Genomic DNA, 115,343 nt, shown 5'->3' on the forward strand with positions numbered 1-115,343 from the left:
CAATCACTATTGGCTCAGAGATGAATTCCCTTTTGAACTGATCCCAAAATTCCAAAAACTGAATATCTGTGGGGTTACTTATGAAGGCTATGGCTGTCCGGGAATGCCTTTCCTGATGGAAGGTGTTATTGCGATGGAAATGGCAAGGGTAGATGCTTCCATTGCTACATTTTTCGGAGTGCAATCCGGACTGGCAATGGGTTCTATTTATATCTGCGGATCGGAAGAACAGAAGCAAAAATGGCTTCCGCAGATGCAGAAATTTGAAAAAATTGGTGCCTTTGGACTTACGGAGCCGGAAGTTGGATCCGGAGCAGCAGGCGGACTTACGGTAACCTGTAAAAAAACACCTGAAGGCTGGATTCTTAATGGCCAGAAAAAATGGATCGGCAATGCTACTTTTGCTGATCTGATCATTATCTGGGCAAGAGATCTTGACAGTGGAGAGGTGAAGGGATTTATTGTAGAAAAAGATAATCCGGGATATTCCGTAGAAAAAATCAAAGGAAAAATGGCGTTAAGAATTGTCCAGAACGGATTAATTACTTTAAAAGACTGTCTTGTAACCGAAGAAAATCGTCTGCAGAATGCCAATTCGTTTAAAGATACAGGAAAAGTACTGAGAATGACCAGAGCAGGAGTCGCATGGATGGCTACAGGTTGTGCACGCGGAGCTTACGAAAGTGCTTTGGATTATACCCGAAAAAGAGAACAGTTTGGAAGACCTATAGCCTCATTCCAAATGATTCAGGGACATCTGGTTGAAATGTTGTCTAACCTTACTGCCATGCAGACGATGGTTTTCAGACTGTCTGAAATGCAGGATGAAGGAATTTTAAAAGATGAACATGCTTCTTTAGCCAAAGTTTTCTGTACCCTCAGAACAAGAGACATTGTTTCCAGAGCAAGAGAAGTAATGGGAGGAAACGGAATTCTGCTCGAGTATGATGTAGCCCGGTTTGTTGCCGATGCAGAAGCCATTTATTCTTACGAAGGAACAAAAGAAATCAACTCGCTCATCGTAGGACGATCGATTACGGGTTTCAGTGCTTTTGTATAGGTAGGAGGTAGCAGATAATAGGTTATAGGTAGTAAAAAGCAGAACTAGACTACTGCAACCTGCAACCTATTATCTGCAATCTTATGAAACTAAATGTTTATATTTTTCTTTGTTGTCAATAATCATCCAAAGGTTGATCAAAAACATAACTCCGGCGATACCCATTCCCATAGGAGATTTATCCATTGTGAAAACATGGGTAACAATTCCTACCATGACAGGTAAAATAACAATCGCTCCCAATGCTCTTGTTTTTGGAAAAATAAATAATAATCCACCAATGACTTCTACAATGCCTACTAAAGGCATCAGCCAGCTGATTTCTCCAAAAGCAGCGAAAAGTTTCATCTGTTCAGGAGTAGGTTTTTCCATGGGCATATAATTAAAAAACTTGTTTAACCCGGCATTAATAAACATAAGCCCGAAAAGTAAACATAAAATGAATTTTACTATTTTCATGATTGATGATTTTATATCAAATGTAAAATAAAAATAGGATTCGTTGATTGTGTTTTTATAAAAAATATATAATTAATGTTAATGGTAGGTTAATGTTGTGTTTTGAATAATTTCATTGTTTATATTTGAAATTCAAACTAAACTAATAATATTATGTTGAAAAATCTTAAAAAATTAAACCGTACAAATTTGAGAGAAATCCAGGGAGGAATTGAGAAATGTGATATAGGACCCATAGATTGTCCATGTAAAATTCCTGCAGGTCATCCTTGTATTGGAGGTGGAGGAGGAACTCCGGAACCGGATAAAGGATACTGTCCGGATAGCCAAACTTATATCCTGTGCACAGATACATGTCCAAATGGAATGAGTCCTTGGTGCGCCGCGTCATAACAATAAAAAAAGACTGTCTCTAAAAAGGCAGTCTTTTTATTTAAAGTTTAATATGTAAGCATTCAAAGTTAAGAGTGGGTCAATTATTACTAATTACCCATCACTCAACACTCATATTCTAATCCATTTCCTTCAAAGTAATATTCTTGGAAATTTTGTAGCTTTTTTTCTTCTTGTGAGGTTTGGGCTCTTCTCCGAGTAGTCTTCCCCAAGGTTTTAGATCGTCTACTCTTTCACAGATAATTTTTATAATCGCAATCGCCGGAATGCACAGGAACATTCCTGCAATTCCCCAAAGATGTTCTCCTAAAAGGATACCAATAAAAGAAAATAAAGCGTTGATCTTAACTTTAGAGCCCACTACAAATGGCAGTACAATATTTCCGTCTACAGCATGGATGGCAATATACCCCAAAGCAACATAAATACACGTTGAAGGCGTAGAAGTGGCAAACGCTATAAAACAGGAAATGAGAAGAGACATAAAAATTCCCAGATACGGAATAACGTTTAATAATCCTGTGAGAACTCCTAAAAGGATAGCATATTTCACTCCCAGAATGGTAAGGAGCGTGGAAGTAAGAACAGATACGATAATCACCTGAAGGAAAAGCCCAAAGATGTATTTCTTAGTCATGATCCGAATCTCGTTCACAGCTTCCTGTACACTCGCTTTATGTCTTTCGTTAAAAACAGTAACGATAAAATTATTTAAAAGTCTTCTGTAATTTAAAATAAAGATAAAAAACAGGGTGAAAAATATAATGAAGCCAAATCCCGTTGAAAAAATTCCAAATGTAAATCCTAAAATGACTCCCGAAGAAGACAGAAGTTTAGTTAATCCTTGGTTAATGTAATCCACCTGTTCATCCACTTTCACATTAAATGTTTTGGAAACCCAATGCTGAAGGCTGTTAAAAACAGTGGTAAACTGCTCCTTGAGGTGTGGAAGATCCTTACTGAAATCAGACAGCTGATTGGTAAAGAAATAAATAATACCACCTAAAATCATCAGCATAATAAATACTGAAGTCATGGTAGACATAGACCTTGGAAATCTTAGCTTTCTTTCCATAAAAGTGGCTGCGGGCAAAAAAAGCATCGCCATCAGGAATGCCAGGAAAAACGGAGCTAAAATACTCTGTCCTAATGCCAGAAGGTAGCCAAGTCCAATGATGGAAACTACCACGAGGGTAAGCTTGACAAGGAAAGGAAGTCTAAGGAAATTCATAATTTAAAAATATGCAGTGTGGAATAAAAATAAGAAAACCCTTCTGAATTGAAAAATTTTTTATTCAATCCTTCAGGATTTTCTTGGATTGTATCAAATTTTATTCCACCTAGCCAGGTTGATTGTGATTTTTTACCTAAAACAGAAACACGCCCTGAATATCAGAACGTGTTTCTTTATTGAGAAGTTAATATGTTATAAGTTATTTTATTCTTCAATGGCGATGTCAATGACTTCTTCCATTCTGTTGACGTAGTGTACTCTCAGATTTTTCAGATAATCTTTTTTGATTTCCTCCACATCTTTTCTGTTAGCCTCACAAAGAATAACATCTTTGATTCCTGCTCTTATTGCTGCAAGAAGCTTTTCTTTGATTCCCCCTACAGGTAGTACTTTCCCTCTTAGTGTAATCTCTCCGGTCATTGCCAGGTGAGGTTTTATTTTCTTGTTTTTAAATGAAGAAACCATTGATGTCAGCATAGCAATACCTGCAGACGGTCCGTCTTTAGGCGTCGCTCCTTCAGGAACGTGTACGTGAATGTTTTTCTTATCCAGGTCTTCTTGCGGTATTCCCAGCTCATCATGTTTCGCTTTTATATATTCCAGCGCAATAGTAGCGGATTCTTTCATTACCGTTCCCAAGTTTCCAGTCATCGTTAGTGCACCTTTACCATTGCTTAAAATACTTTCAATATAAAGGATATCTCCACCTACGCTTGTCCATGCAAGACCGGTTACCACACCTGGAACTCCAGTGATTTCAGATAAGCTTTTAGGTCTTGGAACTCCAAGAATTTCATCTACTTTTTCCACTGAAATTTTTGGATCATATTCTTTTACCAAAGCAGTCTGTAGTGCTACCCATCTTCCAATGGCTGCAATCCTTTTCTCCAGAGTTCTTACACCGCTTTCAGAAGTATGTGCTTCTACGATATGCTTAAGTTCTGCATTTCCAAGTTTGAATGATTTTGCATCCAGACCATTTTCTTCCTGCTGCTTCTTGATTAAATGTCTTTTGGCAATCTCAATCTTTTCCTCCAAAGTATAACCGGCAATCTGAATGATTTCCGTTCTGTCTAAAAGAGGCGTCTGTATCGTTGAAAGTGAATTGGCTGTAGCAATGAACATTACTTTTGAAAGGTCATAGCCCATCTCCAGGAAATTGTCATAAAAAGACTTATTTTGTTCAGGATCAAGAACTTCTAAGAGTGCTGAGCTTGGATCCCCATGAAGACCTTGTCCGATTTTATCAATCTCATCAAGAACAATTACCGGATTTGAAGTACCTGATTTTTTGATGGACTGTAAAATTCTTCCCGCCATAGCACCGATATACGTTTTTCTATGTCCGCGGATTTCACTCTCGTCATGAAGTCCTCCCAATGATAATCTTACATATTTTCTCCCTAAGGCATCAGCAATAGATTTTCCTAAAGAGGTCTTACCCACACCCGGAGGCCCTACCAATAATAGGATAGGAGACTTCATGTTGTTTTTTAATTTTAAAACAGCCATGTGCTCAAGAATTCTTTTCTTGATATCTTCCAGTCCGAAGTGTGCTTTGTCAAGTACTTTTTCAGCCTTTGCAATATCAAAAATATCTTTTGTATAAGTTTCCCAAGGTAGATCCGTAAAGAAATCCAAATAGTTTCTCTGTACGTTATAGTCCGGAGAATTAGGATTCTGACGCTGAAGTCTGCTGATTTCCTTTTGGAAATGCTCTTCTACCTCCTTGCTCCATTTTTTCGTTTTAGCCTTAGCAATAAGATCTTCCACATCACTTTCAGGTCCGCCGCCCAGTTCTTCCTGGATTGTTCTGATTTGTTGATTCAGAAAATATTCTCTCTGCTGCTTATCAAGATCCTTTGAGGTTTTCTGATGAATCTGATTTCTCAGTTCCAGTTTTCTGAAATCTTCATGCATCATCTCATAGCACTGATTGGCTCTGATCATCAGGCTTTTTTCTTCAAGAAGTTTTTGTTTTGCAATGGAAGAGAAATTAGCATTCGTGCAGATGAAATTCAGAAGATCATCATTGTTGTTAATATTTTTGATTGCGAAATTTGCAGCATTAGGAATATTGGGATCAAGTTCAATGATCTTTAAAGCGAGATCTTTGATGTTCTCCAATAATGCTTCATACTCTTCCTGATCTTTAGGTCGGCTGTCTTTTAATTTTGATATTTCTGCTTTGAAGTAAGGCTGATTATCTATGATTTTTTTAATCTTAAATCTGTGGAAACCTTTAGTGATAGCAGTAATATTACCTTCCGGCAGCTTAATAATCTTAATGATCTTTGCCAAAGTTCCGGTAGAATAAATATCTTTTTCGGAAGGTTGTTCCAGATCCGAATTTTTCTGGCTTACAATTCCAATAAAATCTCCGTTCTTCTGTGCTTCTTCAAGAAGCTGTATAGAGGTCTTTCTCCCTGCAGTAATAGGAATTACCACATTGGGGAACATAACCATATTTCTTACGGGAAGTATAGGGAATATTTTCTGTTCGGAATTTTTATCAGTCTCTGCGAAGTCGGAAAGATTGATTTCTTCAGTTACGATATCAAATCCGTCACTGATCATTTCTTCTAAACTAATATCTTCAAATTCTGTCATAGTCAATCGAATGACAAATTGTCATTTTCGTTTTTTATCGTTAAAGGGATTTTTATATAATATACCCTGAAAACGTGCGGCATATTATAATGTTTTAAAAATGCACAATACTTATGCCATTTGTTTTTTACTTAAAAATACGGTCAAAATTTCCTTTTTTAGATAATCTTTGCATTAAAAATCAAAATTAAGCAGTTCTGTTTCTGTAATTTCTTAAAAATGTGTATTTTCGCAAACTGATAAAAAACTATAATTTATAAAATGGCAATTTTAGGACAGATTAGGAGTAAGCCTTGGCTTTTAATGGGAGTAATAGCCTTAGCGCTTTTGGCGTTCCTGGTGAACCCCGATAGTATCGACAAGGTTTTTGGTAAAAATCCTGATGTTTTAGGAAAAGTAAACGGTGAGAAAATCACCCGCGAAGAGTTCAATGATCAGCTTTTCGTGTTGCAGCAGCAGGCTGAACAGCAAGGTCGTCCGAAAAACGGTCTTGAAGAGCAGGCTTGGCAGTTACTTGTACAATCTAAACTTATCAAACAACAGTTTGAGAAATTGGGCTTTGAAATGACAGATGATTATTTCTGGAATCAAATCCAGTACGATCAGATGTTTGCTCAGAATCAACAGTTCTTTGATGAGAAAGGTAACTTTAAAACTCAAGAGCTTAAAAAAGAAATTGAAACATTACAAAACACCAATCCTCAAGGATATACTCAATGGTTGAAAACAAGAAAGACAATCGAGTACAGACTAATGGCAAGACAGGTGTTTACTAATCTTTCAGCAGGGATTACTACAGGTAAGAAAGAAGCTGAAGAATTCATGAAGCAGAGAGATCAGCTTGCAGATATCGACTTTGTAAAAGTAGATTACGCGGCTTATCTTCAAAAAACAAAGATCAATGTGACAACACAGGATCTTGCTGATTACATCAAGAAGCACCCTGTAATGTTCAAAGCTGAGCCAAGCAGAAATATCGGTATTGTATTTTTCCCATCTAAACCAAGTGCAGCAGATGATGCAGCAGCCTTGAAAGAAATTACAAAATTATATTCAGGAGGTACAGATGCAAGTGGAGGAGCTGAAAACTTCCAGAATACTAAAAATGATTCTATGTTTGTAGCGGCAAATTCTGATGCACCATTCAATCCTCAGTATTTGAATCCTGCTCAATTGCCTCCAACAATCAAAGATCAGATCACTGCAGCAGCGGTAGGTCAGACTTTTGGTCCTTATAAAGAACAAGATGTATATGTAGTCTCTAAATTGGTAGGTAAAAGACCTTCAGATTCTACTTTATCCAGACATATCCTAATTGCATTCAAAGGAAGCCCTGCAGGTGAAGGAGTAACAAGAACTAAAGAGCAGGCTAAGAAATTGGCAGACTCAATTGGTGCAATTGTAAAAGCAACTCCTGCTAAATTTACAGAATTCCTTAAGCTTTCAAGCGATCCAAATTCTGCAGCTCAGGGAGGTAGCCTTGGTTGGACAACACCAGAAACACCTTTCGTTCCGGAATTCCTTGCTTATCTTGCAAGCAATCCTAAAGGAGCTACAGGGGTAGTAGAAACACAGTTCGGTTACCATATCATCAATATTGAAGATAAAAAATCAGGATCAATGGGGTATAAAGTTGCTAACCTTGTGAAAGCAATCAAACCTTCAGATGCTACTGAGGCTGAAACAGACAAAAACTCAAGAAAATTCATTCAGCAGGTTCAAGGAAAATCTTTCAACGATTTCGTGAACATTGCTAAAAAAGGAAACTATCAGTTCTCTAATCCAAAAGCAGCGAAAAGATTTGAAGGTCAGCTTCAAGGCTTAGGTACTGAAAAAGATGCTGATATCTTTACATGGGCTTTTGATAAGAAAAGAGAAAAAGGAGATACTGAATTATTTACAGTAGACGGAACTGGTGATAAAATTGTAGTGTATCTGAACGGAAAACAGGAAGCAGGTCTTGCTGATCCGGAATCTGTAAGAGATCAGATCGAAGTTATCGTTAAAAATAAATTGGCAGCAAAACAAATCTCTGATAAAATTGCAGCAGCAAAAGCTTCAAGCTTAGATCAGATTGCTAAATTGTTTGCCGCTCCAAAACAATCTGCTCAGGTGAACCTATTGAATCCTTCAGTAGCAGGTGCTATGGAACCTAAAGTTGCCGGTGCAGCATTCGGTGTTGCAAAAGGTAAACTTTCTAACCCGGTTGAAGGTGGAACAGGAGTTTATGTTTTGATCAAAAAATCAGAAACCGTAAACAAACAGCCTGGAGATCTTAAGCAGTTTACAGAATCTCTTACACAGAGAAGTGCTGGAATGTTCGGACAGGCTTGGATGAAGAGTCTTCAGGACAACGCAGATATCGAAGATTACAGAATCGAGATCTGGAACAAGCTGGGAAATCAGCAACAATAAGAAAATCATTTCAATGATATAAAAAGCGACAAATTTTTTTGTCGCTTTTTTTGTATTTAACGCAGAACAATAAAGGAAAAGATTTATTTAAAATGTATTATATTTGCTTATTAGAAAAAAATTAGCAAGTGAAGTTCAGTAAAGAATTAAAAGCTGGTGTGATTGCACTTCTAGCTATCGTAGGCTTTGTGGTGTTGTTTCAGTTTATGAAAGGGAAAAGCCTTTTTACTACCGACAATATATTTTACGCAAAATATGACAATGTAGAAGGTCTGGCGCAGTCTTCGGCAGTTTCTATTAATGGGTTGAAAGTAGGACAGGTAGATAAGATTATTCCTATCACCTCAAAAGATGGAAAAATTAATTTCGTCGTAAAAATTACCGTTGACAACAAATTCGAATTTTCAAAAAACTCATCACTGGAGATCTTTGAACCGGGATTAATGTCCGGTAAAGAAATGAGAGTAAACCTTATGTATGGAGGACCGACTGCAAAAGACGGTGATACCTTAAAAGGAGCTTTCAAACTGGGAACATTGGGAAGTCTTTCTTCTCAGGTTGGTCCGGTAAAAGATCAGCTACAGGTGGTTTTACATAGAGTAGACTCTTTAATGACCAATGCGAATCAGGTTTTTGATGCTCAAAACAGAGCTGAAATTAAAGCTTTACTGGCTAACCTTAATAAAACAGTGGGAGCATTACAGACTACAGCAGGAAGTGTAAATACACTGGTAGGGCACAATGATCCAAAACTGCAAAAGGTGCTGGACGATGCAAGTCTTACCATGCAGAGTGGAAAAGTAACTTTAGATAAGTATGGAAATCTGGCTCAGAGCATTGACACGAAACAGTTGAATGCTACGATTGCCAATTTGGATGCTACCGTAGGAAAATTAAATCAGGTGATTGGTGGTATAGACAAAGGAGAGGGAAGTTTAGGTAAACTGATGAAGGATGAGCAGTTGTACAACAACCTGAATTCAGCATCTTCCAATTTGAATTCATTGATCGAAGATATGAAAGCGAATCCGAAGAGATATATCAACTTCTCGGTTTTCGGTAAAAATAACAAAGACTAATACGCCTTATGCAGTACATCGATAACATTATTTTCCTGATTTTATTAGTGGCGGGATTTGGGCTGTTTGCCAAAAGCCTCCAGAAGATCTATAGAAATATCAGGTTAGGTCACGAAATCAATAGAAACGACAGAAAAGGAGAACGCTGGGAAACAATGGCTCGTGTGGCCATGGGACAGAGTAAAATGACAGCACGTCCTGTTGCAGGAGTTTTACACCTTTTTGTATATGTAGGTTTTGTGATTATTAATATTGAATTAATAGAAATTGTTGTTGATGGAATATTTGGTACACACCGTTTTTTATCAATCATTTTCGGGCATACATTTTATAATTTCTTTACAGCAACATTAGAAGTGCTGGCATTGCTAGTAGTGGTTGGGGTTGTCCTTTTCTTTATTCGTAGAAATTTTTACGGAGTGAAGAGATTGACAATGAAAGAACTTTTCGGTTGGCCAAAAAATGATGCCAACTGGATTTTGATTATTGAGTTCGCCTTAATGATGGCTTTCTTTATGATGAATGCTTCAGATTTTATTTTACAATCGAGAGGAGTTTTACCGGAACACGGAAGCTTCCCGATCAGTGAGATGACATTTGTTCCGTTCTTGGAAATCTTCAGCTTTGATAGCGGATTTTTGATGTTCACGGAGAAAGCTGCGTGGTGGTTCCATTTTGTAGGGATTCTTTTCTTCATGAACTATCTTTATTACTCAAAACATTTACATATTATCCTTGCGTTTCCAAGTACATGGTATGCAAACCTTGATAAAAAAGGAAAGTTCAATAACCTGGAGTCTGTAACAAAGGAGATCAAATTAATGATGGACCCTAATGCAGATCCATATGCTGTTCCGGCTGAAGGAGCAGAAGCTGATGTCCCTTCTAAATTCGGTGCTGAAGATATCTTCGATCTGAATCAGGTACAATTGCTGAATGCTTATTCATGTACAGAATGCGGACGTTGTACTTCCGTTTGTCCGGCTAATATTACAGGTAAAAAACTTTCTCCGAGATTGATTCTGATGAAAACCAGAGACCGATTGGAAGAAGTAGGAAGAAATATTGATCAAAACGGAAAATTCGTTGATGACGGTAAAAAACTGTTGAACGATTATATCACGAAAGAAGAACTTTGGGCTTGTACCACATGTAATGCATGTACAGACGCTTGTCCGGTATTGCTTGATCCGCTTTCCATTATTTTTGAAATGAGAAGATTCCTGGTGATGGAACAGTCTGCTGCGCCACAGGAACTGAATCTGATGATGACCAATGTGGAAAACAACGCAGCCCCTTGGCAGTATAATCAGGCTGACCGTCTGAACTGGGCATCGGAAAACTAGATAATTAATCAATTTGAAAATTTGAAATTGATTACAGTCTACATCACTTTCAAATTTCCAAATTCTCACATTTTCAAATTGAAAAAGAAATGGATTTCACTATAAAAACAATGGCAGAGTATGCTGCCGAAGGAAAAGCACCAGAAGTTTTATTCTGGGTTGGATGTGCGGGAAGTTTTGATGACCGTGCTAAAAAAATTACAAAAGCATTTTGCAAGATATTAAATAAAATAGGAGTTGAATTTGCCGTTCTGGGACAGGAAGAAAGCTGTACCGGAGATCCTGCAAAAAGAGCAGGAAACGAATTCGTATTCCAGATGATGGCGCTTACCAATATTGAAGTATTGAATGCTTACGAAGTAAAGAAAATCGTAACGGCTTGTCCACACTGTTTTAATACCCTTAAAAATGAATATCCAAGCCTTGGCGGGCACTTTGATGTAGTACACCATACACAGTTCCTTAAAACCTTAATGGAAGAAGGAAGACTGAAGATTGAAGGAGGAGCATTCAGAGGGAAAAAAATTACTTTCCATGACCCATGTTATCTGGGACGTGCCAATGACGAATATGAAGCGCCAAGAATGCTTCTTGAAAAGCTGGATGCAGAGCTTGTAGAAATGAAGCGTTGCAAAACCAACGGTCTTTGCTGTGGAGCAGGAGGTGCACAGATGTTTAAAGAACCTGAAAAAGGAAAGAAAGACATCAATATTGAAAGAACTGAAGAAGCTTTATCTTTTGAACCTAAGGTAATTGCCACAGGATGCCCTTTCTGTAATACCATGATGACAGATGGTGTAAAACACTTTAACAAAAATACAGAAGTTGCCGTAAAAGATATCGTTGAACTTCTTGCTGAAGCAGAAGACTTATAATTGAAATCTTATACAGGCTTATGAAGCTGAAATGGAGACTCTCCTTTTTGTTTATCATTTCGATACTTGCTCTTCTTACATTCTGGAATTATCAAAACAGAGTATATGATTGGGACATGCCCGGGTATCTGGGATGTATGTATACCTCGGAATTTCCGGATTCTCCGGATAAAGTTCGAATCCTTACCTATGAGGAAATAAAAAAAGAAGCTCCTGCAGAACATTATACAGACATTATCGGAATAAAGCAATGGGACATTCCCAGGCAGTATTTCGTAAAAAATACACAATCTTTTACAGAACAATTACCCTATTTTCAGATCAAAGTAGGGTATATTCTTGTGATCACCCTTTTTTATAAGCTTGGATTATCATCGCCAATGGCCGTACTGTTTACCAGTCTTATTTCTTACTTTTTTTCAGGAGTATTATTATTTTTTATCCTAAAACTCCTGTTTCCAAAGAAATATTGGCTTGCCGTACTATTAACGATTGCCGCCATGCTTTTACCGCCAATGACTTACATGTCAAGGGTCTCTACGCCGGATATGTTCATCTTTCAGTTTATGCTGATCTTTATGATTGGCTTAATTAAAAAATGGAGCAAATGGGCCATGTTTGTGCTTCTGTTTGGGATTACCTTTATACGGCCGGATTATATTACATTCACCCTGACTTATATTATTGCAGTTTTCTTTTTCCATTATTTTCAGGAAAAGAAAATTGATGGTTCTTTTATTCTACAGGGAACAGTTCTTCTGGTCATGTATCTGGCCATCATTAAGTTTTATCACTATCCGGGATGGAAAGACCTCTTCTATGATACCTTTATCGATAGAAGACCGATTATTTCCACACACCCGATAGACGTTAGTTTAATGGACTATCTGAGTATCATTTACATCAAGATTATTTATTTCAAAAAGGTCACTTTATCGGTAGCTATTATGATGGGAGTAATTTTCTGGCGTTCCAAAGATGTATGGGTAAGAATGATTTCCGTTCTTTTCGTGGTGAATCTTTATATCAAATTTTTCTTCTTTCCGCAGTCGGCTGCATTAAGGTTTTTCTTCCCTTTTATCTTCCCACTTTTCATTATGATGCTCTATGTGCTGAGCAAAAAATACAATGATCTTAAACTCGAGAAAATTGCGTAATTTTGTATTTAAGATGATAAGGATATTCAATCAGCGTTAAATTGATATTCTGGTCACTGGCCAGAATTTATTTTACCTGATAAATCCTTGAAAAATAAATATTTACATTATGAAAATCGAAGAATCTAATATTGTAGAAACCAACGACTACAGAGTCATTATATACCCGGCTTCAAGACCTTTCGAAACAAAAGAAGCAAAAGCCATTACCGAGAAACTATTTGATTTCCTTGCAACGTGGGCAGCTCATGGAAAACCTCTTTCTTCTTCCTTTAAAATTGAGAAGAATCAGTTTATCATCGTTTGTGTAGACGAAGAAAAAGAAATGGCTTCAGGATGCAGCATTGATGCGTTAGGAAAGGTAATGAGAGAAATTGATGAAGAATACCAATTAGGCCTTTTTGATAGAATGAAAGCTAGTTTTGTGGAGAATGGTGAAGTAAAAACTTTAAAATTAATTGATTTTAAAACGAAGCTGAGAAACGGAGAACTTGCAGAAGATATTCAGGTTTTTGACTTCTCTAAAAATACTTATCTTGACTTTTTAAGCCACTTCCTTCTTCCTTTGGAGAAGAGCTGGGCGGCTTCTATAAAATAATCGCTGTTAAGCTGATACAAAAGAATAATCATAAAGTGGAAAATATATTTCCACTTTTTTGTTTTAATGTATATTTGTATAGATTCGAGCAGTGACTAATGCCTAAAGTACTTTTTTTAACGACTTCCCACAGCTATAATGATGACCGCATTTTTTATCATCAGGCGAAAGCTCTTAGAGATAATGGGTATGAAGTGAAAATATGCAGTTTATATGCAGAGTATAAGGGTTTTATTGATGGGATTGAAATAGAATCTTATGCCGTTCTTGAAGAAAGTATAGAAAAGAAAATGGAAACTTTCCAGAAAGTTTGCAGAACTTTTCATCCCGAATGTATCATTTGTTCTGAACCATTGGCTGTTGTAGCAGTAAAGAAATTTGTAAAAGAGCATAAGATAAGTTGTATCTATGACGTTACAGAATGGTATCCTTCCATGTCAATGCTTCAAAAGTACAGGTTTCCGGCTACCATTTTTCAGGCCCTAAAGTTTTCTCTTATTCAGCTGTATGCCGGATTTTTAAGTACTCATTTCATTTTTGGTGAAACCACTAAAAAGTTTCCTTTAGCGTATTTTTTTGGATTTAAAAAACAGATCGTTGTTCCTTATTATCCAGATTCTCTTTACATCAAGGAAAGTATAAAGCAACTCAATCCGAAAGGTATTACACTTTGTTACACAGGTCAGATTTCTAAAGATAAAGGAATTGAAAACTTTTTCAATGCAATAGATAGGCTTCGTCAAAAACTGCCTGCACTCCATATCAGGATTCTGATTATCGGTTCAACGGTACAGGAAAGCGATGAGCTCTATTTTTCATCATTATTGAAGACCTATTCTTTTGATGATATTGAGATCAGAAAACCCACAAGTTTTGAAACATTTACAGAAGCATTTGCAGATGCGGATCTATGTTTTGATCTTCGGGAAATTAACTTTGAAAATAACCATTCTCTGCCTATAAAGCTGTTCTATTTTATGGGAGCAGGAAAACCTGTTATTTATTCAAATTTGAAAGGAATAAGGAAGCACATGGGAGAGCTTTCATTTGGAAGTCTGGTAGAGCCTCATCATGCTGAAGCGATCTCAGAAGTGATCATTAACTATATCAGGAATCCTGAATTGTATCATTCTCATGCGCTCAATGCCCGAAAAGAATGTAAAGAAAAATATAATTGGGAACTCATAAAAGATTCCTTCGTTGATTTTGTAAAAAAATCTATTGATAAATAATCACCATGCAGCTTACTATTATTAAAACATTTGTCTCACGCTTTCTTATCCTGATCCTGAGTTTCGGACTGGTGATCTATTCTACGAATATGTGGGGAAGTGAGGGTAAGGGAACTATTTCCATTGTGGTTGCCAATGCTGCAGCAGTAAGCTTTTTCAGCAGTATCTTTTCCGGAAGCAGTGCTTCTTATTTTGCCTCAAGGTTTAAAATAGAAAAGGTTTTATTGTATGCCTATCTGTGGTCTCTCCTTACAGGACTTTTAATCCCTTTTTTATTCAGTATAGCTTCTATTCAGGGTGAATATCTATTGTATCTGATCGGAATATCTGTTTTTTCTTCACTCTTATCTACCAATATCAGCTTGTTTATTGGAACACAGAATATTAGAAAGTTTAATGTGTATACTGTTTTACAGCAGTTGGTCCATATTATCTTTATAGGAATATTGGTATATGTGTTTGGAAAGAAAGATGTTACTGTGTATTTTCTTGCTCAGATTGGATGTCTGGCGCTTCTTTTCCTCACTAGCTTTTTTCAGATTATCAAAAAATGCAATATTTCTGAAATATCATTCTGTAAAGAGGTGGGTAGAAATATGTTTGAATATGGCTGGAAAACTCAATTGAGTGCTTTTGTCCAGTTTTTGAATTACAGGCTTTCGTTTTATTTCTTAGAATATTTTGAAGGCATCGCCAGTGTAGGAATATTTTCTATCGGAGTTACTTTCTCGGAAGCTATATGGACCATTACCCGCAGTATTGCAGTGATTTTATACTCGGATGTTGTCAATAGTAAAAGTAGGGAAGAATCTATAGAGAAAACCAAAGAATCTTTAAAGCTGACTTTTTTTCTGATGATAGGTTTTGTGCTGGGAATCATTATTATTCCAGCTCAGGTTTACGAGATGATCTTCGGGAAAGAGTTCAGAGATACCAAAGAAATAATGCTCCTTTTATCACCGGGAATTTTTGCCATTGCAGTAAGTGACATGGTGGGACATTACTTTTCAGGAATGAGAGATTTAAAAATTCTCAATATAAAATCCATTGTAGGACTGATCGTTACAGTCGGATTTTCTTTCTTTGCAATACCAAAATGGGGAATTATAGGCGCTTGTGTTGCCACTACATCGTCCTATTTTGTTTCAGCTTTTCTGTTGTTCAGGAAATTTTACGCTTCTACTCCCTTTAGTTTCAAAGACTATATGGTTACAAAAGAAGAAATACAGCTTTTAAAGCAAAAATTTGTAAAGAAATAATTACTTCAGAGCTCCCCCTTAAAATAAAGTCAATTTTCCTATTTTTACATATCTATTAATCCTTTACTATGTGCGGAATCACCGGTTATTATTCATTTCATAAAAGTATTTCCTCTACAAATATTCTGGAAATGAATCAGGCGATCAGACATCGCGGACCGGATGATGAAGGGTTTTGGCTATACAATGCTGACCAGGGAATTTCTTTTTCAGGAAATGATTCCACCCAAAAAATTAAAGAACAGTTTCCGGTTTTACAGGATAAGAATTCAGAGATTGCCTTAGGTTTCCGCAGATTGTCCATTATTGATCTTTCTGAAAAAGGACATCAGCCCATGCTCTCAGAAAATGAGCAGATCATCATTACTTTTAACGGAGAGATTTATAATTTTAAAAAATTAAGGAAAGAACTTGAATCTTTAGGGTACTCTTTCCACAGTACTTCAGATACTGAAGTTATTCTCAAAGCTTACCAGGAGTGGGGAAATTCCACCTTTGCAAAACTGGATGGGATGTTTGCCATCTGTATCGTAGATCTTATCTCACAAAAGCTTGTGCTGGCAAGAGACAGGGTAGGGATGAAACCTTTATTTTATCATCAAAACGGAGATGGGTTGGTCTGGGCATCAGAAATAAAAGCATTACTGAAAAATGAACTGGTAAAGCCTGAAATCAACTGGAATGGAGTCTATACGAATTTTCTTTTTCAGACAACACTGGCTCCACAAACCTGTTTTCAGCATATTTTTTCTCTGGAACCCGCTTCTTTTATGACTATTGATTTGAAAGATCAGAAAATCACAACAGAAAAATTCTGGAAGCTGCCTTCTCCGTCTGAAAAAAATATTTCCGAAGAAGAAGCGGTAAAAAAAATTGATGAACTCCTTTCTGAAAGTATTTCTGAACAATTATATGCGGATGTTCCTGTAGCAGTGATGATGAGTGGTGGAATTGATTCAACGTTAATTGCTTCAAAATCAAAACCTTTCAATGCACGTATTAATACATACACCATAAGCTATCCGTTTTCGGAAGAAGAAGTGAGCAATGCATCTCTGGCAGCCAGACATTTTGGAGTTCTGCATGAGATAAAGAAAGTAAATGATGAAGAGGCACTGGAGCACCTTAAGGAAAATATCCAGCATTTTGAAGAGCCTTACAGCAGTTTTGAAGTCTTGATTAATGCAGCAAAATACGCTCATGATAAAAACTTTAAAGTTGTATTAAGCGGAAACGGTGCCGATGAACTTTTTGCCGGCTATTCCCATACGCTGAAACTGAATAAATGGCTTCTGATGAGGAATTTTAATTTTATAATCCCCTTGATCTTTACAAAAGATAAATTTTCACAGCGAGTTAAAAACTACTTTTCCCAGGATCATATGTTTGATTTTTTCAGACAAAGCCAGATCAGTATGAGACCTTGGGAGGTAAAGAGTCTTCTACAAAAAGATATTTACAGTAAAATTGATTCGGACCTTTCAAAATATCATCTTTCAGAAGCAAAAAACTATGCCGGGTATTTTGAATATGATATGAAATATTCACTCTCTTCCCATCATGTTTTCCGGGATGATCTGAGTGCGATGAAGTATAGCGTGGAATTCCGTTATCCTTATCTGAGTAACAGCCTGATAGATTATGTATCAGCACTTCCGCAGAATATGAGGTTTAATGGAGTTCAAAACAAACCCTTATTGCGTAAAACAGCTGAAAAATATCTTCCTCAGGAAGTTTTGAATATGCCCAAAAAAGGATTTTCATTTCCGGTTAATTATTTCATTAAAAATGAACAAAAAGTAAGAGACTTTATTACTGAAAATCTTGAAAACTTAAAAAGACGGAATTTCTTCAATGCTGCAGTGATTGATGAATGGTGGAATCATCAGGAACATGAGTATGATTGGGTGAAAATATGGCAGCTGGTTACCTTTGAACTGTGGTATCAGAAATATTTTGAAAAATAAAGAAGCAGTCTAAAGATTAATATTTTACCTTTGTATTTATGATGAAATATTTTTGGGGCATTTTTGTTGCGGTTTTTGCACTCATCAGTTGTAAAAATGATGATGATTCTTTGCAGAGAATAGATCAGGTACTTAATATCTATATGAAAAACAGTGCGGGTCAGGATCTTCTGAACAGTAAACTTACAGGATCTTATACGGGATATTCAGTGAATGATATTTTTGGAACGAAAGATATTGCTCCGGTAAGTATTTCGTTAAAAACATCACCCGAGTCATTATACTATATGGAATACCTTGCAGGAGCAAAAAGAAGAAGACTGGATTCTATCAGCCCGGATCAACCAGGTACAGGAACTTCTTATCATTCCAAAATGTTGATTACCTTTACAAAAAGTACCAATGTCAATGACAATGTTACCGGGACATTGGAAGTTCAATATCGTAATACCCCTACTGCATTTCAGGTTTCAAAGGTATTGTATGACGGAAATGAAGTGTTTTCAAAAGAGGCTGATGCACCTACTTCAATAAATACCGTTACGATCACAAAATAATTTTTAAATTTGTACAATTGTTAGCTTATTATGAGCTAAACATCTAATATTTAACATCTAAATAAAATGTTACAAGTCAATTTTTTGCGCGACAATAAAGAACGCGTTTTAGAAGGTCTTAAGAAAAGACAATTCAAAAATCTTGAGTTGGTAGACGAGGCTATCGCTGCCGACGAAGAAAGAAAAAGAATCCAGTTTGAACTAGATTCCCAGCTTTCCGAAATCAATAAAATTTCGAAAGAGATCGGACTTTTGATGAAAGAAGGGAAAAAAGAAGAAGCGGAATCTGCAAAGTCTAAAACAGCACAATACAAAGAGTCGAGCTCAGAATTGAAATCCCAGCTAGAAGTTAAAGAAAATGACTTACTGAATATTCTGTATCAGCTTCCTAATATCCCAAATGAATTGGTAAAGAGTGGAGCTTCTGCGGATGATAACGAAATCATTTTCCAGTCTCATCCTGTAGAAGGTCTTGGTGAAGGAGCAATCCCTCACTGGGAACTGGCAAAAAAATACAACCTGATTGATTTTGAATTAGGGGTAAAAATTGCCGGAGCAGGTTTCCCGGTTTATTTAGGAAAAGGAGCGAGATTGCAGAGAGCTTTGGTTCAGTATTTCTTAGATAAAAACGTAGAAAAAGGATATACAGAAGTGAATCCTCCTCACGTTGTGAATGAGGCTTCAGGTTTTGGTACCGGGCAGCTGCCGGATAAAGAAGGACAGATGTATTATATCAACGAAGATAGATTATATCTTATTCCTACGGCAGAAGTTCCTGTAACGAATCTTTACCGTGATGTATTGCTTGAGGAAAAAGATCTTCCGATTAAAAATACAGCATTCTCTCAGTGCTACAGAAGAGAAGCAGGAAGCTACGGAGCTCACGTAAGAGGATTGAACCGTCTTCACCAGTTCGAAAAAGTAGAAATCGTAAGAATTGAAAAACCGGAAAATTCTTATGCTGTTCTGGAAGAAATGGTAGAGCACATCAAAGAAATCCTTACCGATCTTGAGCTTCCTTTCAGAGTATTAAGACTTTGTGGAGGTGATACTGGTTTTGCATCTGCAATGACGTATGATTTCGAGGTATGGAGTGCTGCTCAGGAAATGTGGTTAGAAGTAAGCTCTGTGTCTAACTTTGAAACATTCCAGGCTAACAGATTGAAATGCCGTTACAAAGGAGATGGTAAATCTCAGCTGGTTCATACCTTAAACGGATCAGCAATGGCATTACCAAGAATTATGGCTGCGTTGCTGGAGAATAACCAGACAGCTGAAGGAATTAAGCTTCCTAAGAAGGTTGCAGAATATGCGAGATTTGATGTTATCAACTAATTGATCAAAATTTAAAATAGTAAAAACCACCGTTAAGGTGGTTTTTTTGTTTTAATATCCTTGATAGTAGCTTTTTGTTATATCGAGTTGCTAATTCTTACATGGGGTATTCTTTTTAGTTTTTTATTCTAAACTTTTAGGTATACTCTTTATTTTATTAGTTCATTTATGGTTTATATAATGGATTTGAGTAACTATTCTATTTAATGGGATTTAAACTATGTTTTTTTTATTTGGTTATTTATTTTTGCTAAAGCATTTTACAGTATTTGCATAATAAACACATTCAAATGAAGAAAAATTTAATTTTCGGGGCATTTTTGCTTTCAGTAATGATATTTGGGCAGGTTGGTATTAAAACGGAAACACCGCAAAAATCACTCCATGTTAATGGGTCATTACAGGTTACCAATGAATTCAACGTAGGAGGAAATGCCACAACGGCAGGTTCTGCAGGATCAGCGGGACAGGTTTTGGTCTCTCAAGGGGCAGGAACGCCACCCATCTGGAATTCTTTGCAGGGGCTTAGTGGCCAAAGCTCGATAGCTTTCAATGTTTTTAGTACGGGAAAGAGCGTAAATGGTTCTACCTCGTTTAATGCGATTCCAGGATTGAATTATACCTATACAGCGCCTGCTGATGGAGTTTTACTGATCCAGGCTAATGTTTATACGGCATTGGGTGAATTGTCTGGGTCGGGAAGCCTTGTTTTTACCAATACTCAGATTGCTATAAAGGTTAATGGTATTGAAACTTTTTATGGGATGTCAACACCAATTGGAAGTCCCCAAGCAGCTTTTAATCCGGAAACGACACTTATTATTGGTAAAATAAATGTAACAAAGGGAACTGCTTATGCTTTAGATGTGGTAGTAAAAGATGTTTATAAGTATAATGGTACTACCGGTGCCTATGCAGGTACTTTTCAGTGGAATGGATTTTCTTCACAGTCTTCTATTATTGCAACACTAATTACCAATTAAACAGATTATGTAATGAAAAAAATAAAGTCCTAGATCTGTGGTCTGGGACTTATTATTTTATAATTATTATTCGGTAATGATGATGATCTTTTTATCTGCGTTTTTGAGTTTTGTATCCTGGTCATAAATGGCTTTCAGATCATAATCTATTCTTATGGAATGGTCGTCAATCTGTTTTACCCAATCATGTTTCCCTGAAATTGATTCTATTTTATTTTCAAATTTTAAGGTTGTACCAATCTTTTTGAAAAACATTACCATCATACCGGCTACTTTCTCCGCTTCTTCCTTTGAACTTTTGGTTTTGACAGCCTCTTCAATACTTTTAAGATTAAAATTTTCTGTATCGATAGTGAGGGTTTTTCCATCCCAGTTATTGTATATATTTTGATCTAAAGGGATTTTTTCAGTCTTTGTAAAACTTTTCAAAACCAAATAATCTTCTGGAGTAAAATGTTCCATTTTAAAAGAAAATCCTGCCAGCTTGTTGTCTTCTTTTGTGGATTTCATGAAAACTTTTTTCATGATTCTGATGGAGTCCGGATTTTCAGTTTTTAATTTTCCTTCTTTTTTAGAAAGATCATACATACTTGTCCAGGTAGTCGGAAGTCTGTCCATTTCTCCAAATTCTTTCTGCTTTAACGAATCTGGTGTCATAGCCATCATCTCAGCCATAAACTCTCTTGTATCAATATCTGTGATAGAAGAGGAGGCAGCATCTTTATGATAGACAATTTCAGAATTGATACTGCAGGATTGCAGTATAAAAAGACTTATCAGAAATAAGATGATGGTTTTCTTCATGGTAGATTTAAATACGAATTAATGGCAGTTAACGGCTCCGTTCGGATCTTTAATAATTGTCATGGCTTCCGCCTTAGGAGAAACATACGGTATTCCCAGCTCAAGACCTCTCAGTATGAATAATCCTCCTAAAATGATCATAATCACAGGAACAGCTTTTAAAACTTTCACCCTGAAGGCCTGATTCATGAGATTTCCGGCCAGAACGATAGCAAACATGAACGGAAGGGTTCCCAAACCAAATAAAGCCATATATAAAGCTCCCTGCCATATTCCTCCTCCTGCGAGGCTGGCGGTAAGTGCCATATACACCATTCCACACGGTAGAAAGCCATTTAATAAACCTGTTGTAAATCTTGAACGGTAATCTGCTTTCTGAAGTAATTTTCCCAGATTCATTTTTACGCTGTACAGAAACTTGGATAGGAAAGGAATTTTTGAAGCAAAATCTTTTCCGCCAAATGAAAATACAGCCATAATGATCAGAAGAACTCCTGCCGTAATAGTGAGGTATTTCTGAAATCCGGCCATTTCAAATCCTTGCCCGATAATTCCGAGAAGTGCACCCAATAAGGAATAGGTGAAAATTCTTCCGAATTGATAAGTAAGGTTCTGAAGATAGAAATTGGCTGCCTGTTTTTTGGTTAATCCCATCGATAAAGCAATAGGTCCGCACATTCCGATACAGTGAAAACCGGAAGCAAAGCCTAAAGCAATAGCCGATACAATAAGTCCTATTTCCATATCACATCATAATCCATTCGGTAGTCTGTTTTATCTTTTGTCCAACTTAATCTTAAGGTGTAGTTTCCTACTTTCAATACCTGTGCAGGAATTGTAAAAGACTGGCTGGCATCAAGCTGTACAGATTTTTTGATATCTAAATTCTGGTCGTCGGTTCTGTTTAAAACAAATTTTACCGTAGTATTTGAGTTATTATATTCTTTTGGAAAAGTAATTTTTATTCCTTGAGTATCCTGGCTGTATACAGGTTTTTCCTGAAGATCATCTGCTTTTTTCTTAGCATCAATCACATCCTGGTACTTCAACTCTTCTTCGTAATAATTATCGGTTACCATTTCAGAATTCTTCTGCCCGTTCGGGAAAAGAAACATCATGGATAATATAAAAACTATGAATGCTAATAGTGCAATTACAACACCATGTCCCCAACTAAAGTTCTTCATCTTTTTCTAATTAAAATTGCAGTTTAAATGGTCCTTCAAAATAGGTCTGATATGAGTCTACCAATTTACCTTTCATATCGTAAACACCAATGGTAATATTCTGTTTAGAGAGTTTCATATCATTTTCCGGGAAGCTGATGTTGATCGTTCCTTTGGAAATTTTATCTCTGTCTACCTGAATCTTACTTGATGCACTGTATGTAATTTCACCGTGTGCAGGATCTATCACTTTGATGGTAACGATTTTTTTCTCGTTCGTTTTATTAAGGAAAGTATAATTATAGGTATTGGTAATTTTACCGTCTCTTACAAAGAATGTACTCCCTGCCGGTTTGATGAATTTTGCCTCCATCTCACCACGGCTGTAAAGAAGATATCCTAAAAATCCTACAAGAAGGAATAAGAATACTGAGAAACCTTTCATTCTTCCTGTAAACTTGAATTGAGTTTCTTTTTCGATTTCGTTTTCAGAAGCATATCGGATCAATCCTTTTGGAAGGCCTACTTTTTCCATTACTTCATCGCAGGCATCAATACAAGCGGTACAGTTGATACACTCCAGCTGCTGTCCGTCTCTGATATCAATTCCTGTAGGGCATACTACCACACATTGATGGCAGTCGATACAGTCACCTTTCCCTGCAGCTTTTCTGTCTTCTCCTTTTCTCCATTTTGATCTTCCTTCTCCTCTTTTGAAATCATAAAATACGTTGATGGTATCTTTATCAATCAATACCCCCTGAAGTCTTCCATATGGGCAAACCAATGTACAAACCTGCTCTCTGAACCATGCAAATACAAAGTAAAATGCAGCGGTAAGAAGAATCATCACAATAAAATTGGTAGGGTGGGCAAATGGTCCTTCACCAACAATTTTAAATACTTCTTCATATCCTACAATATACATGAACATGAAGTGAGTGATGATCAATGAAATGATAATATAAACAGACCATTTTAAACTTCTCTTCCAGATCTTTTCACTGTTCCACTCCTGTCTGTCCAGCTTCATCTGCTTATTTCGGTCTCCTTCAATCAGATATTCGATTTTACGGAAGATCGATTCCATAAAAATTGTCTGAGGGCAAATCCACCCGCAGAAAATTCTTCCGAATGCAATCGTAAAAACAATAATAAAGATTAAAGAGGCGATAGCACCTAAAGTAAGGATAAAGAAGTCCTGTGGATAGAAAGGCTGTCCAAAGATGAAAAACTCCCTGTCTATTACATTAAACATCAACAATGGGTTGCCATTGATTTTGATGAATGGTAATGTAAAATAAATAATTAATAAAAGGTAACTTACAATGTTTCTGTAGTTGGTATATTTCCCTTTTGGTTTTCTTGGAAATACCCATCTTCTTTTTCCGGATTGCTCCATTGTCCCTATAGAATCTCTGTAAGTCTCAGGGTCCAGAACCTGTCCCTGTCCGCCGCGTACTTCTATTTCTTCTATGTCTGACATATGTAATAGGTTTTAAAAAAGAAAAAACATAATTCGTTACTATTTTAATCTAATAACAAATTATGTTTTTTTCATATGTTTTCTAATTTTTTAAATTATTCTTTTTCCCAATGTGCTTCAGTTCCTTGAGGAGCTGCTCCTCCCTGAGCCTGAGTCACTGGTGGTTGTTCCTGGTTGATGTGATATACATATGCTGCAATCTTCTCAATCTCTGCACCTGAAACTTCTCCGTTTTTACCGAATGCTCTCATGGCAGGGTTAGTAGGAGAACCATTCCAGTCCATATGGAATACGTTTTTGAATAACGTTTTCTCAGGCTGGTTGATCCAGTAGTTATCAGTAAGGTTTGGTCCGATACCTCCACTACCGTCTTCTTTGTGACAAGATGCACAGTTTGTTTTGAATAATTCTTTACCTTCTGCAATGTTATCAGCTGAATATTTAGCTGTTTCAATGGTTACAGGAGGCTGAGTTTTTTGGTATTCTTCAATACTTGCTAACTGCTCTTTATATTCTTTTTCATATTCGCTTAACGGGTGAGCGAAGTCTGTGAAAGAGTATGCTGCAATATATACAATACAAAAAGCGGTCCCAAAATAGAATAAACCTACCCACCATTTCGGTAATTGGTTATCCAACTCCATGATTCCGTCGAAACCGTGGTCGATAAGGATATCCTTTTCTTCAGAAGCAGATTGCTTTTTGAATGCACTTTGGTACAATCTTTTGAAATAAGGAACTTTCTTTTCAGCTAAATAAGCTGCCTTTTCTTCAGGAGATAATTTCTTGAATTTGTTGTTCTCAATAAGGTCTCCGATTGCTCCATGAATGTAAGCAAGGATCCCAGCGATAACAACAGTTCCCCAGAAGTAAGGTGAAGAAAGGAACGCGTAGCTCTGTACAAATAAATAATAAAAAACTATTAAAAGTCCGATTATTATTAAGATGTTTATAACAACAGGTGTTCTTTGTTTCATAAAAAATAGTTTAATTTTTTAAATTAAAATCGTCATCTTCATCATCCCCAAGAGGTGCCTCTTCTTCTTCTTTGTAATATTTTTTAGGTCTGCTAAAAACATAGATTACCAAAGCGATGAAGAACAGCATAAAGAAAATCAGAGCCAGCGTCTGGTAGAAACCAGCATTTTCTGTATTGGATAATATATCTTTAAAATTCTGAGGAATCATAGTATGAACCTTTTAATGTTTTTTAGTTATTACTTGCTGTTTTGATTTCAGTTGTTTTGATATCAGTTCCTAATCTCTGAAGATAAGAAATAAGAGCTACAATTTCTTTTTTCTCTAATTCTCCCTGAGGTCTCTTCGCATAAGCCTGCTTAAGGTCATTTGCTTCAGAGAAGATATCTTTCACAATTTTTGCCGATTGGTTGTTTGCCCATGTGTCTGCAGAATCGATTTCAGCCTTAGTATAAGGTACATCAAATACATTCTTCATCAGCTTCATTTTGTCTACCATCTTAGTTCTGTCTAAGTCAGTAGCAATTAACCAAGGGTAACGAGGCATGATAGAACCTGCAGAAGTTGATCTTGGGTTATACATGTGCTTGTAGTGCCAAGAACTTGGGTTTTTACCACCTTCTCTATGTAAATCCGGTCCTGTTCTCTTAGAACCCCATAGGAATGGTCTGTCGTATACGAATTCTCCAGCTTTGGAGTATTGTCCGTTTTTACCGTTGAATCTTGTAATCTCATCTCTGAACGGTCTGATCATCTGAGAGTGACAAGCGTTACATCCTTCACGGATATAGATATCTCTACCTTCAAGTTCCAATGGTGAATAAGGCTTCACTGCAGAAATTGTAGGTACACTTTTCTTAAGAGATAGTGTAGGGATAATTTCAATTGAACTACCGATAGATATTGTAAAGAAAGATAGAATACCTAATAATACCGGAGTTCTTTCCAGCCAAAGGTGAGTACCTTCTCCTTCTTTTCTGTTTTTACTGATGTTTGCCAACGCAGGAGCTTCAGCAGGAACTTCTTTCTGGAATGATCCTTTTCTTACTGTAGCGATTACGTTTACAATCATTAGGATAGATCCTGAGATATAGAATAAACCTCCTACGAATCTCATTTTGAAGTAAGGAATAATTGCTGTTACCGTATCCAACCAGTTTTTCCATAATAATGTTCCATCCGGGTTGAATTGCTTCCACATTAATCCTTGTGTAAATCCTGAAATATACATTGGAACTGCATAGAAAATGATTCCTAAAGTACCTAACCAGAAATGCCAGTTAGCTAATTTTACAGACCAAAGTTTTGTTCTCCACATGATTGGTACCAAATAATAGATAACCCCGAATGCCATGAAACCATTCCATCCAAGAGCTCCTAAGTGTACGTGACCGATAACCCAGTCTGTAAAGTGACCAATTTTGTTGATGTTTTTAGTTGCCAAAAGCGGTCCTTCAAACGTTGCCATACCATAACAGGTAACAGCTACTACGAAGAACTTAAGGATAGGATTTTCTCTTACTTTATCCCAAGCTCCTCTCAGCGTAAGAAGACCATTTAACATACCTCCCCAAGATGGTGCAATAAGCATGATAGAGAACCCTGTTCCTACCGCCTGAGCCCAAGCTGGAAGAGCTGTATACTGAAGGTGGTGAGGACCAGCCCAGATATATACGAAAATTAATGACCAGAAGTGAATAATAGACAGCTTATAAGAGAATACCGGTCTGTCTGCAGCCTTCGGAAGGAAGTAATACATTAAACCTAGAACCGGAGTTGTCAATACGAATGCAACCGCATTGTGTCCATACCACCACTGTACAATAGCATCTTTTACCCCTGCATATGCTGAATAAGATTTCCAGCCTGTGAAAGATAAAGGTACTTCAAGGTTGTTGAAGATGTGAAGCATTGCTACTGCAATCCAGGTACCAATGTAGAACCAGATGGCTACATAAAGGTGTCTCACTCTTCTCTTAGAAATAGTCAGGAACATATTGATACCAAAAATGATCCATGAGAATGCGATCAATATGTCGATCGGCCACTCGTGTTCAGCATATTCTTTAGAGGTGTTGATCCCCATAAAGAAGGTAACGAACGTAGCAACGATCATAAACTGCCAAGTCCAGAAATGTAACCAAGACAATGTGTCACTGTACATTCTTGTTTTTAATAATCTCTGTAATGAGTAATAAATACCCGTGTAAACGATGTTACAAACGAATGCAAAGATTACGGTATTGGTGTGCAACATTCTGATTCTACCAAAACCAAATGCACCATGAGTGTTTATTAACCCCTCAATATTACCAGATGCCAAACTTTTAATGGTTGTGTCATCCGTCCCGAAAAAGAATTCAGGTAATTCCGGGTAGAAAAGCATTAATGCCGCCGTAAGCCCGAACGTAAATCCAATGAGACCGAAAACTAAGGTCGCATAAAGGAACGCACGGACAATACTATTGTCATAACTAAACTTCTGTGTTTCCATATCAACTATTCACTATTTTTCTCAATTTTTATTATTTTCTCCTATTTCTTTCTCGTCTTTATTTTTGTCGCCAGTTTCATCATTTTCTTTGACTTTTTCGTCATCGAAAAGAATTCTGACAGCAGGAGACTCATCATCTTCAAACTGTCCTTTTCGGGCATACACTATAAATACGACCAAGAAAATCGCAGCTAAAGAAACACTGCAGAGGATCATTAAATATAGAATATCCATTGGACAACAAAATTAACCTATTTTCGGGGTTCAAATTTAGTGAAAAATAATGACATTCATCACGAAATGCCGATTTCAGCTAATTTAAAATCAGTCTAAATAAGGGCTTTTACGCCTGTTTTTTGAAATGTTTACGACCTAATATCCAGGTTGAAAGTGTAGTAAAGGTAACCACCGTAATGGAACTGATTGGCATGATGATTGCAGCGAAGAGCGGATGCATATGCCCTGTAACAGCGTAACTTAAACCAACAATATTGTACAGAAAACTGATTATAAATGTCATTTTCACAATGGTGATAGAACCCTTACAAACGTTCAGGTAATTGTCCAGAGTAACTACTTTATCTCCATTCATAATCACATCAGAAGATGGGGTAAAACTGTTCGTATCATCAGCAATAGCAATTCCCACATTACTTTGTTTTAAAGCACCTGCATCATTAAGGCCGTCTCCAAGCATTGCGACTTTTAAGTGCTGATCCTGAAGGGATTTGATGTAGTTTAACTTGTCTTCCGGGCTTTGATTAAAGGCCATTCCTTTGTAATTAGGAATAAGCTCTTTAAGCTGATTTTCTTCTGAGGAATTGTCTCCGCTCAGGATAAATATTTTGTAGTGGGTAAGTTTTGTGAAAAGTTCTTTCAGCTTCGGACGGTATTCATTCTTAAAGATGAATTTTCCTAAATATTCTCCATTTTTGCTGATATAAACTGCTGTTTCAAGGTTTTTAGGTTCCTGATTATTATAACGTGCAGATCCTATTTTATAAATGTTTCCTCTTACACTGGCTTCATATCCTTTTCCAGAGATTTCAACGAAATTTTCTACAGGGAAATAATCATCATTGACTTCAATGAATTCATACAATGATTTTGAAAGCGGGTGGTTGGAATTTTTTAATAAAGTCTTAATATTCAGAGAATCAAACTCGTTGATCTCAGAACCTTCGTATTTGATATTTGATTTTTTTCTGTGGGTAATGGTTCCTGTTTTATCAAAAACAATGGTATCAAGCTTCGCGATTTTTTCAATCGTTAAAGTATCTTTTACATAGAACTTATTTCGGCCTAAAATCCTCATAATGTGACCGAAAGTGAACGGTGCAGACAAGGCAAGCGCACAAGGACAAGCAATAATCAGAATGGCTGAAATAACCTGGAACATAATTTTTAAATCAATAAAATACCAATACGTTCCTGCAACTAAAGCAATACCTAAAATAATGAATGTGAAATATTTACTGACGTTATTTGTCAGGGTGTCAAGACCAGTTTCGTGTTTTTTAAATGCTTCTTTATTCCAAAGCTGAGTTAAATAACTTTGATCCACATTTTTAATCACTTCAAGTTCTAAAGAAGATCCTATCTGTTTTCCGCCGGCGAAAATTTTATCTCCAGGTTGTTTGCTGATACTTTCACTTTCTCCTGTGATAAAACTGTTGTCTATATTTCCTTCTCCGTTGATCAGGATAGCGTCTACCGGAATGATTTCTTGGTTTCTAACCAAAATTCGGTCTCCTACTTTTACCTCTGAAAGAAGAATGTTCTCCTGTTTACCTTCGAAATCTACTTTCGTTACGGCAATCGGGTAGAAAGATTTGTAATCTCTGTCGTAGGAAAGAGCACTGTATGTTCTTTTTTGGAAAATTTTTCCGAGAAGCATGAAGAATAAAAGACCACAAAGAGTGTCGAAATATCCTGGGCCATAATCTGTTACCACTTCGTAAATACTTCTTCCGTAGAGAACAAAAATTCCTAAGACAATCGGAACATCAATATTGACAATCTTATTTTTTAAACCATACCATGCGGATTTATAATAGTCTGAAGCTGAGTAAAATACAACAGGCGTTGCCAAAAGGAATATCAAGGTTCTGAAGAGGCCTCTATAGTGTTCCATCCAATAATCTTCCCCTCCAATATATTCAGGAAAGGCAAGGAACATTCCGTTACCAAATGCAAAAGCAGCGATGGCAAATTTCACCAATAAAGATTTGTCAAGATGATCTTCGTTTTTGTCAGCAGTTTCAAGGCTGATGACCGGTTTGTATCCAAGATTAGTTAAAAACTTAGCGAGTTCGCTTAATTTCAGATCGTTATGGTTGAAGGAGATCTGTAAGGTCTTTCTTGTAAAATTAACCTGCGAATATTTAATGTGCTTATTTAATGTATGAAGGCTTTCCAATAGCCAGATACAGGATGAACAGTGAATTACAGGGATTTTGAAAGTAACAAGACTGGTGCTTCCTTCAGAGAAATCAGTAACTTTTTCAAAGATTTCCGGCGTGTCTAAGTAATCAAATTGAGAAGAATTTTCATCATTCGGACGAATTCCTGCTCCTTTATTAAGCTCATAGAAATTGCCTAAATGATTTAAATTTAGAATTTCGTAAACAGACTTACATCCGTTACAACAGAAAGTCTTTTCATCAAATAAAATTCTCTCTTTTTCTATCCCTTGACCACAATGAAAACAGTTCTCGCTCACCCCATAAAATATTGAACTACAAAATTATAACAAATTTTTTTGTTTATCGCGTTAAAAAGTTCTATTTTTGTGATAAATATCATATAAAATGCCGCAGGAACAACAGATAGCAATTGAAGAGAGGTTCGCCAGAGTTTTTAATGATAAATCATTTAAAGAAAGACTTTCTAGCGCAGATTTTGAAAAATACATTAATGGCAAAAAGAAACTGAGTTTTCAGAAACATGATACCATTTTCGAGGATGGCGAAACTCCAAAAGGAGTGTTTGTCCTGGAAAAAGGTGCTGCCAAACTTTCGAAATCAGGAGCGTTCGGTAAAGATCAGATTTTAAGATTTATCAAAGAAGGAGATATCATCGGCTATCGTTCTTTGCTTTGCGGGGAAAATTTCCAGGCCAAAGCAGAAGCAATGACAGATATTGAATGTGTGTTCTTACCCGCAGATATTTTCATGTATCTTTTGGAGGTAGATCCACAGCTGTCTTTCGTAATGCTTCAGAAAATCTCATACGAATTAGGAGAATCTTCCAACACCATTACTTTCCTTGCACAGAAAACGGTAAGAGAAAGACTGGCAGAAATTCTTTTGCTACTGGAACAGAAGCTGGGAGTTGATCCTGAAGGCTTTATCAAGATCTCATTAACGAGAGAAGAAATTGCCAATATTATCGGTACTGCTACAGAAAGTGCCATTCGTCTGATCTCGGAATTCAAACAGGATAGCCTGATTGAAGTAGACGGAAGAAATATCAAGATTTTAAATCACGACAAACTCATGAAACTCGGTCACGTAGTTTTATAAATCATACAAAAACTTAAGTCGGCTCAAGGCCGACTTTTTAACTTTTAAAAATAGATAAATTATGTCTGTTCACTCTGAAATTAAAAAAGTTACAACTGAAACCTTGCGTAAAATGAAATTCGACAAGGAGAAAATAACAATGCTTACAGCCTATGATTTTACCACAGCAAAAATGGTAGACGCAGGGGGAGTAGATGCTATTTTGATTGGAGACTCTGCAGCGAATGTAATGGCTGGTTTTGAAACTACATTACCTATTACGCTGGATCAAATGATCTATCATGCTCAAAGTGTGGTAAGAGGAACCGACAGAGCTTTGGTGGTAGCAGATTTACCTTTCGGAACTTATCAGAGTAATCCTGAAAAAGCATTGGAGTCTGCGGTAAGAATGATGAAGGAAGGTGGGGCACATGCTGTGAAAATTGAAGGCGGAAAAGAAATTTCCAAGTCTATCAAAAAGATCATCAATGCCGGAATTCCGGTAATGGGACATTTGGGTTTAACACCACAGTCTATCTATAAATTCGGAACATATAAAGTAAGAGCTAAAGAAGAAGCAGAAGCTGAAAAACTAATTGCTGATGCACAACTTCTGGAAGAACTAGGATGTTTCTCCATCGTATTGGAAAAAATTCCTGCGGATTTAGCGAAGAAAGTTACCGAGAGTATTTCTATTCCTACCATCGGAATCGGTGCCGGAGCACATTGTGACGGACAGGTTTTGGTGTATCATGATATGGTAGGAATGAACAAAGGTTTCAGCCCGAAATTCCTAAGAAGGTACCTTGACCTTTACACAGAAATTACAGGAGCTGTTGCTCAATATGTAAAAGATGTAAAAGATGTTGAGTTTCCCAACGAAAACGAAAGCTATTAATCTATGCAGAATCAACAATCTATTCAGGGAATATTATCTATCGCAGCATTGATTTGTCTTGCTGTGGGATGGTTTAATCTGTTCTCTCCGGAAATTAATCATTTACTTTCTAGAAAAGTATTTTATGTGCTGATAGGAGCGAGCTTCTTTATTCAGGCACCATTGCTTACGAATAAAAACTTTGTGTATGCAATGTATGCTGCTGCAGCGATCTGTGTATTCGGAGCATTTATTCCGGAAGGGTCAAAACTTTCAGCTGTTAAAACGGTGGGCCTTCTGGCAGGGATTATCCTGTCTTTATCCAATAGAAGAAGATAGACGGAAGAAGTATGAAGGAGCAGATTATATATGAAGACAACCATCTTCTGGTGATTAATAAAAAGGTGGGTCAGCTTGTACAAGGTGACAAAACCGGAGATGAATCACTATTAGAATCCATCAAGAATTTTATAAAAATAAGAGATGCTAAGCCGGGCAATGTTTTTCTCGGCTTGGTTCATCGTATAGACCGTCCTACATCAGGGCTGGTGATCTATGCAAAGACTTCCAAAGCGCTTTCCCGTTTGACGCAAATGGTGAAAAACCGTGAAGTAAAAAAAACATATTGGGCAGTTGTTGAAAAAGAAATGATCCCGCAAAGTCAGAGATTGGTCCATTATTTAAAGAAAAACGAGAAAAATAATAAAGCCATTGTTTTTCCAAAAGCTACAGAAGGAGCAAAAGAAGCGATTTTGACTTATAACGTGATCAAGACTCTGGATAATTATCTTCTTCTTGAGATTGATCTTGAAACCGGAAGACATCACCAGATCAGAGCACAACTATCTAAAACGGGAGTTCCCATTAAAGGAGATCTGAAATATGGAGCACCACGTTCCAATCCTGATGGCGGAATCAATCTTCATGCAAGGAAACTGGAATTTATTCATCCGGTTACCAAAGAAAAAATTGAAATCATAGCTCCTGTTCCGCAGAATGATGCGATCTGGAGGGCTTGTGAAGAATAAAACTAAAAACTAAATACTATGAAACTTAAATTAATTTTTGTGATGACCATGTTATTGGTTATTGCGTCTTGCTCTAGAGATCATGAAATTGAAACTCCCCAGGAGATTATAAATGATAAACCTAATGAAATTTCATTTATTTTTCCTACATTGACACCCTCTGGAAGTGACTATAATTATAATTTTGAATATGATCCATTGGGAAGAATAAGTAAAAGAATTGGGATTTACATTGAGTGGGATATGCAGTGGCCTGAACATCTTTCAAAGTATGGATATACCAAAATAACGTACACAGGTAATACTGCTGTCATGAAAAATTACAATGCCAGTAAACCAGATGAAAGAAAATTTGAGTTTGATAATCAAGGAAGAGCGATTAAATTAATAATTCCTTCTCCTACTAATGAAGCAGCAAAAGAAAAGCGCATTACATATAGTTATAATAATTCCGGAAAACTTGCGGAAGCTTTGACGGAATTTCCTAATGCACTTTATGACCCAACCAATCCTAATGATTATGTTTTAGCATATGTAGAAAAGTTTATCTATAATAATAAAGGTAATTTAGAGAAAGCGATTACTACAGAAAAGCATAATAATATAGAGGTATACATTACAAAAGAAATTGAATTTGAATTTTTTGATCTTGTCTCTAATCCTTTTCGTAAACTAGGTATTTTTGAAGACTATTTTTACTTTTCACTTTCCACAAATAATTATAATAAAATGACGACCAAGTTTTATAAGTTGGGAAAGCTTGATAAAACAGAGCCCAGAGTATGGGCCCATTCTTATAATTCAGATGGAACTCTAAAGCTTTTTAAATAAGAATTTAGGATTAGATATCAATAATACCCGTTTCTGAAATTGAAGCGGGTTTTTTGTTTAAAATCATTTCAGATTTTGCCCATTCTGAAAAAATGTCTAACTTCGTCCCAAACTTTAGGGGTGTCTGTTACCAACAGACTGAGACTTTACCCTTTGAACCTGATCTGGATCATACCAGCGTAGGGAAAAGTAGATGACTTTTGCTGTACATTCTATTGTACAATAATGGCCATTCCTAAAGTATATATAAAATATTAGGAATGGAACTTATAATCAACCACACCCGAAAAACATTTGATGTACTTCCTGAAAATCTGGAAGAATTACTGGCTATTGAGCTGCCTGGAAAAAAGAAAGGTATTGCTGTAGCCCTCAACAATCGCATTATTCCCCTGTCAATCTGGGCGGAAACCATCCTTAACAACAACGATTCTATTTTAATCATTACTGCCACTCAAGGCGGTTAATTCTCATATTTAATACCAATACTTATGGCTCACTCCATTACATGTTCGCCATTTCCGAACTCAAAGAAAATCTATGTTGAAGGAACATTACACCCTATCAATGTAGCAATGCGTGAAATACAGCTTAGCCCGACCAAATTAACCAATGGCGGCTTTGAACATAATGCTCCGGTAACGATTTATGACACTTCTGGTCCTTATACCGATGAAAATGCGGTTATTGACATTCAGAAAGGGCTTCCAAGAATCAGAGAACAATGGATTCTGGATAGAAATGATGTGAATATCCTGGACGGAATTACTTCTGAATACGGAAAAGCCCGTTTAGCAGATCCACGTCTTGATGAACTGAGATTCTCTTATGATCATAAACCTAAAGTAGCACAGGAAGGAAAAGAAGTTACCCAGCTTTACTATGCGAAGCAGGGAATCATTACTCCGGAAATGGAATATGTGGCGATCCGGGAAAACCAAAGAATAGAACAGCTTGATTCTGTATCTAAAGAAATGGCTTTTCAACATCCCGGACACAGTTTTGGTGCCAATACTCCAAAAAGTAAGATCACTCCGGAATTTGTAAGAGACGAAATTGCTGCCGGAAGAGCCATCATTCCCAATAACATCAACCACCCGGAAAGTGAACCGATGATCATCGGAAGAAATTTCTTAGTGAAAATCAATGCTAATATCGGAAATAGTGCCGTTTCATCCAGTATTGAAGAAGAAGTAGAAAAAGCGGTATGGGCTTGCCGATGGGGAGGCGATACCATTATGGATCTTTCCACCGGGAAAAATATTCACGAAACAAGAGAATGGATCATCAGAAACAGTCCGGTTCCGATTGGTACCGTTCCTATTTATCAGGCATTGGAAAAAGTAAAAGGAGTTCCTGAAGATCTGACATGGGAAATTTTCAGAGATACACTGATTGAACAGGCAGAACAGGGAGTTTCCTATTTCACCATTCATGCAGGAGTTTTGCTGAGATACATTCATTTAACAGCGAAAAGAGTTACCGGAATTGTTTCCAGAGGAGGATCTATCATGGCAAAATGGTGTTTATTCCATCATAAAGAAAGCTTTCTGTACACTCATTTTGAGGAGATCTGTGAGATCATGAAGAAATATGACGTAGCTTTCTCTCTGGGAGACGGTCTTCGTCCGGGATCTATTGCAGATGCCAATGATGCCGCTCAGTTTGCAGAACTGGAAACTTTAGGTGAACTGACAAAAATTGCATGGAAACATAATGTACAGGTAATGATTGAAGGACCTGGACACGTTCCGATGCATATGATCAAAGAAAACATGGAAAAGCAACTGGAAGAATGCCATGAAGCTCCGTTCTATACTTTAGGTCCTTTAACAACGGATATTGCACCAGGTTATGATCACATTACTTCCGGAATCGGGGCTGCCATGATCGGATGGTTTGGATGTGCAATGCTTTGCTATGTAACGCCGAAGGAACATTTAGGTCTTCCGAATAAAGATGATGTAAAAGTTGGGGTAATTACTTATAAGCTGGCAGCTCACGCAGCAGATTTGGCAAAAGGTCATCCGGGAGCGCAATACAGAGACAATGCATTAAGTAAAGCAAGATTTGAATTCCGATGGGAAGATCAGTTCAATCTTTCATTAGATCCTGAAACGGCGAGAGCTTATCACGATGAAACACTTCCTGCAGAAGGAGCAAAAATTGCCCATTTCTGTTCCATGTGCGGACCGAAATTCTGTTCCATGAAAATTACACAGGAAATTCGTGAATCTGCAGAACAGGGAATGCTGGATAAATCACAGGAATTCATAGAAAAAGGAAAAGAAATCTATATATGATCCTCGTTATCACTCCTGAATTGATTGTCCCGAACGAAACAGATCTTATTAATCAAATGTTTCAGGAAGGTCTTGATCTGCTTCACATCCGTAAACCGTGGCTCAGCCATAATGAAATGAGGGAATTCATCACGCAGATTGATGAAGTTTTCTATCCACAACTGGTGCTGCATACGCATTACGATCTTGGGAAGGAATTTACTATTTCAAGGTTTCATTTCAGGGAGATTGATCGGCAGGAAGAAATGTATAAGTCTTTTGTGAAAGACAATACCATTTCAACTTCGGTACATGATATTAAAACATACAATACTTTGGAAAAAGAATGGGAATATGCTTTCATAAGCCCGTTCTTTCCAAGTATCTCCAAAAAAGGATATGGACTGGATTCTACCATAAAGGAAGAAATAAAACATCGGAATAATCCGGATGTCAAATTGATTGGCCTTGGAGGAATTAATCAGGATAATATTCGTGAAGTTTTCGAATCAGAATCAGATGGAGCAGCCTTATTAGGAGCTATCTGGGAAAGTGAAGAACCCTTAAATGTATTCAAAAAATGCAGGAACGTCCTTATGTCATAAGCATCGCAGGCTTCGACCCCAGTGGCGGAGCAGGCTTATTATCAGATAGTAAAACTTTTGAGCAATCGAAAGTGATGGGACTTGGAGTATGTACAGCATTAACATTGCAAATCGCTTCGAAATGCCTGAGTTTAGAATGGCGACCTATAGATGAAGTAACTGAAGCGATTCAGGTGCTGATGGAAAGTTATCCCGTTTCAGCAGTGAAAATCGGGATCGTGAAGGATGCCCAATTTCTGGGTAAGATTGTAGAAACAGTTCAAAAAGGAAACCCTGAAGCGAAAATCGTTTGGGACCCTGTTCTGAAAAGTACTTCTGAATTCACATTTTTTGACCTTGAAACACTTCCTCAATTAAAAGATGTGGTTAATAAACTCAGTTTAATAACTCCTAATTATAACGAATACAGTGTTTTAAGAGGAGGTGATCTTTTGCCGGATACAAATGAATGCTCATTACTGATCAAAGGAGGACACCGGAAAGATCATTTAGGAACGGATATTTTAGTTGAAAATGAAAAAGAAACGCTTTTAATTCCGGCCGAAGGTAGTACAACTTATTTTCCTAAACATGGTTCCGGCTGTGTTTTATCTTCAGCAATTACTGCAGAACTGGCGAAAGGAGAAAACATGGAAGTTGCCTGTAAAAATGGGAAATTATACATCGAAAAATTTTTAAAAAGCAATCCCTCTTTACTGGGAACGCATTCATAGAAAACATGGAAAAATTACAATACATATCACAAGGAAACACCCAGAAGGAACAGGAACTTTGTATCCGAAAAGCCTTAGACAACGGAATTCAATGGGTGCAGGTTCGATGGAAAAATGCTCCTGAAAACGAATTAATCAATCTTTGTGAAATTTCAAAACAACTTTCTTCAGAATATCAGGCGGTTTGTATCATCAATGACCATGTACAAATAGCCAAAGAAATAGATGCAGATGGGGTTCATTTAGGATTGAACGACAGTACCATTGAAGAAGCAAGACTGATCTTAGGTGAAAATAAAATTATTGGCGGAACAGCGAATACCCTTTCAGATGTCATCCAGAGAATCAAAGAATCTTGTGATTATATCGGTTTAGGACCATTGAGATTTACCACAACCAAAGAAAAGCTGAGTCCTGTTCTTGGATTTGAAGGCTACCAGAATATCATTGATGGGTTAAGAGAAAAATCAATAGACATTCCCAAAATATTTGCAATAGGAAGCGTTACCCTTGAAGATGTTTTGCCGTTACAGGAAATCGGAATTTATGGTGTTGCTGTATCTGGGCTCATTACAAAGCAACCGACCTTAATTAATGAACTAAAAAAAGTAATGATATGAACAATCAGAAATTAGAAATAGCAGGAAGAATTTTTGAATCAAGACTGTTTTTAGGAACAGGAAAATTCGGAAGTATGAGAGATATGGTACAATCTGTCATCGCATCAGAAAGCAATATGGTGACAATGGCGCTCAAAAGAATTGATGCCCAATCCAGTGAAGATGATCTGCTTGATTCATTAAAAGAAACCAACGTTCATCTTCTACCCAATACTTCCGGAGCAAGAACGGCCAAAGAAGCTGTATTGGCAGCCCAATTAGCCAGAGAAGCACTGGAAACGAACTGGGTAAAACTGGAAATTCATCCGGATCCGAAATATTTACTTCCCGATCCTATTGAAACCTTATATGCTACGGAAGAATTGGCCAAATTAGGATTTATTGTCATGCCTTACATTCATGCAGATCCTGTTTTATGTAAACGTCTTGAAGATGCCGGAACAGCTGTAGTAATGCCTTTGGGAGCACCCATTGGAACAAATAAAGGATTAAGAACACAGGATTTCCTGGAAATAATCATCAGCCAGAGTAATGTTCCCGTAGTGGTGGATGCAGGAATCGGGGCACCTTCAGATGCTGCAAAAGCAATGGAAATGGGAGCAGATGCTGTTTTGGTGAATACTGCCATTGCTGTAGCCAGAAATCCACTGAATATGGCTGTTGCTTTTAAAGAAGGTGTGATTGCCGGAAGAAGAGCATTCGAATCTGGATTGGGAGCGATTGCCAACCATGCTGAAGCTTCAAGTCCGCTTACTTCGTTTTTATTTGAATAAATCAGACTCATGAAAAGCTTTAAAGATGTTTTTGAAAACTACCAGTGGGATGAGGTAAAGAATAAGCTTGGAAAAGTGAGTCTGGCCGATGTAAGATGCAGTCTTCAGAAAAAGAATAAAACCCTTGATGATTTTCTGAATCTCCTGTCACCAGCCGCTTCTCAGGAACTGGAACTGATGGCAAGAATGACACAGATGCTCACCCAAAAACGATTTGGAAAAACCATTCAGTTGTATGCACCGCTGTATCTCAGCAATGAATGTCAGAATATCTGTACCTATTGCGGATTCAGTCTCGATAATAACCTGAAAAGGAAAACGCTTTCCGATATGGAACTGATGATCGAAGCCTCAGTCCTGAAATCAATGGGAGTGAATCATGTATTGCTGGTAAGCGGTGAAGCTAATAAAATAGTAGGAGTTCCTTATTTTCAGAATGCTGTCCGTAAGTTAAAGTCTCATTTTTCCAATATTTCTATCGAAGTTCAGCCCTTATTGGAAGATGAATATAAACTGCTTCATGATGAAGGAGTACATTCCGTTTTGGTATATCAGGAAACTTATCATCAGGATGTGTACAGAGAATATCACCCGAAGGGTAAAAAATCTAACTTCCATTTCCGTCTCGAAACTCCAGACAGGATAGGGAAAGCAGGAATTCATAAAATAGGGCTCGGAGTTCTCCTTGGACTTGAAGACTGGAGAGTGGATAGTTTTTTCAATGCGTTACACATTGATTATCTTCAGAAACAATACTGGAAAAGTAAGTTTTCAGTTTCGTTTCCAAGGCTCAGACCGGCAGAAGGAATCATTGAACCTAATTTCATTATGGAAGATAAAGATCTTCTTCAACTGATCTGTGCCTACAGAATCTGGAATGAAGACCTTGAAATCTCCATTTCTACCAGGGAAAATGAAGTCTTCAGAAATAATATTGTCTCTCTGGGAGCAACCGCTATGAGTGCTGGTTCAAAAACCAATCCGGGAGGATATGCGGTGGATAAAGAATCTCTGGAACAGTTTGAAACCAGTGACGAGAGAAGTATGGATGAAATCAGAGTCATGATCAAAAAAGCAGGCTATGATCCTGTAATGAAAGACTGGGATTCCGTATACAGTGGATTTTAATTTTTTAAAACCATTAAGAACTTGGAAGAGGTGAAGTTTAATTAAAAAAAATCGAAGATTTTTAACACAGTATCTTTTTCAAGCGAAGCTCACCTTAACTATTCTTAAAAGCTTTAAAAATCTTAATGGTTCAATTATCATAAAGCATGAAAAAAGAAGATCATTTTTCACGGTACAGCCGACAGATATTTATTGAAGAAATAGGATTGGAAGGACAAAAGAAAATAAAGTCTTCCAAAGTTCTTGTCATCGGGGCCGGAGGTTTGGGGAGTCCAATTATACAGTATTTAGCTGCTGCAGGAGTAGGAACTTTGGGCGTTGCAGATTTTGATCATGTAGAACTTCACAACCTGAACCGGCAGATTATTCATACTGAAAACAGAGTAGGAGTATCCAAAGTGAAGAGCGCTGAAACATTCGTGAAAGAACTCAATCATCAGATTACATTCATAGGAATTGAAGAAAAAATCAATGATGAAAATGTTGAAGAAATTATTTCCCAATACGATATTATTATTGACGGTTCAGATAACTTTTCAACAAGATATCTGGTGAATGATTCCTGTGTGAAATTAAAAAAGGCCTTGGTTTATGGAAGTATCTTAGGATTTTCAGGACAGGTTTCCGTGTTTAATCATAATGGAAGCAAAAGCTTAAGGGATATTTTCCCTGAACCACCTTTCGATGAAGACGTACCGGATTGTGACAGTCTTGGCGTCCTGGGAGCTCTTCCAGGAATGATAGGTAGCATGATGGCTCTTCAGGCATTAAAAATTATTACGGATCTTCCGGTGAGTGTTAATCAGCTAACTTTGGTGGATACACTGGACTGGAGGTTTCAGACGATAGATTTCTGATGTAAATGTAAACACAAATGTCACTAATATTTTCACCAATAACACCATTTTACTATCAATAGGAACGGGCTTTAGCCCGTTTTACTTTTATAAAACCATCCATTGGCTTTAGCCAAAACCTATTCTGTACAAAAAAAATAGGTGGTAAAATAATTACCACCTATTTTATTCTATTACAAAGAAGAATTACTGTGCCTGCTGCATTACGCCTCCGTTATCCTCTTTTTTAGTCTGGTTCAGGATATTTGGATCCTCTTTTGCCAGTTTATTTCTTGTCGGAATTTTATAGTTGATGGAAAATCCGAAATTTCTCGTATCATATTTACTGCTGATCATCACAGGAGTTCCTGATGGTGGATTAGAACGTACCTGCATCATCTGTCCGTTGAAAATATCATTCGCAAAAACAGAAAGCGTCAGACGATTGTTCATAAACTTTTTCGTCAACGTAATATCAAGCGAGTTGTTGAATGGTTTTTCTGCGGTGAAGTAGAAATACCCTGCCTTGGGAGTCAGATAGCTGTAATTGGCTGTCATCTTGATGTCTTTAGGCAAAAGAATCTGAGTCATAATATTGAAAATCCAGAACCCTTTATTATTCAGATTGTCGATATCATGTTTCTGATAACCAGCATATAAGTACATGAAATTAATTTTATCGGGATTGAAATCAAACTTCATAATTTCGCTCAAAGGCTTGCTGAAAATCATAAAAGGAACTGGTAATCCCACATTAAAGTTGTGAATTTTCATATTCGAAATGTTCACCTGCTCGTTGTAAAGTTTTCTTCCGTCTTTTCGGATGATCTGTGCTACCTGATTACTTGCCGAACTTACACTATATCCGATAAATGCATAATCAAAAGCTGAAATTTTCAACTCATAATTATCAAAAATAGTAGGCTGTAGATTCGGGTTACCATTTACTTCTGTACTTGGTCCTGAGAATGTTACGTTATTCGGGTTCAAAGCAGAAATACTTGGTAAGCTGATTTTTCTGTTGTAATTCGCAGCAACATACACCTGATTCATCATGTTGTACTGTATACTCGCGTTCGGGAAAAGTTTAAACTTATTGAAAGGAATCAAATTAGCCTCCACCAATTTTGCATCTTTATCGAAATACCTCGTTACTCCTGAAATATCATAATTTTCAGCGCGGGAACCCAATGTGAAGTCAAACTTTTTCAATTTAGCCTGAAATTCTAAATAAGTTGAAGCTGTTTGTCTTTGATATTCAAGATTGGTTAAGCCAAAACTTTCCGTATCATAATCCTGTTTCTCATACAAACCTCCGAAGCTTACTTTTCCGCCATCAAGAAGTTTGATCGGCTGGGCATAATCTACTTTGAAGTTGGCAATATTCATCACCGATTTATTGTTCAGAATATCTTTTAAACCATTTGTAGGGCTGTTAATAGGTAAATAAGGTGCGGCTGCAAAATTACCGTTCTGGAAGAAATTATCCTGTGCAAATTTACTGTCCGATCTTGTATAACCCAATTGAAAGTCCAGTTTCTGAGATTTGTCTGCAAAACGTTTCTGGTACGTTACTACAGCTTCCTGTCTCAAACTATTGGTGTGAGCAACATCTGAAGACGTATAAAAAGCTTCTCTCAAATCCTTTGGATTATTCTGAAAAGGTAAATCTCCATGACCATCACTTAGAGTATAGTTGTCATTATTGTTGTGATAAATATCGTAGTTCAATAATAATCTGTCCTGCCCTAAATCAAAAGTCAATCCGGATTTGGCAAAATATCCACGTGCATATCTGTCAGTGTGACTCGTTAAAAGTTCATCCTGCTGGCCATTCAGCATACTTTCGCGGTAATTTTGACCAACGTTCAGCTGCCATCCGAAATATTTATTTCTTGCATTTAAGTTAACAGAGTTTGTGGTTCTGTTTCTGAATTTATCATAATTCGTGAAAGAATAATTTCCAGAATACGTAGCGGTTAAATATTTATTAGCATTTTTGTTGGTGATGATATTCATAATGGCACCTCCGGAAGTAGCCGGAAACTCTGCTCCTGGTTGGGTGATTACCTCAATTCTTTCTACAGAATTGGCAGGCATCCCTTCCAGAAAGGAGTTCAATTCATTGGAGGTAATATTCAGAGGTCTTCCGTTAAGATATACTTCCAGCATTTTTCCCTGATACATCATCCCTGCGATATCAGTGGATACCAGTCCCGGAAGTTTTTTTATTCCTTCCAGAACATTTCCGTTATTTAGCTGAGGTTGCTCGGAAAAGTCAAAAATAGTACGGTCTGCCTTTTGTTCAACGGCTTTTTTAGTTTTGGTGATGACTACCCCTTCAATTTGTTTTTCCTGTGGTTTATTATTTTTTTCTTGTGAAAAAACAAAAACAGAGCTTAATAAAGATAAAGCGAAAATCGTTTTTTTCATAATGTTTTTTACTGATATCCGGTTAGACGCTGAAAAACAGAATTTGTTACGGTAAAATTGTGAAAATCGAAAAATTAAGCTGAAATTTTTTTTATTTCCGAAATAATTATATCTTTGCCGGGTAATTATCAAGAATCTCTAGATGGGATAGCAACCTGCAAAAACAAGCAAGGTGCTGCAATCGATAAGCCGGATCTTCCGGAAAAAATGTTTATCATTCTATCATTATCCCATCTTGAATTTTTGTTTTAAAGTTAAAATCAATGTTTAAAGACAAGGGAAATCACATTCCATCAGTAATTTTTTATTCTTCAGATCATGAAGTGAGTCTTCATTATTCTGATATGTTTTCATGCCATTTCTATATGCGCATGTGTTGTTGCTGCTAGCACTTTCTATTTCTAAAAAATAATACAAACATTCCGGACGTCACTGGTAACCTTACATTTTAGGGTTACAGGATTTATATTGCTTAAAAACAATTTTTAACAACAAAAAGTAAACAACAATCAACATGCATAATTTCAAAAAAAGAATATTTGTCCCTTCTATCGCGCTTATTTCAACATTTTATTACGCCCAGACGGACACTTTACAATCTAAAAAAATAGATGATGTGGTCATCCTTGGATCAAGAGGTTCCGGAAGATCATTAACGGATACGCCCGTTCCGGTAGATATCATCAACATATCAAAAATTTTAAAACAAAGTCCGACTAACAATATCAGCCAGGCTTTAAATTATATTGTCCCTTCATTTTCATCCACCTCACACACCGTTAACGATGGAACTGACTTTGTAGATCCTGCTCTTTTAAGAGGATTAGGCCCGGATCAGGTCTTGGTTTTACTCAATGGGAAAAGAAGATATCAGTCTTCATTGATTAATGTTACGCTTACACCGGGAAGAGGCTCTGTAGGAACTGATCTTAACGCGATTCCGGCCTTTGCTTTAGAAAAAATTGAGGTTTTAAGAGACGGTGCTTCTGCTCAATATGGTTCTGATGCCATCGCAGGAGTTGTTAACCTCGGACTGAAAAAGAGATTAGGACTTTCCGGACAAGTGTTTCTGGGAGGATACGCATCGCCTGTTGCCAATAATTTCTCAGGAGGAGTGGATGGACAGACGATTTCTGTAGACCTTAATTATGGAGCGAAAATAGGAAAATCCGGATTTATTAATGTTACGGGTTCTGCTCAGTACCGCGATCCCTATTCCAGAGCCGGAGTGAGGGAAGGAGATATTTACAATGCTTATAATGCTATTAATTACAGAGCATTGCAGGATGGAGTTAATATTGATGGCTTGTATAAAAATATTACGAATACTTCCAATACTCAGCAGATTATCAATACAGTAAAACAATATGCAACTAAGGTGGGTTATTTTGGATCTGATTTCCAGTCTCAGATCTCAGGGGCAAACAGTATTTCTGACCTTCAAAATATATTAGGTAAAGATTTTACGTCTCAGGAGCTTAATTACCGAGGATTGGAGAGAAAAGATTTCAGTTTGAGAGCGGGACAGTCTAAATTACAATCCGGGCAGCTTTTCTTCAACTCTGAAATTCCTGTAAATGATGATTGGAAAGTGTACTCATTTGGTGGGTATAGCTACCGCCTTGGAAATGCCGGAGGATTTTACAGACTTCCGAATACGGAAAGAAATATCAATGCAGTGACTCCCAACGGATATCTTCCCCAGATTGAAGCAGCGGTAAATGATTATTCTCTTGCTGCAGGAATCAAAGGGAAATGGAATGGCTGGAATGTAGATTTCAGTAATACATTCGGGAAAAATACCTTTGGCTTTGGAGTTGTCAATACATTTAATGCTTCTTTGACGGACAGCTCTCCAAGAACCTTTGATGCCGGAGGATCTGAGTTTTCACAAAATACCGTCAATCTGGACTTCTCCAAAAAATATGATGTGCTGAAAGGATTGAACCTTGCGTTCGGTGCTGAGTACCGACATGAAAACTATAAAGTAAATGCCGGAAAAGAAAATTCTTATGCTTCTTATGATATTTATGGACGTGTGGTAACGGCTAAAACTCCTGAAAATGAGAAAGTAACCGATTTCTTCGGAAATATAAGACCGGCTGGAGCGCAGGTTTTCCCAGGATTCAGTCCGGAAAATGCCGTTTCCGGAAACAGAAACAGTGTTGCTGCTTATGCTGATGCAGAGTTGGAAGTCACTGACGGATGGCTGTTGGAAGGTGCTTTACGATATGAGAATTATTCAGACTTCGGATCTACATTCAATTATAAACTTGCAACCAATGTAAAACTGGCTCCCAATCTTAACTGGAGAGGTGCTGTTTCTACAGGATTCAGAGCACCTTCATTAGCTCAAATCTATTATAGCTCTACTTCTACACTGATTCAGCAGGGAAAAACTACACAGGTTGGTACTTTCAGGAATAATTCTGAAGCAGCACAGGCACTGGGTATTCCTAAATTAAAACAGGAAACTTCACAATCCTATAGCACAGGAATTACTTGGAAGATACCATCGTTAAGCCTGACGTTCACAGCAGATGCTTATTTAATAAAGATTAAGGATAGAGTAGTGCTTACGGATCTGTTTTCCCGTCCGGATAAGGTCATAACTTCTGATGATCAAGTGCTGCAAAATGCTTTTGATCTTGCACGAGCCAGTTCTGCAAATTTCTTTGCCAATGCTGTAGACTCTCAGACAAAAGGGTTGGATATTACCATCTCTCAGAATTCAAAAATATCATCAGGGGTTTCCTTGGAGAATAATCTGGGAATCAACTTTAATCAGACCAAAAGAATCGGAGATATTCATGCTTCCCCTAAATTGGTAAGCCAGATTGATAATTATTTCTCAGAACCCAATAGAGTGTATTTTGAAGAGGCTGTCCCCCGCGTAAAAGCTACCCTGTCCAATACTTTGAGGGTTTCCGGATTTACTTTCCTATTACGTAATTCTTTCTTTGGTAAAGTGACCGATGCAGATGTTTTGGATGCTAATTTTGACGGAGTAACAGGAAGTACAGAGCATTTTGTTCTTAATAACCGCTTTGTGACAGATTTATCTGTAGGATATGATTTCAATAAAAATATTTCGGCCACGATCGGGAGCAATAACATCTTGAATATTCTGCCTTCTAAAAGCCCCAATATAAGCTCGTTAACTGCTGATAATCAGTTTGTGTATTCCAGACAGGTTTCCCAGTACGGTATAGGAGGAAGGTTTTTATTTGCCAGAATTGAATTCAGGTTCTAAATATTAGCGTGATTTATAAATTATTTAAACAAAAAAACAGAGCAGTACACTCTGTTTTTTTTATATATATGATCATGGTTATCTCAGGGAAAATTCCCTGTGCTTAGCTTTTTGCAGTTATTGGGCACGGTTTTTTTCTTCAAAATTGACTGCTCTGTTATTTGATTTTACTTTCTGATTCCCAAAATTATAAGTGATGCTGAGTGTCATTCTTCTGGCATCCCAATAGTTGTTGAATGACTGTGTGTTATCAGTAAAATACATATCAGCCCTCAATCCGGACTGTCTGAAAATATCGCTTACGGAAAGATTGACCTGAAGAGCCTTTTCTGCAAAGCTCATTTTGATTCCTGCATCCAGACTTGCTGTGTTTTTCACAGAAAAATATCCATCTCTGGAAGGAAGATTATTCCAGTAGTTGACAAATAGCATGAATGTCTTAGCTTTATTCAGCTGGAAGGTATTGTTCAAAGAAAAATAAAATGACTGTCCATTTTTAGCAACCAGATTGAATCTTGTAATCTGAGTTTCATTATAGCTGAAGGAGGTAGAGATATTACTTTCCCAGATTTTGAAATAGGTGTCCGTATAATTGAGGTTGATTCCGTAAACATTCTGATTATAATAGTTTTCATAGGTGCTCACAAGGTTAATCCCATTCAGAAGGGAAATTTGGTCAAAATTATTCGTTGTTCTCTGATAGTAAAGATTAGTAGAAAATTTACTTTTGAAAATATAATTGAATTCAATATTATGATTGAAAGATGGCTGCAGAATTGGATTTCCTGTATAATACGTATTGGGATTAGAATACCATCGGAACGGATCTAAAGCCCGGAAGTAAGGACGGTTGATTCTTCTTGAATAATTAATACTGAACTGATTGTTTTCATTGGCTTTATAAGATACATAAGCTGTAGGGAAAAACTTTCCGTAATTATTTTCTGATTTTGATTGGGTAGTAGGAGAGAAGCCGCTGGTTTGGGTATATTCATAGCGGAGTCCTGCCTTCACAGACCATTTTTCACCAAGGTCCTTACTGGCACTGATATAACCTGCATAATTCTTTTCATGATAATCAAAAAGATTACTCTTTGCTGGATCTATGATATAATCTCCATTAGTGAAATTAAAATATCCAATATCCGAATTATTAGAAAACTGGCTGTATTTCGCACCTGTTTCCAACTGGATTTTTTTGAAATTTAGAGTTAAGTCTGCCTGTCCGGAGTATATTTTGTAATCTACAGAAGAGAGATTTCTAACGATCTGAGTGGCATTACTGGCAACATTTTTTGTTGTAAAATTAACTTCAGTATCGGGTAAATTGCCATAATAATTAGCTCCGAAACTAAGTTTATGCTCACCCAGTTTTTGATCAAAATAGAGATTAAGCATTTGGGTGGTAAAAGGAGAGCGATGCTTTGAATCTGTCTCTGTTTGTAAAGTAGACGTACCATCTGTAAAGTAACTTTGTGCTGAATTGATATCCATATCGGTATGTCCCTTTGTAATATCATATACCAATCCTATATTGGAATTTTTAGAAAGAGAATAGTCAAAATTGGCATTCAGCCCCAGTCCGTCATTCATATCCCTTCTGTCATTTTTGCTGACAGAAGAACTTTGACCTGTTATTTTATAATTTTCTACTGATCTTTTATCTCCGTCATAGCCCATCACCTTTACAGAAGCTTTTATCTTTTCGTTTTGGTAATTTACTCCTGCCACACTGCTGAAACCAGCATAGGTTCTCTGCGTATAATTGGTATTGAGATAACCGCTCCATCCCAGATTCTGATTCTTTTTAAGAACAATATTGATAATTCCGCTGTTTCCCTGAGCTTCATATTTGGCAGGTGGAGTCGTGATCACTTCTATTTTCAAAATATTTTCAGAACGAATATTTCTCAGATAATTGATGAGTTCTGATCCGGAAAGATTGAGCATCCGGTCGTTCACCATTACAGAAACTCCATTTTTTCCGGCAATAGAAAGAAGTCCTTTATTTTCATCCACCTGCAATAAAGGAGTTCCCGCCAGAACTTCAGTCCCTGAACTGCCCTGTGAAAGCATAGAATTCTGGACATTATAAACAAGACGGTCCACTTTACGTTCTACCAGAGCTTTTTTACCATTCACCGTTACGGCCTCAATTTTATTGACATTGGCGGTAGTATCTTTGGTTTGTGCTGCCACAAAAGAAAAAGTAAGGATCGCTATAAATAAGATATGTTTTTTCATGGGATATTAATGACAGATTAAATAATAGTTGTGTTAAATTTCTCTGACAAAAGTATTGGAAGGGCTTTTGAATGGAAAGAGCATTTAGATGAAGGGCAACATTATGCGTGTCAAAAAATTTTCATCGGGAAAAAACAGGTTTTTATCGAAAACAGTAGATGAAGTATCCCCACAGTGATTTATATTTGAATATGACTAAAAAGCAAATTATCTGGCTTCAAATTATTTATTGGGGATTCAATTTTTTTGGAACCGTCATTACCCCTAATTTTTTTGTTCCGGAGACCAACCGTACTGAATTGCATATTCTGAGAATTACCTATTTTATTGTAAAAATTACCACGTTCTATATTTCCTATCTGATTATATTTCCAAAGTTTTTTAAGCTTGAAAAACTGTATTCTGCTGTTTTTGTGTTTATTCTGACACTTGTATGTTTTGCCTCTATGAGATATGCTTTGGAAGAAATGATTCTGCCTTCTACTCTTGGTTTCCGGAATTATGATGAAAAAACAGGGCTTCTTTACTATTTCTTTGATAACATTTATAACAGTTCTCTGACTACTTTTATAGCCGGTATTTTATGGATTCTGGAAAAATATGGAGTAGCGGAAAATGACAAGAAGCAGCTCCTGATTGAAAAGAAGCAGGCAGAACTGCAAGCGTTAAAAACTCAGATCAATCCTCATTTTATTTTTAATTCATTAAATAATATCTATTCTCTTGTCTATCAAAAGTCAGATAAAGCACTTCCTGCCATTGAAGAACTTGGGCAATTGCTGAGGTACAGCACAAAAGATCTTGAAAAAGACTCCATTTCTCTGGATAAGGAAATTGGTTATATTGACAGTCTGATTGCGCTGGAAAAACTTAGGATCAGAAATCCTGAATTATTGCTGATAGAAAAAGATATTCAGCATCCTCAGCTGAAGATCTCACCCATGTTATTGGTTCCTTTCGTTGAGAATGCTTTTAAGCATGGTGATTTCCGTGATAAAGGTTTTGAAATGAAAATTTCTGATCACGATAAGATTCTGCATTTTCATCTTTTGAATTTTAAAACAAAGAAAATGAAAGATACCGTTTCAGGAATAGGAATTCAGAATGTGAAAAAAAGACTGGAAATATTATACCCTAAACATCAGCTTGAGATCCGGGACTTGGAAACAGAATTTATTGTAGATTTAAAAATTGATTTAAGGGATGAATAAGATAAAATGCATTATTGTGGATGATGAGCCGCTGGCCATCTCTCTTCTTGAACATTATGTAGAGAAGATTCCCTTTCTTGAATTGGTATTTTCAACCGAGAATCCTATTCTGGCCTTGGAGTATCTGCAAAAAAATGATTCTGACCTCATCTTTCTGGATATTCAGATGCCTGAGCTTACAGGAATCAATTTTATGAAAATTGTAGGACCTGATCAGAAATATATTCTGACAACGGCCTATTCAGAGTATGCCCTGGAAGGCTATGAGCATAATGTCGTGGATTATTTATTGAAGCCTATTTCATTTGAAAGATTTCAAAAGAGTGTATTAAAGGCTCAGGAGCGGTTTTCTTTTCCACAGGAAGAAAATACCCATTTCTTTGTAAAATCTTCAGGGCAGAGGCATCGTATTGGCTTTCATGAGATTCTTTATATTGAAAGTATCAAAGACTATGTTAATATCAGGACAGCAACTGATGAATTTATTGTTCTGGATACTCTTAAATCTATGGAAAATCAGCTTTCTGAAAAGTTTGTGCGGATTCATAAATCTTTCATTGTCAATCTGGATAAAATAAAAAGTGTTGGAGCTAAAAAGGTGATTCTTTCTGAATATGAGATTCCTATTGGAGAAAGCTATAGAGCGGCGCTTTTGGATAGATTAAAGTGATGGAATATCATGATATTCATTTGAGAGTTAAAGCTTACAGGTTTCTAAAACCTAAGGTTTGGAATATTCACCAAAGTTCAGTTCAAGAAAGTTGAAATAAAAAAGACGACTTCAATTGAAGCCGCCTTTCTATTAATTAATCTAACAATTAATCTTATTTTTCCTGTTGTTTGATCAGATTTAGCGCTGAACCAGCTTTAAACCAATCAATTTGCTGATCGTTGTAAGTATGGTTGGCCATAATGATGTCTTTAGTTCCGTCAGCATGCACGAATTCTAAAGTCAGTTGTTTTCCTGGAGCAAACTGGTCAAGATCTAAGAAGTTAACCGTGTCATCTTCCAGGATTTTATCATAGTCAGCTTCATTAGCGAAAGTGATTCCCAACATCCCTTGTTTTTTAAGGTTCGTTTCGTGGATTCTCGCGAATGATTTTACCAATACTGCTTTTACACCAAGGTGTCTAGGTTCCATGGCAGCGTGCTCTCTGGAAGAACCTTCACCATAGTTCTGGTCTCCCACAACAATTGTTGGAACACCTGCAGCTTTGTAAGCTCTTTGTACAGCCGGAACTTCACCGTATTCACCGGTTAATTCGTTTTTAACTTTATTGGTTTCCATGTTGTAGGCATTCACCGCTCCAATCAACATGTTGTTTGAAATATTATCAAGGTGACCTCTGTATTTCAACCAAGGTCCAGCCATAGAAATGTGGTCGGTAGTACATTTTCCGAAAGCTTTGATCAATACTTTAGCGCCTTCAATGTTTTTACCGTCCCAAGCCGGGAATTCTTCCAATAACTGAAGTCTGTCTGAAGTTGGGCTTACGTTGACAACAACACTGGAACCGTCTTCTGATGGCGCCTGATATCCGTTGTCATCTACCGCAAATCCTTTTGCAGGAAGTTCGAAACCTTTAGGCTCGTTAAGTTTTACCTGTTCACCTGCTTCATTTGTTAAAGTATCCGTAATAGGGTTGAAGTCCAGTCTACCAGAAATTGCTACAGCAGCTACCATTTCCGGAGAAGCTACGAATGCGTGGGTATTCGGGTTACCATCTGCTCTTTTCGCGAAGTTTCTGTTGAAAGAGTGGATGATTGAGTTTTTCTCTCCTTTTTCTGCCCCTTCTCTGTCCCACTGTCCGATACATGGTCCACAAGCGTTGGTAAAGATTCTTGCATTCTCAAATTTTCTGAAAGAATCTAAGAAACCGTCTCTTTCTGCTGTGAATTTCACCTGCTCAGAACCAGGGTTGATTCCAAGGATTGCTTTAGGTTTTACCCCTTTTGATACCGCATCCTCTACAATGGAAGCTGCTCTTGATAAATCTTCATAAGAAGAGTTGGTACAAGAACCGATAAGCGCCCATTCAACTTCTAAAGGCCATCCGTTAGCTTCAGCTTTAGCTCTGAATTCAGCAACTGGTGTCGCTAAATCCGGAGTGAAAGGTCCGTTTAAGTGAGGAGTCAGTTCAGAAAGGTTGATTTCTATTAATTGATCGAAATATTGTTCAGGGTTAGCATATACTTCAGCATCACCTGTTAAGTGTTCTGCAATTGTATCAGCAGCATCCACTACATCCTGTCTTCCTGTAGCGGAAAGATATCTTCTCATTGAATCATCATACCCGAAAGTAGAAGTTGTAGCTCCTATTTCAGCACCCATATTACAGATGGTACCTTTACCTGTTGCGGAAAGAGATTCTGCACCTTCACCGAAATATTCTACGATACATCCTGTACCTCCTTTTACCGTAAGGATTCCTGCTACTTTTAAGATAACATCTTTTGCAGAGGTCCATCCATTCATTTTACCGGTTAATTTTACCCCGATAAGTTTTGGCATTTTAAGCTCCCAGGCCATTCCTGCCATTACATCTACTGCATCAGCACCTCCAACACCGATTGCTACCATTCCTAATCCTCCTGCGTTTACTGTGTGAGAGTCAGTACCAATCATCATTCCTCCAGGGAAAGCATAATTTTCTAGTACAACCTGGTGAATGATACCTGCTCCCGGTTTCCAGAATCCGATTCCGTATTTATCACATACAGAACTCAGGAAGTTAAATACCTCAGAGTTTTTGTTGATCCCTTCCTGTAAATCTTTGTCTGCACCTACTTTCGCCTGGATCAGGTGATCCGCATGAGCAGTAGAAGGAACCGCTACTTTAGGTTTTCCTGCCTGCATGAATTGTAAAAGAGCCATCTGTGCTGTGGCATCCTGCATTGCTACTCTGTCTGGTGCAAAGTCTACATAAGAGTTTCCTCGTTCATATGCTTGTGTAGCATTTCCTTCCCAAAGGTGGGTGTAAAGAATTTTTTCTGAAAGGGTAAGAGGTTTTCCCACGATTTGTCTTGCCGCAGCAATTCTTTCCGGGTAACGCTCGTACACCTTTTTGATCATATCAATATCAAAAGTCATATCGTATTTTAGTTTTGTTCTTTTTTCCGTTAAAGCTTCTTTTTCTATTGGATGAAAAAGAAAAATCACTCTTTTGTACATCAAAAAACGTTCCTATAATCCATAAATAGGGTGTTTTTGACTTTAAAATCAATAGATTTTATAACTTTCAATTTAAGAAAAATTAGAATTTATTTTCCCGATTTTATCGAAAAAAAAACGCAACTATATTAAAATAGAAACGTTCTAAACAAAAAAATGGAAGATTTTAAATCCTAAAAGGACCAAAATCTTCCATTTCTATAGTTTTTAATAGGTCTTTCGACGTATTTATAATCTCTTAGTGAGCGCTTGTACTTGTTAATTCTTTAATAGAAGGAACAAAAGTAGTAAGGTCAATTCCCTCAACAGCAGCTTTATACTCATCAATGCTAGGGATTCTTCCGATAATCGCAGAAAGAACAACAACCGGAGTTGAAGCCAATAGAGATTCTCCTTTTTTACGTTCAGAATCTTCTACTACTCTTCCCTGGAAAAGACGGGTAGAAGTCGCTAAAACAGTATCTCCTTTCGCTGCTTTTTCCTGGTTACCCATACAAAGGTTACATCCAGGACGCTCAAGGTACATTACGTTTTTGTATTCAACACGAGCTTCTCCTTTTGGAGCGTTATCATCAAATTCAAAAGCTGAATATTTTTCTAATAATTCCCAGTCTCCTTCTGCCTTTAACTCATCAATAATGTTGTAAGTAGGAGCTGCTACTACAAGAGGAGCACTGAATTCTACTTTACCTTGTTGTTTTTCAATGTTTCTAAGCATTTGAGAAACGATCTTAAGGTCTCCTTTGTGAACCATACAAGATCCTACGAAACCAAGATCTACTTTTTTCTCACCACCATAGTAAGAAAGATCTCTGATGGTATCGTGAGTATATCTCTTGGAAACATCATCATTGTTTACATCCGGGTCAGCAATCATTGGCTCAACAATTACGTCAAGATCTACAACTACTTCAGCGTAATATTTAGCGTTTGAATCCGGAGTCAAAGCAGGTTTTTCACCTGATCTGATCTCTTCAATTCTCTTGTTTGCTTTGTCAATTAGTCCCTGAAGAACTTTATTGTGGTTATCCATACCCTTGTCGATCATGATCTGGATTCTGCCTTTTGCAATTTCCAGTGATTCGATCAAAGTATTATCTTCAGAAATGTTGATAGAAGCTTTTGCCTTCATCTCAGCAGTCCAGTCTGTAAATGTAAATGCCTGGTCAGCAGGAAGTGTTCCGATGTGAACCTCGATGATTCTACCCTGGAATACGTTTTCTCCTCCAAACTGCTTCAACATCTGAGCCTGTGTAGCATGAACCACATCACGGAAATCCATGTGTTCTTTCATGTTTCCTTTGAAGGTTACTTTTACAGATTCAGGAATTGGCATAGATGCTTCACCAGTAGCTAATGCAAGAGCCACAGTTCCTGAGTCAGCTCCGAAAGCTACCCCTTTAGACATTCTTGTGTGAGAGTCACCTCCGATGATGATGGCCCATTCGTCTACAGTGATGTCGTTAAGAACTTTGTGGATAACGTCAGTCATCGCGTGGTATTCACCTTTCGGATCACGGGCTGTAATCAGACCGAACTCGTTCATGAACTTCATTAGTTTCGGAATGTTAGCCTGAGCTTTTTTATCCCAAACAGAAGCAGTGTGACATCCTGACTGGTAAGCACCGTCAACAATTGGAGAAATCACAGTTGCTGCCATAGATTCAAGCTCCTGAGAAGTCATAAGACCTGTTGTGTCCTGAGATCCAACGATATTTACCTGTACACGAACGTCTGAACCAGCGTGTAAAACTTTTCCTGGTGTAGTTCCCACAGCATTTCTGTTGAAAATCTTTTCTACAGCAGTAAGTCCTTGTCCTTCGTGAGAAATTTCTTTTGATGGAGCAAAAACAACTGGAGCTTCAACTCCTAAAAGCTGAGCGGCAAATGTCTGTAACTTCTTACCAAATACGATAGCATAAGATCCACCTGCTTTGATGAATTCCATCTTTTGAGGAGTGAAAGATTTGGTAAGGTCGATCAATTCCTGATCACCGTTATATAATTTCTTTTCTTTTGTATTGATTGTTAAAACAGTTCCTGTTGCTACTGAATACGCTTCTTCAAGAACGATGTCTCCATTTTCGTTACGAACAGGGTTTCCGTTTTCGTCAACTTTCTTCACCCAGTTTTTAAGGTCGATACCGATACCTCCGGTAACGTCTACTGTGGTAAGGAAAATTGGAGAAATCCCGTTGGTTCCTCCTACAATAGGAGCAATGTTTACGAATGGTACATATGGGCTTGCCTGTTTTCCAGTCCAAAGAGCAACATTGTTTACTCCGGACATTCTTGATGAACCTACACCCATTGTTCCTTTTTCAGCAATAAGCATCACACTTGCATCAGGATGTTGTGCCTGTAAAGCTTTGATTTCTTCCTGAGCTTCAGGAGTGATCATACATTTTCCGTGAAGTTCACGGTCTGATCTTGAGTGCGCCTGGTTACCCGGAGAAAGTAAATCTGTAGAGATGTCTCCTTCACCAGCGATAAATGTTACTACTTTGATTTCTTCTGCAACTTCAGGAAGTTTAGTGAAGAATTCAGCTTTTGCGTAGCTTTCAAGAATTTCTTTTGCAATTTCGTTTCCGCTGTTGAATGCTTCTTTCAGACGGTTTGTATCCGCTTCATAAAGGAAAACCTGAGTTTTAAGAACGTTGGCTGCTTCTTTAGCTGTTGCAGGATCGTTACCTAGAGCAAGATCCAGCAATACTTCAATAGAAGGTCCACCTTTCATGTGAGATAACAATTCAAAGGCATATGCAGGGGAAATTTCTTCTACTACGGATTCACCTAGAATAATTTCTTTTAAAAATTTTGCTTTCACTCCCGCTGCACTTGTCGTTCCGGGTAGTGTGTTATAAATGAAAAATTTAAGAGAATCTGATCGGTCAGCATTACCTGAATCTTTAATTTGTGTAATGATTTCGCTTAGTAATTCAGCCCCATCAATTGGCTTTGGATGAAGCCCTTGGGTTTTTCTTTCTTCAATCTCTTTGATGTAATCCTTATAAATACTCATAATAGAAGGTCTTTCAAAATTAAAGGTAGGCCTGCTTTTTCTTTACCGGTCTGTACAAATACAGTTAATGACATTTTGAGTTCTCGCATTTTGATGCAACATTAACCGAATAAAGTCAGCATAATCTACACTTTTTCAAAAGTTTTTTAAAATTATCAAACAATTCAAAATGTTCCCAAAATTACGAAATTTTACTATTTTATAAGAATGAAATTATTTAGATTCTTTATAAATATGAATTTTATAATATCTATTTTTGGTCGTATTTTTGTAAACAAATGGAGAATATGAAAAATATCCTGAATGTTTTATGTGTTTTTATTTCGATTTTCGTTTTCTCGCAGACCAAATCTGTGAAGAAAGTTCCCGTGAAGAAAGGAACAAAAAGCACGGTTAAAAAAGCAGTTGCAGCTAATAAACCTAATGCTGATCTGGTGGTGATCAACAAAGATCTTCCTGTTTTGATTCCTAAGAAAAAAGGAGATCAGTTCGGGTATGTCAATCAGAATGGGAAATTTATTATCCAGCCGGAATATCATATTGCCGTATTTTTTTATGAAGACTGTAACCTTCTGAATTCTCCTAATGAAAAAGTCAGAAAATTTGGAACAAAAGAATATGCTACTGTAGAAAAAAATATGATTTCTTACCGTATAGATCAGTCTGGAAAGAGAGTATATCAGTTCAAAGAAGCAGATTTTGGAAAGTGTAAGTTTGAAGAATATAAACAACAGCTATTTCAGGCCTATATCCTGAATGGTTTTTACGGAATCATTGAAAAATCAAAGTTTGTGAATGCAGCCGATTACAGACAATATCAGATCTATCCTCAATATCAGTATCTGTTCATTCTGGAAGGGGATGATGTGGCTAATCCTATGATTGTTGCTTCCAATAATGATAAATTTGGAATCATTGATGTTAATAATAAGATTATCATTCCTTTTGAATATTCCAATATTAAACGAAACTTCAGCTGGAAACTGGGCAAGATGTTTGAAGTGACAAAAGACGGCTCGAATTACTACTATATCGATGCGAACAACAAAACGTACTAAATAATTATAAATTATAAATGATGAATGATGAATGATGAATGATGAATGATTCATTTGATAACTCCTATTTTTCATTCCATAACCATCCATGTATCCCGAAACCCAATACCCCGAATCTCGCACCTCGTAACCCACTATCCCGCATCTCGAAACCCTAATTCCAATTCATATATTTTTTGTAATTTTGCGGCTGAAATAAAGGGGTGCTTTAACAGGCTGAGATTATACCCAATGAACCTGGAACAGGTAATGCTGTTTAGGGAACCATTTAAATAATTGATGGATGATTAGCGATAAATGATCGATAAACATCACGTATCATTTACTATTTGTCAATTATCTCATAATCACCCCTTTTATTCATTAAATGTCAAAGATTTATAGAATGAAAGGATTATTTTTTTTAGGGCTTAGTGTAGGCTCTGTAGCTTTTATCCAGGCTCAAAATAAGGATTCCCTAAAGGTCAGGGAAATTGAAGCCGTTAACTTTACCAAAAGACTGCCGGTAGCAAAGGAAATCATCAATGTACAGAAAGATCTGGACAGTAAGAATCTGGGACAGGATCTTCCTATTCTTTTGAAAAATCAAACCTCCATTATTTCTACTTCAGATGCTGGAAACGGTGTAGGATATACCGGTTTCAGAATTCGTGGAGTTTCAGGAAGTGCTATCAATGTCATGATGAATGGTGTTCCATACAACGATTCTGAAAGCCAGGGTACATTTTTTGTCAATGTTCCGGATTTAACAAGTTCTGCCTCACAGATTGTCATTCAGAGAGGAGTAGGAACTTCCAATAACGGGGTTTCTGCCTTTGGAGCAAGTATTAACGTACTTTCTAAAGATCCGGAAGAGAAGTTTTATTTTAAAACAGACGACAGCTACGGATCATTTAATACCTATAAATATTCAGCTGAAATAGGTTCCGGGAAATTCTGGAAAAACCGTCTTTCCGTGATGGGAAGATATACCCATATTCATTCTGACGGATATATAGACAGAGCTTCATCGAACTTACATTCTTATAACTTTACTGCTTTATTTGAAGAAGGGAATACAAAATTGCGTTTAATGGCTTTTGGAGGTAAAGAGAAAACCTATCAGGCCTGGAATGGTATTGACCGAAAGACCTGGGAAACGGATCCGAAATTCAATATTTCAGGAGCCATCTACGATGCCAATTGGGAGAATATTGTAAGTTTCTATGATAATGAAACAGATAACTACAGACAGAATCATTATCAGTTGCTTTGGGAACAGAAATTCAGCGACCGCTGGAATCTTGAAACCACGTTCCACTATACAAAAGGAAAAGGATATTATGAAAATTATAAGCAGGGAAATCTTTTCTCCAGGTACAATCTGCCTAATATCATTGAAGGTGGGCAAACGATAAAATACTCAGATTTTATCAGAAAAAAATGGCTGAATAATGATTTCTACGGAATGGTTTCTACATTGTACGGGAAGTTTGACAATCTGGATCTGAACTTTGGTGCCGTTGTGAATCAGTATTACGGAAGGCATTATGGAAATGTGACGGGAGTATTTTTCCCTCAGATTGATGAAAGCGAATATTACAGAAACCGCTCTGTGAAGAATGAAGTCTCAGGTTTTGCAAAAGCTTTATTAAGAGTAGATAATTTTGAATTCTTTGGTGATTTACAGCTTAGAAAAATTAATTATAATACTAAAATCCTGATGGCAGGTGATGGAGAAGGTGCAGATTTAAGTAAAAACTGGTTGTTCTTTAATCCAAAAGCCGGAGTGAATTACAGAATTGACGGAGGTAAAATTTTCCTTTCATACGCTCACGCTCATCGTGAACCGAACAGAGATGATTTGATGGCGAATAATGATGTGAAAGCAGAAAAACTTCACGACATTGAGGCTGGTTTTGAAAAACAGTTCGGAATTGTTTCGTTGACGGCCAATGTTTATTATATGTATTATGTGAACCAGTTGGTGTTGAATGGAGAACTGAATAACGTAGGAGCATTTATCAGAACAAATTCAGGGAAGAGTTACAGAAGAGGTATTGAAGTTGGTGCTTTGGCCAAATTATCCAAGCAATGGGAGGTTTCAGGAAATGTAACGTTAAGCCAGAACAGAAACCAGGATTTCAATATTCAAAATGGAGATGTTCCTAAGAGCCTTGGAAATACCCAGATTTCATTCTCGCCGAATGTAATTGCCAATCTAAGCCTGAAATTCAATCCTACAAAGAATTTCCAGTTTGCTTTAATGAATCAGTATGTTGGAAAACAATATCTGGACAATACCGAAGATGAAAATCTTCAGCTTAAAGATTATTTCCTGACAGATTTCAATGCTCAGTATCAGTTTAAAATTGCTAATAACGAAATTGCATTAAAGCTATTGGTGAATAACCTGTTCAACAGGAAATATGTGAACAACGGATCTGTTTATGAAGGTCAACCGTATTATTTTTCACAGGCAGGAACGAACTTTATGTTTGGAATAAGCTGGAAAATACAATAGCAAAAGATCAGGAACACGGATATTTAAATTTATAAATTAGTTTTAGCAGTTTTGTCCTTTTTAAGCTTAAAAAAAGGAGTTTAAATAGTCGTATTCCTTTTTTTGTACAAAATAATCAAAAGGCTGCTTCGGCAGTCTTTTTTATATCCATTAAATATTACAAAAAGTCCCGAAAAAGTTATAAATTTGCTGCCAAATGAATATTTCAGCATATATTTTAGAATACTTAAAACAATTTGGAACTGCCACAGTTCCAGGCTTTGGGGTGTTTTCACTGAAAAATTCTAAGGCAATTATTAATTCTGAAAACGGGAGCATTCTGCCTCCGGCCAGTCAGATTGAATTTACAATAGATTACGAAGTACAGACTGAAGATCTTGCTGCTTTTATTGCAGAACAAAAACAGATGTCTTTGGAAGCTTCGAAAAGTGATCTTAAAATTCAGACTGATTTTTGGAAGAAAAAACTTCAGGCCGAACAGGTTCTTGAAATTCAAAACCTTGGAACAGTCTTCATTGAAGAAGGGCACACTCATTTCAAGGGGAAAAGAATAGAATCCGGACGCCCGGACTTTTACGGATTGGAAGAAATCAGATTCTCAGATATCAATAACGGGGAAAAAGTGAATGCCACAGTGAATCGCGAAAAGGATTTTAAATTCAAAAAAACAATTCTTTGGATTTTCCTTCTGGTTATTCCGGTTCTTGGAATTTTATACCTGGCGTTTACCCAACAGGAACTTCTTTTTGGAAAAAAATCTTTCAATAATGTTTCTGTACAAACCTCTACCCATAGAATTGTAAAAGATACGGTGAAAGTGATGGTACATACCCCGGAAACACCTGTTTCAGATTCTTTGAAAAAAGATTCATTAGTAAAACCTGTCGGAAAAGGAATGAAATCTACTCCGGCTGTCCCAAACAACACTAAGACTAGATGGCAAAAATAAAAAAAGCGTCAGAATCTCTGACCATTATGACCAATATCGTTCTTCCGAACGAAACCAACTCTTTAAGAAACCTTTTCGGTGGTGAACTTCTGGCAAAAATGGACCGTTGTGCGTCTATTTCTGCAGCAAGACACTGTGAAAGAAGAGTAGTAACAGCTTCTGTAAACCACGTATCTTTCAACCATCCGATTCCGGAAGGAGGTGTAGTGGTATTGGAATCTAAAGTTTCCAGAGCATTCTCTACTTCCATGGAAGTGTATGTAGATGTGTGGTTGGATGACCCAATTAATCAGAAGAAAATTCATACCAATGCAGGGATTTATACTTTCGTTGCGGTGGATGAATTCAACCGTCCGATTCCTATTCCGGAAATGATTCCTGAAACAGAGGAAGAAAAAGAAAGATTTGCAGCAGCATTCCGTAGAAAAGAACTTTCATTAATTCTTTCCGGAAGAATGAAACCTTTGGAATCTGTAGAGCTTAAGAAATTATTCCAGGAACCGCAGGAGTCTAAGAAAGACAAGAAATAAAACACAAAAAACACAAATGACGGGCACAAATTTTCACAAATGGTTTGTGCTTAGTCAGATGAAAAAAAATAAGCAAAATGGGTATTTCAGAAAATGATATATCAAAAATTGTTTATGAAGCAGGGTATATAGTTCATAAGTCGCTGGGACCAGGACTTTTGGAAAGCGCTTATGAAGAATGCCTGTTTTATGAATTAAGTAAACATGATATTCTTGTAGAAAGACAAAAACCTATGCCATTAATTTATGATGAGGTTAAAATGGATGTTGGTTATAGGCTTGATTTTTTGATCGAGAAAAAATTTGTGTTGGAAATAAAATCCATAGAATCATTACAGGATATTCATTTAGCGCAAATACTTACCTACCTTCGCCTAAGTAATTGTAAACTTGGGATGTTGATCAACTTCAATACACTTCAGTTTAAAAATGGTGTTAAGAGAGTAATTAACGGTACTTTATAATTTGTGCTATTTGTGAAATAAATTAGTGTCATTTGTGTTTAAACTATGAAAATACTTCTTTTAGATAAAAACCATCCTCTTATTACTGAACAGCTTTTGGCTCAGAATTTTATTTTAGAAGAGGATTTTACATCGTCTTATGATGAGGTTTGTGATAAAATTGAGAATTACGACGGAATTATTATCAGAAGCCGTATTCCACTAGACAAAAACTTTCTGGAAAAAGGAAAGAACCTGAAATTCATCGCAAGAGTAGGAGCCGGAATGGAAAATATTGATATTCCTGTTGCTGAAAAACTGGGAATTCAGCTAATCAATTCTCCGGAGGGAAACAGAGATTCTGTGGCGGAGCATGTAGTGGGAATGCTATTGGTGATCATGAACAGACTTTTTATTGCTTCTCAGGAAGTGAAAAACGGGATCTGGAAACGTGAAGAAAACAGAGGAGATGAGCTATTAGGAAAAACTGTAGGGCTTATCGGATATGGAAATATGGGAAAAGCTACTGCGAAAAGACTTTCAGGATTCGGATGTAAGGTGATTTTCCATGATATTCTTCCTGATCTTTCTGATGAATATGCCACACAGGTTTCATTAGAAGAATTAAAACAATCTGCAGAGGTTGTAAGTTTACATATTCCTTTAACTTCAGAAACCCATTATCTTATTGATCAAACATTCATTGCAGAAATGAAAAATGATTTCTATTTCGTGAATACGGCAAGAGGAAAGAATGTTGAAACTAAAAGTTTAGTAGAAGGGTTGAAATCAGGAAAAGTAAAAGGTACTTGTCTTGATGTATTGGAATATGAAAAGTCTTCTTTCGAGAGCATTGAATCAGAAAATGAAGATTTAAAATATCTTCTGGAATCAGAAAAAGCGATTGTCACGCCTCATATTGCCGGCTGGACGCATCAGAGCAAAGAAAAACTGGCCCAGTTTATTGTAGATAAAATAGTAGCTTCACATTGTTAAGCTAAGCAATATATAAAAGATAAAAAGACGAGTTTACAAAAAGTGAATTCGTCTTTTTTTATTAATTTCGGATTAATAACTTTTATATAATCATGATCTGGACACCAATATCCATTGAAGAAATTTTTGAAAAAATTTACTCGACAGAAAAAGATTTAAATGGACATCTTTTAAACTTCTGGGATTTACTCAGAATATACCCTGAAAAATGGTACGAAGAAGAGTATGGACAAGAAGGAGGAGGGTTTTGGGTAGTAGGATTAATAGGCAGAAGAGTAATTTATTATAATGACATTGAAGAAGGATTTAATATTTCAGAGTATTCAGCATATGGGACCATTGATAATTATTATTGTAACCAGGATGATTTGAATATTGCAATTTTAAATCTGTATAGTCTTATTACATTTGGCGGAAGAATAATAGGGCAAGCAGGTCCTCCTATTTGATAAGCTTTAGATTCTCAGGAAGTCAATTTAACTTTCTCTTCTTTTTATTTCTTCACTTTCCCGATTTTGCCTTTTCACATTTTTAATTCTCTATTCATTTATGTTAAATAATTCATAATATCCATCTCATATTTATTATTTATTTTGAGTTTTATTAAATTGCCGCTCATTTTTGAATCTCATGAAGACGCGTAATTTTGTACTTATCCTAACTGTTTTATTATCGATATTTTCCTGTAAAAAAAAGTCTGAAGCCAAAGAAGCTTCGGCTGAAAATACAACCAATCTGCCCAACTATGGAAATGTAGATCTGGGTGATGTTTTTACAAAAGGGGACGGACAACTTCTGAACAGACAGACTACTGTAAGTTATATCGATCAGTATTACAAAAAGATATGGGAAGGAGGAGACCTTAGCGGTGGGATTCTTGTTGCCAAAGGTGATGAAATCCTGTATGAAAATTACAGAGGTTTCGGAAGAGAAGGAAACCAGATGCCAATCGATAAAAATACACCTTTGCACGTTGCTTCAGTTTCGAAAACTTTAACGGCAATGGCCATGATGAAGTTGATAGAGGCAGGCAAAATAAAATTTACAGATCACCTTACTCAGTTTTTCCCAGGATTTCCCTATCCTAATGTTACCGTTCAGACTTTATTGGATCAAAGAAGTGGTCTTCCGAAATATGAATATTTTATTACCAAGATACAGCCAGCTCCGGCAGAACTTTCCAAACCATTTATTACGAATGAAGATGTATTGAACATGATCATCAAATACAAACCTGATCTGGCGAGAGATACAGATACAGGATTCATGTATTGCAATACGAACTTTGCTTTATTGGCTTTATTAATTGAAAAAGTGACCAAAACTCCTTTTCCACAGGCGATGAAAGAAATGGTTTTCACACCATTGAAAATGAATAATACGTATATCTTTCAGGAAAAAGATATTCCAACAGCAGCACAGTCTTTTTATTATGGAGGAAATAAGCTGTATCCTTTAGACAGACTTGATCTGATTTATGGAGATAAAAATGTGTACACTACGCCAAGAGATCTGTACAATTTCTCAAAAGCCATGTTTTCGAAAAATTTCCTGAAGCCTGAACTGATGCAGATGGTATTCACTCCTTACAGCAATGAAAAAGCAGGAATGAATAATTATGGATTAGGTTTCAGAATGAAAATATTTGATAACGGTGAGAAGCTTACTTATCATAACGGATGGTGGCATGGAACCAACTCTGTATTTGCCCATCTTTTAAAATCTAAGGTTACCATCGTAGCTATTGGAAACAAATATTCAAACAAAGTATATACAGCTCTTGCATTATCCGGATTATTTGAAGATTTCCCTCTACAGAAAGAGAAGCTTCATACAGTGATGCATGACAATAAAGATACTTTGAATTCCGGACAGGAAGTTTTTGGAGAATAATGTTTACTTTTGCCTAAACATTTTCATGAAAAGGTTTCTTTTATTATTCGTTATCTGTTTTCTTGTACATTCATGTGCAAGAGTAGGATCTCCTGTTGGAGGGCCTAAGGATACTCTGGCACCGAAGTTTTTAAGTTCAAACATTGATACAACAAGAATTAATGTCAAAAGAGATATTCACCAGCTCCGTCTGGACTTTGATGAATATGTGACATTGAAGGATATCAATAAAAACCTGATTATTTCACCTCCTATCAAAGGGATAACGAGGATTCTTCCGTCCAATATTGCCAACAAATTTGTTCTGATTCAATGGTCAGATACTCTTCAGGCTAATACAACCTACAACTTCAATTTTGGGAATTCAATTGTTGATAATAACGAATCCAATATACTGAGATATTTCAATTTTGCTTTTTCTACAGGCGATAAATTGGATGACCTTTATATCAGTGGTGAAATAAAAGATGCCCTGGATACTAAAAAGAAAACAGGAACTACAACAGCTGAAAATAAACTTGTAGTAGGATTGTATCAGGTAAAAGATACAATGGATTACAAGAAAAAGCCTTACTATATCACAAAGGTAGATGAAGACGGATATTACGAGTTAAACTATCTGACTCCTGGAAAATATAAAATTATTGCTTTTGAAGATGAGAACGGAAATTCTATGTATGATCCGGGAAAAGAAAAAGTAGGATTCCAGAAAGATCCGATCAATTTTGAGAAATCTATTTCAGGATTAAACTTAAAAGTATATCCTTCTAAAAAGGCTGTAAAGTATGTAGAAATGAAAGAAATCTCAGGAGGTGTTCTGATGACTTTTGAAGGAAACCCTGATGAAGTAAAAGTTCAGTCTCTGAATGAGAAACTGAAAGATGTAAAAATAACCCATACTCCGAAATCAGACTCTGTAAGAATCTGGTTTGATGCAGCAAAAGATAATGTAGGGCAGGACGCCAACGAAAAACTGATATTTACCCATAATAAAGGTCCGAAAAAAGACAGTGCCTACAGTGTATCTTTATTTTACAGATACAATAAAAAGAATGTCATGGATCTCAACAGTGATAATGGAGGTGAATCATTAGCTCCAAAGTCAGATTTTAAGATATCTTCCAATTATATAGTTGATAAAATTGATCCTTCAAAATGGACATTGAGAGTAAAAGGAGACAGTTTAACAACGTTACCGTTTACTGCTAAAATTTCAGAAACAAATCCTTATCAGATTCAGGTACAGTCAGATTTTGTGATGGGAAAAAGTTATGAGCTTACTGTTCCTAAGGAAACCGTATCCTCATTCTATGCAAAAAATACTCAGTCTAAGCGTTTCGATTTTGATGTTGACAAGATAGACCAGTTTGGAAGTGTTGAATTCTCCATTTCTAATGCACCTACGACAAATTATTGGATTCAGCTGCTGGATTCTTCAGACAAAATAGCCTATCAGAGGTATATAAAAGGAGATAAAGTGAAATTTGATATCCTGAAACCTGGAGAATATGTTGTGAGAATTCTGGTGGATAATAACGGGAATAAATATTGGGATGAGGCAGATTTTGCGAATGATGTTTTTGCTGAAGATGCTTATATTTTCTATAAAAAAGTGATCATTAGAGGTCTATGGGAAACAAGAGAAGAGTGGGATCTGAAGGATACCAAAACACTTGATAATCCTAAAGGAGCTACACCCGCTGTAGCAACTCCTGCTGTGGAAACACCACCTGCTCCGACTGAAGTGAAACAGGAAGCTAAAAAAGAATTAAAATCTCAAAATGCTGTTTTAACGCCAGTAAAGTAAGCTGATGAAGATTGCTAAGAAAATAATATTCTGGACATTGGTGGCATTTGCCCTGATTCAGTTCTTTCCTATCGACAGAACCAATCAGCCTGTGGATACGAAGGTAAACTTTGTTGATGCAAGGAAATCACCGGAAAAGATCAGAACATTGCTTAAAAATGCCTGTTACGACTGTCATTCCAATGAAACAGTCTACCCGAAATATGCTTTTATTGCGCCCGTTTCCTGGTCTGTAAAAAGCCATGTGAATGAAGGTAGGGAACATCTTAATTTTTCTGCCTGGCAAACTTATAATAAGGATTTAAAGGAGAACATGCTTACTAAATCTATTCAGACCATTCAGAATAAAACAATGCCGATGCCTGGCTATATTGTGTACCATAAAGAGGCTAATCTTTCAGAAGCAGAAAGAGCATTACTGATTCAGTATTTTGAAGAAATGCTGAAGACTAAAACTTATTAATTTTCTACCATAAAAAAACTCCCGCAGATTTCGCAAATCCAGCAGATGATTGTGTTATACAATCTGCTTAACTTGCAAAATCTGCGGGAGAATATTTACAAAAATTATTTCTTTAAATAGCTCTCAAAAAATCTCTTCTGAGAATCGAAAGCAAGATCTTCAAGATCCAGATCCTGTAAAGGAATCCAGACGGCTTCCGAAATCTCAGAGAGCTCAAGATTTACCTCAAACTTTTCTGAAACATTGTATTCATAAAAGAGATCGATCGTATTATAATCAATTTCCTTGTATTGATAGATGTTCGGAAGACTGGTGAGGTATTTCAGGTTAGAAATATCGATATCAAGCTGAAGTTCTTCAAAAAGTTCTCTTTTACAGGTTTCCTCTGCACTTTCTTTAGGGTCGACAAATCCTCCTGCAAGATCGAGTTTCCCTTTTTTAGGATCTCTGTTTCTTCTGGTAAGATAAATTTCGTCTCCACATCTGATGACAACCGCTACAGCACCTGCCACATTATTATACAAAGTAAAACCACATTCCGGACAGCTCCATTTCTTTTCACCATCCCAGTGTAAGGACTCTTTGCCACAGCTTGGACAATATTTCAATAGTTTCATTGAGCAATATTAATATTTCTCGGGTGATAACTCAAAATAACATCCCTTAATTCTTCCGTTTTCAGGTGCGTATAGATTTCAGTTGTTGTAATACTGGAGTGTCCCAGCATTTCCTGAATATAACGCAAATCTGCTCCATTCTGTAATAAATGGGTCGCAAATGAATGTCTGAATGTGTGTGGTGATATTTTTTTGTTAACCCCTGCTTTATCTGTAAGTTCTTTAATAATAAGAAATACGATTACTCTGGACATAGAAGTCCCACGGCTGTTTAAAAACAGAGTATCTTCATATTTCTTATTGACTTTTCCTTTAGAACGTACCTCTTTGATATAACTTTCAAGCAAATCTGCGGTATAATCAGCTAAAGGGACAAAACGGGTTTTGTTTCCTTTTCCGTGTACCTTAATGTATTGCTCTTTGAAGTTGATATTGGAGATCTTCAGATCGATCAGTTCAGAAACACGAAGTCCGCATCCATATAGTACCTCTATGATGCAGTGGTTTCTTTTTCCAAGATCTGTATTGACCTCAATAGCAGCAATAATTTTGTTGATATCAGGCAGGCTTAAAGTATCAGGTAGATATAATCCCAGTTTAGGGCCTTCAAGTAACGCCGCAGGATTGTCTTCACGATATTCATCCTCCAGCAGAAATTTAAAGAAAGCTTTGATGGAAGATATCCATCTTGCTTGTGATCTCTCACTGAATTTCTGTTTGGAAAGATTGAAAATGTATTCCTGCAGGTTTTCGTAACCGATGGAGTCTGGACCGACGTTTTCCAGATCCTCTTCTGCGTAATCTTTTAATTTCTTAATGTCCCGAACGTAAGCGTCGAGCGTGTTTTCTGAAAAATTTCTTTCGAAACGAAGAAATATTTCAAAATCTTTGATCTTTTCATCCCAAGTCATTTGTGCTTATTTTTTTAGTTCACAGTCCGATATTTGTTCTATTTCAATGTTATGGTTCCTCAGGAACGATATTCCATCGTCATCCGAATACTCATTAATGTACACCAGTCTCGTAATCCCTGCCTGCAGAATCAGCTTGCTGCATTCTTTACATGGAGACAGCGTTAAATATAACGTTGCTCCTTTTGCAGATTGGGTAGAGGCAGCCAGCTTTAATATAGCGTTGGCTTCCGCATGCAATACGTACCAGTGTGTTTTTCCATCTTCATCTTCACAGCAGTTTTCGAATCCCGAAGGAGTCCCGTTGTAACCATCTGAAATAATCATCCTATCTTTTACGATAAGAGCTCCCACCTGTTTTCTCTTACAGTAGGAGAGTTTTGCCCATTCCTGAGCCATTTTTAGATAAGCTTTATCAAACTTATTCATACCGCAGCATTGTTTTTTTTCGAAATAATTTGGATTAAAATCTTTTAGAAAGATTTAGAAGTTAGGCTTTCTCTTCTCTAGAAACGCAGTAACTCCTTCTTTCTTATCTTCCATTTCAAAAAGTTCTCCGAAATATTTGATTTCAGTTTCAAAACCTTTCTCCGTATCCGATAAATTCACGGCATTTATAGCCTTTGATATTGCCATTGGTGAATTGTAGGCAATCGTGTTTGCTAATTCTTTCGTTTTGGTTAATAATTCTTCAATAGGGTATACTTCATTCACCAATCCGATCTCTTTTGCTTTTTGAGCAGGGATCATTTTGGCTGAGAAGATCATTTCATTGGCAATACCTTTTCCTACAAGCTTTGGAAGCCTCTGAGTTCCTCCATATCCTGGAATTAATCCAAGAGTTACCTCAGGAAGCCCTAATCTGGCGTTTTCCGATGCGTATCTGATGTGGCATGCCATGGCAAGCTCCAAACCTCCTCCTAATGCAAAACCGTTTACGGCTGCAATGACAGGTTTAGACATATTTTCAATTTTGTTGAACAATGTATTTTGTCCGTTTCTTGCAAGTTCTTCAGCTCTTTCCTGTCCGAAGTCACTGAATTCCTTGATGTCAGCTCCCGCTACAAAAGATTTTTCTCCACTTCCGGTAAGGATAATTACTCTACATGAAGTGTCAGCATTAAGCTCATCCAGTGCGGTACTGATTTCCTGAATTGTTTTGGCATTTAAAGCATTTAAACTCTCAGGTCTGTTTATGGTAATGATAGATAATTTATCTTCTTTTTTTAATAATATGTTCTCGTAACTCATTTTTCCACTTTAAAATATCATCCTTTGCAAATTATGAATTTTTTACAAAAAAAAGGAAAAAATATTATTTTTTTTTCCTTTTTTTTAATTTATCATTCAATATGATTATTTGGAATGATTCATCATATTTGCATCAATATTGACGTTTAGTTGAGAAGCCACTTTCATGCCAAGCTCAATGTTAGCACGGAAAAAGTGACATAGTTGTCTGTTGATAATCTCATCTTTCTTCGGCCCGGTAATGCCATTCATACTGCCTACGATATTTTTAATCAAATGATCTCTGTCTTCAGCATTCATTGCTTTTGAATACAAAAGTCCCGGTTGGGTATAGTGATCACTGTCGTTGTCATTTCTGTTGTAGCTGGCAACATGAGCACTGTCTAACTCATATTCATAGTTTTTATAAGATGAATCTGCTTTGATGTCATCAAAACTGTTCGGGTGGTAATTAGGTTTGTCCTGATACTGGCTTGAATCTGCCATATAACCATCTCTTTGGTAGTTGTTGACTTCAAATGGGCATCTGTTCACTTCCAGCTGATGAGCGTTGACACCTACTCTGTAACGGTGAGCGTCAGGATATGAGAATAATCTTCCCTGAAGCATTTTGTCCGGTGAGAAACTGATTCCGTTAATTAAGTTACTTGGTGAAAAAGTAGACTGCTCTACATGAGCGAAATAATTGACAGGTACTTCGTTCAGTTCCATTTCTCCTACTTCAATCAAAGGGAAATCATCATGGAACCATACTTTGGTTACATCAAAAGGATTCCATCTGAAATCTTTTGCCTGCTCCTCAGTCATTACCTGTATAAATAAAGTCCATTTCGGGAAATCTCCGTTTTCAATAGCGTTGCAAAGATCTTCCTGTGCAAAGTCCGGGTTTTCTCCTGCCATTTTTACGGCTTCTTCCTCCGTGAAGTTTTTTACGCCTTGTTTTGTTTTAAAATGGAATTTCACCCATACTCTTTCGTTCTGATCATTAATCATAGAGAAAGTATGAGATCCGAAACCGTGCATATGTCTGTAGCCGTGAGGCGTTCCTCTGTCTGACATTAAGATAAGAACCTGATGAAGTGATTCCGGGTTTAAACTCCAGAAATCCCACATCATGGTGGCGCTTTTTAAGTTGGTTTTTGGTACTCTTTTCTGAGTATGAATAAAATCCGGGAATTTTTTTGCATCCTTAATAAAGAATACAGGAGTATTATTTCCTACCAGATCCCAGTTCCCATCTTCAGTATAAAATTTTAATGCAAATCCTCTTGGGTCTCTTGCTGTATCTGCACTTCCTTTTTCACCTCCCACGGTAGAAAATCTTGCAAACATTCTGCATGAGTTTCCTACTTTTGAAAACAGTTTTGCTTTCGTGTACTGGCTGATGTCATGCGTTACGGTGAAAGTTCCGTAAGCTCCGCTTCCTTTGGCATGCACAATCCTTTCAGGAATTCTTTCCCTAACGAAATGTGCAAGGTTTTCCTGGAGAATAAAGTCCTGCAACAATACCGGGCCTCTTGGTCCTACCGTCTGTGAATCCTGATGTTCAAAATAAGGTGCGCCGTTACTTAACGTTAATTTTTTAGAATCCATATCATTAATGATTTGTATAAATGTTTTTTGTTTTTCTAAATCCAAGTGTAAAGGTAATGAATATCAAATTTACTTGAATTTTTAATTGCTAATAGCAAAAACGTTATATCTTTGTAATAGATAATATTAATCAAATGAACATTCAGCAACTGGAGTATCTTATCGCTGTTGATAAGTATAAACATTTTGGTAAGGCCGCTCAGGCGTGTTTTATTACCCAACCTACGTTAAGTGCCATGATACAGAAATTTGAGGATGAACTGGATGTAAAGGTGTTTGACAGAACTACCCACCCGATTCGTACTACGGATGTAGGTCTTCAGATTATTGATCAGGCAAAGGTAATTATCGAGTCTGTCAATGAGCTGAAAAACAAAGCCAATCTTTTGAATAATATTCTAGGAGGGACTATCAATCTGGGAATCATTCCTACAGTGTCTTCTTTCATTCTGCCTACAGAGATTTTCAAATTCCTGGAGGAAAATCCGAAGATTCAGATGAATGTAAAAGAAATGACAACAGATAATATTATTAAAGCTCTGAAAGCAGGAGAACTGGATGCGGGAATTATTTCCACTCCTTACGATACCGCTGACGAGTTTTATCAGGATTTCCTGTTCAACGAGGAGTTGATGATTTACAGCTCTAATACCGAAGCTAACAAAAAGAATTCTTATATCATTCCGGAAGATCTGAATGTAGAGAAAGTATGGCTGCTTGAAGAGGGAAACTGTCTGAGAAATCAGTTTGAAAATATCTGTCACCTGAAAGAAAATACCCTGAAGCCTAAAAATTTAGATTTCTTAGCTTCCAATATCCAGACTTTGGTACACATGGTGGATAAAGTAGGAGGAATCAGTATTCTGCCGGAACTGGCACTGAGCCAGCTTTCAGAGGAGCAGAAGAAAAACGTTTTCAGATTCAAAAAACCTTTCCCTTATCGAGAAATCAGTATTATTTATTATAAACCAACCTTTAAGCAAAAAATTATTGATGAATTGTCACATTCTATCAAAACTTCTTTAGAACTTAAGTTGAATTACCACGAAAGTCCGAAAGAATTTGTAAGCATTAAGCCTCAGTAATGGAAATGCTTTAAAGTGATAGAAATCATCAATTTAAATAAAAGTATAATTAATAAACAAAATTTTTGAGTATTACGAAAATAGTACTTAAATTTGCTGACGTTTATTACGAGGAAAAATTTGACCTGATTGCAACCTCTATAAAAAAATGCTAAAACAGTATTCTTTTTTCTGGGCAATTGTATTTCATATTTTTCTTCAAAACCATTTTTTAAATCTTTAAAAACAAAAGAATTATATGTCTTATTTATTTACATCTGAATCAGTTTCAGAAGGACATCCGGATAAAATTGCCGATCAGATTTCCGATGCATTAATCGACCATTTCTTAGCCTATGATAAAGATTCAAAAGTAGCATGTGAAACTCTTGTAACTACCGGACAGGTGGTGTTGGCAGGAGAAGTAAAATCAGATGCTTACCTTGATGTACAGACCATTGCCAGAGAAGTAATCAACGGAATCGGGTATACGAAAGGTGAATATATGTTCAACGGAGACTCTTGCGGAGTTATTTCTGCTATCCATGAGCAGTCACCTGATATCAACCAGGGAGTTGACAGAGCTGTAAATGATGAGTCTTTCGAAGCTAAAGCAAATGCACAGGGAGCAGGAGATCAGGGAATGATGTTCGGGTATGCTACCAATGAAACGGCAAACTATATGCCTCTTGCATTGGATCTTGCCCACACAATCCTGAAAGAACTTTCTGCTATCAGAAGAGAAAATAAGGAAATCACTTATCTTCGTCCTGATGCAAAAAGCCAGGTAACGATTGAGTATTCTGATGATCATAAACCAATCAGAATAGATTCTATCGTAGTTTCTACTCAGCATGATGACTTCGGAAGTGAAGAAGAGATGTTGAACAAAATCCGTGAGGATATCAAAAATATTCTGGTTCCAAGAGTTGTTGCACAACAGACTGAAGAAATTAAAGCTTTATTCAACGATCAGATCAAATATCACATCAATCCTACTGGGAAATTCGTAATCGGAGGACCTCACGGAGATACAGGCCTTACAGGGAGAAAAATCATCGTTGATACCTACGGTGGTAAAGGAGCTCACGGTGGTGGTGCTTTCTCTGGAAAAGATCCTTCTAAAGTAGACAGAAGTGCAGCTTATGCAACAAGACATATTGCTAAAAACTTAGTGGCTGCAGGCGTAGCGGATGAAGTTTTAGTACAGGTTTCTTATGCGATTGGAGTAGCTGAACCTTGTGGTTTGTACATCAACACGTATGGAACTGCAAAAGTGGATCTTCATGATGGGGATATTGCGAAAAAAGTTTCTGCTATTTTTGATTTAAGACCTTATGCTATTGAGCAGAACTTAAAATTAAGAAACCCTATTTATCAGGAAACAGCTTCTTACGGACACATGGGTAAAGAGCATTATGTAGCTGATAAAACATTCAATAAAGGACATAAGAATGAGATTACTTTAAAAGATCTTGAGTTCTTTACATGGGAAAAACTTGACAAAGTAGAGGAGATTAAAACCGCTTTTGGAATTTAATTTCTCTTTAAAGAATAATAATGAACTGCTTTATCTTTGGATAAGGCAGTTTTTTTTAATTTTACACCTTAATAATATAGAAAGATGATGAATTTTCGAACTGTAGTTGCTGCCCTGTCCCTGTTTTTGCTAAGTACATTAGTAAAAGCTCAATATACCATGCATAAAATGATCAGTGTAGGGTATACTTACCAGAATCAAAGTTTTGGTGAAGTAGGAGGTAAATTACTTTTTCTTAAAAATGATGATGTGATTTACAGATTGGGAGGATCTGCAATGATGGGATCTGTGGATTCTAAATTTGCTATTATGCCGAAACTACAGGCTGATGTCCTTCTTAATTTTGAAAAAAATGTAGACTTCTATCACTCTTATTACTTTTTAGCAGGAGTGGAAGGAACCAATAAATACATTGCCCCTAAGATTGGAGTTACCCTATTTGGGATGCTTGATCTTACAGGAGGCTATGCTTTTCCTATCGGAGATACCCGACTGAACGGTAAAGAGATGAAAGGGCTGAATGTTAATTTTACATTAAATATCCCTACAGTCTTTATTCATGACATGTTTAAATGATTTTTTTTAGATTTTTCTCTATAAAATTTAATAATAGGTTAACAGTTATTAAAAAATTATTATATTTACATCATAATAATTGTACTACCGCCTATAGAAGAGACTCTACTCTAGAACTGTTTTGTTTATACAGCAAAGGCCAGAAGAAATATCTGGTAGAATGCCTGTCTGCAAATATTTATATTGAGAAGAGTTATGAAATCAAAATCGGATAGTTTACTAATTTCCCTTTACCAGAAAGGTGATGAGAGCGCATTATCAACCCTCATTCACCGTCATCAGAGAGAACTTTTTACATTCATTTTTTACAAAATTAATGATGAAGATTTAGCCAACGATATCTTTCAGGATACATTCATGAAGATTATTGTAATGCTGAAAGAAGGACGCTATAACGAAGAAGGCAAATTTATTCTTTGGGCGAAAAGAATTTCCCACAATTTAATCATCGATCATTTCAGGTCAAAAGCCAAGAATATCAAAGTTTCGGAAACTACTTTTGAGACCGATGAATATTCTATCTTTGATTTGATCAGAGAGCCTTCGGAAAATATTGAGGATCAACTAGTGACCAACCAGATTCAGGAGGATCTTCTGAGAATGTTACAGTTTTTACCACAAAATCAACAGGAGGTAATCAAACTGAGGTTTTTTGATGGTTTGAGTTTCAAAGAAATTGCAGACCATACAGAGATGAGCATTAATACTACTTTAGGAAGAGTAAGATATGCGCTGATCAACCTGAGAAAAATCATGGATGAAAATAATATAATATTAACAAGATAGATAATATTTCCGAAAAATTCACGTTTTAAAGAAAACATACTTCGCCTATGAAAAAAAATGATTCTTTAAAAGTGAAAACTTTGAAACCTAAGAAACAAACAATTGATTTTTTGCTGAATTTTTCTAAAAGCCTTGAGATTGTGAAAAGCAAGAGCAAAAATTATCCTATTACAAAAAATTAAAATTATTAACTTTGTGCTGTATGAAAATGCAGCACGTTTTTTTTGACCTGGATAATACACTCTGGGATCATCGCAGAAATGCCTATCTTACCATCAAAGATCTTTTTGAAAAACAGGAAATTACTTCAAAATACCATATTGATTTTGAAGAGTTTCATTCTGTATATCACGATATCAACGAAGAGTTGTGGGAAAAGATCAGAGATGGAATTATTGGCAAAGAGTACTTGAGAGAACACCGTTTTTATGATTCATTTAAACATTTTGGAGTAGATAATAAAGAGCTTGCTCTTTATTTTGAAGAAAACTTCCTTGATAATATTGTGAGTCATAACGAATTGGTAGAAGGCGCTGAAGATGTTTTAGAATATCTGAAAGCTAAAAATTATACACTACACATTATTTCCAATGGTTTTCAGGAAGTAACGGAAAGGAAATGTACCCTGTCCGGAATTGCCCCTTATTTTAAAACAATTACCAGCGCAGACGCAGTAGGAGTAAGAAAACCCAATCCAAGGATTTTTGAATATTCATTAGGACTTTCTGAAGCCAGAAAAGAAGAAAGTATCCTGATTGGGGACGATTGGATTGCAGATGCCATGGGTGCTACGGATTTCGGAATGGATGCGATCTTCTTTGATGTCTATAAAGAAGACAAACAGAAAGAAGGTTTAAAAGCCATTACCCATCTTCAGCAGATTAAAGAATATTTATAAAATATTAGACTATAAAATCTGATAAAAAGCCACTAAGACGACCTTAGTGGCTTTTCTGTTTTCAATACCCTGCAGAAATCAATACAAACATCTGAGATCATCTGTGTCAATCTGTGGTTAAATTAAAGATTCTCCACCAAAATCATTTTTCCCAATTCTTTCCCAAATTGATTTGGAACTTTGCTCCATAATAATAACAGAAAAATGTAATAGTATGAAAAATGTAAAGAAAATCACAGGAGTATTAATGGTCTTATTTTTATTGATCGGAGGCTTTGTTTCCGCACAGGACAGAGCAATCAATGCGAATCAGTTACCGAAAACAGCTAAAAACTTTCTGGCTGCTCATTTTAAAGGAATACCTGTGACCTCGGCAATAGAAGACAGAGAAATCTATGGAGTAGATGAGTACAAAGTATATCTGACGAATGGAATGAAAATGGAATTCGACAGCAATGGAAACTGGAAAGAGGTGGATGGAAAACATCAGAAAATCCCTTATGGTTTTATTCCTGCTTCAATCAGAAATTACAGCACGAAAAACTTTCCTAACACTTATATTATTAAGATTGAAAAGAAAAGATGGTCTTATAAAGCAGAACTTTCCAATGGATTGGAGCTTGAATTCGACAGGAATGGGAATTTTAAAAGAATCGATGATTAACACTTAGCCGAATACAAACACTAAATATTAATACTATGGTCAACTGGAATTTAATAAACAGCGATGGAAGAAAGGTTTCTTCTGCTAAGATTAGAAAAAGTATTGTGTCTTTTATGACAAAGCACCATCCCGGTAGCGTGATTGATTCTATTGAGAAAAAATATAATGCCTATAAAATCAATCTGATGAATGGCTTATGCCTTGTTTTTGACACAGACGGGCGCTATGTTAAATCGAATTAATGGTAAGGATGGAAGTTGGTGGCTGGAAGAGGGAAGTGATAGAGGACTTCAAAGATTGATGGAGTTCAAATAACTTCCAGCTTCCCTCTTCAATTCTTCCCACTTTTAATTTCATATATTTGATATACATTAATGAAGTAGCAGAATATACAGATCCAGAAATATGAAGATTTTAATAGTAGAAGACGAACCCGAACTGAAAGATACCGTACAGAAGTTTCTGGAAGCAGAGCATTTCATTGTAGAATATGCGGAAAATTACAGCGGCGGGCTGGAGAAAATTATTTCTTACGAATACGACTGTATTTTGCTCGATATTATGCTGCCTGACGGAAACGGAATAGATCTTTTGAAAGAGATCAAAAAAATGCACAAGAAAGATCCTGTGATCATTCTTTCTGCCAAAGACTCTGTGGACGATAAGGTGGCCGGACTGGAAATAGGAGCAGATGATTATCTGGCAAAACCTTTTCACCTTGCAGAGCTGATGGCGAGAATCAAGTCTGTCATCAGAAGAAAAAATCAGGATGGTGAAAATATCATCCGATACAAAAATATCAGTATTGATCCGGAGAACAGAACGGTGAAAGTAGGTGATGAAGAGCTTGTTCTTAACCGCAAGGAATATGATCTTCTGTATTATTTTGTGATCCATCCGGAGAAGACCTTACAAAAAACAACATTGGCTGAAGCCATTTGGGGAGATTATATCGATCAGGCAGACAGTCTGGATTTTATTTATTCCCAGATCAAAAACCTTCGTAAAAAACTGAAAACCCTCAATGCAGAAGCTGATTTTCAGGCTGTATACGGAATAGGATATAAATTCATCTGATGAAGACTTCATTAAAATATTATACGATAAAATATCTGATCATGATCCTGCTGCTGATTATAGCAGTGTGGGCAGGTCTTTTTTATGCCTATATCCTGGATGAAGTGCATGATAATGTGGATGATGGTTTGAGAGATAGAAAAATACAGATTATTAAAGCGGTGTATCTTAATCCTCAGCTTTTGAAGAATAATGAATTTGGATTCAATGAATTTAAAATCAATCCGATCAAAGCTGGAGATTATCAAAACAAAAGCAGGCTGTACAATAAGATGTACTATATGGAGTATGATGACAAAGATCAGCCTTACAGAGTTTTGGAAGCCGACTTTATTGATCAGTTCAAAGGTCATCAGCGGCTTGTCATCAGAACATCTACGGTAGAAGAAGATGAATTGATATACGACCTTACAACAGCCTTAATTGTGCTTTATATCCTTTTGGTGATAAGTATCGTAGCTGTTAACGGATATCTGCTTAATAAAGCCATGAGGCCGTTCTATCTGATTTTGGATAAACTTAAAAAATATCAGTTTGGAATTCCTTTTTCTCAGGAAAAGCAGAACTATAAGATCACTGAATTTGAAGAATTGAATGTGGAAATCAATGAAATGATTGAACGTAATGAATTGGTTTTCTATCAGCAGAAACAGTTTATTGAAAACGCTTCCCACGAGCTTCAAACTCCTTTGGCTATCGTGATTAATAAAATTGATCTGATGATTCAGAATGATGACTTGGATAAAAAAAATCTGACTTTTCTTACTGAAGTGAAGAATGACCTGAGAAGAATGGTAGGTTTAAACAAATCTTTATTAATGCTTTCCAAGATTGAAAACAGTCAGTTTAATAAAACTTCAGATGTTGATTTTAACGCGATGATCGCTCAATTAGTTCAGAATTATGAAGATTTTATTGCCTTTAAAAAAGTAGAAGTCAGTATCATTGAGAAAGGAAGGTTTATTGCGGATTTCAATCAGGATCTGGCGGATATTCTGTTGTCTAATCTTCTTAAAAATGCAGTAAAATATAACAATGAAGAAGGAACTCTGAATATTATCATTGAAAATAACAGAATCGCATTTCAAAACAGCGGAAATCCTGTGTCTTTAGATCAGTCAAGGATCTTTAACCGCTTTTACAAACAAGGTTCAGATCATACGTCCACCGGACTGGGATTGTCTATTATTAAGACCATTATCAAACAATATCCAGGCTGGGATATTCATTATGAATATGGTGATCAGATGCATTACTTTATCCTGACAAAGAATAATGCTCGATAATAATTTATATCAAAAGAAAAAGCCTTTCAAACGAAAGGCTTTTTTATGTTTAAAATTCAGCATTAGAATCCTAAGCTTGCTCTTACTCTTTTCAGCGTTTCCAGTGCAATAGGTCTGGTTTTCTCCGCTCCTTGCTGAAGTTTTGCTTCAAGTTCATCAAGATTATTCATGTAATAAGCGAACGTTTCTCTTTCTTTCTCAAAACGTACCAGGATAAGATCCAACAATTCTTTTTTAGCATGTCCGTATCCGAAGTTTCCGGCAAGATATTTTGCTCTTAATTCTTCAGTCTGTTCAGGCGTAGCAATAAGCTGATAGATCTGGAATGTTTTATCTGTTTCAGGATCCTTAGGCTCTTCTAAAGATTTCGAATCTGATTCAATGCTCATCACCTGTTTTTTCAATTCCTTTTCAGGTAAGAAAATATTGATGATATTTCCTCTTGATTTAGACATTTTCTGACCGTCCGTTCCAGGAACATATTTAGTGTCTTCCTGAAGTTCAGATTGTGGAAGAACAAGAATTTCACCCATCTGGTTATTGAACCTTGAGGCTACATCTCTTGCAAATTCGAGGTGCTGAAGCTGATCTTTTCCTACAGGAACGATTTCCGCATCATACAGTAAAATATCTGCAGCCATCAGAATAGGGTAAGTAAACAAACCAGCATTCACATCCTGTAGTCTGTCTGCTTTATCCTTAAATGAATGGGCCAGTGTTAATCTTTGATAAGGGAAAAAACATGATAAATGCCAAGAAAGTTCACAGGTTTCAGCGATATCACTTTGTCTGTAGAAATATGTTTTTTCAGTATCTAATCCACAAGCAAGCCAAGCCGCAGCAATCTCGTAGGTATTTTGTCTTAAAGTCTGCGCATCCTTAATCTGTGTAAGCGTGTGAAGATTCGCAATAAATAAAAATGATTCATTTCCTTCCTGCTTGGATAGTTCGATAGCAGGAATAATAGCTCCCAATAAGTTTCCAAGATGGGGCGTTCCGGTGGCTTGTATGCCGGTAAGAATTCTTGACATTTGTTTAAAATTTATATTTAAAAATTAATGAATAGCAAATTTACGAGGTTTGTCGGGAATAACGAAAGATAAAAGATAAAAGATAAAAGATAAAAGATAAAAGATGTTGTTATTAAAATTCAATAGGGGTGGGCTTCAGCCCAGCCAGCTTAAAATTCACCATCCATCCATTGGCTTTAGCCAAAACTTATCAATCCAAAATAATCAATCTATCTTTCCTCAATCATCTGTGGTAATCCGTGTAATCTGTGGTTAAAAAATCAAGGAATCAAAATCTTCTCTCCCCCAAATTTAGGCTCCACACCAAAAAGAAGATCCCAATAGGCTTTAGCTTTTGCAAAATATTCTCTCAAATTAGTCTTTAAGCCTGCATATTTATTCACATCTGCGGCATTATATCCAAAGGCTTCCATTCCATTTTTTCTGGCCAGGAAAACCGCCCTTTCATTATGGAATTTCTGAGAGATAATAACCAGTTTTGTCTGGCTGAAAATATCTTTTGCTCTTACCACAGAATCCAGAGTCCTGAATCCTGCATGGTCTAAAATAATTTTATCCTGCGGAATTCCCTCCTGCATCAGTGCAAGCTGCATATCTTCAGGTTCGTTATAATCCTTGGTACTGTTATCACCACTAACGATGATGTATTGTATTTTTCCGCTTTTGTATAAATCACTTGCGGCCTTAATTCTGTTATAGAAATAAGCATTTGGAGTTCCGTTGCTCAGAAGTTTTCCTGTTCCCAGTAATAATGCAGTTTTTGCTTGCGGTACATCAGCAGTATTGTAGGAAACAAATGGTGCGCTGTCACTTTTGATGCTGTAATTCGCCCAGGCAATAAAAATAATTCCTGCAACGAAAAGAAGCAGGAAAAATTTAAAAATATTTTTGATTATTTTTTTCATCCGAAAATATATCTTTTAAAACTCCAGACCGTTCGGGAAAGCTTTTTTTCTGAATATTAATAAGAATGCAGCACCTACTGTGATCGCAGAATCAGCAACATTGAAAATATATTTGAAAAACTCAATATGTTTTCCCCCTATCAAAGGCCAGCTTTCAGGAACGTACCAGTCTACTACAGGGAAATGAAGCATATCCACCACACATCCTTTCATAAATGTAGAATATCCGTGTCCGAAAGGAACAAGTTTGGAAATTCCGCCATAGCCAATCCATCGGTCAGTGCTGGCGTCATAAACAGTTCCGCTGTCGAAGATCATTCCATAGAACATTCCGTCAATAAGATTTCCGATTGCGCCTGCAAAAATGATAGCCATTGGAACTAAAAGATAATTAGAGGCTCCTTCTTTCAACCATTTTTTGAACATGTAGATCATCCCTCCAATCAGGAAAACCCTTAGGATAACCAGAAAATATTTCCCGATAATTCCTCCGAAGTGGAATCCATACGCCATTCCTGGGTTTTCAACAAAAGTTTTGTTAAAGAAACCGTTGATGACAGGGATACTCTCATTCAGTTCAAAATGAGTTTTGATATAAATTTTTGAAGCCTGGTCTATTAACAACACCAAAAATGTTATCGCTAAGATCTTTTTCATTACTCTCCTTTAGGTTTTGAGGGCTTTGAAGCCGGCTTTACATTTTTGTTATCGCTTGCTTTCTTGACTACTTTCTGTCCATTGAAAGAGCTCTTAACATGAGCTTTTTCAAATTTAATGCCCATTTCTTTCAGTACGCTTTTCAGTGCGCTCAGCTCCATAGAATTCTTAGGATGTACTATGATAGATTCCATTTCTTATATTTAATTTTTACATTTTGGACAGCTCATCAAGTCTTTTCCTGTCTTTCTCAGACAGATCATTGACTCCATTTTTGCCCATCTTACTCAAAAGTCTGTCGATTTCTTTCTCCCGTTCCCGTTTATCAGAATTGAATTGATCATCAATGGTATAGTTCTTCTGCGGTTCAGGGAAGAATCTGTTTTTGATCCATTCTCTGTTGAAAAACAGCAGCACTAGTGTGACAATCAATCCCAAAATTAATAATTCGTTCATGGGTATACATTAAAAATTAGGTTTATAAAGTATCCTTGAATACGATATAAACCCAATGTTATTTTACAAACCTTACGGTTATTTTTGCATGTTTTTCGCTTCGATGCTCAATGTAGCATGAGGAACGGCTAAAAGTCTTTCCTTAGGAATCAGTTTTCCTGTTACTCTGCAAACACCGTACGTTTTATTTTCGATTCTGATCAAAGCATTTTTAAGGTCACGCACGAATTTTTCCTGTCTTCCTGCTAAAATAGAATTCTGTTCTTTGCTTAACGTTTCTGCTCCTTCTTCAAAAGCTTTGAAAGTAGGAGACGTATCATCTGTACCATTATTCTGGTCATTGATGAAACTTTCTCTGATAAGCTGAAGATCTTTTTCTGCTTTTTCTATTTTTTCTTTAATGATCGCTTTAAATTCCTGTAAATCAGCATCGCTGTATCTAACTCTTTCGTCTGACATATTCTTTCTCTTTTTTAATAAAATTATGAAATGGAATTTGAAATATAATAACTACATGTTAATTTTTTTCAACATTTATCTTAAAATTAACCTCATCTATTTCGATTTCGTTAAAATTTGAAAGTGAAGATACAATTTCTATTTTATTTGACAAGACTTCGGAAGAAATATATTCCTCATTTTTCTTAATCTCATTCAAGAAAGGAGAACTTTCTTCTAATGTGATTGAAATTCTGTCTGTCAAATCAAAGTCTTTATCTTTTCGCAGGTTTTGAATTCTGTTGATGAACTCTCTTGCGATACCTTCAGATTTTAATTCATCGGTTAACGTCAAATCTAATGCCACAGTTGTTTTTCCATCAGAAGTAACAGTCCATCCCGGGATATCTTTTGTAGAGATTTCCACATCATCAAGCGTGATCTCATATCCCTGAACGTCTATTCTTCCTTCTTTTTCAAGACCGGCAATCTGCTCTGTAGTAAGATTTGCTATCTCGCCACCTACTACTTTCATGTCTTTTCCTAATTTAGGACCAAGAGCTTTGAAGTTAGGTTTTATCTGTTTTACAATTAAGTGAGATGCTTCTTCAGCATTAATTAACTGTAATTCTTTCACGTTTACTTCCTGCTTGATCAGATCTGCCACAGCAAGAATCTGCTCTTCTGCTTTAGAATCCAATACAGGAACCAATACCTTTTGTAACGGCTGACGAACTTTTACATTCTCTTTCTTTCTCAAAGAGAAAACCATACTTGTAATGTTCTGTGCTAAATGCGTTTTTTCAACCAGATCCTGATCGATTAAACTTTCATCAGCTACCGGGAAGTCTGTAAGGTGTACAGATTCACAGTTTTCTTTTCCTGTTACTTTATTTAAATCCTGATATAACTGATCCATAAAGAATGGTGCAATTGGAGCAGATAATTTAGCCACTGTTTCAAGACAAGTATATAAAGTCTGGTAAGCAGAGATTTTGTCGTCAGAATAATCTCCTTTCCAGAAACGTCTTCTGCACAATCTTACATACCAGTTACTTAAGTTATCATTCACGAAGTTGCTGATCGCTCTTGCAACTCTTGTCGGTTCATAGTCTTCATAGAAAGCTTTGACTTCCTTGATCAGAAGATTAAGCTCAGAAAGGATCCATCTGTCGATTTCCGGACGGTTTTCCACTTCTTTTTCCGAATAGTTGAAGCCATCCACATTCGCATATAAAGCAAAGAATGAGTAGGTGTTATACAATGTTCCAAAGAACTTTCTTCTTACCTCGTCAATTCCTTCAATGTCAAACTTCAGGTTTTCCCATGGGTTTGCATTCGAGATCATATACCAACGCGTTGCATCCGGACCGTATACAGCAAGTGTTTCGAACGGATCTACAGCATTTCCTAAACGTTTTGACATTTTTTGTCCGTTCTTATCCAGAACAAGACCGTTACTCATTACGTTTTTATAAGCAACTGAATCAAACACAGCCGTTCCGATAGCATGAAGCGTATAGAACCATCCACGCGTCTGGTCAACACCTTCAGCGATGAAATCAGCAGGGAATGCTTTATTATTGTCGATTAATTCTTTGTTTTCGAAAGGATAGTGCAACTGTGCATAAGGCATAGAACCTGAATCAAACCAAACGTCGATCAAGTCGCTCTCACGATTCATTGCTTTTCCTGAATCAGAAACCAATACCACTTTGTCTACTACGTTTTTGTGAAGATCCACAAGTTCGTAGTTAGACTCAGACATATTCCCGATGATGAAACCTTTGAACGGGTTTTCAGTCATCAGTCCTGCTGCAATTGATTTTTCGATCTCGTTGTATAACTCTTCTACAGAACCGATGATTTTTTCTTCTTTCAGATCATCTGTTCTCCAGATCGGCAACGGAATACCCCAATATCTTGAACGGGAAAGATTCCAGTCGTTTACATTTTCCAACCAGTTCGCAAAACGTCCTTCTCCGGTAGCTTTTGGCTTCCAGTTGATGTCTTTGTTCAAATTTACCAGTCTGTCTTTTACAGCAGTCATTTTCACAAACCATGAATCAAGCGGATAGTACAATACCGGCTTATCTGTTCTCCAGCAGTGTGGATAAGAGTGGACATATTTTTCTACTTTGAAAGCCTTGTTCTCCGTTTTCAATAAGATGGCAAGTTCTACATCCCATGATTTCTCAGGAGCAGTTCCTTCATCGTAGTATTCGTTTTTGATATAAGTTCCGGAAAATACTGCAGGAACATTTTCTCCTTTGATGAATTTCCCTTGTAAATCTACCAATGGTACAAGATTGTCATTTTCATCTTTTACCAACATTGGAGGGATCTCAGGCTGAGCCATTTTAGCTACTCTCGCATCATCAGCACCAAAAGTAGGAGCCGTGTGAACGATACCTGTACCATCCTCAGTTGTTACGAAATCTCCTAAGATTACTCTGAATGCATTCTCAGGATTGTCATTTGGCGTAAACCAAGGAACTAATTGCTCATATCTTGTATCAACAAGTTTTTCTCCTGTAAATTCTTTTAGTATTCTGAAAGGAATAACTTTCGTTTCCGGAGTATAGTTGGCAAAATCTTCATCTGTTCCTTCTGCATATTTTTTACCGAAAACCTTAGGTAAAAGAACACTTGATAAAACTACTGTTACAGGTTCAAATGTATATTGATTGAAGGTTTTAACTACAACATATTCAATATCTCTACCTACGGTAAGAGCAGTATTGGATGGAAGCGTCCATGGAGTGGTCGTCCATGCAAGGATATGTACATCTCCGTCAACATCATTGAACAATGCTGAAGAGTCTTTCTTTACTTTAAACTGAGCCACAACCGTTGTGTCCGAAACATCACGATAGGTTCCCGGCTGGTTAAGCTCGTGAGAAGAAAGTCCTGTTCCTGCTTTTGGAGAGTAAGGCTGGATCGTGTAACCTTTGTATAACAAGTCTTTGCTATACAACTGCTTCAATAACCACCAAACGGTTTCCATATATTTTGACTTGTACGTGATGTACGGATCATCAAGGTCTACCCAATATCCGATTTTCTCCGTAAGGTTATTCCATACATCGGTATAACGCATTACTGCTTCACGGCAAGCTTTGTTATAGTCTTCAATAGAGATTTTTTTGCCAATATCTTCTTTCGTGATTCCTAACTCTTTTTCTACACCCAGTTCCACAGGAAGACCATGCGTATCCCAGCCTGCTTTACGGAAAACCTGTTTCCCGTTCTGCGTCTGGTAACGGCAGAAAATATCTTTCAATGCTCTTGCCATTACGTGGTGAATTCCAGGCATACCGTTTGCTGAAGGCGGACCTTCATAAAAAACAAACTCAGGATTTCCCTGACGAATCTCAACACTCTTATTGAAGGTTTTATTTTGTTTCCAAAATTCCGCTACATTCTCTGCTACGTCAATAAGGTTGAGGTTTTTGTATTCTTTAAATTGGCTCATTGTAAATATCTCAATATCGTTGATTAATTAAGTCTGCAAATTTACTAAAATTTGTCGGTTTATAATATATGTTTTATTTTGATATCATCTATTAAAAAGTTCAATTTCAGAAATATAAATGGAGAAAGTGAGAAAAAGTGAATAGTGAATGGTGAATAAGTGAATTTTTCCGGGTGTTTTTTATATAAAATTTAATGCAATTTATTCAATAGGAGCGGGCTATTATCCTGAGCATAGTCGAAGGAAGCCCGCTTAAATAATAAAAACATATCCAATGGCTTTAGCCAAAACCTACAACATAATCATCTGTGAAAATCTGTGAAATTGGCGGTCAAAAAAATAAGCATAACTTAAAAATTCGTATATTTAATTAGACGTAAAACCCAAATGCTGTATGAAAATCTTTCCCCAACTGATATTTATGATTTGTTTAATCAGCAGTATCATCACTCAGGCTCAAAATAATTATCCACAGAATTATTTCAGAAACCCACTCAGTATTCCCATGCAGCTGGCAGCCAATTTCGGAGCTATCAGGACCAATCACTTTCATATGGGTTTGGATCTGAGAACCAATAGCCAGGAAAATCTTCCGGTTCTTGCAGCTGCTGATGGCTATGTGAGCAGGATAAAAGTAGAGCGCTACGGATTTGGAAACGCTGTGTACATCACTCATGCCAATGGCTATACAACGGTGTATGCTCACCTGAACAAATATTTTAATGCACTTGATGAATATGTAAAGGAAAGACAATATAAAGACGAAAAGTGGGAACAGGATATTACTTTTCAACCCGGACAGTTTCCTGTGGAAAAAGGACAACAGATTGCTTTGAGTGGAAATACCGGAGGATCTGCAGGCCCACATTTGCACTTTGAAATAAGAGATACCAAAACAGAGGAATGTTTAAATCCATTACTTTTTGGCTTTGCCATTCCTGATAATATAGCACCCATTATAAGCGGATTGTATTGGTATGACCGTCGTTTCAGTACGTATGAACCAGGAGCGAATAGTATTGCCGTAAAAAAAGCGGGGAATATTTATACGGCTGGTCTCATTCAGGTAAATTCTCCGGAAATAAGTTTGGGCATTAAATCCGTTGATAAAGCTAATCAGGGTTTTAATCTAGGTGTTTATAATGCTGACCTATTGATGGATGGCAAGCTGATTTATAGTTTTAAAATTGATAAAATCCACTATGATGATACCCGATATATCAACGGTTGTATAGATTATACCAAATTCATCCGAGATAAAATGGGAATTCAGCACCTGTCCGATTTACCAGGAATGAAACTTCAGAATTATAGTCTTCCAAATTTAACAGGAATGATCAGACTTCAGGATGAAAATGTTCATACCATTGAAATTGTTCTGAAAGACGTGAAAGGAAATACGAGCCGCTTAACAACAAAACTCCAGTTAAGCAAAACCTCAGATAAAATATCTTCTACGGCAAAAACAATAATGGCTAACGAAGCGAAAACCATTACCACAGAAAATACAGAGATTGCTTTCAGTAAAAATGCCATGTATGATGCCGTAAATTTCAATGCCCATGAAAAGCCGGATGCTGATCCGAATGCAGTTTCAAACAGTGTTGTTTTACAAAGTACTTACATTCCCGTTCAGGATGAATATACTTTAAAAATAAAACCGAATAGAAAATTAACCAATACAGAAAAAGACAAAGCCGTTATCCTCCTTGATTATGGCAGCGATAAAACTGTTGTCAAGGTAAAATGGAATGGTGATTGGGCAGAAGGGAAATTCAACAGATTGGGTACTGCAAAATTATTGATTGACAATAATCTTCCATCCGTTTCATCAGGCTGGTCAGAAGGGGCATTGGTTAATAGCGGTTCTCTACTCTTAAAAGGAACAGCAAAAGTAGGAGATATTGTGTCATTTCGTGCTGAACTGGATGGAAAATGGTTGAGGTTTGCCCGCATAAAAGATAATTTTGTTTACACTTTTGATGAAAAATGTCCTAAAGGAAGCGGTTCTCATACTTTAAAAGTAACAACCATCAATACTGCCGGGAATACCAATACACAAACTTTTACGTTTCAAAGATAAAACTGTAGTTGCAATCATGAATACATTTTACATGAATACCTCCTACAATCTTGTAATTTTAAATAAATTTGCTTTTTAAAAATTAAAATCATTGGAATTTTATCCGTCAATCGAGAAAGCAGGGATTCAGGAAATCAAAATATTTCAGGAAGAAAAACTTCATGAGCTTTTGACTTATCTTGAAGCTCATTCCCCTTTTTACCAGAAACTGTTCAAAGAAAATAATATCAATATTGCTGACATTCGTACGTTGGAAGATCTTCAGAAGATTCCTACCACTACAAAGAATGATCTACAGCAGTATAACCATGATTTTTTCTGCATAACACCGGATAAAATTGTGGATTACAGTACCACTTCCGGAACATTGGGAGATCCGGTGACTTTCGGATTGTCTGACAGTGATCTTGAGAGGCTTGCATACAATGAAGCAATATCTTTCGCCTGTGCAGGAATTCAGAAAGGAGATGTTGTGCAGATGATTACCACCATAGATAAAAGATTTATGGCCGGGCTTGCTTATTTTCTTGGTTTAAGAAAAATGGGGGCGAGCGTGGTGAGAATGGGGCCTGGAATTCCGGAACTGCAGTGGGATTCTATTTTCAGATACCAACCCAAATATTTGATCACCGTACCTTCTTTTCTACTTAAAATGATTGATTACGCTGAAAAACATGGATTGGATTATAAAAACTCCAGTGTGTATGGGGCTGTATGTATTGGCGAAAGCATCAAAAATCAGGATTTTACAGATAATATTCTTTCGCAGAAAATCAAAGAAAAGTGGGATATCAAACTCTTTTCTACCTATGCTTCTACTGAAATGAGTACTGCTTTTACAGAGTGTGAATATCAGATTGGAGGCCATCATCATCCGGAATTGATTATTACAGAAATCCTGGATGATGAAGGAAACCCTGTAAAAGAAGGAGAAAGTGGTGAACTTACCATTACAACATTGGGTGTAGAAGCCATTCCTTTGTTGAGATTTAAAACCGGAGATCTTGTAAAAGCTCATGATGAGCCATGTCAATGTGGAAGAAATACGATGAGGTTAGGACCTGTTGTAGGAAGAAAGCAGCAGATGATCAAATACAAAGGAACAACATTGTATCCTCCTGCTATGAATGATATTTTGAATGATTTCAACAATATCTTATGCTACCAGATTGTTATTCAGGCTAACGAAATCGGACTTGATGAGATTATCATTAAACTTAGTACAGAAGCAGATCACGAAGGATTTGTCAATGAAGTAAGAGACCACTTCCGAGCAAAATTGAGAGTGAGTCCAAAAATTGAAATCATAGATTTTGATGTTCTCTCTAAAACTGTTTTTAACCCAAACAGCAGAAAGCCAATCACTTTTATTGACTTAAGATAAAATTAAAATAAAGAGTGGGTAAAGATTTCCTTTTTATAATATCTTTGGGCTCTTAAATAGTAAAACTAATACACTATGAAAAAATTATTTCTGCTGCTTTTTGTAGCTATTACCACAGCAACTTTTGCCCAGGACAAAATTACTATTGAATCTGGAAATTTTGACTTTCTGAAAGATCAGACAGAGGTGAATGTTCAGTTTAAATTTGAAAATCCTCTTTTTCAGGCAGATAATTATACTGAAGCCCAATATCTTGAAAGAAGAAAGACAGAGACGTTGGCTAAGAAAGGCGAGGAATCCTGGAAAGAATGGGATGAAGAGTGGCAAAAGCATAAAGAATCTGTTTTTTTTGATAAGTTTATTGAAGGAGTAAATGGTAAAGCGAAAAAAATAAAATTCAGTAAAGGCGCTTCGGCAAAGTACACCTTAATATTAGATACAAAATGGATCTATGCCGGGTGGACAGGATTTGTAACACAGCCTGGTAAGTTATCCTCAGAAATGATATTTGTTGAAACGGAGAATCCATCTAAAGTATTAACTAAAGTTCAGGGTGATAAGATTGAAGGGATAGGAAGTAAAGGAAGCTATCGTATGGAATACGGAAGAATATCCGCAGCCTATGAAAAAACAGGAAAAGAATTAGGAAAAGCTATTAAAAATGCTTTAAAATAAAACAAAAAACGGTCTGAATTTTCAGACCGTTTTTTTATGCTTGATTTTGCTGTTCCTGTTTTTCCAGCTTGATCAGGTTGGCAAGGTTTTTAATGACTGTATCATGTTTTCTCACAAAAGGATTGTCTTTATTCCAGACATAGCCTGCTAAAACAGCACAGATCTTTTTCTTTACGTCCGGATTTTCCGGTTGATGGAAGAATAATTCCTGAAGATTTCCGGTATACCATTCTTTTACATACGTGGTGAAAACATCCACTCCATATAAAATGTAGTCTGTGTATTCCCTCTGCCAGTCAATTTTTTCTCCGTTTAATTGTCTTAACGCCAGTTTGGCGGCCAGCATTCCGGATTCTGTGGCAAAAGCCATTCCTGAAGAGAATACTGGATCAAGGAATTCTGAAGCATTTCCTGTTAAAGCAAATCCGTCTCCGAATAAACTTTTTACTGAACAGGAATAATCTTTCAGATGTTTAGGTTCAAAAAGAAAATCTACATTTCCAAAACGTTTTACATAATATTCAGAAAGAGAAATCGCTTTTCTTAAAGCTTCCGTTGTATCTCCGTTTTCAGATAATTTGTCGATATATTCAGTAGGGCCTACAATTCCTAAACTTGTGTTTCCGTTGGAAAAAGGAATTACCCAAAGCCATACTTCTGTTTCAATAATGTCAAAAGAAATTAAAGTTCCTTCCTCTCCCGGTTCTCTGTTGATATCATTTACATGAGAGAAAATGGCAGAGTGAGGTGATAATTTTGAAGGTTTCTCCAGATCAAGAAGACGAGGCAGTACTCTTCCGTAGCCACTGGAATCGATAACAAACTTAGCATGAATCTCTTTTGTTTCTCCATCCCTGCTTCTTACCGTAGTTATAGAATTTGTTCCGTCAAATTTGATGTCTATCACTTCAGTTTCAAACTCAAGATCAATTCCCTTATTTATTACTTCCTGAGCAAGAGTATTATCAAAATCAGCTCTCGGAACCTGCCAGGTCCAGTCCCAGCCTTCCCCGAATTTGTTGCTGAAATCAAAAATGCAGACTTCGTCACCACGAAGAAAACGAGCTCCAAGCTTTTTTTCAAAGCCCATTTTGTCTAATGCAGGGAAAAGTCCGGCCTCCTCAAAGTGGTCCATTACCCTTGGAATTAAACTTTCTCCAACTACGAGTCTGGGGAATTTTGTCTTTTCGACTACTTTTACGCTGACGTTATTGTTCTTCAGGTACGAAGAAGACACGCATCCGGAGGGTCCAGCTCCGATTACAAGAACGTCAACAAATTCTTTGCTCATCTTTGATTTTTTATTTTAATAATAACTTTTATCTTTGCCGCAAAATTAGTGACAAATAATTAATATTTTACAAAATTATCAACTATTACTTTTAATTGATGAAAATAAATAACTTTTTAGAACTGAAAGACTTTCAAAAAATTATCATTGAGAATGAAAAAATAGAACTGGATGAATCACTTTTATCAAGAGTGGATAAAAGTTTTCAGTTTTTAAAAGAGTTTTCAAAAAATAAAGTAATATATGGTGTGAACACCGGTTTTGGGCCAATGGCTCAGTTTAAAATCAGTGATGAAGATACACACCAGCTTCAGTATAATCTGATCAGAAGCCACTCTTCAGGAATTGGAAACCCTTTGCCTGCTGAAGAAGTAAAAGCATGTATGCTGGCAAGACTGAATACCTTATCATTAGGGAATTCAGGAGTGCACCAGTCTGTTATTTATCTTCTTCAGGAGCTGATCAACAGAGATATTACTCCACTGATTTTTGAACATGGAGGAGTAGGAGCAAGCGGTGATCTTGTTCAGCTGGCTCACCTTGCTTTGGTATTAATTGGAGAAGGAGAAGTTTTTTACAATGGAGAAAGAAAATCTACCAAAGAAGTTTTTGAAACTGAAGGATTAGAACCGATCAAAGTAGAAATCCGTGAAGGTCTTGCTTTGATGAACGGAACTTCCGTAATGTCAGGAATCGGTATTGTGAATGCCTATAAAGCGAATCAGCTTACAGATATTTCTCTCAGACTGTCTTGTGCCATCAATGAAATTGTACAGGCTTATGATGATCATTTATCAGCAGCATTGAATGGAACTAAGAAGCATTACGGTCAGCAGAAAGTGGCAGAAAGAATGCGTGCTCACCTGGCAGACAGTAAACTGATCAGAAAAAGAGAAGAACATCTTTATACCCATTTTGAAGAACAGGAAAAAGTATTCAAGGAAAAAGTTCAGGAATATTATTCATTAAGATGTGTTCCTCAGATTCTAGGTCCGGTACTGGATACGTTGGAATACACAGAAAAAGTTCTTGAAAATGAGATCAATTCAGCGAATGATAACCCAATTATCAACGTTGAAGACCAGCATGTGTATCACGGAGGAAACTTCCATGGAGATTATATCTCTCTGGAAATGGACAAGCTTAAAATTGTGGTAACCAAACTTACCATGCTTGCAGAAAGACAGTTAAACTACCTTCTGAATGCTAAAATCAACGAAATTTTGCCTCCTTTTGTGAATTTAGGTAAATTAGGTTTCAATTTCGGGATGCAGGGAGTACAGTTTACGGCAACTTCTACTACAGCAGAAAGCCAGATGTTGTCAAACTCTATGTATGTTCACAGTATTCCGAACAATAACGATAACCAGGATATCGTTAGTATGGGAACAAACGCTGCAGTGATTTGCAGAAAAGTTATTGAAAATGCCTTTGAAGTTTTGGCTATTGAAGCTATTACCATCATTCAGGCGGTTGAATATCTTGGATTCCAGGATAAGGTTTCATCCTCTACAAAAGAATTGTATGATGATATCAGAAAAATTATTCCTGCTTTCTCAGACGATATGGTCATGTATCCGTATCTGGAAGAAGTAAAGAAATATCTGAAAGGAATGTAACTATTGGTTGCCATCAATTGTCTTTTAAAAAAAGGCTTCCAACATCAACTTAAAAAAACTAAAAACGATATAAACACTAACGCATGAAATGTGCAATTGTAACAGGAGGCTCCAGAGGAATCGGGAGAGCAATCTGTATAAAACTGGCTGAAGAGAAAAACTATCACATCCTTATCAACTACGCTTCAAATGAAACGGCAGCAAACGAAACGTTGGCTAAAGTGAAAGAATTGGGCGCTACCGGAGAAATTCTTAAATTTGATGTAGGAAATACCGAAGAAACACAAGCTGTTTTAACGGAATGGCAGGAGAAAAATCCTGATGCCGTGGTAGAAGTGATCGTCAATAATGCCGGAATCACAAGAGACGGTCTTTTTATGTGGATGCAGAAGGAAGACTGGAACAGTGTAATCAATACAAGTCTGGACGGATTTTTCAATGTGACCAATTTTTTTATTCAAAAGCTGCTTCGTAATAAATACGGAAGAATCATTAATATGGTTTCTGTATCGGGAGTAAAAGGAACCGCTGGTCAAACGAATTATTCTGCTGCGAAAGGTGCTTTGGTGGGAGCTACAAAAGCTCTTGCTCAGGAAGTTGCCAAAAGAAATGTTACCGTCAATGCTGTTGCTCCTGGTTTCATCAAAACAGATATGACTCAGGAATTCAATGAAGAAGAACTGAAAGCAATGATTCCTGCCAACAGATTCGGAGAAGCTGAAGAAGTGGCGGATCTTGTAGCATTTTTAGCATCTAAAAAATCTTCTTACATTACAGGAGAAGTGATTAATATTAACGGAGGAATTTATTCATAACATGGAAAATAGGGTTGTAATTACCGGAATGGGAATTTATTCCTGCATCGGGACGTCTTTAGAAGAGGTCAGGGAATCCCTATATCAAGGAAAATCCGGTATTGTTTTAGATCAGGACAGAAAAGAATTTGGTTTCAGGTCTGGCCTTACGGGAGTAGTTCCGAAGCCTGATCTGAAAAATCTTTTAAACAGACGCCAGCGTGTCAGTATGGGAGAGGAGAGCGAATATGCTTATCTTGCTACATTGGATGCTTTAAAACAGGCGAATCTGGATGAAGAATTCCTAGATGCTCATGAAGTGGGGATCTTATACGGAAACGATAGTGTTTCCCAGGCAGTCGTAGAATCTATCGATATTGCAAGGGAAAAGAAAGATACGACATTGATGGGATCGGGCGCGATCTTCAAATCAATGAACTCAACGGTAACGATGAACCTTTCAACCATTTTTAAACTGAAAGGAATCAATCTTACCATCAGCGCAGCATGCGCAAGCGGTTCCCATTCTTTGGGACTGGCTTATATGATGATCAAAAATGGTTTTCAGGATATGATTATCTGTGGAGGTGCTCAGGAAACCAACAAATATTCCATGGCGAGCTTTGACGGATTGGGAGTGTTCTCAGCCAGAGAAGATGAGCCTACAAAAGCATCCAGACCTTTCGATGCAGAAAGAGACGGATTGATTCCAAGTGGCGGAGCAGCCAGTCTGATTGTTGAAAGTTTAGAATCTGCCCAAAGAAGAGGCGCTCCGATTATTGCTGAAATTATCGGATATGGTTTTTCTTCAAACGGAGGCCATATTTCAACACCCAACGTAGACGGGCCGGCTTTAGCAATGGACAGAGCCTTAAAACAGTCAGGATTAAAAGCTTCAGACATCGATTATATCAATGCTCACGCAACTTCTACTCCAATTGGTGATGCCAACGAAGCGAAAGCCATCTATGAGATCTTCGGAAGTGAAGTTCCGGTAAGTTCTACCAAATCTATGACCGGACACGAGTGCTGGATGGCAGGTGCAAGTGAAGTTATCTACTCCATTCTGATGATGCAGAACGATTTTGTGGCTCCCAATATCAATCTGGAAAACCCTGATAATGAAGCACAAAAGATAAATTTAGTCGCAAAAACAAAAAATCAAAAAATTGATGTATTTTTGTCGAATTCTTTTGGGTTTGGGGGAACCAATTCTGCACTAATAGTTAAAAAATTTGATTAAAAACATGGAAAGGGAAAAAATTGTTGCTATTGTTAATGATTTTCTTGTAAACGAATTCGAGGTAGACGGAGACGAAATCAGTAACGATGCCAACCTTAAAAATACACTGGGCTTAGACAGCTTAGATTATATCGACATGGTAGTCGTGATTGAATCCAATTTCGGGGTGAAATTAGGAGAAGCAGATTTCAAAAAAATGGTAACATTTGATGATTTCTATACAACGATTGAAAATAAGATTGCTGAAAAAAACGCGTAGTTATTGAGTAAATCTTTATTCTATAAAATGTGCCAATGTAACAATATCACAGTGATCCGGTAACGGACACTTCAAAAAGGTATTATTACATTGGCTCTCTGTTATACTAAATTCTAGATATGAACAAGTGGAAAGGTAAATCTAAAGGAACAGTACTCGGATACAGAATATTCGTCTGGTGTATTAGAAATATCGGGATCAGAAGTTCATATGGTGTGCTGTATTTTGTGGCAGCCTATTATTCACTGTTTCAGAAGAAAAGCAACCAATACATTCTTTATTATTTTCAGAAAAGACTGAACTATGGATACTGGAACTCCAAAGCTTCTATTTTTAAAAGCTATTTTACTTTCGGAAAAGTTCTGATTGATAAAACCGCAATTTCTGCCGGGCTCAGAGAGAAATATACTTATGAGTTTGACGGTATTGAAAACCTCAGAAATCTTTTAGCGGCTAAAAAAGGAGGAGTGCTGATCAGTGCTCATATCGGTAATTTTGAAATTGCAGAGCATTTTTTTGCTGATATTGATTTCGACTGTCAGATCAATCTGGTCACTACAGATCAGGAAGTTACCGTCATTAAGGAATATCTTGAAAGTGTCGCTGTAAAAGAGAGTAATATCAAGTTCATCTACGTAAAAGAAGACATGTCTCATATCTTTGAGATCAATCAGGCTTTGTCCAATAATGAGCTTATCTGCTTTACCGGAGACCGTTATTTCGAAGGATCCAAATATCTGGAGGCAGAACTGCTGGGGAAAAGTGCAAAATTTCCGGCCGGCCCATTTTTGATTGCCTCAAGATTAGGAGTTCCTGTAGTCTATGTCTATGTGATGAAGGAAAACAATCTTCATTACCATTTGTATGCAAGGGTTGCCCAGAATATCAAAAACCGTGATTCACAAGGGCTTTTACAGTCGTATGTGGACAATCTTGAAACCATGGTGAAAAAATACCCGCTTCAATGGTTTAATTATTTTGATTTTTGGGATGATGTTGATTAATTTTTCTATTTTTATCCCATAAAAACGAATAAAAAAACTAAAACCATTAAGATGTACTGAAATTTAAGATGACTGATGAAATTTCTATGCTTACTTTACGAAAGTAATCTTTAAATATCTTAAATTCCCTGTTTCTTAATTATTAAAAGCACATTCTCTTTTGAAGAAAGAATACGACATACTTGTAATCGGCAGCGGATTGGGAGGTCTTGTTTCAGCTCTTATTTTGGCGAAAGAAGGTCTGAAAGTATGCGTTCTGGAGAAAAATAACCAATATGGAGGAAATCTGCAGACCTTTTCAAGAGATAAACTTATTTTTGATACCGGAGTCCATTATCTTGGAGGTTTATCCAAAGGGCAGAATCTGAACCAGTTCTTTTCCTATCTTGAAATCATGGATGATCTCGAACTTCAGTTGATGGATGAAGACGGCTATGACAGAATCAGTTTTGGAGATGATGAAATAGAATATCCTCATGCACAGGGTTATCAGAATTTTGTAGAACAGCTTTCAAAGTATTTTCCCGAAGAAAAAGAAAATCTTGAAAACTATTGTGAAGAAATTCAGTATGTATGCAGCCAGTTTCCCAGATATCATGTGGTGGGAAAAGACAATTACAACGAAGAAATCCTGCACCTTAATACCAAAAGATTCATTGAATCTGTTACCCAGAATAAAAAACTGCAGTCGGTTTTATTAGGTTCGAACTTTTTATATGCCGGAGACTCGGAGAATGTTCCTTTTTATGTACATGCTTTGACGGTAAATTCTTATATTCAAAGTGCTTACAAATGTGTGAAAGGAGGAAGCCAGATCTCTAAACTTTTAATCAGAAAACTTCGGGAATATGGAGCTGAAGTACACAAGCACTCGGAAGTTTCAGAATTTGTTTTTAATGAAAATAATACACTGACCTCTGTCAAAACAAAAACAGGAAAAGAATATACCGCCAAACAATTTATTTCAAATATAGAAATCCGTTCCACGATTAAACTTATTCGTGAAGAAAGACTTAAGAAATCTTTTCTGAACAGGGTTTTAAGCTGGAAGCCGGTTTCATCGTGTTTTAGTATTTATCTAGTTTTAAAACCTCATTATCTTCCGAATTTTAATTATAACAGATATCATTACTCCTCTGAAGAACAGGTTTGGAATGCATTCCAGTACCGGAAAGAATCATGGCCGGAAACGTATATGCTTTCTTCCACACCTTCGAAACGTCATCCTGAATTCGCAGAAAGTCTGACGGCGATATCGTATATGGATTTTGATGAGGTTAAAGAATGGGAAAATACCTTCAATACCGTTGCCGATGAGCATGAAAGAGGAAATGCTTATGAAAGATTTAAGCTTGAAAAAACAGAAAAAATGCTTGATGCGCTGGAAAAGAAAATTCCGAATGTAAGGCATGCCATTGAAACACTCTATACTTCCTCTCCTTTGTCTTATCGGGACTATATCGGAAATTGTGAAGGAAATATGTATGGATATATGAAAAGCTCAGAGAATCCTCTTAAAACGATGGTTTCTCCCCGTACCAAAATTGACAATCTTTTTCTGACCGGGCAATCCGTGAATATGCATGGGATCTTAGGCGTTACTATCGGAGCTTTTAACACCTGTGCTGAAATTATCGGAAAAGAAAGAATAGATATGCGGCTGACTCAAATGATTAATAAAAACTAAAGTGAAAAAAACTAAAACCATTTATTCATCTCACAAAAGAATTTTTCTTTATCTCACTTTTTGTGTTTTTTTCACATCTTGCGGAATCTCAAAGTCTATCAAGCATATTCCTGAAGTACAACAATATGCTCTGGAAGTTCCGAAAGTAAACCAGATCAATGACAGCACATTCAGCTACAATCAGAATTATCTTACCAAAAACAAACAGCAGCTCTGGGAACTATATATTAAAGGAAATCCTTTGCAGCTTGGATATAATAGCGGAGCATTGACGCAAAGCTTAATGCAGAAACAGGAGAACATTTTCTTTTCAAAAGTGGAAGGTTTTGTCCCATCAAAATTCAGGCAAGGGCTGCTAAGAGGTTTTTTAAAATGGTACAACAGAAAAATGTACCTCAATGTAAGAGAAGATTATCAGGCAGAATTATTTGGCTTGTCACAATATTCATCCGATCAGTATGACTTTATTGCTCCTAAATATTTAAGAAACCTTTACCTGCACGGAGCTCATGATATAGGACATGCGATGCAGGATCTTGCCATGGTAGGCTGTACATCTCTTGCTGTATGGAATGAAAATACTGAAGATGGAGACTTGTTAATTGGAAGAAATTTCGACTTTTATGTAGGAGATGATTTTGCTAAAAATAAATTGGTAGAGTTTGTGCAACCCGAAGAAGGAATTCCCTATATGTCAGTAAGCTGGCCGGGAATGATTGGTGTGGTTTCCGGAATGAATAAAGAAGGAATTACCGTGACCATTAATGCCGGAAAATCAAAAATTCCTTTAACGGCAAAGACTCCGATTTCCCTGGTTACAAGAGAGATTTTACAGTATGCAAAAAATATAGAAGAAGCCATTGCCATTGCTAAAAAAAGAAAGGTATTTGTTTCAGAATCCATTCTTGTAGGAAGTGCAGCAGATAAAAATGCAGTCATTATTGAAGTTTCACCTAAGAATTTCGGAGTGTACAGAGTGCAGAATACCAGCAGAGTTCTTTGCACTAATCATTTCCAGTCTGAAGCTTATAAAGACGACAAAAGAAATCAGAAGCAGATTGAAGAAAGCCATTCAGAATACCGCTATGAAAAACTTCAGGAGCTTTTGCAGAAAGAAAAGAAGATCACTCCTGAAAAGATGGCTTCCATTTTAAGAAATAAATCCGGCTTAAAAGATGAAAGTATAGGTTATGGAAATGAAAAAGCACTCAATCAGCTATTGGCTCACCATGCCGTTATATTTTCGCCTCAGAAAAAACTGGTTTGGGTTTCTTCCAATCCTTATCAGCTGGGAGAATTTGTTTGTTATGACCTGAATGAGATCTTTTCCGGGAAGCAGTTATCACAAAGTCTGCTGGCGAAATCAGAACTGAATATTGCAAGAGATCCGTTCGCAGATTCTGAAGAATTTCAAAACTATGAACTGTCCAAAATGTACGGTAAAGAAATCAATGAAGCTGCTGATGATAAAAACACACTGTTGACAGATGATGTAATCCCATCGTATCAGGCTATGAACCCCGATTTTTGGCTGGTCTATTATCAATCAGGAAAGTATTATTTTAGCAAAAAAGAATATTCAAAGGCAAAAATGGAGTTTGAGAAAGCATTGACGAAAGAAATTACAACAGTTCCCGACAGAAAAAATGTTGAAAAATACCTGAAGAAAACTTTAAAGAAACTGAAATGATCCCCAAATATATAAAGCTGCTGTTCTGTATTCCTTTTGTTATTATCATCTGTTATTCTGTGTATTTGTGCACCGTTTACAGCTCAATACCTGACACCATCACTATTCACGGCTACGGAAGTATGAAAGACAATTATGGAAGCAAAATTTTTCTTGTGTTTCCCGTAGTGATGAATCTGGCTGTTCTAGTGTTTATTTGGTTGATTATCAGAAGACCTGATAAAATAAAATTTACTTTTGAAATCAATGAGGAGGAAAAAGAAAAAATATACCATATCACCCAGCTCGCTCTGGTTATTATTTCGATATTTGTTACCATAATGATGACGCCATTATCATTCGCTGATGTGGTCTTTAAATAATTGATTATGAAAAAACTTTTAACCTTATTCTTTACCGTATTCGCTCTGTTATCATTTTCTCAGGACAGAAAAGAGATCGGAAATACTTTCATTAAAGCTTTGCTAGTAGATAAAAATGCGGAAAAAGCACACTCTTATTTTGATCCTTCCGTAGCAGGACAAATTCCGGTGGATCAGCTTAAAGCCATTCCGGACCAGCTTCAGAGCCAGGTTGGAGGATTGAAAAATATCCTTGAAGTAAATAATGAGGGAAACACCTATTATTACTATTCCGAATTTGAAAAAACAAAGCTTGATATTCAAATTACTTTTGGAGAAAATAATAAAATGCTGGGATTCTTTTTAGTTCCGCATAAAACATTTGAAAAACCGGATGAGAAAACCACACTAAAAATTAAAAGTGATGGAATTGAACTGAATGGAACGCTGTTGCTTCCTCCCTCCAACAATAAAAAGAAACTGGTTATTTTTGTTCATGGCTCAGGAGCACATGACAGAGATGAAACCATTGGGGAAAACAAGCCGTTTAAAGATATTGCAGAATACCTTTTAACCAATGGAATTGCTTCCTACCGATATGATAAAAGAACCTATTCCTACCCTGAAACATTTAATGAAAAATCTACTGTAGAAGAGGAAACGGTCAATGATGCCGTAAACGCAGCTCTTTATTTTAAAAATAATGCTGATTACAAAGGATATCAGATTATCATTCTTGGACATAGCCAGGGAGCGTATATGATGCCAAAAATTGCAGCAAAAGCTCAGGTTTCAAAATATGTTTTTATGGCTGGAAATGCGAGACCATTACAGGACCTATTAGTAGAGCAGTATGATTATCTTCATGCTATAGATCCAACTAAAGTTTCTGCAGAGGCGGTTCAGGAAGTAAAAAAGCAGGTAGCATTTTTAAATTCCTCTAAATTTAATGTAAGTTCACCCTCATCAGAACTTCCTTTGGGACAATCTGCACCCTATTGGAAATATTTGAAGGATTACAATCAGCTTAATGAGGTTAAAAAAGTAAAAGCTCCCATGTTTTTTGCACAGGGCGGAAGAGATTATCAGGTAACTGAGAAAGATTTCAGCCTTTGGAAAGAAACATTGAAAAATGATAAGACAGCCGTATTTAAGTTTTATCCTACATTAAGTCACTTATTTATTTCCGGCACTGGCAAGCCATCTCCAAAAGATTATGAAACAAAAGGGAAAGTGGATGAACAGTTTTTGAAAGATTTGGTTCAGTTTATTTTGCAATAATTTATTCAGTGTACAATAGAAAGTAATAATTCATTGTGATAGGCCTGGAACTTTGTTCCGGGCTTTTTTTAATTGCTTTCCGGACTTACTTTATTCAGAAACAAAAAAGAAGCTATTCCCGCAACAGCAGAAAGGGTGGTACTTAAAATAAAACTGCCGATAACATATTGCAGAAGATTGTTCTTAATCAGTTCAAAGTTTAAATCCTGACTTAATAGATCACTATCACCACTTACAAATGGTGCTCCTAAAAATAGAGAAGCTGCAATAATAAAAGGAATAAAAGGAGGAAGACTCACATTGGAGGCTACAAATGCAAGGACTTTATTAAGTTTAAAAAGTACAGATAAGCTGATCACCAGAAGCGTCTGAAATCCCCAGAAAGGAGAAAGTCCTATAAAAACACCCAGTGCTATAGAAAATGCTTTCGTACGGTTACTTCCGTCACTTTCTAAGACATCTTCCTGTATGAATCTTTTAAAGCTTTTTTTTTTGAAATTATTCACGAAGTTTCTCGGAATAATATAAAGTAGAGTAATCGTTACCAGAATTGTATTCAGAATACTGATTCTCGTAAAATCTTTGAAGGGTCTGAAATGCGAAACCCGTTCCGCCGGATCATATAAAACCTTAATCGGAACATTTTTTACCGGAACATGCCTCCATGCAGTTCTTACAATAATTTCGATCTCAAATTCAAACTTAGGCGTAAAATATTTCTTGGGAATTTTATGCAAAGGATAAAGTCTGTAGCCGGACTGCGTATCTTCCAGCTTGATACCGGTTTCAAACCAGAACCAGAAATTGGAAAAACGGTTTCCGAAACTGCTTTTCTTAGGAATACCATCCTGAGACATATTTCTGTTTCCGATCAGAAGAACTTCCTCTTTTTCCTGAAGAAGAGCTTCTACAAATACCGGAATATCATCCGGATAATGCTGTCCATCCGAATCAATGGTGATGGCGTAATCATATCCTGACTTCTTTGCTGCTCTGAAACCTGTTTTAAGACCATTTCCTTTTCCTTTGTTCTCTGGAAGGGAAATAACTGTAATCTGAGGATATTGAGAAAGAATCTGTACCGTAGAATCTGTGGAACCATCATTGACCACAATAATACTTTCGGTGTAGTCCAGAACGCCGTCAATAACCCTCTTCAGGGTTTTTTCATTATTGTAGGTAGGTATTAAAACGCAAATCTTCTTTTCAGAAATGGCGTCTTGTACTTCAGCAAGCAACATTTTTTTATTTTAAAGTGGCTCTTTCAGCCTCTGTAATGGTTTTAGATTGCATTGCAAACCTTTTGATATAGCCTTTTAATGCTGTATTCTGTTTGCTGTAATTGTTCAAAAGGAAAGCTTTATCATCCTTCAAACTTCCACGATATCCTACAATTTTCGGAATATTTTCCTGAACGCTCATTCTGATCAGACGTAATTCCGCATTATTAGGATTGCTTTTGATAACGCTTTCAAGACTTGTTGCTCCTGTTTTCACCAGTGATTTTCTGTTGCTTTTAGCAATCTTTGCTTCCATAATCTTTGCTGCTGCCTTGTATCCTACAGTGACTGCATCAGAACCGGATTGTTTGTCCGCTGTTTCAATGAAGTTTTGTGTATTACTATTAGATTCATTGGCTTTAGCATAGCTGTTTCTCAAGGTTTCAAGATCAGACTGAAAGAAAAAAACAAATGCTGCAAAGAATGATAAGATTAGTTTCATGATGGTAATTTTTTATAGCTTACAGACAATTTCAATGCAATAGTCTCGCCAAAAGAAGTCGTGTTTTTTACTTTAACATCTTCTTCATTTTCAGCAATATCCAGTTGAAGTACCAGATCAGGTGTTTCAAAAGGATTGATAATCGCCATGAACTTTACATTGGAAGCTGTTTTCAGAAATAACTTTGAACCTGTAAATTCCTCAGTCAGTTCCTTAATAATCTGCATCATACAAACACCGGGAGTTACCGGATTTCCAGGGAAATGACCTTTAAAAATCTCGTGGTCTTTATTAAGATGAATATGAGCAGTAAACTTTCCGTCTTCTGTCTTATCGTATGATGTTAAAGTATAAAAGTCTGTAAGAATGGTTTGCATGATCTTATTTTTTAAGATTAAATGTGTAATACACTCCTGTCTGGAATGTTACGTTGGTATTGTCATTATTAATATGTACAAAACCTTTTTTAATTCTGGCCTCAACGCCTATATTTTTTGTTATATCATAACCAGCTCCAAATAGCAGTCCCAAATCCCCATCAATAGGAGAATCGATATTTTTATGATCTGTCAGAAGTTCCAAAGTCGGACCAAAATGAATATTAAATTTCTCAAAATAGAATTTATTCACTACCGCTCCTCCCACATAAGAAAGAGTAACTGTTTTAGAAGAAACACCTGGATTTTGGCTTTCAAATCTTGCGCCCTGACGTGTATAATAAATTTCCGGCTGAAGAGCATAGAATTTTGCAAATCGGATATTGGCCTGAAAACCTATGTAAAAATCTACTTTTGATTTGATATCATAGACATTGGTCCCATAGTGATATCCTTGATTATCATTATAATAAAAGGACTCATGGGCAGGTCCGTCAGAGATATGTGAAATATTGGCACGCACTCTGATTCCCGGGTTGAAAGTTACCTGTGCAAAAGATAAACTGGTGAAAAGTGCAAAAAGTAAGAAATATATTTTTTTCATGGGAAATTTATTCCGTTTCGGTTATTTGAAATAGTTTTATATTGATCTTAAAGTCCTTGTGCTGCAGGTTTAAGCTGTCTGCGAAGATAGGTTTTTTTGCATCAAAAGTGAAATTGATTTTCTCCTTGTTGTTTTTTGTATAAATAATCTGCTTCAGCAAATTATTTTCTTTGTTGAAAAACAGATAATAGCTTTTATTTTCGATTTTTGAAAGATAGATTTTAGCATGATCATTTTCAAAGCTTTCACTGACAGGATATTTTCTTTTCAGAAGCTGCTGAAAGTCATTTTTCAGAAAATTGATCACGATTTTTTTATCCAGATCAGGAAGTACATAATTCAGTTTAAAATCATCATCAGAAACCTCAAAATCAATCAGTTTGTTTCCAAAATCTGAAGTTAAAGCAACACGATGGGTCGTTTCATTCAATTTTTTGATGATCAGAATTCCGCTTACATGGTTTTTATAGATATCCATCTGGCATTTATATACATAATCTTCACCGGAAGAAAAGTATAAGTTTTCCACCACCTTTTCAGAAGAAGAGACAGGTTTTGCTTCTGTTAACTGATACGTTTTACAGGAAACCGCCAGGATCAGAATCAGGCTATAAAGAAAACTCTGACGCAGGAATGGAAGCATTGATCTTTGTATTTTTGAAAACAATATTGGTAGTATCTCCGGAAGCCTCAGTCATATTCACCTGGGAAACCGTTGACTGGTTTTTAGGAAAATAAAGCTCAATCTGTTTGATGTATTTCAACAGCTGTGAAGTTTTAGGAATAAACTTCGCTACATTGTAATTTCCGTTCTTAAAATACGTTACGGTGAACTCCGGATCATTAAACATCGTTCCGTTTGAACTTCCTACAATCAGCTTATTGATTTTTTCAAATGTTTTGCTCTTCGCATCTACAGAAGACTTTTTCCCCTGATCATTGATGAAGATCTTGTTGCTTTTAAAAACAATACTGTACTGATAGGGTTTAGTATACTTCCAGCTCAGCATATTGGGCGTCTGCAAAGACATTTTCCCATAGGTAACAATACTTTTATCCAGGAAATCCATTTTTTTGGTCTGGGTAAAATCACTCTGCAACGTTTTAATTTCTTTCGTGTCTGAAGAAACCTTCGATACAAATGCTTTGGCTTCAGCTCCTGACATTGCGGTGTTTTGTGCAAAAAAGAACCCGGAAACCAGTAAAAATGCTCCGAAAGCAATATTTTTAATCATTTCTATTTGAATTTATCACTGTATCAACAGTAAAGGTTGAATATTTTTTATCCTTCAAAAATACTAATAAATTGGTCAGCACCCGAAAGGTCTTTTCCGAAGTGTCGTGAAGGAGGATAATGCTCCCATTTTTAAGGCCTTTCGTCACTCTGTTGTAGATTTTCTTTTCGTCATCAATGATAGTGTCCAATGACCGGACATTCCACCCGATGCTTACTTTATTTGTTTTTTTGATTGCTTTTGCAATATTGGGATTCGTCACTCCAAACGGAGGTCTGTAGAGATTGGTCTGGATATTTCCCACATTTTTCATGACTTTATCACATTTTTCAATCTCCTCAATCATTTTTGAAGTGGGTAAAAACCCTGTAGAATTGGAATGTGATAAGGTATGATTTCCAATCGTATGACCTTCCGCAATAATTCTCTGAAACGTCTCAGGATATTTTTCAATCTGTTTTCCGATACAGAAAAAGGTGGCTTTTATCTGATGTTCTTTAAGCAGGTCTAAAAACTTTGGAGTAAACTCAGTAGGTCCGTCATCAAACGTAAGTGCTACTTCTTTGATTCTGGTCCGTTTATGGGTAATGCTGTTGACAAAATAGCCCAGTTCAATATCAAATGAACCCCAGACAACCACGGCAGAAAAAGCAAAAAAACAAAACAGATATACCCAAATACTTCCGTGGAACGCATAAATAAAAGCGTTACAGAAAAGGTAGAACAGGATGAAGGGATAGTGTTTCATTGCTGATTACTTTTTTTATTTTGAACTGGTCAGTCTGAGTTTTATGGTTGTAATATTTATTGTATACCATTGTCACTCCGTAGGAATCTAAATAAATTCATTAATTTTGTTTAGATTCCACGCTTCACTTCAGAACCTTGTTCGCAGACCTTTTGTCTGTGCTCTGAATGACAAATAGACTGTATAATTTTCAATTTCAACAATTATGCCTTTTCCAGTAACACCAAACTGTGATCATCACCTCCCAGATGATTGTAAAGAAGCACATTTTTCACGTTTTCTTTTTTCACAGAATTGATCATCATAATTTCCGGGATCTGCTGTTCTTTCAGGATATGACAAGCCATAAAGGTTGAAAAACCACTTGCCGTATTGAATTCTCCACTCAAATGTTTATAATACAGCTGTGCTGAATCAGGAAACAGATCCATTGCTTTTGTATAATATATATCTGATTTTGCATCTCCGCTGAATCCTAAAATAACAGCATCAATATTCTTGCTGGAAAGATTGTTTTGAGTTAAGAAATTTTGGATAAAATCCTGTACTTCAATCAATTCAATCGTGTTGCTGATCTGGATTTTTTTAAGTTTAGCGTAAGAATTTTCGGTCTTATCTTTTCCTACAACGAAAAAGCTGGCTCCTTCGCCCCAAATCACTCCATTGGTTTTAGAATTCAAATAATCAGCAGGAAGATCTGCTTCTTTTTTGATCGTATTATTTAAGCAGTAAAGTTCCATGGTTCTGTCTGTCTGTTCGTCTGTAGAACCTACCAGAACATTTTCTGCTTCTCCGTCATTGATCTGAAGCTGGGCATCGAGTAATGAAAACTCCAGTGAAGAAGAAGTGTTTACATACGTGAAGTTATACGCATGACATTGTAATCCCAGAGCAATCTGTCCTGCTACCGTATTGTGAGTAGACTGGATGAAAAAGGTAGGCGTAAGGAACTCTTCATGATTGTCAATCACGTTTTTCAGAAATTTTTCAGAATCCTGCGAGCAGCCCATTCCGGTTCCTACGATGATGGCATCCGGTTTTTCAATACCAGCTTCCTTCAATGCGTAATGAGAGGCTACAGAACTCATTTTTACTGTTTTAGACATTCTTCTGATCATCGCAGGTGGAATGAACTCTTTGTAATTAGGTTCTATCGCTTTAATGATATTTGAAGAATTTCCAGGAGTAAGGTTCTGAAGAATATTTTCGTTTAAAGTGTCCTGAACTGAGATACAGGATGCACTGTTGATGTATACTGCACTCATGATTTTGAGAAAATTAAGGTGGAACAGTTTCCTCCAAATCCAAACGAGTTGGAAAGTACATTATCAATGTTTTTCTCTTTCAATTCGGTAACAGGAGTAAGGTCAAACTCTTCCATTTTTGTTTTGAAATTCAGGTTCGGGAAGATCACACTGTTTTGCATGGCTAAAATTGAAAATACGGCTTCAATTCCTGCAGCAGCAGCTAAAGTATGTCCTGTAAATGCTTTTGTAGAGCTGAATTCAGGAACCTGATTTTCACCGAAGATTCTTATCATGGCAATTCCCTCTGATAAATCGTTATTGGGAGTAGCCGTTCCGTGAACGTTGATATAATCTATATTTTCTTTTTCCAATCCGGAGATTTTCAGGGCTTGCTGCATCGCTAAAAATGCGCCCTGTCCATTTTCTGAAGACGCCGTCTGATGGTGTGCATCATTAGCATTTCCATATCCGGAAAGATAAGCCAGAACTTTTTTATTTTCTTTTTTGACCATTTCTTCAGATTCAAGGACTAAGAAAGCGGCAGCTTCCCCAAGATTCAGTCCTTTTCTGTCGTTGTCAAAAGGAGTATTGTAAGAATCCGTAAGAATCATCAGGGTATTAAATCCATTCAAAGTAAATTTTGAAAGAGAATCTGTTCCTCCGACAATCACACGATCTAAAACTCCGTTTTTAATCAGTTTTGCACCCATCATAATGGCATTGGCTGCTGATGAACAGGCTGTACTGATGGTAGAAACCATGCCCTTTAATCCCAGATAACCGGCAATAGCCAATGAGGAATTTCCGGCATCATGAGCGTCAATATATTTTTGCTTTTCAGGAAAGTCTTCGTAAGAGTAGAAGTATTTTTCAGTGATATCCATTCCTCCTACACTGGTAGAAGAGATCAGTCCGGTTCTGTAACCATTGATATCTGAAATTCCTGCACTTTCTACAGCTTCTTTCGCAGCCATCATTCCCAATAAAGAAGTTCTTGTTACATTATTGTCTTCATCAAGGTGAAGCTGTTGTACAAGTTCTTCATTGGATAATTTTATTTCACCTGTTTTAATGGCTCCGGCATGACGGGTTTCAAACATTTCGATATCTGAAATTCCATGTTTTCCGGATTGCAATGAAATAAAATTTTCCTCCACATTGTTTCCGATGGAGGAAATGATGCCCATTCCCGTTATGGCAATTTTTTGACTCATGGTATTAAATCCTAAAACATGTGTAGCAATCTGCTAATTGGTCAGCAATTATCACATGGCTACACTGTTATATTGTTGTATTATTTTGTTCTGTTGTCCTCGATGAATTTTGCCATCGTATCGATAGATTGGAAAATCTCTTTTCCTTTTTTAGGATCTGCTAATTTTATTCCATAGTCTTTATCAAGAAGAACGATCAGTTCCAAAGCGTCGATAGAATCTAATCCTAATCCACCTCCGAATAACGGATCAGTATCTTTGATTTCTTCTACAGATACATCTTCAAGGTTAAGAACTTCGATAATTTTGTGTTTCAATTCTGTTTTTAAGTTTTCCATAATTAAGTTGGTTTATCAGTGTTTCAGCATATCATGAAGATCATTACATCATTACACTGTTATATTGTTACATTTTTATAAGGTTAGCAAATATACAAAAGCTTTGTAATTTTCCTGATACAATTCCACCCAGCCACACAATACTTTGTCGGCTTTTCCGGATAGAAGAATCTGCTCAGAATAGTCATTCAAAAATTCTTCATCAAAATCATCCAGCACGAAAAAAGCATTTTCTGTCTGCATTTTGTGTTTAATGCTGATTTCTCCTACACATATGTTGGGTAAAGTATACACAAAAACGGCAGGACTCGGATAGAAGTTATCGTGATTGTTGATGCTTTCCTGATATTTGAAATCGGTATCCAGACTGGAAGATCTGTTGGTAAAAACAATGGCTGTCCTGCTGTGATCTTCATCTTTCAAAATGGTTTCGGCGGAAAGAAAAGCCAGTTTACTCAAATGATCCATTTTATGAAACTTTGGATAGCTGAGGTCTAAACTTTTATAAGCTTCTTTGGCAAATTCCTGAAAGGTTTTGCTTGGGATTTCAAAAATAAGATTTCCGTCAACGGTAATTTTTGAATGTTCTATGGTACAGGTGGTTATTTTCTTCATTAATGGTATTTCCATTATTTCTTCAGGAGGCTTTCTATTAATTTGTTCTGAGATTCTATGAGTTTCGAAATCTGTTCCTGATTTTTTAGAATACTTTCAATAAGTTCAGGAGATTGCATATTAATAGTTGATTCAGCAGAAACAACATAAGAAGTGCCCTCAAAATTTGCATTTGGAAAATTAATAGTTGAGATATTTTCTAATAACTCATAGATGTCTGTTTCAAAAACCTCTGCAATTTTTCCCAGTTTATCTATATTGGGTTTTGCCTGATCTGTTTCCCATTTGTTATAGGCCGGTTGTGAAATATCTAATCGGTAAGCAGCATCAGCCTGCGACCAGTTTTTATCTTGTCTTAGCTGTTTTAGTTTGGTTCCTAAGCTCATGGAGGTATTTTTTACAAATATAAAATAATTTGAAATGATAACTGTTGGTTATTGATTTTATAACCAGTAGTTGTTGCATGGAGATAAAATTCTAAATAATATTGCATCTGTTATCACTTAGATGTGATAAAAAATATTATATTTAACCCACAAAAAACAAATGTCTATGATGAAAAAAAACTTGAAGCTGCTCGCTTCAGCATTAGGATTCATTTTCCTCTTCTACTCCTGTAGGACAGATGAAATGGCCACTTCTGAACAAAGAGCACAAGATGAGAAAATAGGAGCTTTCGAAAGATTTGAAAATCTTCGTTCTCAGGAAATCCTAAGTAAGAAAACTCATTCTTCTAAAAGTGGAGTTTCTCTTCCGCTAAGCTATGCACAGCCTTTCAGTGAAATTATTTACCAATTTCTGGTGAAACATCCTGATTTCTATGATAAACTATCTGATGATTTTGGAGAAATAGATTATAATGTGGCTTCACAAACCTTCGGTGAAGATAAGAAATACATTTTCTATCCGATACTGAAAGATGGAAAAGTGACCTCTCTATGGTATGGAAAGCTGAATGAAGACAGAAGCTGGGTAGATTTTTACTTAGTACATGATTCTTCTGCTTCCACACAAAGAATGATTGGAGAATTTCAGAATTATTATTCTAAAAAAATGGCAAACAGAGGTGAGCCGGATCCTCCTGTAAAAGAAATTCCAGAGATCATCATTACCCCTCCAAGCACCAACCCTCCTATACATGATCCTATTCCCGGTACAGGTGGTGATGGCAACTACACTCCTCCTTACACCGGAGATATGAGTGGAGGACCTATTATGCACGGTGGAGGAACAGGAACCAGTACGACACAAGATCCTTGTAAAAAGGCAGAAAGTTCAATGACGAGTGCCAATACTATTCTAAAAAATAGTGAGGTAAAACAAAAAATGGATATTGCTTTAAAAGGGAAAGTTCAGGCTCCTAATGAATGGGCGGTAGCGATAGGTCAGAAGCCTAATGGTGAGTATGAAGTAACACAACCCGTAGAACAAAATGTTTCTAATGGAACGATTCCGACTTCTCAGTTAACAAGTCCCTATATTGGTGATGGACATTCTCACTCTGGCGATAGAGGTAATCCTTCGGGAGGAGATTTATATAATATGATTTCTTCCCTTGCTGGTAATCCTGCCCTTAAATATCGTTTTATATATGGCAATTCTGATGAAGGAACAGCGGAGACCTATGCCTTAGTCATTAATAATGCTTCTTTGGCTCAGCAATTTCTTAGTCAGTACCCAAAAGATGAAAACTATGATCCTGAAGGTCATTCAATTAAAGATGAAACTTCACTAGGAGTCGAGTTTTATAGGGCTAATGACTTTTATTTATCTGGATCATCTGATAATACATCGGGGGAAAATTATGATAGCAGGGCTATAGCGATGGCGTATATTTTGGATAAATTTAACGCAGGCATTAGTGTTGCTAAAGCGGATGCGAATGGAAATCTAAAAAAAATAAACGCAGAAATAACGCAGATAACGGTACCGTACAGCGGTGGGAAAGTTAAAGAAGGTATAAAAGTATCAAAATGTCCATAATTTAGTTGTTTAAAAAAAATAATATGAAATCAATATTTTTAAAAGGCTTATTTATTATAAGTATATTTTTAATGCATAACTGTAAAGCACAGTCTGCATCTGTAAACGAATATATCACATTTTATAATGGAGTTGTTCCTAAATTAAATACTGTTGCCGCTAATAAAACCCAATTTTATGGGCAAAATTTCTCTGAATTTTATAGTGAACTATTAAGTAAAAATGTAAATGTTGTAGATTTAGGTTATGGAAGCAAAACAGATACTGGGACAAAAAATTACATTTTAAGATTATATTTTTGTGATTCTAATATGGATAAACCGGCATTTGATAATAAGTTTCAAATTCCTGTAATCTGGATTACTTTTGAGAATGAAATTCCTCCACAAATTAAAAGTATGGTTTTACAATATCATGGAGAATGGAATGACACTTTTGTTCAGTTTTTTTCTAATATGAAAATAGAAAAGATAAAATTTATAGGACTTAATGGATATAATAGTAACAATTGGTCTGCAAAATAATTTATTTTTAGGAAAGGTTTGAAAATAACGGCATATTCACAATGAATTTTAGAATTAAAAATATGAAATCAATATTTTTAAAAGGCTTATTTGTAATAAGCATATTTTTAATGCATAACTGTAACGCTCAGCTGGATACTTTAAATTACCTAAAAACATTTGAAGCCAATAAAGCTAATTATATAGGGAAGCCATTATCATTTTTATTAGATAATATGATACAAATACAACCTAAAACAATTTGGAAGGTTCCATTGCACGGGATTAGAAGATATGTGAGTGAGAGTGTTTTTAGTTATAAGGAAAAATCACCGTTTGTGAATGAAAATGTAATTTTTTTTACGATTATTTGGAAACAGAGAATTCCTTATTCTGATGTTGAATATTATGAAAAAAAGAACCATTTTTTATTTACTGTAGAAGAGAGAAGTTTTTATGGTAACAAGGTAATTAAGGATATAAAGATTAATCAATAGAATGTTATCAATATAAAATAAAGTGTATTCTAAAGATTTTTTCGATATTTATTTTTAAACAAACCAAAAGTTAAAAAACTAAAGAATTAAAATATATAATATGCCCTTCAATTCTGAAAGGGCATATTTTTTAACATTTTTCCAGCACAACAGCTGCATTACATCCTCCAAACCCAGAAGCGGTCTTTAGAATATATTTAATTTCTGCAGTTTGGTTTTCTTTAATGATATTCAAAGGTTGGGTTACTCCTGTTTCCTCAAAATTCTTTGAAGGAAGCAGAGTGCTGTGAAGAGCACTTTCCATAGAAATAATACTTTCCAAAAGTCCGGAAGCGCCAAGGCAATGTCCATAATATCCTTTCATACTGTTGAGCGGAATATGCTGAAGATCCATTCTGTTGAAGGCAATGGCTTCCATTTCGTCATTATATAAAGTAGCCGTTCCGTGGGCAGAAATAAAATCAATTTGTTCCGGAGAAACCTTCGCTTCAGTCATAGCATTTTTAATACTGGCATATAAACCATCACCCGTTCTTGAAGGACCGGAAATATGATTGGCATCATTGACGGCAGAATCTCCCAGGACTTTAAATCTGAATTTCTCGTTTTGTGAGATTGCTTCGTCACTTTGTTCCTCGCAATGACATGAGGTGATATAAACAGCGGCAGCTGCTTCACCGATGTTGATACCGTCTCTGTTTTTATCATAAGGCTGGCAAGGTCCGGAGCCAATGGCCTGAAATGAGTTGAATCCTGAAATAACAAATTCAGAAAGTTCATCACCTGCAATCACAAAGGCATCTTTGTATTTTCCTGCCTGAATCATGTTTTTGGCAACAGAAATTGCCATTACTCCTGAAACACAGGCGTTGGAAACGATAATCGGTTTGGTTTTAAATCCAAAAAAATCAGCAATTTTTTCTGCTAATTTTGATAAATAAACGCCTTCCGGTAATTCGGACTGGTTTTTTAACAGGCTGATATTTCCTTTTGTGGTGGAAAGGATAAAAGCCGTGTCTTCTGATATAGAATGCTTCTCAGCAAGAGGCTGTAAGCTTAAAAGAAGCATCTTCTCCAGTCTTGTGAAATTAATTGTATGCTGAGTGAAGAATCTGTTGAACTCTTCATTCAGTTTATCAGAATCAATCATAGAAGCATAAAAAGCATCCTGATTGTCTATGATTTTATGTAAAGCAACTCCTGACTGTCCTTCTAACAGAGCGTTCCAGTTGGAATCAACATTGAAGCCCAACGGAGTTACACAATTGTAGTCGGTGATATAAATTTCCTTGCTCATGATAATCCCATTTTATCTTTCCAGTTTTGAAAAAACTCCGGATTGTACAGGCATAAACTTCCATTGCTATCGAGAAATACCTGAATGGTTTCTCCACTGCATACCAATTGGTCTTTCTGATTGAAAAGCTCATATCTGTAAATAAGCTTGGCAGAAACAGAATTGATAAAAGTCGTTACGATCTTAAATGTCTCTCCATACTTTAAAGGAAGAAAATGTTCGCAGGTACTTTTTACGATAGGCGTTACATATCCTGCATTCTGAATATCAAGATAAGTAAGACCGTGCAGACGACCGAAAGCTTCTCTTCCGTCTTCAAAATACACGATATAATGTCCATGCCAGACAATTCCCAGCGGATCTGTTTCATTGAATCGTACTCTTACTTCTTCGGTACAGGTTAATATGTTTTCTTTAGACTGCATTTTGTTTTCTTTCATAAAAAATAGAAATAGCTACCGTGGCAATATAGAATAAGAAAAGGAACACCAATTCTTTGGCAATTCCACCAATTCCGCTGTTTCTTAAAATAATATCATAATAGGCATTCAGTCCCCAGTTCATAGGAGAAAATTTGGCTACGGTCTGCATGAATTCCGGCATTAAAAATACAGGAACCCAGATTCCTCCAATGGCTGCCAGGACAACTACAGAGGTTGCTCCAAATGGGGCAGATTGTTCTTGTGTATCGGCTATAGTGCCCAATAAAACTCCAAATCCAATTGCTGCTAATCCTGCAAACAGCGTTACTGTCACAAGCTGGAACATTTTTCCGGATACATCAAAAGCCGGAAGATCCATATAAGGGAAAAGGTAAATTCCAACTGCAACCATCAGTAAAAACTGAATAAGGCAGATGATAAGATAGGTAAATGTTTTTCCTAAAATATGTACAAAATAGGGTGTAGGGCTTATTCTTGCTCTTACACTTGTTCCCTGACTTTTTTCTTTTACCAGATTGATGGATAAAGGGACAACAATAAAGAAGATGGCAAAAAGAGTCCATGCAGGAACGTTATGCTGAACAGAATTCGGCATTACGTCCATTTCTCCTTTCTTGGGAGTGATTTCTTTAAAGCTGATGAGGTTTTTATTTTCGTCAAGATTCTCCGTAGTTCCCAGCTGATCCTGGAATGCTTTGTAGATCTTTTTATTTTCAATCTCAAAAACCATTTTATTCACAGAATTCATCACAGAGTTTTTGAATCCGGCATTGGTAGCAGGGTCAAAGTACAAATGAATTTCTTTGGCTTTGGGAGCTGCTGTTTTTACTTTTGCAGAATCTCCCTCCAGCCCGAATGAACTTACAATGGTCTGAACTTTAGAATCAATATTGGAATTTAAATCTTTTGTTAAATTTTCCGGAATGACAATCGCCATCTGATAATCTCCTGAAAAAACAGCATCCTGAGCCGATTTTTCATTGAAATTGGTCAGTAACTGAAACGTTTTGCTGTTTTCCAGTTCGGCTTTTATATTTTTTGAAACTTCAGATTTGTCCTGATCAATAAAAATAATTGGGATTTTTGAGCCTTCAAGGTTTTTAAAGGTAGAATCCTGAATAAGGGTAATGGTTACAATCAAAAGCAAAGGCATCACAAAGATGATGACGATTCCTCCGATATCTCTTTTCAGCAGAAGAATTTCCTTAATAAAACTTCTCCACAGTTTATACAACAACATCTCTTAATTCTTTTCCGGTTAATGAAATGAAAACGTCTTCCAG

111 protein-coding genes and 3 riboswitches (2 of these 114 running past the window's edge) are annotated in these 115,343 nt (G+C 36.6%); of the genes, 65 read left to right on the plus strand and 46 right to left on the minus strand.

Features of this window, described 5'->3' with window-relative positions; translation table 11 throughout:
* Nucleotides 1-1,060, plus strand: the 3' portion of a protein-coding gene (locus ACMA47_RS15145) for an acyl-CoA dehydrogenase family protein (RefSeq protein WP_413930429.1). 299 nt of this gene lie to the left of the window's left edge; 1,060 of the gene's 1,359 nt are visible here — the last part of the coding sequence; the start codon falls outside the window, past its left edge; its stop codon occupies nucleotides 1,058-1,060.
* Nucleotides 1,061-1,141: 81 nt separating this feature from the next.
* Here the strand turns inward: ACMA47_RS15145 and ACMA47_RS15150 are convergent, their stop codons facing one another.
* The gene (locus ACMA47_RS15150; protein ID WP_034692651.1) at nucleotides 1,142-1,519 is read right to left on the minus strand and encodes a DoxX family protein; all 378 of its coding nucleotides are present in this window, start codon (nucleotides 1,517-1,519) and stop codon (nucleotides 1,142-1,144) included.
* A 153-nt stretch (nucleotides 1,520-1,672) separates the two neighbouring features.
* On the opposite strand from ACMA47_RS15150, the gene ACMA47_RS15155 reads away from it, so the two are divergent.
* Entirely contained in the window at nucleotides 1,673-1,912 is a 240-nt protein-coding gene (locus ACMA47_RS15155; protein WP_034692648.1) for a bacteriocin-like protein, read from the plus strand.
* A 118-nt stretch (nucleotides 1,913-2,030) separates the two neighbouring features.
* Here ACMA47_RS15155 and ACMA47_RS15160 read toward each other — a convergent pair whose 3' ends face one another.
* On the minus strand, nucleotides 2,031-3,143 hold the full coding sequence (locus tag ACMA47_RS15160; RefSeq protein WP_413930430.1) for an AI-2E family transporter: 1,113 nt from the start codon (nucleotides 3,141-3,143) through the stop codon (nucleotides 2,031-2,033).
* A 207-nt stretch (nucleotides 3,144-3,350) separates the two neighbouring features.
* Nucleotides 3,351-5,756: an endopeptidase La gene (gene lon, locus ACMA47_RS15165; protein WP_413930431.1), complete on the minus strand. Its 2,406-nt coding sequence runs from the start codon at nucleotides 5,754-5,756 to the stop codon at nucleotides 3,351-3,353.
* A 261-nt stretch (nucleotides 5,757-6,017) separates the two neighbouring features.
* Here lon and ACMA47_RS15170 point away from each other — a divergent pair, with 261 nt between their 5' ends.
* The 12 genes from ACMA47_RS15170 to ACMA47_RS15225 all read left to right on the plus strand — a co-directional run bounded on the left by ACMA47_RS15170 (nucleotide 6,018) and on the right by ACMA47_RS15225 (nucleotide 20,559).
* Nucleotides 6,018-8,171, plus strand: a complete 2,154-nt coding sequence (locus ACMA47_RS15170; RefSeq protein WP_413930432.1) for a SurA N-terminal domain-containing protein — start codon at nucleotides 6,018-6,020, stop codon at nucleotides 8,169-8,171.
* Nucleotides 8,172-8,299: 128 nt separating this feature from the next.
* Nucleotides 8,300-9,250: an MlaD family protein gene (locus ACMA47_RS15175; protein ID WP_413930433.1), complete on the plus strand. Its 951-nt coding sequence runs from the start codon at nucleotides 8,300-8,302 to the stop codon at nucleotides 9,248-9,250.
* A gap of 8 nt (nucleotides 9,251-9,258) precedes the next feature.
* Entirely contained in the window at nucleotides 9,259-10,596 is a 1,338-nt protein-coding gene (locus tag ACMA47_RS15180) for a 4Fe-4S dicluster domain-containing protein (RefSeq protein WP_413930434.1), read from the plus strand.
* 89 nt (nucleotides 10,597-10,685) lie between these two features.
* On the plus strand, nucleotides 10,686-11,471 hold the full coding sequence (locus ACMA47_RS15185; RefSeq protein ID WP_034692631.1) for a (Fe-S)-binding protein: 786 nt from the start codon (nucleotides 10,686-10,688) through the stop codon (nucleotides 11,469-11,471).
* 20 nt (nucleotides 11,472-11,491) lie between these two features.
* The gene (locus ACMA47_RS15190; RefSeq protein WP_413930435.1) at nucleotides 11,492-12,628 is read left to right on the plus strand and encodes a hypothetical protein; all 1,137 of its coding nucleotides are present in this window, start codon (nucleotides 11,492-11,494) and stop codon (nucleotides 12,626-12,628) included.
* 109 nt (nucleotides 12,629-12,737) lie between these two features.
* On the plus strand, nucleotides 12,738-13,226 hold the full coding sequence (locus ACMA47_RS15195; RefSeq protein WP_034692627.1) for a hypothetical protein: 489 nt from the start codon (nucleotides 12,738-12,740) through the stop codon (nucleotides 13,224-13,226).
* Between the two features lie 98 nt (nucleotides 13,227-13,324).
* Complete coding sequence (locus tag ACMA47_RS15200; protein WP_413930436.1) at nucleotides 13,325-14,458, plus strand: glycosyltransferase; 1,134 nt, start codon at nucleotides 13,325-13,327, stop codon at nucleotides 14,456-14,458.
* Between the two features lie 5 nt (nucleotides 14,459-14,463).
* Entirely contained in the window at nucleotides 14,464-15,717 is a 1,254-nt protein-coding gene (locus ACMA47_RS15205; RefSeq protein WP_413930437.1) for a lipopolysaccharide biosynthesis protein, read from the plus strand.
* Between the two features lie 68 nt (nucleotides 15,718-15,785).
* Complete coding sequence (gene asnB / locus ACMA47_RS15210; RefSeq protein ID WP_413930438.1) at nucleotides 15,786-17,684, plus strand: asparagine synthase (glutamine-hydrolyzing); 1,899 nt, start codon at nucleotides 15,786-15,788, stop codon at nucleotides 17,682-17,684.
* A 38-nt stretch (nucleotides 17,685-17,722) separates the two neighbouring features.
* On the plus strand, nucleotides 17,723-18,241 hold the full coding sequence (locus tag ACMA47_RS15215; protein ID WP_413930439.1) for a hypothetical protein: 519 nt from the start codon (nucleotides 17,723-17,725) through the stop codon (nucleotides 18,239-18,241).
* A 66-nt stretch (nucleotides 18,242-18,307) separates the two neighbouring features.
* Nucleotides 18,308-19,576, plus strand: coding sequence for a serine--tRNA ligase (serS, locus tag ACMA47_RS15220; protein ID WP_034692616.1), 1,269 nt, complete (start codon nucleotides 18,308-18,310; stop codon nucleotides 19,574-19,576).
* Between the two features lie 290 nt (nucleotides 19,577-19,866).
* Nucleotides 19,867-20,559: a hypothetical protein gene (locus ACMA47_RS15225; protein WP_413930440.1), complete on the plus strand. Its 693-nt coding sequence runs from the start codon at nucleotides 19,867-19,869 to the stop codon at nucleotides 20,557-20,559.
* Between the two features lie 66 nt (nucleotides 20,560-20,625).
* Here ACMA47_RS15225 and ACMA47_RS15230 read toward each other — a convergent pair whose 3' ends face one another.
* The 9 genes from ACMA47_RS15230 to ACMA47_RS15270 form a co-directional block, all read right to left on the minus strand.
* The gene (locus ACMA47_RS15230; RefSeq protein ID WP_413930441.1) at nucleotides 20,626-21,363 is read right to left on the minus strand and encodes a hypothetical protein; all 738 of its coding nucleotides are present in this window, start codon (nucleotides 21,361-21,363) and stop codon (nucleotides 20,626-20,628) included.
* An 18-nt stretch (nucleotides 21,364-21,381) separates the two neighbouring features.
* A complete protein-coding gene (locus tag ACMA47_RS15235) occupies nucleotides 21,382-22,107 on the minus strand; it encodes a sulfite exporter TauE/SafE family protein (RefSeq protein WP_034692613.1) in 726 nt (241 codons plus the stop codon).
* Nucleotides 22,098-22,550 carry a FixH family protein gene (locus ACMA47_RS15240; protein ID WP_034692611.1) on the minus strand — a complete coding sequence of 151 codons (453 nt, stop codon included), beginning with the start codon at nucleotides 22,548-22,550 and terminating at the stop codon, nucleotides 22,098-22,100. Before ACMA47_RS15240 ends, ACMA47_RS15235 begins: the two co-directional genes overlap by 10 nt.
* Before the next feature lie 10 nt (nucleotides 22,551-22,560).
* Nucleotides 22,561-24,015 (minus strand): cytochrome c oxidase accessory protein CcoG, encoded by a 1,455-nt coding sequence (gene ccoG, locus ACMA47_RS15245; RefSeq protein WP_413930442.1) that lies wholly within the window; start codon nucleotides 24,013-24,015, stop codon nucleotides 22,561-22,563.
* Nucleotides 24,016-24,110: 95 nt separating this feature from the next.
* Nucleotides 24,111-24,992, minus strand: a complete 882-nt coding sequence (locus tag ACMA47_RS15250; protein ID WP_079243485.1) for a cbb3-type cytochrome c oxidase N-terminal domain-containing protein — start codon at nucleotides 24,990-24,992, stop codon at nucleotides 24,111-24,113.
* A 10-nt stretch (nucleotides 24,993-25,002) separates the two neighbouring features.
* The gene (locus ACMA47_RS15255; RefSeq protein ID WP_002983870.1) at nucleotides 25,003-25,203 is read right to left on the minus strand and encodes a cbb3-type cytochrome oxidase subunit 3; all 201 of its coding nucleotides are present in this window, start codon (nucleotides 25,201-25,203) and stop codon (nucleotides 25,003-25,005) included.
* Nucleotides 25,204-25,225: 22 nt separating this feature from the next.
* Nucleotides 25,226-27,487 carry a cytochrome-c oxidase, cbb3-type subunit I gene (gene ccoN / locus ACMA47_RS15260; protein WP_034692602.1) on the minus strand — a complete coding sequence of 754 codons (2,262 nt, stop codon included), beginning with the start codon at nucleotides 27,485-27,487 and terminating at the stop codon, nucleotides 25,226-25,228.
* Between the two features lie 21 nt (nucleotides 27,488-27,508).
* Complete coding sequence (gene ccoS, locus ACMA47_RS15265; RefSeq protein ID WP_034692599.1) at nucleotides 27,509-27,721, minus strand: cbb3-type cytochrome oxidase assembly protein CcoS; 213 nt, start codon at nucleotides 27,719-27,721, stop codon at nucleotides 27,509-27,511.
* A 109-nt stretch (nucleotides 27,722-27,830) separates the two neighbouring features.
* Nucleotides 27,831-30,209, minus strand: a complete 2,379-nt coding sequence (locus tag ACMA47_RS15270; protein ID WP_413930443.1) for a heavy metal translocating P-type ATPase — start codon at nucleotides 30,207-30,209, stop codon at nucleotides 27,831-27,833.
* 88 nt (nucleotides 30,210-30,297) lie between these two features.
* Between ACMA47_RS15270 and ACMA47_RS15275 the strand changes: the two genes are divergently transcribed.
* The 13 genes from ACMA47_RS15275 (at nucleotide 30,298) to ACMA47_RS15335 (ending at nucleotide 40,704) form a co-directional block, all read left to right on the plus strand.
* Nucleotides 30,298-31,011, plus strand: a complete 714-nt coding sequence (locus ACMA47_RS15275; protein ID WP_034692595.1) for a Crp/Fnr family transcriptional regulator — start codon at nucleotides 30,298-30,300, stop codon at nucleotides 31,009-31,011.
* A 61-nt stretch (nucleotides 31,012-31,072) separates the two neighbouring features.
* Nucleotides 31,073-31,888 (plus strand): 3-methyl-2-oxobutanoate hydroxymethyltransferase, encoded by an 816-nt coding sequence (panB, locus tag ACMA47_RS15280; protein ID WP_413930444.1) that lies wholly within the window; start codon nucleotides 31,073-31,075, stop codon nucleotides 31,886-31,888.
* 3 nt (nucleotides 31,889-31,891) lie between these two features.
* Complete coding sequence (locus ACMA47_RS15285) at nucleotides 31,892-32,206, plus strand: hypothetical protein (protein WP_047377337.1); 315 nt, start codon at nucleotides 31,892-31,894, stop codon at nucleotides 32,204-32,206.
* 11 nt (nucleotides 32,207-32,217) lie between these two features.
* On the plus strand, nucleotides 32,218-32,895 hold the full coding sequence (locus ACMA47_RS15290; RefSeq protein ID WP_413930445.1) for an RluA family pseudouridine synthase: 678 nt from the start codon (nucleotides 32,218-32,220) through the stop codon (nucleotides 32,893-32,895).
* Between the two features lie 18 nt (nucleotides 32,896-32,913).
* A complete protein-coding gene (locus ACMA47_RS15295) occupies nucleotides 32,914-33,726 on the plus strand; it encodes a hypothetical protein (protein ID WP_413930446.1) in 813 nt (270 codons plus the stop codon).
* A gap of 106 nt (nucleotides 33,727-33,832) precedes the next feature.
* Nucleotides 33,833-33,929, plus strand: a riboswitch (TPP riboswitch).
* Nucleotides 33,930-33,986: 57 nt separating this feature from the next.
* Entirely contained in the window at nucleotides 33,987-34,193 is a 207-nt protein-coding gene (gene thiS / locus ACMA47_RS15300; protein ID WP_413930447.1) for a sulfur carrier protein ThiS, read from the plus strand.
* A gap of 24 nt (nucleotides 34,194-34,217) precedes the next feature.
* A complete protein-coding gene (gene thiC / locus ACMA47_RS15305) occupies nucleotides 34,218-36,029 on the plus strand; it encodes a phosphomethylpyrimidine synthase ThiC (protein ID WP_413930448.1) in 1,812 nt (603 codons plus the stop codon).
* The gene (locus ACMA47_RS15310) at nucleotides 36,026-36,613 is read left to right on the plus strand and encodes a thiamine phosphate synthase (protein ID WP_413930449.1); all 588 of its coding nucleotides are present in this window, start codon (nucleotides 36,026-36,028) and stop codon (nucleotides 36,611-36,613) included. The genes thiC and ACMA47_RS15310 overlap by 4 nt, the downstream gene beginning before the upstream one ends.
* Nucleotides 36,589-37,326: a hydroxymethylpyrimidine/phosphomethylpyrimidine kinase gene (locus ACMA47_RS15315; protein WP_413930450.1), complete on the plus strand. Its 738-nt coding sequence runs from the start codon at nucleotides 36,589-36,591 to the stop codon at nucleotides 37,324-37,326. The genes ACMA47_RS15310 and ACMA47_RS15315 overlap by 25 nt, the downstream gene beginning before the upstream one ends.
* Nucleotides 37,327-37,331: 5 nt before the next feature.
* The gene (locus ACMA47_RS15320) at nucleotides 37,332-37,946 is read left to right on the plus strand and encodes a thiamine phosphate synthase (protein WP_413930451.1); all 615 of its coding nucleotides are present in this window, start codon (nucleotides 37,332-37,334) and stop codon (nucleotides 37,944-37,946) included.
* A complete protein-coding gene (locus ACMA47_RS15325) occupies nucleotides 37,943-38,719 on the plus strand; it encodes a thiazole synthase (RefSeq protein ID WP_413930452.1) in 777 nt (258 codons plus the stop codon). Before ACMA47_RS15320 ends, ACMA47_RS15325 begins: the two co-directional genes overlap by 4 nt.
* Nucleotides 38,720-38,728: 9 nt before the next feature.
* A complete protein-coding gene (gene thiH / locus ACMA47_RS15330) occupies nucleotides 38,729-39,847 on the plus strand; it encodes a 2-iminoacetate synthase ThiH (RefSeq protein ID WP_413930453.1) in 1,119 nt (372 codons plus the stop codon).
* Nucleotides 39,848-39,993: 146 nt separating this feature from the next.
* Nucleotides 39,994-40,704, plus strand: a complete 711-nt coding sequence (locus ACMA47_RS15335; protein WP_413930454.1) for a HesA/MoeB/ThiF family protein — start codon at nucleotides 39,994-39,996, stop codon at nucleotides 40,702-40,704.
* Between the two features lie 186 nt (nucleotides 40,705-40,890).
* On the opposite strand, the gene ACMA47_RS15340 is transcribed toward ACMA47_RS15335, so the two are convergent.
* Nucleotides 40,891-43,116, minus strand: a complete 2,226-nt coding sequence (locus tag ACMA47_RS15340; protein ID WP_413930455.1) for an outer membrane beta-barrel protein — start codon at nucleotides 43,114-43,116, stop codon at nucleotides 40,891-40,893.
* A gap of 120 nt (nucleotides 43,117-43,236) precedes the next feature.
* Nucleotides 43,237-43,334, plus strand: a riboswitch (SAM-I-IV-variant riboswitch).
* Between the two features lie 296 nt (nucleotides 43,335-43,630).
* Here ACMA47_RS15340 and ACMA47_RS15345 point away from each other — a divergent pair.
* Complete coding sequence (locus tag ACMA47_RS15345) at nucleotides 43,631-46,369, plus strand: TonB-dependent receptor plug domain-containing protein (RefSeq protein WP_413930456.1); 2,739 nt, start codon at nucleotides 43,631-43,633, stop codon at nucleotides 46,367-46,369.
* 117 nt (nucleotides 46,370-46,486) lie between these two features.
* Here the strand turns inward: ACMA47_RS15345 and ACMA47_RS15350 are convergent, their stop codons facing one another.
* Nucleotides 46,487-48,613 (minus strand): TonB-dependent receptor domain-containing protein, encoded by a 2,127-nt coding sequence (locus ACMA47_RS15350; RefSeq protein WP_413930457.1) that lies wholly within the window; start codon nucleotides 48,611-48,613, stop codon nucleotides 46,487-46,489.
* A gap of 191 nt (nucleotides 48,614-48,804) precedes the next feature.
* Here ACMA47_RS15350 and ACMA47_RS15355 point away from each other — a divergent pair, with 191 nt between their 5' ends.
* Entirely contained in the window at nucleotides 48,805-49,824 is a 1,020-nt protein-coding gene (locus ACMA47_RS15355; protein WP_413930458.1) for a sensor histidine kinase, read from the plus strand.
* Nucleotides 49,817-50,494: a LytR/AlgR family response regulator transcription factor gene (locus tag ACMA47_RS15360; RefSeq protein WP_413930459.1), complete on the plus strand. Its 678-nt coding sequence runs from the start codon at nucleotides 49,817-49,819 to the stop codon at nucleotides 50,492-50,494. The genes ACMA47_RS15355 and ACMA47_RS15360 overlap by 8 nt, the downstream gene beginning before the upstream one ends.
* A gap of 154 nt (nucleotides 50,495-50,648) precedes the next feature.
* Here ACMA47_RS15360 and ACMA47_RS15365 read toward each other — a convergent pair whose 3' ends face one another.
* Together ACMA47_RS15365 and ACMA47_RS15370 are read right to left on the minus strand one after the other, a co-directional pair.
* Nucleotides 50,649-52,916 carry an aconitate hydratase gene (locus ACMA47_RS15365; protein ID WP_413930529.1) on the minus strand — a complete coding sequence of 756 codons (2,268 nt, stop codon included), beginning with the start codon at nucleotides 52,914-52,916 and terminating at the stop codon, nucleotides 50,649-50,651.
* Between the two features lie 319 nt (nucleotides 52,917-53,235).
* Nucleotides 53,236-56,019, minus strand: coding sequence for a bifunctional aconitate hydratase 2/2-methylisocitrate dehydratase (locus tag ACMA47_RS15370; RefSeq protein WP_079243471.1), 2,784 nt, complete (start codon nucleotides 56,017-56,019; stop codon nucleotides 53,236-53,238).
* Nucleotides 56,020-56,297: 278 nt separating this feature from the next.
* Between ACMA47_RS15370 and ACMA47_RS15375 the strand changes: the two genes are divergently transcribed.
* From ACMA47_RS15375 to ACMA47_RS15420, 10 genes are all read left to right on the plus strand, one after another.
* Nucleotides 56,298-57,077, plus strand: a complete 780-nt coding sequence (locus ACMA47_RS15375) for a WG repeat-containing protein (protein ID WP_413930460.1) — start codon at nucleotides 56,298-56,300, stop codon at nucleotides 57,075-57,077.
* Between the two features lie 189 nt (nucleotides 57,078-57,266).
* Nucleotides 57,267-57,358, plus strand: a riboswitch (TPP riboswitch).
* 104 nt (nucleotides 57,359-57,462) lie between these two features.
* On the plus strand, nucleotides 57,463-59,580 hold the full coding sequence (locus ACMA47_RS15380; protein WP_413930461.1) for a TonB-dependent receptor: 2,118 nt from the start codon (nucleotides 57,463-57,465) through the stop codon (nucleotides 59,578-59,580).
* Between the two features lie 196 nt (nucleotides 59,581-59,776).
* Nucleotides 59,777-60,529: a hypothetical protein gene (locus ACMA47_RS15385; RefSeq protein ID WP_413930462.1), complete on the plus strand. Its 753-nt coding sequence runs from the start codon at nucleotides 59,777-59,779 to the stop codon at nucleotides 60,527-60,529.
* On the plus strand, nucleotides 60,517-61,059 hold the full coding sequence (locus ACMA47_RS15390; RefSeq protein WP_034692538.1) for an acyl-CoA thioesterase: 543 nt from the start codon (nucleotides 60,517-60,519) through the stop codon (nucleotides 61,057-61,059). Before ACMA47_RS15385 ends, ACMA47_RS15390 begins: the two co-directional genes overlap by 13 nt.
* 77 nt (nucleotides 61,060-61,136) lie before the next feature.
* The gene (locus tag ACMA47_RS15395; protein ID WP_413930463.1) at nucleotides 61,137-61,523 is read left to right on the plus strand and encodes a GxxExxY protein; all 387 of its coding nucleotides are present in this window, start codon (nucleotides 61,137-61,139) and stop codon (nucleotides 61,521-61,523) included.
* Between the two features lie 45 nt (nucleotides 61,524-61,568).
* A complete protein-coding gene (locus tag ACMA47_RS15400; RefSeq protein ID WP_413930464.1) occupies nucleotides 61,569-62,498 on the plus strand; it encodes a 2-hydroxyacid dehydrogenase in 930 nt (309 codons plus the stop codon).
* Between the two features lie 92 nt (nucleotides 62,499-62,590).
* Entirely contained in the window at nucleotides 62,591-62,947 is a 357-nt protein-coding gene (locus tag ACMA47_RS15405) for a hypothetical protein (RefSeq protein WP_413930465.1), read from the plus strand.
* Between the two features lie 181 nt (nucleotides 62,948-63,128).
* Nucleotides 63,129-64,391 carry a serine hydrolase domain-containing protein gene (locus ACMA47_RS15410; protein ID WP_413930466.1) on the plus strand — a complete coding sequence of 421 codons (1,263 nt, stop codon included), beginning with the start codon at nucleotides 63,129-63,131 and terminating at the stop codon, nucleotides 64,389-64,391.
* Between the two features lie 25 nt (nucleotides 64,392-64,416).
* Nucleotides 64,417-66,198 carry an Ig-like domain-containing protein gene (locus ACMA47_RS15415; protein WP_413930467.1) on the plus strand — a complete coding sequence of 594 codons (1,782 nt, stop codon included), beginning with the start codon at nucleotides 64,417-64,419 and terminating at the stop codon, nucleotides 66,196-66,198.
* A gap of 4 nt (nucleotides 66,199-66,202) precedes the next feature.
* Nucleotides 66,203-66,661: a heme-binding domain-containing protein gene (locus tag ACMA47_RS15420; RefSeq protein WP_253317500.1), complete on the plus strand. Its 459-nt coding sequence runs from the start codon at nucleotides 66,203-66,205 to the stop codon at nucleotides 66,659-66,661.
* A 104-nt stretch (nucleotides 66,662-66,765) separates the two neighbouring features.
* Here the strand turns inward: ACMA47_RS15420 and ACMA47_RS15425 are convergent, their stop codons facing one another.
* The 5 genes from ACMA47_RS15425 to ACMA47_RS15445 all read right to left on the minus strand — a co-directional run bounded on the left by ACMA47_RS15425 (nucleotide 66,766) and on the right by ACMA47_RS15445 (nucleotide 71,033).
* Nucleotides 66,766-67,278 (minus strand): NUDIX hydrolase, encoded by a 513-nt coding sequence (locus ACMA47_RS15425; protein ID WP_413930468.1) that lies wholly within the window; start codon nucleotides 67,276-67,278, stop codon nucleotides 66,766-66,768.
* Entirely contained in the window at nucleotides 67,275-68,189 is a 915-nt protein-coding gene (gene xerD, locus ACMA47_RS15430; RefSeq protein ID WP_034692523.1) for a site-specific tyrosine recombinase XerD, read from the minus strand. Before xerD ends, ACMA47_RS15425 begins: the two co-directional genes overlap by 4 nt.
* A gap of 6 nt (nucleotides 68,190-68,195) precedes the next feature.
* On the minus strand, nucleotides 68,196-68,618 hold the full coding sequence (locus ACMA47_RS15435) for a deoxycytidylate deaminase (RefSeq protein ID WP_007844123.1): 423 nt from the start codon (nucleotides 68,616-68,618) through the stop codon (nucleotides 68,196-68,198).
* Nucleotides 68,619-68,672: 54 nt separating this feature from the next.
* Nucleotides 68,673-69,440 carry an enoyl-CoA hydratase/isomerase family protein gene (locus ACMA47_RS15440; protein WP_413930469.1) on the minus strand — a complete coding sequence of 256 codons (768 nt, stop codon included), beginning with the start codon at nucleotides 69,438-69,440 and terminating at the stop codon, nucleotides 68,673-68,675.
* Nucleotides 69,441-69,545: 105 nt separating this feature from the next.
* Nucleotides 69,546-71,033, minus strand: a complete 1,488-nt coding sequence (locus ACMA47_RS15445; protein ID WP_413930470.1) for a catalase — start codon at nucleotides 71,031-71,033, stop codon at nucleotides 69,546-69,548.
* Nucleotides 71,034-71,167: 134 nt separating this feature from the next.
* Here ACMA47_RS15445 and ACMA47_RS15450 point away from each other — a divergent pair, with 134 nt between their 5' ends.
* From ACMA47_RS15450 to ACMA47_RS15485, 8 genes are all read left to right on the plus strand, one after another.
* Entirely contained in the window at nucleotides 71,168-72,118 is a 951-nt protein-coding gene (locus ACMA47_RS15450; RefSeq protein ID WP_034692517.1) for a LysR substrate-binding domain-containing protein, read from the plus strand.
* A gap of 238 nt (nucleotides 72,119-72,356) precedes the next feature.
* A complete protein-coding gene (gene metK / locus ACMA47_RS15455; protein WP_413930471.1) occupies nucleotides 72,357-73,637 on the plus strand; it encodes a methionine adenosyltransferase in 1,281 nt (426 codons plus the stop codon).
* Nucleotides 73,638-73,721: 84 nt separating this feature from the next.
* The gene (locus ACMA47_RS15460; RefSeq protein ID WP_413930472.1) at nucleotides 73,722-74,213 is read left to right on the plus strand and encodes a hypothetical protein; all 492 of its coding nucleotides are present in this window, start codon (nucleotides 73,722-73,724) and stop codon (nucleotides 74,211-74,213) included.
* Nucleotides 74,214-74,408: 195 nt separating this feature from the next.
* On the plus strand, nucleotides 74,409-74,999 hold the full coding sequence (locus ACMA47_RS15465; RefSeq protein ID WP_034692511.1) for an RNA polymerase sigma factor: 591 nt from the start codon (nucleotides 74,409-74,411) through the stop codon (nucleotides 74,997-74,999).
* Between the two features lie 47 nt (nucleotides 75,000-75,046).
* Complete coding sequence (locus tag ACMA47_RS15470; protein WP_262510398.1) at nucleotides 75,047-75,181, plus strand: hypothetical protein; 135 nt, start codon at nucleotides 75,047-75,049, stop codon at nucleotides 75,179-75,181.
* Nucleotides 75,182-75,201: 20 nt separating this feature from the next.
* Complete coding sequence (locus tag ACMA47_RS15475; protein ID WP_413930473.1) at nucleotides 75,202-75,897, plus strand: YjjG family noncanonical pyrimidine nucleotidase; 696 nt, start codon at nucleotides 75,202-75,204, stop codon at nucleotides 75,895-75,897.
* 214 nt (nucleotides 75,898-76,111) lie between these two features.
* Complete coding sequence (locus ACMA47_RS15480; RefSeq protein ID WP_413930474.1) at nucleotides 76,112-76,561, plus strand: PepSY-like domain-containing protein; 450 nt, start codon at nucleotides 76,112-76,114, stop codon at nucleotides 76,559-76,561.
* A 35-nt stretch (nucleotides 76,562-76,596) separates the two neighbouring features.
* On the plus strand, nucleotides 76,597-76,803 hold the full coding sequence (locus ACMA47_RS15485; protein ID WP_413930475.1) for a PepSY-like domain-containing protein: 207 nt from the start codon (nucleotides 76,597-76,599) through the stop codon (nucleotides 76,801-76,803).
* Here the strand turns inward: ACMA47_RS15485 and ACMA47_RS15490 are convergent.
* On the minus strand, nucleotides 76,790-76,918 hold the full coding sequence (locus ACMA47_RS15490) for a hypothetical protein (RefSeq protein ID WP_413930476.1): 129 nt from the start codon (nucleotides 76,916-76,918) through the stop codon (nucleotides 76,790-76,792). The genes ACMA47_RS15485 and ACMA47_RS15490 overlap by 14 nt on opposite strands.
* 48 nt (nucleotides 76,919-76,966) lie before the next feature.
* Between ACMA47_RS15490 and ACMA47_RS15495 the strand changes: the two genes are divergently transcribed.
* Both ACMA47_RS15495 and ACMA47_RS15500 read left to right on the plus strand, forming a co-directional pair.
* Nucleotides 76,967-77,638, plus strand: a complete 672-nt coding sequence (locus tag ACMA47_RS15495; protein ID WP_062675977.1) for a response regulator transcription factor — start codon at nucleotides 76,967-76,969, stop codon at nucleotides 77,636-77,638.
* Nucleotides 77,638-78,924 (plus strand): sensor histidine kinase, encoded by a 1,287-nt coding sequence (locus ACMA47_RS15500; RefSeq protein ID WP_413930477.1) that lies wholly within the window; start codon nucleotides 77,638-77,640, stop codon nucleotides 78,922-78,924. Before ACMA47_RS15495 ends, ACMA47_RS15500 begins: the two co-directional genes overlap by 1 nt.
* 62 nt (nucleotides 78,925-78,986) lie before the next feature.
* On the opposite strand, the gene trpS is transcribed toward ACMA47_RS15500, so the two are convergent.
* The 7 genes from trpS to ileS all read right to left on the minus strand — a co-directional run bounded on the left by trpS (nucleotide 78,987) and on the right by ileS (nucleotide 85,886).
* Nucleotides 78,987-79,955, minus strand: a complete 969-nt coding sequence (gene trpS / locus ACMA47_RS15505) for a tryptophan--tRNA ligase (protein ID WP_413930478.1) — start codon at nucleotides 79,953-79,955, stop codon at nucleotides 78,987-78,989.
* 260 nt (nucleotides 79,956-80,215) lie between these two features.
* The gene (locus ACMA47_RS15510) at nucleotides 80,216-80,860 is read right to left on the minus strand and encodes a vancomycin high temperature exclusion protein (protein ID WP_413930479.1); all 645 of its coding nucleotides are present in this window, start codon (nucleotides 80,858-80,860) and stop codon (nucleotides 80,216-80,218) included.
* Between the two features lie 15 nt (nucleotides 80,861-80,875).
* Nucleotides 80,876-81,517: a lipoprotein signal peptidase gene (locus tag ACMA47_RS15515; protein WP_413930480.1), complete on the minus strand. Its 642-nt coding sequence runs from the start codon at nucleotides 81,515-81,517 to the stop codon at nucleotides 80,876-80,878.
* A complete protein-coding gene (locus ACMA47_RS15520) occupies nucleotides 81,517-81,711 on the minus strand; it encodes a DUF2683 family protein (protein WP_413930481.1) in 195 nt (64 codons plus the stop codon). Before ACMA47_RS15520 ends, ACMA47_RS15515 begins: the two co-directional genes overlap by 1 nt.
* Before the next feature lie 16 nt (nucleotides 81,712-81,727).
* Nucleotides 81,728-81,973 carry a DUF6576 domain-containing protein gene (locus ACMA47_RS15525; protein ID WP_413930482.1) on the minus strand — a complete coding sequence of 82 codons (246 nt, stop codon included), beginning with the start codon at nucleotides 81,971-81,973 and terminating at the stop codon, nucleotides 81,728-81,730.
* Between the two features lie 78 nt (nucleotides 81,974-82,051).
* Nucleotides 82,052-82,432: a TraR/DksA family transcriptional regulator gene (locus tag ACMA47_RS15530; RefSeq protein ID WP_002983772.1), complete on the minus strand. Its 381-nt coding sequence runs from the start codon at nucleotides 82,430-82,432 to the stop codon at nucleotides 82,052-82,054.
* A gap of 58 nt (nucleotides 82,433-82,490) precedes the next feature.
* A complete protein-coding gene (gene ileS, locus ACMA47_RS15535) occupies nucleotides 82,491-85,886 on the minus strand; it encodes an isoleucine--tRNA ligase (RefSeq protein ID WP_413930483.1) in 3,396 nt (1,131 codons plus the stop codon).
* A gap of 421 nt (nucleotides 85,887-86,307) precedes the next feature.
* Here ileS and ACMA47_RS15540 point away from each other — a divergent pair, with 421 nt between their 5' ends.
* The 3 genes from ACMA47_RS15540 (at nucleotide 86,308) to ACMA47_RS15550 (ending at nucleotide 90,028) form a co-directional block, all read left to right on the plus strand.
* Nucleotides 86,308-87,969, plus strand: a complete 1,662-nt coding sequence (locus tag ACMA47_RS15540; protein WP_413930484.1) for a M23 family metallopeptidase — start codon at nucleotides 86,308-86,310, stop codon at nucleotides 87,967-87,969.
* A gap of 91 nt (nucleotides 87,970-88,060) precedes the next feature.
* Nucleotides 88,061-89,353, plus strand: coding sequence for a phenylacetate--CoA ligase family protein (locus ACMA47_RS15545; RefSeq protein WP_413930485.1), 1,293 nt, complete (start codon nucleotides 88,061-88,063; stop codon nucleotides 89,351-89,353).
* A gap of 75 nt (nucleotides 89,354-89,428) precedes the next feature.
* Entirely contained in the window at nucleotides 89,429-90,028 is a 600-nt protein-coding gene (locus tag ACMA47_RS15550) for a hypothetical protein (RefSeq protein WP_413930486.1), read from the plus strand.
* Between the two features lie 34 nt (nucleotides 90,029-90,062).
* On the opposite strand, the gene ACMA47_RS15555 is transcribed toward ACMA47_RS15550, so the two are convergent.
* Nucleotides 90,063-91,319 (minus strand): NAD(P)/FAD-dependent oxidoreductase, encoded by a 1,257-nt coding sequence (locus tag ACMA47_RS15555; RefSeq protein WP_413930487.1) that lies wholly within the window; start codon nucleotides 91,317-91,319, stop codon nucleotides 90,063-90,065.
* Nucleotides 91,320-91,417: 98 nt separating this feature from the next.
* Between ACMA47_RS15555 and ACMA47_RS15560 the strand changes: the two genes are divergently transcribed.
* The 9 genes from ACMA47_RS15560 (at nucleotide 91,418) to ACMA47_RS15600 (ending at nucleotide 101,237) form a co-directional block, all read left to right on the plus strand.
* Complete coding sequence (locus ACMA47_RS15560) at nucleotides 91,418-92,938, plus strand: HAL/PAL/TAL family ammonia-lyase (protein WP_413930488.1); 1,521 nt, start codon at nucleotides 91,418-91,420, stop codon at nucleotides 92,936-92,938.
* A gap of 83 nt (nucleotides 92,939-93,021) precedes the next feature.
* Nucleotides 93,022-93,753, plus strand: coding sequence for a 3-oxoacyl-ACP reductase FabG (gene fabG, locus ACMA47_RS15565; RefSeq protein WP_413930489.1), 732 nt, complete (start codon nucleotides 93,022-93,024; stop codon nucleotides 93,751-93,753).
* Between the two features lies 1 nt (nucleotide 93,754).
* Entirely contained in the window at nucleotides 93,755-94,975 is a 1,221-nt protein-coding gene (locus tag ACMA47_RS15570) for a beta-ketoacyl-[acyl-carrier-protein] synthase family protein (protein ID WP_114821693.1), read from the plus strand.
* Nucleotides 94,976-94,979: 4 nt separating this feature from the next.
* Nucleotides 94,980-95,234, plus strand: coding sequence for an acyl carrier protein (locus ACMA47_RS15575; RefSeq protein WP_047377388.1), 255 nt, complete (start codon nucleotides 94,980-94,982; stop codon nucleotides 95,232-95,234).
* Between the two features lie 119 nt (nucleotides 95,235-95,353).
* Entirely contained in the window at nucleotides 95,354-96,238 is an 885-nt protein-coding gene (locus ACMA47_RS15580) for a lipid A biosynthesis acyltransferase (protein WP_413930490.1), read from the plus strand.
* 160 nt (nucleotides 96,239-96,398) lie between these two features.
* Nucleotides 96,399-97,925, plus strand: a complete 1,527-nt coding sequence (locus ACMA47_RS15585; protein ID WP_413930491.1) for a phytoene desaturase family protein — start codon at nucleotides 96,399-96,401, stop codon at nucleotides 97,923-97,925.
* 1 nt (nucleotide 97,926) lies between these two features.
* Nucleotides 97,927-99,615 carry a C45 family autoproteolytic acyltransferase/hydolase gene (locus ACMA47_RS15590; RefSeq protein WP_413930492.1) on the plus strand — a complete coding sequence of 563 codons (1,689 nt, stop codon included), beginning with the start codon at nucleotides 97,927-97,929 and terminating at the stop codon, nucleotides 99,613-99,615.
* Nucleotides 99,612-99,977, plus strand: coding sequence for a hypothetical protein (locus ACMA47_RS15595; protein ID WP_413930493.1), 366 nt, complete (start codon nucleotides 99,612-99,614; stop codon nucleotides 99,975-99,977). The genes ACMA47_RS15590 and ACMA47_RS15595 overlap by 4 nt, the downstream gene beginning before the upstream one ends.
* Before the next feature lie 6 nt (nucleotides 99,978-99,983).
* Entirely contained in the window at nucleotides 99,984-101,237 is a 1,254-nt protein-coding gene (locus tag ACMA47_RS15600; RefSeq protein WP_413930494.1) for a DUF3887 domain-containing protein, read from the plus strand.
* A gap of 68 nt (nucleotides 101,238-101,305) precedes the next feature.
* On the opposite strand, the gene ACMA47_RS15605 is transcribed toward ACMA47_RS15600, so the two are convergent.
* The 12 genes from ACMA47_RS15605 to ACMA47_RS15660 all read right to left on the minus strand — a co-directional run bounded on the left by ACMA47_RS15605 (nucleotide 101,306) and on the right by ACMA47_RS15660 (nucleotide 109,723).
* A complete protein-coding gene (locus ACMA47_RS15605; RefSeq protein WP_413930495.1) occupies nucleotides 101,306-102,478 on the minus strand; it encodes a DUF2062 domain-containing protein in 1,173 nt (390 codons plus the stop codon).
* A 4-nt stretch (nucleotides 102,479-102,482) separates the two neighbouring features.
* Nucleotides 102,483-102,959: a hypothetical protein gene (locus ACMA47_RS15610; RefSeq protein WP_413930496.1), complete on the minus strand. Its 477-nt coding sequence runs from the start codon at nucleotides 102,957-102,959 to the stop codon at nucleotides 102,483-102,485.
* Nucleotides 102,956-103,336: a 3-hydroxyacyl-ACP dehydratase gene (locus tag ACMA47_RS15615; RefSeq protein ID WP_129040668.1), complete on the minus strand. Its 381-nt coding sequence runs from the start codon at nucleotides 103,334-103,336 to the stop codon at nucleotides 102,956-102,958. The genes ACMA47_RS15610 and ACMA47_RS15615 overlap by 4 nt, the downstream gene beginning before the upstream one ends.
* A 4-nt stretch (nucleotides 103,337-103,340) precedes the next feature.
* Complete coding sequence (locus ACMA47_RS15620; protein ID WP_413930497.1) at nucleotides 103,341-103,940, minus strand: outer membrane beta-barrel protein; 600 nt, start codon at nucleotides 103,938-103,940, stop codon at nucleotides 103,341-103,343.
* A 7-nt stretch (nucleotides 103,941-103,947) separates the two neighbouring features.
* Nucleotides 103,948-104,583 carry a hypothetical protein gene (locus ACMA47_RS15625; RefSeq protein WP_413930498.1) on the minus strand — a complete coding sequence of 212 codons (636 nt, stop codon included), beginning with the start codon at nucleotides 104,581-104,583 and terminating at the stop codon, nucleotides 103,948-103,950.
* On the minus strand, nucleotides 104,549-105,175 hold the full coding sequence (locus ACMA47_RS15630) for a LolA family protein (RefSeq protein WP_034692447.1): 627 nt from the start codon (nucleotides 105,173-105,175) through the stop codon (nucleotides 104,549-104,551). Before ACMA47_RS15630 ends, ACMA47_RS15625 begins: the two co-directional genes overlap by 35 nt.
* On the minus strand, nucleotides 105,168-105,923 hold the full coding sequence (locus ACMA47_RS15635; RefSeq protein ID WP_413930499.1) for a polysaccharide deacetylase family protein: 756 nt from the start codon (nucleotides 105,921-105,923) through the stop codon (nucleotides 105,168-105,170). The genes ACMA47_RS15630 and ACMA47_RS15635 overlap by 8 nt, the downstream gene beginning before the upstream one ends.
* A 203-nt stretch (nucleotides 105,924-106,126) precedes the next feature.
* Nucleotides 106,127-107,188: a beta-ketoacyl synthase N-terminal-like domain-containing protein gene (locus tag ACMA47_RS15640; protein ID WP_413930500.1), complete on the minus strand. Its 1,062-nt coding sequence runs from the start codon at nucleotides 107,186-107,188 to the stop codon at nucleotides 106,127-106,129.
* Nucleotides 107,185-108,384, minus strand: coding sequence for a beta-ketoacyl-[acyl-carrier-protein] synthase family protein (locus ACMA47_RS15645; RefSeq protein ID WP_413930501.1), 1,200 nt, complete (start codon nucleotides 108,382-108,384; stop codon nucleotides 107,185-107,187). Before ACMA47_RS15645 ends, ACMA47_RS15640 begins: the two co-directional genes overlap by 4 nt.
* Nucleotides 108,385-108,464: 80 nt before the next feature.
* Nucleotides 108,465-108,722, minus strand: a complete 258-nt coding sequence (locus ACMA47_RS15650; protein WP_034692439.1) for a phosphopantetheine-binding protein — start codon at nucleotides 108,720-108,722, stop codon at nucleotides 108,465-108,467.
* 75 nt (nucleotides 108,723-108,797) lie between these two features.
* Nucleotides 108,798-109,337, minus strand: coding sequence for a 3-oxoacyl-ACP synthase (locus tag ACMA47_RS15655; protein WP_413930502.1), 540 nt, complete (start codon nucleotides 109,335-109,337; stop codon nucleotides 108,798-108,800).
* A gap of 14 nt (nucleotides 109,338-109,351) precedes the next feature.
* Entirely contained in the window at nucleotides 109,352-109,723 is a 372-nt protein-coding gene (locus ACMA47_RS15660) for a helix-turn-helix domain-containing protein (RefSeq protein ID WP_413930503.1), read from the minus strand.
* Between the two features lie 166 nt (nucleotides 109,724-109,889).
* On the opposite strand from ACMA47_RS15660, the gene ACMA47_RS15665 reads away from it, so the two are divergent.
* The 3 genes from ACMA47_RS15665 (at nucleotide 109,890) to ACMA47_RS15675 (ending at nucleotide 112,320) form a co-directional block, all read left to right on the plus strand.
* Nucleotides 109,890-111,320 (plus strand): hypothetical protein, encoded by a 1,431-nt coding sequence (locus ACMA47_RS15665; RefSeq protein WP_413930504.1) that lies wholly within the window; start codon nucleotides 109,890-109,892, stop codon nucleotides 111,318-111,320.
* 23 nt (nucleotides 111,321-111,343) lie between these two features.
* Complete coding sequence (locus ACMA47_RS15670) at nucleotides 111,344-111,844, plus strand: hypothetical protein (protein WP_413930505.1); 501 nt, start codon at nucleotides 111,344-111,346, stop codon at nucleotides 111,842-111,844.
* Nucleotides 111,845-111,906: 62 nt separating this feature from the next.
* Nucleotides 111,907-112,320 carry a hypothetical protein gene (locus tag ACMA47_RS15675; RefSeq protein ID WP_413930506.1) on the plus strand — a complete coding sequence of 138 codons (414 nt, stop codon included), beginning with the start codon at nucleotides 111,907-111,909 and terminating at the stop codon, nucleotides 112,318-112,320.
* A 130-nt stretch (nucleotides 112,321-112,450) separates the two neighbouring features.
* Here ACMA47_RS15675 and ACMA47_RS15680 read toward each other — a convergent pair whose 3' ends face one another.
* The 4 genes in view from ACMA47_RS15680 to ACMA47_RS15695 are tightly spaced (each overlapping or abutting the next) and all read right to left on the minus strand, a layout consistent with a single transcriptional unit that may run on beyond the window.
* Nucleotides 112,451-113,617 carry a beta-ketoacyl synthase N-terminal-like domain-containing protein gene (locus ACMA47_RS15680; RefSeq protein ID WP_413930507.1) on the minus strand — a complete coding sequence of 389 codons (1,167 nt, stop codon included), beginning with the start codon at nucleotides 113,615-113,617 and terminating at the stop codon, nucleotides 112,451-112,453.
* A complete protein-coding gene (locus ACMA47_RS15685) occupies nucleotides 113,614-114,057 on the minus strand; it encodes an acyl-CoA thioesterase (protein ID WP_413930508.1) in 444 nt (147 codons plus the stop codon). The genes ACMA47_RS15680 and ACMA47_RS15685 overlap by 4 nt, the downstream gene beginning before the upstream one ends.
* On the minus strand, nucleotides 114,032-115,300 hold the full coding sequence (locus ACMA47_RS15690; RefSeq protein WP_129040652.1) for an ABC transporter permease: 1,269 nt from the start codon (nucleotides 115,298-115,300) through the stop codon (nucleotides 114,032-114,034). Before ACMA47_RS15690 ends, ACMA47_RS15685 begins: the two co-directional genes overlap by 26 nt.
* Nucleotides 115,287-115,343, minus strand: the final stretch of a protein-coding gene (locus ACMA47_RS15695; protein ID WP_413930509.1) for an ABC transporter ATP-binding protein. The gene runs 702 nt beyond the window's last position; the window shows 57 of its 759 coding nt (coding positions 703-759); its start codon lies off the right edge, out of view — the gene reads right to left on this strand; its stop codon occupies nucleotides 115,287-115,289. Before ACMA47_RS15695 ends, ACMA47_RS15690 begins: the two co-directional genes overlap by 14 nt.

The organism is Chryseobacterium sp. T20, assembly GCF_047345655.1.
In the GTDB taxonomy this organism is placed as follows: Bacteria; Bacteroidota; Bacteroidia; order Flavobacteriales; family Weeksellaceae; genus Chryseobacterium.

Coding starts and splice junctions, on each gene's coding strand:
- ACMA47_RS15155 (WP_034692648.1), top strand. CDS start 1,673: ATGTTGAAAAATCTTAAAAAATTAAACCGTACAAATTTGAGAGAAATC.
- ACMA47_RS15670 (WP_413930505.1), top strand. CDS start 111,344: ATGAAATCAATATTTTTAAAAGGCTTATTTATTATAAGTATATTTTTA.
- ACMA47_RS15480 (WP_413930474.1), top strand. CDS start 76,112: ATGAAAAATGTAAAGAAAATCACAGGAGTATTAATGGTCTTATTTTTA.
- ACMA47_RS15610 (WP_413930496.1), bottom strand. CDS start 102,959: ATGAAACTAATCTTATCATTCTTTGCAGCATTTGTTTTTTTCTTTCAG.
- ACMA47_RS15460 (WP_413930472.1), top strand. CDS start 73,722: ATGATGAATTTTCGAACTGTAGTTGCTGCCCTGTCCCTGTTTTTGCTA.
- ACMA47_RS15250 (WP_079243485.1), bottom strand. CDS start 24,992: ATGAAACAAAGAACACCTGTTGTTATAAACATCTTAATAATAATCGGA.
- ACMA47_RS15255 (WP_002983870.1), bottom strand. CDS start 25,203: ATGATTCCTCAGAATTTTAAAGATATATTATCCAATACAGAAAATGCT.
- ACMA47_RS15660 (WP_413930503.1), bottom strand. CDS start 109,723: ATGAGCTTAGGAACCAAACTAAAACAGCTAAGACAAGATAAAAACTGG.
- ACMA47_RS15195 (WP_034692627.1), top strand. CDS start 12,738: ATGAAAATCGAAGAATCTAATATTGTAGAAACCAACGACTACAGAGTC.
- ACMA47_RS15375 (WP_413930460.1), top strand. CDS start 56,298: ATGGAGAATATGAAAAATATCCTGAATGTTTTATGTGTTTTTATTTCG.
- ACMA47_RS15575 (WP_047377388.1), top strand. CDS start 94,980: ATGGAAAGGGAAAAAATTGTTGCTATTGTTAATGATTTTCTTGTAAAC.
- ccoG (WP_413930442.1), bottom strand. CDS start 24,015: ATGTCAGACATAGAAGAAATAGAAGTACGCGGCGGACAGGGACAGGTT.
- ACMA47_RS15170 (WP_413930432.1), top strand. CDS start 6,018: ATGGCAATTTTAGGACAGATTAGGAGTAAGCCTTGGCTTTTAATGGGA.
- ACMA47_RS15345 (WP_413930456.1), top strand. CDS start 43,631: ATGCATAATTTCAAAAAAAGAATATTTGTCCCTTCTATCGCGCTTATT.
- ACMA47_RS15490 (WP_413930476.1), bottom strand. CDS start 76,918: ATGAAATTAAAAGTGGGAAGAATTGAAGAGGGAAGCTGGAAGTTATTT.
- ACMA47_RS15325 (WP_413930452.1), top strand. CDS start 37,943: ATGAACAATCAGAAATTAGAAATAGCAGGAAGAATTTTTGAATCAAGA.
- ACMA47_RS15675 (WP_413930506.1), top strand. CDS start 111,907: ATGAAATCAATATTTTTAAAAGGCTTATTTGTAATAAGCATATTTTTA.
- metK (WP_413930471.1), top strand. CDS start 72,357: ATGTCTTATTTATTTACATCTGAATCAGTTTCAGAAGGACATCCGGAT.
- ACMA47_RS15530 (WP_002983772.1), bottom strand. CDS start 82,432: ATGTCAGACGAAAGAGTTAGATACAGCGATGCTGATTTACAGGAATTT.
- ACMA47_RS15415 (WP_413930467.1), top strand. CDS start 64,417: ATGAAAAGGTTTCTTTTATTATTCGTTATCTGTTTTCTTGTACATTCA.
- ACMA47_RS15365 (WP_413930529.1), bottom strand. CDS start 52,916: ATGACTTTTGATATTGATATGATCAAAAAGGTGTACGAGCGTTACCCG.
- ACMA47_RS15385 (WP_413930462.1), top strand. CDS start 59,777: ATGAATATTTCAGCATATATTTTAGAATACTTAAAACAATTTGGAACT.
- ACMA47_RS15355 (WP_413930458.1), top strand. CDS start 48,805: ATGACTAAAAAGCAAATTATCTGGCTTCAAATTATTTATTGGGGATTC.
- ACMA47_RS15350 (WP_413930457.1), bottom strand. CDS start 48,613: ATGAAAAAACATATCTTATTTATAGCGATCCTTACTTTTTCTTTTGTG.
- ACMA47_RS15370 (WP_079243471.1), bottom strand. CDS start 56,019: ATGAGTATTTATAAGGATTACATCAAAGAGATTGAAGAAAGAAAAACC.
- ACMA47_RS15495 (WP_062675977.1), top strand. CDS start 76,967: ATGAAGATTTTAATAGTAGAAGACGAACCCGAACTGAAAGATACCGTA.
- ACMA47_RS15555 (WP_413930487.1), bottom strand. CDS start 91,319: ATGAGCAAAGAATTTGTTGACGTTCTTGTAATCGGAGCTGGACCCTCC.
- ACMA47_RS15275 (WP_034692595.1), top strand. CDS start 30,298: ATGCCGCAGGAACAACAGATAGCAATTGAAGAGAGGTTCGCCAGAGTT.
- xerD (WP_034692523.1), bottom strand. CDS start 68,189: ATGACTTGGGATGAAAAGATCAAAGATTTTGAAATATTTCTTCGTTTC.
- ACMA47_RS15190 (WP_413930435.1), top strand. CDS start 11,492: ATGAAGCTGAAATGGAGACTCTCCTTTTTGTTTATCATTTCGATACTT.
- ACMA47_RS15360 (WP_413930459.1), top strand. CDS start 49,817: ATGAATAAGATAAAATGCATTATTGTGGATGATGAGCCGCTGGCCATC.
- ACMA47_RS15180 (WP_413930434.1), top strand. CDS start 9,259: ATGCAGTACATCGATAACATTATTTTCCTGATTTTATTAGTGGCGGGA.
- ACMA47_RS15470 (WP_262510398.1), top strand. CDS start 75,047: ATGAAAAAAAATGATTCTTTAAAAGTGAAAACTTTGAAACCTAAGAAA.
- ACMA47_RS15500 (WP_413930477.1), top strand. CDS start 77,638: ATGAAGACTTCATTAAAATATTATACGATAAAATATCTGATCATGATC.
- ACMA47_RS15450 (WP_034692517.1), top strand. CDS start 71,168: ATGAACATTCAGCAACTGGAGTATCTTATCGCTGTTGATAAGTATAAA.
- ACMA47_RS15580 (WP_413930490.1), top strand. CDS start 95,354: ATGAACAAGTGGAAAGGTAAATCTAAAGGAACAGTACTCGGATACAGA.
- ACMA47_RS15600 (WP_413930494.1), top strand. CDS start 99,984: ATGAAAAAACTTTTAACCTTATTCTTTACCGTATTCGCTCTGTTATCA.
- ACMA47_RS15475 (WP_413930473.1), top strand. CDS start 75,202: ATGAAAATGCAGCACGTTTTTTTTGACCTGGATAATACACTCTGGGAT.
- serS (WP_034692616.1), top strand. CDS start 18,308: ATGTTACAAGTCAATTTTTTGCGCGACAATAAAGAACGCGTTTTAGAA.
- asnB (WP_413930438.1), top strand. CDS start 15,786: ATGTGCGGAATCACCGGTTATTATTCATTTCATAAAAGTATTTCCTCT.
- ACMA47_RS15650 (WP_034692439.1), bottom strand. CDS start 108,722: ATGGAAAACTTAAAAACAGAATTGAAACACAAAATTATCGAAGTTCTT.
- ACMA47_RS15340 (WP_413930455.1), bottom strand. CDS start 43,116: ATGAAAAAAACGATTTTCGCTTTATCTTTATTAAGCTCTGTTTTTGTT.
- ccoN (WP_034692602.1), bottom strand. CDS start 27,487: ATGGAAACACAGAAGTTTAGTTATGACAATAGTATTGTCCGTGCGTTC.
- ACMA47_RS15485 (WP_413930475.1), top strand. CDS start 76,597: ATGGTCAACTGGAATTTAATAAACAGCGATGGAAGAAAGGTTTCTTCT.
- thiS (WP_413930447.1), top strand. CDS start 33,987: ATGGAACTTATAATCAACCACACCCGAAAAACATTTGATGTACTTCCT.
- ACMA47_RS15445 (WP_413930470.1), bottom strand. CDS start 71,033: ATGGATTCTAAAAAATTAACGTTAAGTAACGGCGCACCTTATTTTGAA.
- ACMA47_RS15520 (WP_413930481.1), bottom strand. CDS start 81,711: ATGGAATCTATCATAGTACATCCTAAGAATTCTATGGAGCTGAGCGCA.
- ACMA47_RS15665 (WP_413930504.1), top strand. CDS start 109,890: ATGATGAAAAAAAACTTGAAGCTGCTCGCTTCAGCATTAGGATTCATT.
- ACMA47_RS15320 (WP_413930451.1), top strand. CDS start 37,332: ATGGAAAAATTACAATACATATCACAAGGAAACACCCAGAAGGAACAG.
- ACMA47_RS15615 (WP_129040668.1), bottom strand. CDS start 103,336: ATGCAAACCATTCTTACAGACTTTTATACTTTAACATCATACGATAAG.
- ACMA47_RS15310 (WP_413930449.1), top strand. CDS start 36,026: ATGATCCTCGTTATCACTCCTGAATTGATTGTCCCGAACGAAACAGAT.
- ACMA47_RS15560 (WP_413930488.1), top strand. CDS start 91,418: ATGAAAATAAATAACTTTTTAGAACTGAAAGACTTTCAAAAAATTATC.
- ACMA47_RS15655 (WP_413930502.1), bottom strand. CDS start 109,337: ATGAAGAAAATAACCACCTGTACCATAGAACATTCAAAAATTACCGTT.
- ACMA47_RS15235 (WP_034692613.1), bottom strand. CDS start 22,107: ATGGAAATAGGACTTATTGTATCGGCTATTGCTTTAGGCTTTGCTTCC.
- ACMA47_RS15285 (WP_047377337.1), top strand. CDS start 31,892: ATGCAGAATCAACAATCTATTCAGGGAATATTATCTATCGCAGCATTG.
- ACMA47_RS15395 (WP_413930463.1), top strand. CDS start 61,137: ATGGGTATTTCAGAAAATGATATATCAAAAATTGTTTATGAAGCAGGG.
- ACMA47_RS15335 (WP_413930454.1), top strand. CDS start 39,994: ATGAAAAAAGAAGATCATTTTTCACGGTACAGCCGACAGATATTTATT.
- ACMA47_RS15595 (WP_413930493.1), top strand. CDS start 99,612: ATGATCCCCAAATATATAAAGCTGCTGTTCTGTATTCCTTTTGTTATT.
- ACMA47_RS15640 (WP_413930500.1), bottom strand. CDS start 107,188: ATGAGTGCAGTATACATCAACAGTGCATCCTGTATCTCAGTTCAGGAC.
- trpS (WP_413930478.1), bottom strand. CDS start 79,955: ATGTCAAGAATTCTTACCGGCATACAAGCCACCGGAACGCCCCATCTT.
- ACMA47_RS15620 (WP_413930497.1), bottom strand. CDS start 103,940: ATGAAAAAAATATATTTCTTACTTTTTGCACTTTTCACCAGTTTATCT.
- ACMA47_RS15420 (WP_253317500.1), top strand. CDS start 66,203: ATGAAGATTGCTAAGAAAATAATATTCTGGACATTGGTGGCATTTGCC.
- fabG (WP_413930489.1), top strand. CDS start 93,022: ATGAAATGTGCAATTGTAACAGGAGGCTCCAGAGGAATCGGGAGAGCA.
- ACMA47_RS15290 (WP_413930445.1), top strand. CDS start 32,218: ATGAAGGAGCAGATTATATATGAAGACAACCATCTTCTGGTGATTAAT.
- thiC (WP_413930448.1), top strand. CDS start 34,218: ATGGCTCACTCCATTACATGTTCGCCATTTCCGAACTCAAAGAAAATC.
- ACMA47_RS15425 (WP_413930468.1), bottom strand. CDS start 67,278: ATGAAACTATTGAAATATTGTCCAAGCTGTGGCAAAGAGTCCTTACAC.
- ACMA47_RS15515 (WP_413930480.1), bottom strand. CDS start 81,517: ATGAAAAAGATCTTAGCGATAACATTTTTGGTGTTGTTAATAGACCAG.
- ACMA47_RS15525 (WP_413930482.1), bottom strand. CDS start 81,973: ATGAACGAATTATTAATTTTGGGATTGATTGTCACACTAGTGCTGCTG.
- ACMA47_RS15435 (WP_007844123.1), bottom strand. CDS start 68,618: ATGAATAAGTTTGATAAAGCTTATCTAAAAATGGCTCAGGAATGGGCA.
- ACMA47_RS15315 (WP_413930450.1), top strand. CDS start 36,589: ATGCAGGAACGTCCTTATGTCATAAGCATCGCAGGCTTCGACCCCAGT.
- ACMA47_RS15185 (WP_034692631.1), top strand. CDS start 10,686: ATGGATTTCACTATAAAAACAATGGCAGAGTATGCTGCCGAAGGAAAA.
- ACMA47_RS15510 (WP_413930479.1), bottom strand. CDS start 80,860: ATGAAAAAAATAATCAAAAATATTTTTAAATTTTTCCTGCTTCTTTTC.
- ACMA47_RS15550 (WP_413930486.1), top strand. CDS start 89,429: ATGAAAAAATTATTTCTGCTGCTTTTTGTAGCTATTACCACAGCAACT.
- ileS (WP_413930483.1), bottom strand. CDS start 85,886: ATGAGCCAATTTAAAGAATACAAAAACCTCAACCTTATTGACGTAGCA.
- ACMA47_RS15680 (WP_413930507.1), bottom strand. CDS start 113,617: ATGAGCAAGGAAATTTATATCACCGACTACAATTGTGTAACTCCGTTG.
- ACMA47_RS15605 (WP_413930495.1), bottom strand. CDS start 102,478: ATGTTGCTTGCTGAAGTACAAGACGCCATTTCTGAAAAGAAGATTTGC.
- ccoS (WP_034692599.1), bottom strand. CDS start 27,721: ATGGATATTCTATATTTAATGATCCTCTGCAGTGTTTCTTTAGCTGCG.
- ACMA47_RS15440 (WP_413930469.1), bottom strand. CDS start 69,440: ATGAGTTACGAGAACATATTATTAAAAAAAGAAGATAAATTATCTATC.
- ACMA47_RS15215 (WP_413930439.1), top strand. CDS start 17,723: ATGATGAAATATTTTTGGGGCATTTTTGTTGCGGTTTTTGCACTCATC.
- ACMA47_RS15230 (WP_413930441.1), bottom strand. CDS start 21,363: ATGAAGAAAACCATCATCTTATTTCTGATAAGTCTTTTTATACTGCAA.
- ACMA47_RS15540 (WP_413930484.1), top strand. CDS start 86,308: ATGATTTGTTTAATCAGCAGTATCATCACTCAGGCTCAAAATAATTAT.
- ACMA47_RS15630 (WP_034692447.1), bottom strand. CDS start 105,175: ATGATTAAAAATATTGCTTTCGGAGCATTTTTACTGGTTTCCGGGTTC.
- ACMA47_RS15150 (WP_034692651.1), bottom strand. CDS start 1,519: ATGAAAATAGTAAAATTCATTTTATGTTTACTTTTCGGGCTTATGTTT.
- ACMA47_RS15225 (WP_413930440.1), top strand. CDS start 19,867: ATGAAGAAAAATTTAATTTTCGGGGCATTTTTGCTTTCAGTAATGATA.
- ACMA47_RS15295 (WP_413930446.1), top strand. CDS start 32,914: ATGAAACTTAAATTAATTTTTGTGATGACCATGTTATTGGTTATTGCG.
- ACMA47_RS15410 (WP_413930466.1), top strand. CDS start 63,129: ATGAAGACGCGTAATTTTGTACTTATCCTAACTGTTTTATTATCGATA.
- ACMA47_RS15685 (WP_413930508.1), bottom strand. CDS start 114,057: ATGAAAGAAAACAAAATGCAGTCTAAAGAAAACATATTAACCTGTACC.
- ACMA47_RS15635 (WP_413930499.1), bottom strand. CDS start 105,923: ATGAAACACTATCCCTTCATCCTGTTCTACCTTTTCTGTAACGCTTTT.
- ACMA47_RS15570 (WP_114821693.1), top strand. CDS start 93,755: ATGGAAAATAGGGTTGTAATTACCGGAATGGGAATTTATTCCTGCATC.
- ACMA47_RS15200 (WP_413930436.1), top strand. CDS start 13,325: ATGCCTAAAGTACTTTTTTTAACGACTTCCCACAGCTATAATGATGAC.
- ACMA47_RS15465 (WP_034692511.1), top strand. CDS start 74,409: ATGAAATCAAAATCGGATAGTTTACTAATTTCCCTTTACCAGAAAGGT.
- ACMA47_RS15240 (WP_034692611.1), bottom strand. CDS start 22,550: ATGAAGAACTTTAGTTGGGGACATGGTGTTGTAATTGCACTATTAGCA.
- panB (WP_413930444.1), top strand. CDS start 31,073: ATGTCTGTTCACTCTGAAATTAAAAAAGTTACAACTGAAACCTTGCGT.
- ACMA47_RS15160 (WP_413930430.1), bottom strand. CDS start 3,143: ATGAATTTCCTTAGACTTCCTTTCCTTGTCAAGCTTACCCTCGTGGTA.
- ACMA47_RS15625 (WP_413930498.1), bottom strand. CDS start 104,583: ATGCTTCCATTCCTGCGTCAGAGTTTTCTTTATAGCCTGATTCTGATC.
- ACMA47_RS15690 (WP_129040652.1), bottom strand. CDS start 115,300: ATGTTGTTGTATAAACTGTGGAGAAGTTTTATTAAGGAAATTCTTCTG.
- ACMA47_RS15645 (WP_413930501.1), bottom strand. CDS start 108,384: ATGAGTCAAAAAATTGCCATAACGGGAATGGGCATCATTTCCTCCATC.
- ACMA47_RS15400 (WP_413930464.1), top strand. CDS start 61,569: ATGAAAATACTTCTTTTAGATAAAAACCATCCTCTTATTACTGAACAG.
- ACMA47_RS15390 (WP_034692538.1), top strand. CDS start 60,517: ATGGCAAAAATAAAAAAAGCGTCAGAATCTCTGACCATTATGACCAAT.
- thiH (WP_413930453.1), top strand. CDS start 38,729: ATGAAAAGCTTTAAAGATGTTTTTGAAAACTACCAGTGGGATGAGGTA.
- ACMA47_RS15405 (WP_413930465.1), top strand. CDS start 62,591: ATGATCTGGACACCAATATCCATTGAAGAAATTTTTGAAAAAATTTAC.
- ACMA47_RS15380 (WP_413930461.1), top strand. CDS start 57,463: ATGAAAGGATTATTTTTTTTAGGGCTTAGTGTAGGCTCTGTAGCTTTT.
- ACMA47_RS15205 (WP_413930437.1), top strand. CDS start 14,464: ATGCAGCTTACTATTATTAAAACATTTGTCTCACGCTTTCTTATCCTG.
- lon (WP_413930431.1), bottom strand. CDS start 5,756: ATGACAGAATTTGAAGATATTAGTTTAGAAGAAATGATCAGTGACGGA.